At 39.7% G+C, this 115,343-nt stretch carries 91 protein-coding genes, 1 tRNA gene and 4 pseudogenes (1 of these 96 running past the window's edge); 32 read left to right on the top strand and 64 right to left on the bottom strand.

Annotation, left to right across the window (positions count from 1 at the left end; genetic code table 11):
• The 13 genes from ACSLUH_RS08720 to ACSLUH_RS08780 form a co-directional block, all read right to left on the bottom strand.
• A partial coding sequence (locus ACSLUH_RS08720; protein ID WP_281561731.1) for a GTP-binding protein occupies positions 1-128 on the bottom strand: 128 nt, incomplete at its 3' end.
• Positions 129-369: 241 nt separating this feature from the next.
• Positions 370-2,484, bottom strand: coding sequence for an elongation factor G (gene fusA / locus ACSLUH_RS08725; RefSeq protein ID WP_448566044.1), 2,115 nt, complete (start codon positions 2,482-2,484; stop codon positions 370-372).
• 158 nt (positions 2,485-2,642) lie between these two features.
• The gene (rpsG, locus tag ACSLUH_RS08730; protein ID WP_448566046.1) at positions 2,643-3,116 is read right to left on the bottom strand and encodes a 30S ribosomal protein S7; all 474 of its coding nucleotides are present in this window, start codon (positions 3,114-3,116) and stop codon (positions 2,643-2,645) included.
• 75 nt (positions 3,117-3,191) lie between these two features.
• Positions 3,192-3,566 (bottom strand): 30S ribosomal protein S12, encoded by a 375-nt coding sequence (gene rpsL / locus ACSLUH_RS08735; protein WP_074499547.1) that lies wholly within the window; start codon positions 3,564-3,566, stop codon positions 3,192-3,194.
• Between the two features lie 187 nt (positions 3,567-3,753).
• Positions 3,754-7,971 (bottom strand): DNA-directed RNA polymerase subunit beta', encoded by a 4,218-nt coding sequence (gene rpoC, locus ACSLUH_RS08740; protein WP_448566048.1) that lies wholly within the window; start codon positions 7,969-7,971, stop codon positions 3,754-3,756.
• Positions 7,972-8,064: 93 nt separating this feature from the next.
• Entirely contained in the window at positions 8,065-12,093 is a 4,029-nt protein-coding gene (gene rpoB / locus ACSLUH_RS08745) for a DNA-directed RNA polymerase subunit beta (RefSeq protein ID WP_448566050.1), read from the bottom strand.
• 276 nt (positions 12,094-12,369) lie between these two features.
• Positions 12,370-12,741, bottom strand: a complete 372-nt coding sequence (gene rplL, locus ACSLUH_RS08750; RefSeq protein ID WP_448566053.1) for a 50S ribosomal protein L7/L12 — start codon at positions 12,739-12,741, stop codon at positions 12,370-12,372.
• A 91-nt stretch (positions 12,742-12,832) separates the two neighbouring features.
• A complete protein-coding gene (rplJ, locus tag ACSLUH_RS08755; RefSeq protein ID WP_448566055.1) occupies positions 12,833-13,327 on the bottom strand; it encodes a 50S ribosomal protein L10 in 495 nt (164 codons plus the stop codon).
• Between the two features lie 287 nt (positions 13,328-13,614).
• The gene (gene rplA / locus ACSLUH_RS08760) at positions 13,615-14,310 is read right to left on the bottom strand and encodes a 50S ribosomal protein L1 (RefSeq protein WP_448566057.1); all 696 of its coding nucleotides are present in this window, start codon (positions 14,308-14,310) and stop codon (positions 13,615-13,617) included.
• Positions 14,311-14,313: 3 nt separating this feature from the next.
• A complete protein-coding gene (gene rplK, locus ACSLUH_RS08765; RefSeq protein ID WP_448566059.1) occupies positions 14,314-14,742 on the bottom strand; it encodes a 50S ribosomal protein L11 in 429 nt (142 codons plus the stop codon).
• 314 nt (positions 14,743-15,056) lie between these two features.
• A complete protein-coding gene (gene nusG / locus ACSLUH_RS08770; protein WP_448566061.1) occupies positions 15,057-15,644 on the bottom strand; it encodes a transcription termination/antitermination protein NusG in 588 nt (195 codons plus the stop codon).
• A 2-nt stretch (positions 15,645-15,646) separates the two neighbouring features.
• Positions 15,647-16,027 carry a preprotein translocase subunit SecE gene (gene secE, locus ACSLUH_RS08775; protein ID WP_448566063.1) on the bottom strand — a complete coding sequence of 127 codons (381 nt, stop codon included), beginning with the start codon at positions 16,025-16,027 and terminating at the stop codon, positions 15,647-15,649.
• Positions 16,028-16,118: 91 nt separating this feature from the next.
• A tRNA-Trp gene (locus ACSLUH_RS08780) sits at positions 16,119-16,195 on the bottom strand.
• A gap of 247 nt (positions 16,196-16,442) precedes the next feature.
• Between ACSLUH_RS08780 and ACSLUH_RS08785 the strand changes: the two genes are divergently transcribed.
• Positions 16,443-17,072, top strand: coding sequence for a YiaD family glycine zipper/OmpA-like lipoprotein (locus ACSLUH_RS08785; RefSeq protein ID WP_448566065.1), 630 nt, complete (start codon positions 16,443-16,445; stop codon positions 17,070-17,072).
• Between the two features lie 68 nt (positions 17,073-17,140).
• On the opposite strand, the gene ACSLUH_RS08790 is transcribed toward ACSLUH_RS08785, so the two are convergent.
• The 9 genes from ACSLUH_RS08790 to rimP all read right to left on the bottom strand — a co-directional run bounded on the left by ACSLUH_RS08790 (position 17,141) and on the right by rimP (position 26,082).
• On the bottom strand, positions 17,141-17,269 hold the full coding sequence (locus tag ACSLUH_RS08790) for a hypothetical protein (protein ID WP_448566067.1): 129 nt from the start codon (positions 17,267-17,269) through the stop codon (positions 17,141-17,143).
• A gap of 241 nt (positions 17,270-17,510) precedes the next feature.
• Positions 17,511-18,521: an alpha/beta hydrolase family protein gene (locus ACSLUH_RS08795; protein WP_448566069.1), complete on the bottom strand. Its 1,011-nt coding sequence runs from the start codon at positions 18,519-18,521 to the stop codon at positions 17,511-17,513.
• Positions 18,522-18,902: 381 nt separating this feature from the next.
• Positions 18,903-19,343, bottom strand: a complete 441-nt coding sequence (gene tnpA, locus ACSLUH_RS08800; protein ID WP_448566071.1) for an IS200/IS605 family transposase — start codon at positions 19,341-19,343, stop codon at positions 18,903-18,905.
• Between the two features lie 169 nt (positions 19,344-19,512).
• Positions 19,513-19,782 carry a 30S ribosomal protein S15 gene (gene rpsO / locus ACSLUH_RS08805; protein ID WP_448566073.1) on the bottom strand — a complete coding sequence of 90 codons (270 nt, stop codon included), beginning with the start codon at positions 19,780-19,782 and terminating at the stop codon, positions 19,513-19,515.
• Between the two features lie 142 nt (positions 19,783-19,924).
• Positions 19,925-20,872, bottom strand: a complete 948-nt coding sequence (truB, locus tag ACSLUH_RS08810; protein ID WP_448566075.1) for a tRNA pseudouridine(55) synthase TruB — start codon at positions 20,870-20,872, stop codon at positions 19,925-19,927.
• Positions 20,873-20,875: 3 nt separating this feature from the next.
• Positions 20,876-21,277, bottom strand: a complete 402-nt coding sequence (rbfA, locus tag ACSLUH_RS08815) for a 30S ribosome-binding factor RbfA (protein ID WP_448566077.1) — start codon at positions 21,275-21,277, stop codon at positions 20,876-20,878.
• 111 nt (positions 21,278-21,388) lie between these two features.
• Positions 21,389-24,058 (bottom strand): translation initiation factor IF-2, encoded by a 2,670-nt coding sequence (gene infB, locus ACSLUH_RS08820; RefSeq protein ID WP_448566079.1) that lies wholly within the window; start codon positions 24,056-24,058, stop codon positions 21,389-21,391.
• A 24-nt stretch (positions 24,059-24,082) separates the two neighbouring features.
• Entirely contained in the window at positions 24,083-25,579 is a 1,497-nt protein-coding gene (gene nusA, locus ACSLUH_RS08825) for a transcription termination factor NusA (protein ID WP_448566081.1), read from the bottom strand.
• A gap of 47 nt (positions 25,580-25,626) precedes the next feature.
• Positions 25,627-26,082, bottom strand: a complete 456-nt coding sequence (gene rimP / locus ACSLUH_RS08830; protein WP_448566083.1) for a ribosome maturation factor RimP — start codon at positions 26,080-26,082, stop codon at positions 25,627-25,629.
• A gap of 439 nt (positions 26,083-26,521) precedes the next feature.
• Between rimP and ACSLUH_RS08835 the strand changes: the two genes are divergently transcribed.
• From ACSLUH_RS08835 to nth, 8 genes are all read left to right on the top strand, one after another.
• Positions 26,522-28,393 (top strand): EAL domain-containing protein, encoded by a 1,872-nt coding sequence (locus ACSLUH_RS08835; RefSeq protein ID WP_448566085.1) that lies wholly within the window; start codon positions 26,522-26,524, stop codon positions 28,391-28,393.
• Positions 28,394-28,635: 242 nt separating this feature from the next.
• Positions 28,636-29,217, top strand: a complete 582-nt coding sequence (gene rsxA, locus ACSLUH_RS08840; protein WP_448566087.1) for an electron transport complex subunit RsxA — start codon at positions 28,636-28,638, stop codon at positions 29,215-29,217.
• Complete coding sequence (gene rsxB, locus ACSLUH_RS08845) at positions 29,217-29,771, top strand: electron transport complex subunit RsxB (RefSeq protein WP_448566089.1); 555 nt, start codon at positions 29,217-29,219, stop codon at positions 29,769-29,771. The genes rsxA and rsxB overlap by 1 nt, the downstream gene beginning before the upstream one ends.
• Before the next feature lie 23 nt (positions 29,772-29,794).
• Positions 29,795-31,987, top strand: coding sequence for an electron transport complex subunit RsxC (rsxC, locus tag ACSLUH_RS08850; protein ID WP_448566391.1), 2,193 nt, complete (start codon positions 29,795-29,797; stop codon positions 31,985-31,987).
• A 2-nt stretch (positions 31,988-31,989) separates the two neighbouring features.
• Positions 31,990-33,036 carry an electron transport complex subunit RsxD gene (gene rsxD / locus ACSLUH_RS08855; RefSeq protein ID WP_448566092.1) on the top strand — a complete coding sequence of 349 codons (1,047 nt, stop codon included), beginning with the start codon at positions 31,990-31,992 and terminating at the stop codon, positions 33,034-33,036.
• An 11-nt stretch (positions 33,037-33,047) separates the two neighbouring features.
• Complete coding sequence (gene rsxG / locus ACSLUH_RS08860) at positions 33,048-33,677, top strand: electron transport complex subunit RsxG (protein ID WP_448566094.1); 630 nt, start codon at positions 33,048-33,050, stop codon at positions 33,675-33,677.
• A complete protein-coding gene (gene rsxE, locus ACSLUH_RS08865; protein ID WP_448566096.1) occupies positions 33,677-34,378 on the top strand; it encodes an electron transport complex subunit E in 702 nt (233 codons plus the stop codon). Before rsxG ends, rsxE begins: the two co-directional genes overlap by 1 nt.
• 30 nt (positions 34,379-34,408) lie before the next feature.
• A complete protein-coding gene (gene nth, locus ACSLUH_RS08870; RefSeq protein ID WP_448566098.1) occupies positions 34,409-35,041 on the top strand; it encodes an endonuclease III in 633 nt (210 codons plus the stop codon).
• An 84-nt stretch (positions 35,042-35,125) separates the two neighbouring features.
• Here nth and ACSLUH_RS08875 read toward each other — a convergent pair whose 3' ends face one another.
• Positions 35,126-36,652 (bottom strand): M61 family metallopeptidase, encoded by a 1,527-nt coding sequence (locus tag ACSLUH_RS08875; protein WP_448566100.1) that lies wholly within the window; start codon positions 36,650-36,652, stop codon positions 35,126-35,128.
• A gap of 95 nt (positions 36,653-36,747) precedes the next feature.
• Between ACSLUH_RS08875 and ACSLUH_RS08880 the strand changes: the two are divergent.
• Positions 36,748-37,008 (top strand): annotated as a pseudogene (locus ACSLUH_RS08880) (endonuclease III domain-containing protein); the annotation flags it as partial.
• Positions 37,009-37,072: 64 nt separating this feature from the next.
• Here ACSLUH_RS08880 and ACSLUH_RS08885 read toward each other — a convergent pair.
• Positions 37,073-37,750, bottom strand: a complete 678-nt coding sequence (locus tag ACSLUH_RS08885; RefSeq protein WP_448566102.1) for a hypothetical protein — start codon at positions 37,748-37,750, stop codon at positions 37,073-37,075.
• Positions 37,751-37,955: 205 nt separating this feature from the next.
• Between ACSLUH_RS08885 and ACSLUH_RS08890 the strand changes: the two are divergent.
• A pseudogene (locus ACSLUH_RS08890) lies at positions 37,956-38,216 on the top strand (endonuclease III domain-containing protein); the annotation flags it as partial.
• A gap of 115 nt (positions 38,217-38,331) precedes the next feature.
• On the opposite strand, the gene ACSLUH_RS08895 reads toward ACSLUH_RS08890, so the two are convergent.
• Complete coding sequence (locus ACSLUH_RS08895; RefSeq protein ID WP_448566104.1) at positions 38,332-39,897, bottom strand: methyl-accepting chemotaxis protein; 1,566 nt, start codon at positions 39,895-39,897, stop codon at positions 38,332-38,334.
• Between the two features lie 320 nt (positions 39,898-40,217).
• On the opposite strand from ACSLUH_RS08895, the pseudogene ACSLUH_RS08900 reads away from it, so the two are divergent.
• The 4 genes and pseudogenes from ACSLUH_RS08900 to ACSLUH_RS08915 all read left to right on the top strand — a co-directional run.
• Positions 40,218-40,447: pseudogene (locus tag ACSLUH_RS08900) on the top strand (endonuclease III domain-containing protein); the annotation flags it as partial.
• A gap of 147 nt (positions 40,448-40,594) precedes the next feature.
• On the top strand, positions 40,595-41,578 hold the full coding sequence (locus ACSLUH_RS08905; RefSeq protein WP_448566106.1) for an alpha/beta hydrolase: 984 nt from the start codon (positions 40,595-40,597) through the stop codon (positions 41,576-41,578).
• Between the two features lie 114 nt (positions 41,579-41,692).
• A pseudogene (locus ACSLUH_RS08910) lies at positions 41,693-41,881 on the top strand (endonuclease III); the annotation flags it as partial.
• Between the two features lie 264 nt (positions 41,882-42,145).
• A complete protein-coding gene (locus ACSLUH_RS08915) occupies positions 42,146-43,825 on the top strand; it encodes a serine hydrolase domain-containing protein (RefSeq protein ID WP_448566108.1) in 1,680 nt (559 codons plus the stop codon).
• 456 nt (positions 43,826-44,281) lie between these two features.
• On the opposite strand, the gene ACSLUH_RS08920 is transcribed toward ACSLUH_RS08915, so the two are convergent.
• The 3 genes from ACSLUH_RS08920 to ACSLUH_RS08930 all read right to left on the bottom strand — a co-directional run bounded on the left by ACSLUH_RS08920 (position 44,282) and on the right by ACSLUH_RS08930 (position 46,837).
• On the bottom strand, positions 44,282-44,995 hold the full coding sequence (locus ACSLUH_RS08920; RefSeq protein WP_448566110.1) for a pirin family protein: 714 nt from the start codon (positions 44,993-44,995) through the stop codon (positions 44,282-44,284).
• A gap of 23 nt (positions 44,996-45,018) precedes the next feature.
• Positions 45,019-45,978: a glutathione S-transferase family protein gene (locus ACSLUH_RS08925; RefSeq protein ID WP_448566112.1), complete on the bottom strand. Its 960-nt coding sequence runs from the start codon at positions 45,976-45,978 to the stop codon at positions 45,019-45,021.
• A gap of 415 nt (positions 45,979-46,393) precedes the next feature.
• Positions 46,394-46,837, bottom strand: a complete 444-nt coding sequence (locus tag ACSLUH_RS08930) for a DoxX family protein (RefSeq protein ID WP_448566114.1) — start codon at positions 46,835-46,837, stop codon at positions 46,394-46,396.
• 131 nt (positions 46,838-46,968) lie between these two features.
• Here ACSLUH_RS08930 and ACSLUH_RS08935 point away from each other — a divergent pair, with 131 nt between their 5' ends.
• The gene (locus tag ACSLUH_RS08935; protein ID WP_448566116.1) at positions 46,969-47,853 is read left to right on the top strand and encodes a LysR substrate-binding domain-containing protein; all 885 of its coding nucleotides are present in this window, start codon (positions 46,969-46,971) and stop codon (positions 47,851-47,853) included.
• Between the two features lie 397 nt (positions 47,854-48,250).
• On the opposite strand, the gene ACSLUH_RS08940 is transcribed toward ACSLUH_RS08935, so the two are convergent.
• The gene (locus tag ACSLUH_RS08940; RefSeq protein ID WP_448566118.1) at positions 48,251-48,949 is read right to left on the bottom strand and encodes a winged helix-turn-helix domain-containing protein; all 699 of its coding nucleotides are present in this window, start codon (positions 48,947-48,949) and stop codon (positions 48,251-48,253) included.
• A gap of 145 nt (positions 48,950-49,094) precedes the next feature.
• Between ACSLUH_RS08940 and ACSLUH_RS08945 the strand changes: the two genes are divergently transcribed.
• On the top strand, positions 49,095-49,931 hold the full coding sequence (locus tag ACSLUH_RS08945; protein WP_448566120.1) for a trypsin-like serine protease: 837 nt from the start codon (positions 49,095-49,097) through the stop codon (positions 49,929-49,931).
• Between the two features lie 330 nt (positions 49,932-50,261).
• On the opposite strand, the gene ACSLUH_RS08950 is transcribed toward ACSLUH_RS08945, so the two are convergent.
• Entirely contained in the window at positions 50,262-51,149 is an 888-nt protein-coding gene (locus ACSLUH_RS08950; RefSeq protein WP_448566122.1) for a LysR family transcriptional regulator, read from the bottom strand.
• A 122-nt stretch (positions 51,150-51,271) separates the two neighbouring features.
• On the opposite strand from ACSLUH_RS08950, the gene ACSLUH_RS08955 reads away from it, so the two are divergent.
• Positions 51,272-51,757, top strand: coding sequence for a VOC family protein (locus ACSLUH_RS08955; RefSeq protein WP_448566124.1), 486 nt, complete (start codon positions 51,272-51,274; stop codon positions 51,755-51,757).
• A 113-nt stretch (positions 51,758-51,870) separates the two neighbouring features.
• On the opposite strand, the gene ACSLUH_RS08960 is transcribed toward ACSLUH_RS08955, so the two are convergent.
• The 3 genes from ACSLUH_RS08960 to ACSLUH_RS08970 all read right to left on the bottom strand — a co-directional run bounded on the left by ACSLUH_RS08960 (position 51,871) and on the right by ACSLUH_RS08970 (position 54,549).
• Complete coding sequence (locus ACSLUH_RS08960; RefSeq protein ID WP_448566126.1) at positions 51,871-52,044, bottom strand: hypothetical protein; 174 nt, start codon at positions 52,042-52,044, stop codon at positions 51,871-51,873.
• A 71-nt stretch (positions 52,045-52,115) separates the two neighbouring features.
• A complete protein-coding gene (locus tag ACSLUH_RS08965) occupies positions 52,116-52,931 on the bottom strand; it encodes an N-acyl homoserine lactonase family protein (protein ID WP_448566128.1) in 816 nt (271 codons plus the stop codon).
• 184 nt (positions 52,932-53,115) lie between these two features.
• Positions 53,116-54,549 carry a DUF1996 domain-containing protein gene (locus ACSLUH_RS08970; protein ID WP_448566130.1) on the bottom strand — a complete coding sequence of 478 codons (1,434 nt, stop codon included), beginning with the start codon at positions 54,547-54,549 and terminating at the stop codon, positions 53,116-53,118.
• A gap of 194 nt (positions 54,550-54,743) precedes the next feature.
• Between ACSLUH_RS08970 and ACSLUH_RS08975 the strand changes: the two genes are divergently transcribed.
• On the top strand, positions 54,744-55,163 hold the full coding sequence (locus ACSLUH_RS08975; RefSeq protein ID WP_448566132.1) for a VOC family protein: 420 nt from the start codon (positions 54,744-54,746) through the stop codon (positions 55,161-55,163).
• A gap of 23 nt (positions 55,164-55,186) precedes the next feature.
• On the top strand, positions 55,187-55,732 hold the full coding sequence (locus tag ACSLUH_RS08980; RefSeq protein WP_448566134.1) for a dienelactone hydrolase family protein: 546 nt from the start codon (positions 55,187-55,189) through the stop codon (positions 55,730-55,732).
• 36 nt (positions 55,733-55,768) lie between these two features.
• Here the strand turns inward: ACSLUH_RS08980 and ACSLUH_RS08985 are convergent, their stop codons facing one another.
• From ACSLUH_RS08985 to ACSLUH_RS09015, 7 genes are all read right to left on the bottom strand, one after another.
• Positions 55,769-57,865: a fused MFS/spermidine synthase gene (locus ACSLUH_RS08985; protein ID WP_448566136.1), complete on the bottom strand. Its 2,097-nt coding sequence runs from the start codon at positions 57,863-57,865 to the stop codon at positions 55,769-55,771.
• Positions 57,866-57,945: 80 nt separating this feature from the next.
• A complete protein-coding gene (locus ACSLUH_RS08990) occupies positions 57,946-58,518 on the bottom strand; it encodes a hypothetical protein (RefSeq protein WP_448566138.1) in 573 nt (190 codons plus the stop codon).
• Between the two features lie 394 nt (positions 58,519-58,912).
• On the bottom strand, positions 58,913-60,586 hold the full coding sequence (gene glnS / locus ACSLUH_RS08995) for a glutamine--tRNA ligase (RefSeq protein ID WP_448566140.1): 1,674 nt from the start codon (positions 60,584-60,586) through the stop codon (positions 58,913-58,915).
• A 156-nt stretch (positions 60,587-60,742) separates the two neighbouring features.
• Positions 60,743-61,984, bottom strand: coding sequence for a lytic murein transglycosylase (locus tag ACSLUH_RS09000; protein WP_448566142.1), 1,242 nt, complete (start codon positions 61,982-61,984; stop codon positions 60,743-60,745).
• 23 nt (positions 61,985-62,007) lie between these two features.
• On the bottom strand, positions 62,008-63,537 hold the full coding sequence (locus tag ACSLUH_RS09005; protein WP_448566144.1) for a transporter substrate-binding domain-containing protein: 1,530 nt from the start codon (positions 63,535-63,537) through the stop codon (positions 62,008-62,010).
• Positions 63,538-63,669: 132 nt separating this feature from the next.
• Entirely contained in the window at positions 63,670-65,880 is a 2,211-nt protein-coding gene (locus ACSLUH_RS09010) for a xanthine dehydrogenase family protein molybdopterin-binding subunit (RefSeq protein ID WP_448566146.1), read from the bottom strand.
• A gap of 1 nt (position 65,881) precedes the next feature.
• A complete protein-coding gene (locus tag ACSLUH_RS09015; RefSeq protein ID WP_448566393.1) occupies positions 65,882-66,340 on the bottom strand; it encodes a (2Fe-2S)-binding protein in 459 nt (152 codons plus the stop codon).
• A 441-nt stretch (positions 66,341-66,781) separates the two neighbouring features.
• On the opposite strand from ACSLUH_RS09015, the gene ACSLUH_RS09020 reads away from it, so the two are divergent.
• Positions 66,782-69,160, top strand: a complete 2,379-nt coding sequence (locus ACSLUH_RS09020) for a M4 family metallopeptidase (RefSeq protein WP_448566148.1) — start codon at positions 66,782-66,784, stop codon at positions 69,158-69,160.
• A 177-nt stretch (positions 69,161-69,337) separates the two neighbouring features.
• Entirely contained in the window at positions 69,338-69,784 is a 447-nt protein-coding gene (tnpA, locus tag ACSLUH_RS09025; RefSeq protein ID WP_448566150.1) for an IS200/IS605 family transposase, read from the top strand.
• Between the two features lie 719 nt (positions 69,785-70,503).
• On the opposite strand, the gene ACSLUH_RS09030 is transcribed toward tnpA (ACSLUH_RS09025), so the two are convergent.
• The 5 genes from ACSLUH_RS09030 to ACSLUH_RS09050 form a co-directional block, all read right to left on the bottom strand.
• Positions 70,504-71,244, bottom strand: a complete 741-nt coding sequence (locus tag ACSLUH_RS09030) for a substrate-binding periplasmic protein (protein WP_448566152.1) — start codon at positions 71,242-71,244, stop codon at positions 70,504-70,506.
• A gap of 451 nt (positions 71,245-71,695) precedes the next feature.
• Positions 71,696-72,409, bottom strand: a complete 714-nt coding sequence (locus ACSLUH_RS09035) for a hypothetical protein (protein ID WP_448566154.1) — start codon at positions 72,407-72,409, stop codon at positions 71,696-71,698.
• A gap of 8 nt (positions 72,410-72,417) precedes the next feature.
• Positions 72,418-73,194 carry a DUF1835 domain-containing protein gene (locus ACSLUH_RS09040; RefSeq protein ID WP_448566156.1) on the bottom strand — a complete coding sequence of 259 codons (777 nt, stop codon included), beginning with the start codon at positions 73,192-73,194 and terminating at the stop codon, positions 72,418-72,420.
• Positions 73,195-73,239: 45 nt separating this feature from the next.
• Entirely contained in the window at positions 73,240-74,427 is a 1,188-nt protein-coding gene (locus ACSLUH_RS09045) for a hypothetical protein (protein WP_448566158.1), read from the bottom strand.
• A 56-nt stretch (positions 74,428-74,483) separates the two neighbouring features.
• Positions 74,484-74,912 (bottom strand): GYF domain-containing protein, encoded by a 429-nt coding sequence (locus ACSLUH_RS09050; RefSeq protein ID WP_448566161.1) that lies wholly within the window; start codon positions 74,910-74,912, stop codon positions 74,484-74,486.
• Positions 74,913-75,487: 575 nt separating this feature from the next.
• Here ACSLUH_RS09050 and ACSLUH_RS09055 point away from each other — a divergent pair.
• Positions 75,488-77,014, top strand: a complete 1,527-nt coding sequence (locus ACSLUH_RS09055) for a M4 family metallopeptidase (RefSeq protein ID WP_448566163.1) — start codon at positions 75,488-75,490, stop codon at positions 77,012-77,014.
• Positions 77,015-77,200: 186 nt separating this feature from the next.
• The gene (locus ACSLUH_RS09060) at positions 77,201-77,431 is read left to right on the top strand and encodes a DUF2789 domain-containing protein (RefSeq protein ID WP_448566164.1); all 231 of its coding nucleotides are present in this window, start codon (positions 77,201-77,203) and stop codon (positions 77,429-77,431) included.
• 318 nt (positions 77,432-77,749) lie between these two features.
• Here the strand turns inward: ACSLUH_RS09060 and ACSLUH_RS09065 are convergent, their stop codons facing one another.
• From ACSLUH_RS09065 to ACSLUH_RS09075, 3 genes are all read right to left on the bottom strand, one after another.
• Positions 77,750-79,057: an inosine/guanosine kinase gene (locus tag ACSLUH_RS09065; protein WP_448566166.1), complete on the bottom strand. Its 1,308-nt coding sequence runs from the start codon at positions 79,055-79,057 to the stop codon at positions 77,750-77,752.
• Between the two features lie 135 nt (positions 79,058-79,192).
• The gene (trxC, locus tag ACSLUH_RS09070) at positions 79,193-79,624 is read right to left on the bottom strand and encodes a thioredoxin TrxC (protein WP_448566168.1); all 432 of its coding nucleotides are present in this window, start codon (positions 79,622-79,624) and stop codon (positions 79,193-79,195) included.
• A gap of 91 nt (positions 79,625-79,715) precedes the next feature.
• Positions 79,716-80,828, bottom strand: a complete 1,113-nt coding sequence (locus ACSLUH_RS09075; RefSeq protein WP_448566170.1) for a pyridoxal-phosphate-dependent aminotransferase family protein — start codon at positions 80,826-80,828, stop codon at positions 79,716-79,718.
• 310 nt (positions 80,829-81,138) lie between these two features.
• Here ACSLUH_RS09075 and ACSLUH_RS09080 point away from each other — a divergent pair, with 310 nt between their 5' ends.
• Positions 81,139-82,461 (top strand): M20/M25/M40 family metallo-hydrolase, encoded by a 1,323-nt coding sequence (locus ACSLUH_RS09080; protein ID WP_448566172.1) that lies wholly within the window; start codon positions 81,139-81,141, stop codon positions 82,459-82,461.
• A gap of 151 nt (positions 82,462-82,612) precedes the next feature.
• On the opposite strand, the gene ACSLUH_RS09085 is transcribed toward ACSLUH_RS09080, so the two are convergent.
• The 4 genes from ACSLUH_RS09085 to topA all read right to left on the bottom strand — a co-directional run bounded on the left by ACSLUH_RS09085 (position 82,613) and on the right by topA (position 89,273).
• Positions 82,613-82,981, bottom strand: a complete 369-nt coding sequence (locus ACSLUH_RS09085) for a GNAT family N-acetyltransferase (RefSeq protein WP_448566174.1) — start codon at positions 82,979-82,981, stop codon at positions 82,613-82,615.
• Between the two features lie 125 nt (positions 82,982-83,106).
• Positions 83,107-84,015, bottom strand: coding sequence for a DMT family transporter (locus ACSLUH_RS09090; protein ID WP_448566176.1), 909 nt, complete (start codon positions 84,013-84,015; stop codon positions 83,107-83,109).
• A 401-nt stretch (positions 84,016-84,416) separates the two neighbouring features.
• Positions 84,417-86,435, bottom strand: a complete 2,019-nt coding sequence (locus ACSLUH_RS09095) for a methyl-accepting chemotaxis protein (RefSeq protein ID WP_448566178.1) — start codon at positions 86,433-86,435, stop codon at positions 84,417-84,419.
• Positions 86,436-86,618: 183 nt separating this feature from the next.
• Positions 86,619-89,273 carry a type I DNA topoisomerase gene (gene topA, locus ACSLUH_RS09100; protein WP_448566180.1) on the bottom strand — a complete coding sequence of 885 codons (2,655 nt, stop codon included), beginning with the start codon at positions 89,271-89,273 and terminating at the stop codon, positions 86,619-86,621.
• A 450-nt stretch (positions 89,274-89,723) separates the two neighbouring features.
• Here topA and ACSLUH_RS09105 point away from each other — a divergent pair, with 450 nt between their 5' ends.
• Complete coding sequence (locus tag ACSLUH_RS09105) at positions 89,724-90,833, top strand: arginase family protein (protein WP_448566182.1); 1,110 nt, start codon at positions 89,724-89,726, stop codon at positions 90,831-90,833.
• Between the two features lie 535 nt (positions 90,834-91,368).
• Here the strand turns inward: ACSLUH_RS09105 and ACSLUH_RS09110 are convergent.
• Complete coding sequence (locus ACSLUH_RS09110; RefSeq protein WP_448566184.1) at positions 91,369-93,699, bottom strand: Ig-like domain-containing protein; 2,331 nt, start codon at positions 93,697-93,699, stop codon at positions 91,369-91,371.
• A 170-nt stretch (positions 93,700-93,869) separates the two neighbouring features.
• On the opposite strand from ACSLUH_RS09110, the gene ACSLUH_RS09115 reads away from it, so the two are divergent.
• Positions 93,870-95,216 (top strand): dicarboxylate/amino acid:cation symporter, encoded by a 1,347-nt coding sequence (locus ACSLUH_RS09115; RefSeq protein WP_448566186.1) that lies wholly within the window; start codon positions 93,870-93,872, stop codon positions 95,214-95,216.
• Between the two features lie 99 nt (positions 95,217-95,315).
• On the opposite strand, the gene sohB is transcribed toward ACSLUH_RS09115, so the two are convergent.
• Both sohB and ACSLUH_RS09125 read right to left on the bottom strand, forming a co-directional pair.
• Positions 95,316-96,359: a protease SohB gene (gene sohB / locus ACSLUH_RS09120; protein ID WP_448566188.1), complete on the bottom strand. Its 1,044-nt coding sequence runs from the start codon at positions 96,357-96,359 to the stop codon at positions 95,316-95,318.
• Between the two features lie 110 nt (positions 96,360-96,469).
• On the bottom strand, positions 96,470-98,881 hold the full coding sequence (locus ACSLUH_RS09125) for a VolA/Pla-1 family phospholipase (RefSeq protein WP_448566190.1): 2,412 nt from the start codon (positions 98,879-98,881) through the stop codon (positions 96,470-96,472).
• A gap of 247 nt (positions 98,882-99,128) precedes the next feature.
• Here ACSLUH_RS09125 and ACSLUH_RS09130 point away from each other — a divergent pair, with 247 nt between their 5' ends.
• Positions 99,129-99,866, top strand: a complete 738-nt coding sequence (locus ACSLUH_RS09130; protein WP_448566192.1) for a YciK family oxidoreductase — start codon at positions 99,129-99,131, stop codon at positions 99,864-99,866.
• Between the two features lie 71 nt (positions 99,867-99,937).
• Here ACSLUH_RS09130 and fadD read toward each other — a convergent pair whose 3' ends face one another.
• From fadD to ACSLUH_RS09175, 9 genes are all read right to left on the bottom strand, one after another.
• The gene (gene fadD, locus ACSLUH_RS09135) at positions 99,938-101,593 is read right to left on the bottom strand and encodes a long-chain-fatty-acid--CoA ligase FadD (protein ID WP_448566194.1); all 1,656 of its coding nucleotides are present in this window, start codon (positions 101,591-101,593) and stop codon (positions 99,938-99,940) included.
• A gap of 172 nt (positions 101,594-101,765) precedes the next feature.
• A complete protein-coding gene (locus ACSLUH_RS09140) occupies positions 101,766-102,629 on the bottom strand; it encodes an alpha/beta fold hydrolase (protein WP_448566196.1) in 864 nt (287 codons plus the stop codon).
• Entirely contained in the window at positions 102,630-103,241 is a 612-nt protein-coding gene (locus ACSLUH_RS09145; RefSeq protein ID WP_448566198.1) for a Slp family lipoprotein, read from the bottom strand. It lies immediately after the preceding gene.
• A 49-nt stretch (positions 103,242-103,290) separates the two neighbouring features.
• Positions 103,291-103,962: a M50 family metallopeptidase gene (locus tag ACSLUH_RS09150; protein ID WP_448566200.1), complete on the bottom strand. Its 672-nt coding sequence runs from the start codon at positions 103,960-103,962 to the stop codon at positions 103,291-103,293.
• Between the two features lie 6 nt (positions 103,963-103,968).
• Positions 103,969-104,310 carry a hypothetical protein gene (locus ACSLUH_RS09155; protein ID WP_448566202.1) on the bottom strand — a complete coding sequence of 114 codons (342 nt, stop codon included), beginning with the start codon at positions 104,308-104,310 and terminating at the stop codon, positions 103,969-103,971.
• Positions 104,311-104,379: 69 nt separating this feature from the next.
• Positions 104,380-105,075, bottom strand: a complete 696-nt coding sequence (gene tsaB / locus ACSLUH_RS09160; RefSeq protein ID WP_448566204.1) for a tRNA (adenosine(37)-N6)-threonylcarbamoyltransferase complex dimerization subunit type 1 TsaB — start codon at positions 105,073-105,075, stop codon at positions 104,380-104,382.
• A 38-nt stretch (positions 105,076-105,113) separates the two neighbouring features.
• The gene (yoaA, locus tag ACSLUH_RS09165; protein WP_448566206.1) at positions 105,114-107,033 is read right to left on the bottom strand and encodes a DNA repair helicase YoaA; all 1,920 of its coding nucleotides are present in this window, start codon (positions 107,031-107,033) and stop codon (positions 105,114-105,116) included.
• A gap of 403 nt (positions 107,034-107,436) precedes the next feature.
• Positions 107,437-110,634, bottom strand: coding sequence for a PKD domain-containing protein (locus ACSLUH_RS09170; protein WP_448566208.1), 3,198 nt, complete (start codon positions 110,632-110,634; stop codon positions 107,437-107,439).
• A 259-nt stretch (positions 110,635-110,893) separates the two neighbouring features.
• On the bottom strand, positions 110,894-111,253 hold the full coding sequence (locus tag ACSLUH_RS09175; protein ID WP_448566210.1) for a hypothetical protein: 360 nt from the start codon (positions 111,251-111,253) through the stop codon (positions 110,894-110,896).
• Between the two features lie 462 nt (positions 111,254-111,715).
• On the opposite strand from ACSLUH_RS09175, the gene hisG reads away from it, so the two are divergent.
• The 4 genes in view from hisG to hisB are tightly spaced (at most 14 nt apart) and all read left to right on the top strand, a layout consistent with a single transcriptional unit that may run on beyond the window.
• Positions 111,716-112,615, top strand: a complete 900-nt coding sequence (gene hisG / locus ACSLUH_RS09180) for an ATP phosphoribosyltransferase (RefSeq protein ID WP_448566212.1) — start codon at positions 111,716-111,718, stop codon at positions 112,613-112,615.
• Between the two features lie 14 nt (positions 112,616-112,629).
• Positions 112,630-113,949, top strand: coding sequence for a histidinol dehydrogenase (gene hisD / locus ACSLUH_RS09185; protein WP_448566214.1), 1,320 nt, complete (start codon positions 112,630-112,632; stop codon positions 113,947-113,949).
• Entirely contained in the window at positions 113,949-115,055 is a 1,107-nt protein-coding gene (hisC, locus tag ACSLUH_RS09190; RefSeq protein WP_448566216.1) for a histidinol-phosphate transaminase, read from the top strand. Before hisD ends, hisC begins: the two co-directional genes overlap by 1 nt.
• A gap of 1 nt (position 115,056) precedes the next feature.
• A protein-coding gene (gene hisB, locus ACSLUH_RS09195; protein ID WP_448566218.1) for a bifunctional histidinol-phosphatase/imidazoleglycerol-phosphate dehydratase HisB crosses the window boundary here: on the top strand, positions 115,057-115,343 show its 5' end (the start). It continues 796 nt past the right edge of the window; the window shows 287 of its 1,083 coding nt (coding positions 1-287); the start codon lies at positions 115,057-115,059; its stop codon lies off the right edge, out of view.

The following is a 115,343-nucleotide window of genomic DNA, read 5'->3' on the forward strand; positions in this document are numbered from 1 at the left end:
TCACCACCGTGAGTTTTTGTTAATACTGCTGAGATAGCAGCTGTTAACGTAGTTTTACCGTGGTCAACGTGTCCGATTGTACCAACGTTTACATGCGGTTTCGAACGTTCAAATTTTTCTTTAGCCATTTTTCATTTACCTTAAAAAGATATCATTTAAATTAAATTATTTATCCTCTCAGCGAGAGTTAAAAGATGTCGCGTTAAACCATCAATTTTAGATAAGGTATCTACCCATGTCAAAACCAAAATTTAACACTTCATCTTAGAACAAACTCACTGGGAGCTTGTTTTATATTGAAAACCTAATAACAACTTTGTATCAGGCTTTCAAAATCTTGCTATGTGGCGCTATTAAAGCACCAGACGGCTATTGAATGCTACCGCCACGTCCTTCAATCACAGAATCAGCAACCGCTTTTGGCGCTTCATTGTATTGTTTAAATTCCATTGCGTATGATGCACGGCCTTGAGTTGCACTACGCAGATCGGTTGCATAACCAAACATCTCCGCAAGTGGAACTAATGCATTAACAACTTTCAAGCCCGCAGGACCTTCATCCATACCTTCAATTAGGCCACGACGACGGTTTAAATCACCGACGACATCGCCCATATTTTCTTCAGGCGTTGTCACCTCTACTTGCATCATCGGCTCAAGTAATACCGGTTTTGCTTGCATTGCACCTTTTTTAAAGCCCATTGAAGCAGCAACTTTGAATGCCATTTCGTTTGAGTCAACATCATGGTATGAACCATCGTATAAGGTGACTTTAACGTCTAACATTGGGAATCCAGCTAATACACCAGAATCCATTTGTTCGCGACAACCTTTCTCTACAGCAGGGATATATTCTTTAGGTACCACACCACCAACGATTTCGTTGACAAATTCAAAACCTGAACCTTCTGGTAATGGTTCCATTTTCAGCCATACATGACCAAATTGACCGCGACCACCAGACTGACGAACAAACTTACCTTCAACTTCGACAGTAGAACGAATGGTTTCACGATACGATACTTGCGGATTACCGACATTACAATCAACAGAGAATTCACGCTTCATACGGTCGACGATAATGTCTAAGTGCAACTCACCCATACCCGAAATAATCGTTTGACCCGTTTCATCGTCAGTTTCGACTCTAAATGATGGATCTTCAGCAGCAAGTTTTGCCAAAGCAATACCCATTTTTTCTTGGTCAGCTTTAGTTTTTGGCTCAACCGCAACTGAAATAACCGGTTCAGGAAATTCCATACGCTCAAGTGTGATCACATGATTAGCATCACATAACGTGTCACCTGTGGTAACGTCTTTCAAACCAATAGCCGCTGCGATGTCGCCGGCTCGAACTTCTTTAATTTCTTGACGATCGTTCGAGTGCATCTGCACAATACGACCAAAACGTTCTTTCTTACCTTTAACAGGATTGAAAACACTATCACCTGTTTTTACTACACCAGAATACACACGGAAGAACGTTAATGTACCAACGAACGGGTCGGTCGCAATTTTAAACGCTAGCGCAGCAAACGGCGCATTGTCATCGGCTTCACGAACGCCTTCAGACTCTTCTTTGTCGTTATTGATACCTTTGATCGCTTCAACTTCAGTAGGCGACGGCATATATTCAACAACGCAATCTAGTACTGCTTGAACGCCTTTGTTCTTAAACGCTGAACCACAGGTACATAAAATAACTTCATTGCGTAGCGTGCGTTCGCGTAATGCGGTTTTAATTTCAACTTCAGACAAGTCACCTTCTTCAAGGTATTTTTCCATTAACTCGTCATTCGCTTCTGCTGCTTCAGAAACAAGATTTTCACGCCATTCTTCAGCTAACTCCTGCATATCCGCTGGGATAGGGTCGTAAGTAAAAGTCATCCCTTGATCTGCTTCATTCCAATTAATGGCTTTCATTTTGATCAGATCAACGACACCTTTAAAATTTTCTTCTGCGCCAATAGGTAACTGAATAGGCACCGCATTGGCACCTAAACGTTTTTTCATTTGTTCGATAACATTAAGGAAGCTTGCACCAGCGCGATCCATCTTATTGACGAATACCATGCGTGGAACAGAGTATTTTTCCATTTGACGCCAAACAGTTTCAGTTTGAGGCTGTACACCTGAAGATGCACAAAGCACCAATACTGCACCATCTAATACACGCAAAGAACGTTCTACTTCAATGGTGAAGTCAACGTGACCTGGTGTGTCGATGATATTAATACGGTGATCATCAAACTGGGCATCCATCCCCTTCCAGAAACATGTTGTTGCTGCAGAAGTAATGGTAATGCCACGCTCTTGTTCTTGTTCCATCCAGTCCATTGTCGCTGCACCATCGTGCACCTCACCAATTTTGTGAGACAAACCAGTATAGAACAAAACGCGCTCTGTTGTTGTCGTTTTGCCAGCATCTACGTGAGCACAAATACCAATATTTCGGTAACGCTCTATAGGGGTGATACGAGCCACTCTATTCTTCCTTTATTACTAAAGATATATTCAAATAACGTCAAAACTAACCTCATTTGACTATAACCTTGATTGATTCCAATTAAGCTATAGTAGAAAGGCGTAGTTGCAGATTTATGAAACCAACAACTACGCCATTCATTTTTTTACTATCGTGATTACCAGCGATAGTGAGCGAACGCTTTGTTCGCTTCGGCCATACGGTGAACGTCTTCACGTTTCTTAACCGCAGCACCTTTGCTATCTGATGCATCTAGCATTTCGTTAGCAAGGCGTTGAGCCATTGATTTTTCACCACGTTTACGAGCTGCTTCAACTAACCAACGCATGGCTAGCGCGTTACGACGCACAGGACGAACTTCAACTGGAACTTGGTAAGTAGAACCACCAACACGACGAGATTTAACCTCAACTTGTGGGCGAATGTTATCTAAAGCTTCTTCAAATAACTCTAAGTGCTCTTTACCGTCTGCTTTCTCAGCTAAGATGTCTAATGCACCATAAACGATTTTTTCTGCAGTAGATTTTTTACCATCAACCATAAGGATGTTGATGAATTTTGCTAAAAGTTCATTATGGAACTTAGGATCTGGCAATATTTTACGTTGCCCTACGACGCGTCTTCTTGGCATCTTAAATTCTCCGTTTAATTCAGGGGTTACCCAAAATTGTTAATTTGTTAATTTGGCCTTACTTCACGGAAACCGTTAAGATTTAGGGCGTTTTGCACCGTACTTAGAACGGCCTTGTCTACGATCGTTAACACCAGAACAGTCTAATGCGCCACGAACGGTATGATAACGTACACCAGGTAAGTCTTTAACACGACCACCACGGATTAAGATTACGCTATGCTCTTGTAAGTTATGACCTTCACCACCGATGTATGAAGTTACTTCGTAGCCGTTAGTTAAACGAACACGAGCAACTTTACGAAGTGCTGAGTTAGGTTTTTTAGGCGTAGTTGTATATACGCGAGTACATACGCCACGACGTTGTGGACAGGCTTGTAACGCAGGAACGTTACTTTTTTGTACCTGTCTGACACGTGGTTTACGTACCAATTGGTTAATAGTTGCCATTATAGCTCCTGATTAATTAAAACATGGGTAAACTTACCAAATTTACCCGCTTATAAACGTGAAAAACCGCGACCTTAAATTCAAAGTACATTATGTACAGAATATAGGGTCGCGGAATTCTATAGGTCAAGCTTTAACCTGTCAAGCCTTTCGGTTAAATTGACAGGTTATTTATTGCAATGATTACCTACTCATCTGCACCAGAAGTTAAATCAGCATTTAATGCATCAGTTAACGCTTGCGCAGCTTCATCAGCAGAAACTGTGATTTCTTCTTCTACATCAGCAGCGCGTGCTTTTGCTCGTTCTTGATGATAAGCATAACCTGTACCGGCTGGGATCAAACGACCAACAATGACGTTCTCTTTCAAACCGCGTAAGCTATCTTTCTTACCACCAACTGCCGCTTCAGTTAACACACGTGTAGTTTCCTGGAACGATGCTGCTGAGATGAATGATTCAGTTGCCAATGATGCTTTAGTAATACCCATCATTTGCATCTCGAATTCTGCTGGACGTTTGCCTGCTGCTTCAAGTTCACGGTTAGCAATTTTAACGCGTGCAACTTCAACCTGCTCACCTTTCAAGAATTCTGAATCACCGGCATCTAAGATCTCACACTTACGGATCATTTGACGAACGATAACTTCAATGTGCTTATCGTTAATCTTTACACCCTGTAAACGGTAAACTTCTTGAACTTCGTTAACGATGTAATTTGCAACATGTGCTACACCACGAAGTCTTAAGATGTCATGTGGAGACTCTGGACCATCAGCAATAACTTCACCTTTTTGTACTGACTCACCTTCGAACACGTTCAATTGACGAGTTTTAGGGATCATCTCTTCATAAACTTCACCACTTTGCTGAGTGATGAGTAAGCGAACTTTACCTTTGGTTTCTTTACCAAAGCTGATAATACCTGTCTTTTCAGCAAGGATAGCTGGAAGTTTAGGCTTACGCGCTTCGAACAAGTCAGCAACACGTGGAAGACCACCGGTAATATCACGAGTTTTTGAACTTTCTTGTGGTATACGAGCAAGCGCGTCACCGATGTTAACTTCAGCACCATCTTCTAGGTTAACAATCGCGTTACCTGGTAAGTAATACTGAGCTGGAATATCGGTACCAGCAATCATCACGTCTTTACCTTTTGCATCAACTAGTTTAACCATTGGGCGCATCTCTTTACCCGCGGCATTACGTTGACCCACATCGGTAACAACTAAGCTAGATAAACCAGTAAGTTCATCTGTCTGGCGAACCATAGTTACGCCATCGATAAGTTCAACAAACTGAACTTTACCCGCTACCTCAGTGATGATTGGGTGAGTATGTGGATCCCAGTTAGCAATCACATCGCCCGCTTCAATAGACTCACCGTCTTTCTTGGAAAGCACTGCACCGTAAGGAACTTTATAACGCTCTTTCTCACGTCCAAGCTCATCGATAACTGTCAATTCAGATGAACGTGAAACAATAACAAGGTTGCCATCACTGTTGGTAACAAACTTAGCGTTTTGAAGCTTCATCGTACCAGAGTTTTTAACCTGAACATTGTTTTCAGCTGACGCACGAGATGCCGCACCACCGATGTGGAACGTACGCATGGTTAACTGTGTACCTGGCTCACCGATTGACTGTGCTGCAACAACACCAATCGCTTCACCTTGGTTAATCATATGACCACGTGCTAAGTCACGACCATAACAATGCGCACAGATACCAAAGTCTGTTTCACAAGTAATGATAGAGCGTACTTTAACTTGGTCTACTGAGTGTTCTTCTAAAACATCACAAAGATTTTCATCAATTAAGGTGTTACGAGCTAATAATACGTCTTCAGTACCAGGTATTAAAACGTCTTCAGCAACAACACGACCAAGCACACGTTCACGTAACGGCTCTACTACATCACCACCTTCAATTAGTGGTGTCATTAATAGGCCATCATGAGTTTGACAATCATGCTCGGTAACCACTAAATCTTGCGCAACGTCAACTAGACGACGCGTTAAGTAACCAGAGTTAGCTGTTTTCAATGCCGTATCGGCCAAACCTTTACGAGCACCGTGAGTCGAAATAAAGTATTGTAATACGTTTAGACCTTCACGGAAGTTAGCTGTGATTGGTGTTTCGATGATTGAACCATCAGGTTTTGCCATCAAGCCACGCATACCCGCTAGCTGACGAATTTGTGCAGCACTACCACGAGCACCCGAGTCAGCCATCATAAAGATTGAGTTGAATGAGTCTTGCTCTTCAATCTCACCGTCACGGTTAACCACTTGATCTTTCGATAAGTTATCCATCATCGCTTTCGATACTTTTTCGTTAGCAGATGACCAAATATAGATAACTTTGTTGTACTTCTCACCAGCAGTTACAAGACCTTGTTCAAACTGAGTTTGGATCTCTGTAACTTCTTCTTCAGCAGCTTCGATGATGGTGTATTTCGCATCTGGAATTACCATATCGTCGATACCAACTGACGCACCAGCAACCATTGCGTAGTGGAAACCGGTATACATAATGTGGTCAGCAAAGATTACGGTATCTTTCAAACCTAAGTTACGGTACGCATGGTTAATCAATTTTGAAATTGGCTTTTTACCTAATGGTTGATCAATCAGCTCATAAGGTAAGCCTTTAGGACACACTTGCCATAAAATCGCACGACCAACTGTCGTGTTACGTAGACTCGTTGTTGTCACTAATTCACCTTCGCGATTGCGAACGTGTTCAGTAATACGAATTTTTACACGTGCATGTAATTCAGCAACGCCTGTACGGTAAGCTTTTTCCGCTTCTTTCGTATCAGCAAAGACCATGCCTTCACCTAAACCATTAACACGCTCACGCGTTAAGTAGTAAAGACCAAGTACAACGTCTTGTGATGGTACGATAATTGGATCACCGTTTGCAGGAGATAGCACGTTGTTGGTAGACATCATTAACGCACGCGCTTCTAACTGAGCTTCTAGTGTTAGTGGCACGTGAACGGCCATTTGGTCACCATCGAAGTCAGCGTTATACGCCGCACAAACTAATGGATGCAAATGGATTGCTTTACCTTCAATAAGTACAGGTTCAAACGCTTGGATACCAAGTCTGTGAAGGGTTGGTGCACGGTTAAGCATTACCGGATGTTCACGAATTACTTCGTCTAAAACATCCCATACTTCTGCGCCTTCACGCTCAACTAATTTCTTAGCCGCTTTAATTGTTGTCGCTAAACCACGTGCTTCTAATTTTCCATAGATAAATGGTTTGAATAACTCAAGCGCCATCTTCTTAGGAAGACCACACTGATGCAAACGTAACGTTGGACCAACGGTAATTACAGAACGGCCAGAATAGTCAACACGCTTACCGAGAAGGTTTTGACGGAAACGACCTTGCTTACCTTTGATCATATCAGCAAGAGATTTTAATGGACGCTTGTTAGAACCCGTAATCGCACGACCACGACGACCGTTATCTAATAAGGCATCAACTGACTCTTGTAACATACGTTTTTCGTTACGTACGATAATATCTGGAGCAACAAGGTCAAGAAGACGCTTCAAACGGTTATTACGGTTAATCACGCGACGATATAAATCGTTCAAATCAGATGTTGCGAAACGACCGCCATCGAGCGGTACTAATGGACGCAAATCTGGTGGAAGAATCGGTAATACCGACATAATCATCCACTCTGGCTTGTTACCAGATTGAGCGAAGGCTTCCATTAACTTCAAACGCTTAGTGATTTTCTTGCGCTTGGTTTCAGAACCGATCTCTGGCAACTCTTCACGCATTTGCGCTACTTCGCCTTCCAAATCGATTTGTTGAAGTAACGCTAATACCGCTTCAGCACCCATTTTAGCGTCGAACTCGTCACCGTGTTCTTCTAACGCATCTAGGTACTCTTCTTCGGTTAATATTTGGCTTTTCTCTAATGTTGTCATACCTGGTTCAGTAACAACATATGATTCAAAATAAAGCACACGCTCGATATCACGCAAGGTCATATCAAGTAATAAACCAATACGAGAAGGTAATGATTTTAGGAACCAAATATGGGCAACTGGGCTCGCCAATTCAATGTGCCCCATACGATCACGACGAACTTTAGTTAATGTAACTTCTACGCCACATTTTTCACAAATAACACCACGGTGCTTAAGACGCTTGTACTTACCACAAAGACATTCATAGTCTTTTACTGGACCAAAGATGCGCGCACAGAATAAACCATCACGCTCTGGCTTAAAGGTACGATAGTTAATCGTCTCAGGTTTCTTTACTTCACCGTATGACCATGAACGGATCATATCGGGTGATGCTAATCCGATGCGAATGCCATCGAATTCTTCAGTTTGATTTTGTTGCTTAAGAAACTTAAGTAAATCTTTCACACTCTGTCTCCTGTCGGAGTTAATCTTGAGAAGTAGGTAGGGATTAGCTACCTACTTCGCTTACTGATTAGGCTCAGTTATTTCCCGTTCCAATTACTCTTGGTCTAATTCAATGTTAATACCTAAAGAGCGGATCTCTTTAAGCAATACATTGAATGACTCAGGAATGCCTGGCTCCATACGGTGATCGCCGTCAACAAGGTTCTTGTACATTTTTGTACGACCGTTAACATCATCCGACTTAACCGTAAGCATTTCTTGAAGTGTATATGCAGCACCATATGCTTCAAGTGCCCACACCTCCATCTCACCGAAACGCTGACCACCGAACTGAGCTTTACCACCAAGTGGTTGCTGAGTAACAAGTGAGTATGAACCGGTAGAACGAGCATGCATCTTGTCATCCACTAAGTGGTTGAGTTTGAGCATGTACATGTAACCGACAGTTACTGGGCGCTCAAATGTGCGACCTGTACGACCATCTGTTAACGTGAACTGACCGCTTTCTGGCATATCAGCAAGCTTAAACAGTTCTTTAATTTCTTTTTCGCTAGCACCATCAAATACCGGTGTTGCAATTGGTAAACCTGCACGTAAGTTGTTCGCTAAACGCATGACTTCGTCATCAGAGAAGCTATCAATATCAACTTCTTGGCGAGATTCACCTAAGTTGTAAACTTCTTTCAAGAATTCACGTAATTTAGCAATTTCACGCTGCTCTTCTAGCATACGGTTAATCTTTTCACCGATACCACGAGCTGCCATACCTAAGTGCGTTTCTAGAATCTGACCAATGTTCATACGAGAAGGTACACCCAATGGGTTAAGTACGATATCGACTGGAACACCGTTTTCGTCATAAGGCATGTCTTCGACAGGAACAACGTTTGAAATTACACCTTTGTTACCGTGACGACCGGCCATTTTATCACCTGGCTGGATACGACGTTTAACCGCTAAGTAAACCTTAACAATTTTCAATACACCCGGTGCTAAGTCATCACCTTGAGTGATCTTACGACGCTTAACTTCATACTTCTTATCAAAGTCAGCTTTGATGTTGTCATATTGCTCAGCAATTTGCTCTAATTCAGCTTGATGCTCTTCGTTAGCTAGATTTTGCACTAACCACTTGTCACGAGACATGCTGTTTAAGTCTGAATCGTTTAAGCCAGCCGACAATAACAACTTCTTAGCACGTGCATAAATACCATCTTCTAATATGCTGAACTCATCACCTAAGTCTTTCTTGACTTGCTTGAGTTGCATCTCTTCGATTTCTAAAGCACGTTTATCTTTTTCAACACCGTCACGAGTAAAGATTTGAACATCAATAATCGTACCCGATACTGAATTTGGAACACGTAAAGAGCTATCTTTAACATCTGCAGCTTTCTCACCGAAAATTGCACGTAAAAGTTTTTCTTCTGGTGTTAATTGTGTTTCACCTTTAGGAGTAACTTTACCCACTAAGATGTCACCACCTTTAACCTCAGCACCGATGTAAACAACACCTGATTCATCAAGTTTAGAAAGCGCTGATTCACCAACGTTTGGAATATCGGCAGTGATCTCTTCAGCACCAAGCTTAGTATCACGAGCGATACAGCTTAATTCTTGAATATGAATCGTTGTGAAACGGTCTTCTTGAGCAACACGCTCAGAAAGCAACATCGAATCCTCGAAGTTATAACCATTCCAAGGCATGAATGCGATACGCATGTTTTGACCAAGTGCTAATTCACCTAAGTCAGTAGATGGACCATCAGCTAATACGTCACCACGAACAACAGGCTCACCAACACGACACGTAGGACGTTGGTTAATACAGGTATTTTGGTTAGAACGTGTGTACTTGGTTAAGTTATAAATATCGATACCTGCTTCACCAGGAACCATTTCATTTTCATTAACTTTTACAACGATACGAGAAGCATCAACGTAATCGACAACACCACCACGTTTTGCAACCGCTGTTACACCAGAGTCAACCGCAACGATCTTCTCCATACCAGTACCAACGAGTGGCTTGTCCACTTTCAATGTTGGAACCGCTTGACGTTGCATGTTTGATCCCATCAATGCACGGTTAGCATCGTCGTGCTCTAGGAACGGGATAAGTGATGCAGCAACAGAAACGATTTGCTGTGGTGAAACGTCCATATATTGAACTTGGTCTGCTGACATTAAGGTAAATTCGTTCTTATAACGACAGTTAACTAGACCATCAACTAACTTACCATTTTCATCAACTTCAGCACTTGTTTGTGCGATAACAAAGTTACCTTCTTCAATCGCTGACAAATAATCGACTTCATCAGTAACAACACCATCGACGATACGACGATAAGGGGTTTCCAAGAAACCGTAGTCGTTTGTACGCGCATAACACGATAACGAGTTAATCAAACCGATGTTTGGACCTTCAGGCGTTTCGATTGGACATACACGACCGTAGTGAGTTGGATGTACGTCACGAACTTCGAAGCCTGCACGTTCACGAGTTAAGCCACCTGGGCCTAACGCAGAAATACGACGCTTGTGGGTAACTTCTGATAATGGGTTGTTTTGGTCCATAAATTGTGACAATTGAGACGAACCAAAGAACTCTTTAACAGCAGCAGAAATCGGCTTAGCATTGATTAAATCTTGTGGCATTACCGCATCAAGATCACCTAATGATAAACGTTCACGCACGGCACGCTCAACACGTACTAAACCAACACGGAATTGGTTTTCAGCCATTTCACCTACGCTACGAATACGACGGTTACCTAAGTGATCAATATCATCAACTTCACCTTTACCATCACGAATATCAATTAACGTTTTCATTACCGCAATAATGTCATCGTTTGATAAAACGCCTTCGCCAGTTTCAACGTCACGGCCAACACGACGGTTGAACTTCATACGACCAACAGTAGAAAGGTCATAGCGCTCAAGTGAGAAGAATAAGTTTGCGAATAACGCTTCAGCTGCATCTTTTGTTGGTGGTTCACCAGGACGCATCATGCGATAAATTTCAACTAACGCTTCTAAACGATTCGTTGTAGAGTCGATACGTAATGTATCCGACATATATGAACCAACGTCAAATTCGTTCATATACAAAGTAGAAATTACTTTATGGCCAGCTTGACTTAGCGCAGCTAACAATTCTAATGTTAACTCGTCATTTGCTTCCGCGATAACTTCGCCAGTTGACTCGTCAACGTATGCTTTAGACAACACACGACCAACGATGTACTCTGCCGGTACTTCAAGCTCTGTCACTTTGCCTTTTGACAATTCACGGATATGACGAGCAGTAATACGACGACCTTGCTCAACTAAGATATCGCCATTTGGCATTTTGATATCAAAAGTTGCTGTTTCACCACGAAGACGCTCAGGCACGAGTTCCATGATCAACTTGTCGCCTTTAATTTCAAAGCCAGTCGTATCATAGAAGATATCTAAAATTTCTTCGGTAGAGTATTCTAAGGCGCGTAAGATAATCGATGCTGGTAACTTACGACGACGGTCGATACGTACGAACAAATTATCTTTCGGATCAAATTCGAAATCTAACCAAGAGCCACGGTAAGGAATAACGCGTGCATTATATAGCACCTTCCCTGATGAGTGTGTCTTACCTTTATCATGATCAAAGAACACACCCGGAGAACGGTGTAATTGCGAAACAATAACACGCTCTGTACCGTTAATAACAAACGTACCGTTGTCTGTCATTAATGGGATTTCACCCATGTATACTTCTTGTTCTTTAATGTCTTTGACTGTGCCCGCTGGCGCTTCTTTGTCATAAATGACTAAACGAAGTTTTACGCGAAGCGGTGCTGAATAGGTAACACCCCGTATTTGACATTCTTTAACATCAAATAATGGTTCACCTAAACGATAGCTTACATACTGTAATTCTGAGCTACCAGAATAGGCTTTAATTGGGAAAATAGAACGAAACGCTGCCTCTAGGCCCGCTTCACCAGTAGGATCAATATCTATAAACTTACGGAAAGATTCGAGTTGGATTGACAACAAGAATGGATAATCCATCACTTGTGCACTTTTACCAAAGTCCTTTCGAATACGTTTCTTTTCAGAGTAAGAGTAAACCATGGGGTTCCTCAGCTTGCTGGTTATGGCCGAATCTGCCTTAAAATACCAATTGGACTAAATAACGTTTAACAATCAATTTGTTTAGGTTATCTAATCCAATTGGTATCAGACAGGGTATTGCAGTGATGTAATCACACATCAAATAATGCACTGTTTTTGTTTAAAAAAAAACCTTATTTTCAGCTTTTAAAAAAACAACTTACTTTAGCGCAAAAAGGCCGGTGACGTTTAAATCACCAGCCGTTGCCTTTTCAGGCGTAATCTGTCAATAACAGATTACTTAAGTTCAATAGTAGCGCCTGCTTCTTCAAGAGCTTTCTTAAGCTCTTCAGCTTCAGCTTTGTCAACGCCTTCTTTGATTGCTTTAGGTGCACCTTCAACAAGCTCTTTAGCTTCTTTAAGGCCAAGACCAGTAGCACCACGAACTGCTTTGATAACGCCAACTTTCTTATCGCCGAAACCAGTTAAGATTACGTCGAATTCAGTTTGCTCAGCAGCAGCAGCACCAGCATCGCCAGCACCAGCAACAGCAACAGCAGCAGCAGCAGATACGCCGAACTTCTCTTCCATTGCTTCAATTAATTCTACTACGTCCATTACTGACATTTCAGCAATAGCATTTAGGATATCGTCTTTAGAAATAGACATTTTAAATTTCCTGTTTCAATAAACGGCCGCGTGGCCATTTTAATAACTATTAATACAAAAAGAATGCTTGGGGATTTTACTAATCCAACAATTAAGCAGCTTCTTGCTCTTTCTGATCGCGAATTGCAGCAATCGTACGGCAAAGCTTGCCAGCAGATGCTTCTTTCATAGCGCTCATTAAACGTGCAATCGCTTCGTCGTATGTAGGTAACTTAGCAAGTACCTGTACATCTACAACTTCACCTTCGTATGCTGCAGCTTTTAATTCAAAGGCTTCGTTAGTTTTAGCGAAGTCTGAGAATATACGCGCTGCTGCACCTGGATGCTCGTTTGAAAATGCAATTAAAGATGGACCAACAAATGTGTCTGAAAGACATGAAAAGTTAGTACCTTCTACTGCGCGACGTGCTAGGGTGTTACGAACAACTTTCATCCATACACCGTTTTCACGTGCTTGCTTACGCAATACAGTAATTGCTTCAACTGATACACCGCGAGAATCCGCGATTACAGCTGATTGAGCGCCTTTGGCAGCTTCTTGAACTTCAGCAACAATTGCTTTTTTGTCATCAAGATTGATAGCCATTGGCTTTAACTCCTGGTTCAACCGGATATTCCGGCATTTACAATCCCCATAACCAATCAGGTTATGGGCCGTTACGGCGAGGACCAGAATTTAAGGAAATACTGGGTAATCACCATCTACGTAGGATATTAAGTAGTCCAAACAACTACTCCTACGGTCTTTGACGGGGGTTGCACTTTTACGTTAACACGTTAACAAAAGGCAAACCCTACCAAAATTTAAGGGGCGAAATTATAGTCGACAATCTCGCCCATGTAAAGCTTCAAAAAATGAAGTTTTACGGAAAATTAAAGTACTAAGCTACTTTGGTCGATGCTAACACCAGCACCCATAGTAGTTGATACAGAAATTTTCTTAATATATTGACCTTTAGCATTAGCAGGTTTTGCTTTCTTAAGCGCTTCCAATAATGCTTCTAAGTTTTCTTTTAACTTAGCGTCATCGAAATCAACCTTACCGATAGTCGTATGGATGATACCGTTTTTGTCGTTACGGTAACGGATTTGACCAGCTTTAGCGTTATTTACCGCTGTTACTACGTCAGGAGTTACAGTACCAACTTTAGGGTTAGGCATTAAACCGCGAGGACCTAATACTTGACCTAATTGACCAACAACACGCATTGCATCAGGAGTAGCGATAACAACGTCAAAGTTCATTTCGCCTTTCTTAACTTGCTCAGCTAAGTCTTCCATACCTACAATGTCAGCACCGGCAGCTTTTGCTTTCTCAGCATTTTCACCTTGAGTGAAAACAGCTACACGAACATCACGACCTGTACCATTTGGTAATACAGTTGCGCCACGAACGTTTTGGTCTGATTTACGAGCATCGATGCCAAGGTTTACAGCAACGTCAACGCTTTCTTTGAATTTAGCCGTCGCTAATTCTTTTAAAAGTGTTAATGCTTCGTTGATTTCATAATCTTTTAATACGTCTACTTTTTCACGGATAAGACGAGCGCGTTTTGATAATTTAGCCATTGATTAGTCCTCTACCACTAAACCCATTGAACGAGCAGAGCCCGCTATAGTACGCACTGCGGCTTCCAATGAACCAGCAGTTAAGTCAGGTTCTTTTGTCTTAACGATTTCTTCAAGTTGAGCAGTTGTAACTTTACCCACTTTTTCAGTGTTAGGACGACCTGAACCACTCTTGATACCAGCCGCTTTTTTCAATAAGAAAGATGCAGGTGGCGTTTTAGTTTCAAAAGTGAAAGAACGATCGTTGTACACAGTAATAACGACTGGTACTGGAGCGCCTTTTTCTAAAGAATCTGTTTTTGCGTTGAACGCTTTACAGAATTCCATGATGTTAACACCGTGTTGACCTAATGCAGGACCAACTGGTGGTGACGGGTTAGCTGCACCAGCAGCTACTTGTAGCTTGATTAAAGCTTGGACTTTTTTAGCCATCTTTAAGATTCCTATGTTTGGGTACAAACGCCTGCTCTTCATATTTGGCGTCATAACTGCGTTATTTAAATTTCCAACAATAATCACTTATAAAAAATAAGCTCATAGTGCGCTAAATTTAAAAGCATTGTTATCACACCAACTATTTTGAGCACTCAACTATCGACTATTCGATAGAGAAAGCTCCCCGTAGAGTTAATAACTGCGATTTGATTTGATAGTTTTTCGACCATCAAAAAAAATCGGCAGCGGATTATATATTAATCAACGCTGCCGATTCAAGATCTAAGTGAATAAAATTTGGACTTTTTTAATTAGCCTTTCTCAACTTGAGAAAATTCTAAATCAACTGGTGTTGAACGACCAAAAATTAATACTGATACCTTAATACGGTTTTTCTCGTAATCAAGCTCTTCAACAACACCATTGAAGTCTGCAAATGGCCCATCAATAACACGAACCACCTCACCCACTTCAAACAAGGTTTTCGGCTTCGGCTTGTCAGTAGAGTCTTCAAGACGCTGTAAAATGCGCTCTGCTTCTTTTTGGGTAATTGGCGCTGGGCGATCACTCGTACCACCGATAAAGCCAAGGACACGCGGTACACTTTTCACTAAATGCCACGCTTCTTCATCCATCGCCATTTGAACAAGGACATAACCAGGGAAGAACTTACGTGCACTCTTACGCTTTTGACCGGCACGCATCTCAACAACTTCTTCTGTTGGTACTAATATTTGACCAAACTTGTCTTGTAGACCATGGATTTCAATATGTTCCATTAATGTTTTTTGAACACGGCCTTCATAGCCAGAAAAAGCTTGAACAACATACCAACGCAACTTTGGCTTGTTGCTATCAGTTTCTGTGACACTGTCTACATTCGTGTTTTCGTCAGTCATAATTACACCTTAAATCCGGTGACAAAACCCACCAGTTCAAACAAAATAGAATCCAAGCCCCATAAAATCAATGACATGATTAACGTAGCTAGCAATACAATACCTGTCGTTTGAATAGCTTCTTGGCGAGTCGGCCAAACTACTTTACGCACCTCAGTACGAGATTCTTTAGCAAAGCTTATTGCTTCTTTTCCTTTAGCAGTTTGCATGGCAATCAAACCAGCAATAATCACCGCGATAACAACTCCGGCTGCACGCAATAATACTGACATTTCACCGTAAATATAATTACCAGCAACCGCTGCGGCTAAAATTAGGATAGCAACACCCCATTTTAACGAATCTAGAGAACCACTTTCTTGGTTTTCTGTACTTGCATTCATAATACTGACCTATAAAACTCGTCTTGGTTAGACATCAATGCTCCCCGAGGGAAGCGTTTAATAACAAGCGTCACTGCAAGTTATTGAAATTTGGCAGGGGTAGAGAGATTCGAACTCCCAACCGTCGGTTTTGGAGACCGCTGTTCTACCAATTGGAACTATACCCCTAAATTTTACTTACACTTGTCGGGTGAATCTTAGTTTTTAAAGGGAATTAAGAGATACTCGAGAAGTGAAGCGCTATTATACTGTGTCAACTGCGTTACTCAAGTACTATTTTAGTAACAAGAGAAACTTTGTAAGATTATCGCACAAATATGTCACTAAAACTTACTTCACTTTACGTTATAATATTCACTAAACTTTTCTCAAAATTGATTTAGCTAAGTCTTCAATAAAAAATATAAGGATTCTCATGTTATCAAAAACGCTAACCATATCTTTACTCTCAACGAGTTTAATCATTAGCGGCTGCGCGTCGACTAATGCCGAAAAAGGCGCTGCAATTGGAGCGGTCGCTGGTGCTGTTCTTGGCAAAGCTACAGCTAATCACAAGGACAAACGCTTAGTTTGGGGCGCTGCCATTGGTGCAATTGCAGGTGCAGCAATTGGCGATTACATGGATAAACAAGAGCAAGAGTTTCGTAAAGAGTTATCAGGTTCAGGTATCGACGTTGTCCGTGAAGGAGACAACATCCGCTTAGTGATGCCATCAAATATCACCTTTGCAACTGATCAGTCGTATATCAGTACAGGTTTTCATGTAACGCTTAATGATATCGCAAAAGTTCTAGCAAAATATGAAAAAACCTTACTGAGCATTGAGGGACATACGGATAACACAGGTAGCGATCAATATAACCAAACATTGTCAATGAAACGTGCTCAAAGCGTTAAAGATTATTTGGTGAAGCAAAACATTATTGAGAATAGATTAAAAGTCACCGGTTTTGGCGAAAGTCAACCAATCGTCAGTAATGATACGCCGTCAAATCGTGCATTAAATCGCCGAGTAGAGATCCAGATCATTCCTAATAAAGCTTAATTTATCGTGCAAAAGATTAAGGTCGCAGCTGCGACCTTATTTTCTGTATGCCTTTGGTAAGACCTTGGCTAATCACCAGCTTTGGTTTCATTGTCCTCTCGACTTAAGAGCTGCTGAGCACGTTGTAACAATTTAACGTCGTCTTGTTCTCGTAACATATCAAGACCAAGCCCAAATACAAAGCCCGCAAAAATCATTAAATATGGTCTTAGTTCGCTGTTAGCTCCACTAAATAGCTCACTTCCATAACTTAACGAAAGAGCTATTGCGATTAACGAAGTGAAAAAATAATCTATTTAACAGCGCTTTTGTTCTCACAGTAATATAAAGTTCGATGTCGTTTTTAAGCACTTCTTCAACATTGTTCTTATTTTGCAAGTTATTGAGTTTTAGTCTTTTTTAAACCAATCTAAACCTATTTAACGTTGCCAAAAAAGCCTAGCGCAAATGCAACTTAAACCAATTTGTAACATCCTGCCTTGCTTCTTCTCTGTGACCTGATAACCAATGCCCACCATCTTCAAAGATTTTCAACTTAAATACTCGATTATTCAATGCTAGCTGCTCTGCTAACTTTATAGACTGCAGAGCACCAACCTTATCGTCATCTCTCGCATGTAGTACTAGCACGGGTACATCAGCTGTTTTGTCTATCCATCTTGTTGGGGACATCGCATTATGAATACTTTCAGGGCTTTGTTGGTATCCAGGTATTATTGAAATATTGTGTGCAATGCCTTCTCTTTCTTCAGCCCATATTCTACTATCTGTCACGCCATTTATGGTTGCTATAGCAGCAATTCTGCTCGGTATAGCTTTAGCCACTTGAAATGAGGTCATTCCACCGCGACTTATGCCATAGACGCCTATTTTTTCAGCGTTTAGCTCTGGCGTTTGTTGTGCGATATCAACTAAAGCGGTTACCTCATCAATATTGTCAGTGCCATAAACTTCATCATCTCTATAGTTGCTAGCAATGATCGCGAACCCTTGAAGCGCAATCGGGAAAAGTTCAAATGCTGCATGCCCGAAAACCAAACCACCATAAGTTCGAGTACCGCCTCGGTTATAAAGAATAACGGGAGGATTCTTAACTTCTTTTGGCTTAATGTTCATTGCACTAACTTTAGCGTTATTAACTGTGTATTCTATAAAACTACACGCTAATTCTTGTTTGGCTTGATTAAATCTATCCTTTGAAAATGTCGTAGTGAAAGACTTTTCCCATTGCTTTAGTTTTTGCTCCGCATTTTTTACGTTACGTTGAGCAAAAGACTTTTCTTTTTTTAAATATAGCCAGTTAAACCATGAATCATACGATTGGAATTCATTGCTAAAGCAATCCCTCTCACTTTCGACATTATTTAGTGCAATTAAATTAAAGTTCTTGGCTTGTACAGGAAAAGCCAAAAAAAGAGCAAAAACTAAAAAGCGATACTTAACGAACAAAACAAACTCCTTTTTAAATTATAACAATGAAACCATTATACAAACGTCGGTGATAATAAGACTTGTCTTATATAACACGATAGCCACGCAAAAAATATACAATATACATAAGATGATGATAATTGTGAAGTTATAACAAAAAGAGGTTAATTAGCAATTAATTAGAGAAAAACCCAGGTTCGCTTTATTAGCAGGACGACCCAAATAAATTAAATATAGCGCTCATGCTGTCACAGGTCTGCGGGAAATACTAAAAACTCTCCATTAGGACTATTTTATTAACGTGCTCGGTCTTCACGTCGTGAAGTTGGCCGTATAAGTAAATAATCCACCTTCTAAAGAAGGTGGCTTTGCATTAGCCCCCTAAACAAGGGGGCCATTTTACCCTAGCAGGTTCATCTGCCTTCGTTCTTCCAGCTTTTCTTGTTTATCTTGGTGTCGTACATATCGCCTTATTATTTCTTCGTTTACACCTACCGAATCAACAAAGTAACCTCTTTGCCAAAAGCGACCGCCCCAGGCTTTGTTTTTCCTTAGGTGAGGATATTTACTAAAACGCTTTAAAGCTACTCTACCTTTGAGACACCCCATTAACTTAGATATCGACAATTTGGGGGGTACTTTCACTACTAAATAAACATGGTCTATCTGTACATTCAGCTCCATTACAACTACACCTAGTTTTTCACAATAAATATGAATAAACCTATAAACATCTTTACCTATGTTATTTTTTAAGATTTTAAAACGATACTTAGGTGTCCAAACGATATGATATTGACAACGCCAAAATACATGCGATGCTTGCTCATATCTACTCATGTTTTTTCTCCTTCTGACTTCTGCTAAAAATCAAAAGCGATTAAACATGAGTAGATATTTCAGATATAGCCTTTTTAATAATAACCACCTACTAAAGTAGGTGGTTTAAGAATGAGCAACAAAAAAGGAGCCACTAGGCTCCTTTTCTTAATCATGCTTTAGTCAATTATTAACGACGTAAGCCTAATTTTTCGATCAATGAAGAGTAACGATCTAAGCTCTTACCTTTTAAGTAGTCAAGTAACTTACGACGTTGACTTACCATGCGCAATAAACCACGACGTGAGTGATGATCATGGATGTGCTCTTTAAAGTGACCTTGTAATTGGTTAATTTGTGTTGTTAATAATGCAACTTGAACTTCTGGTGAACCTGTGTCACCTTCTCCACGTGCATATTCTGCAACGATTGCAGCTTTTTCAGCAGCTGATAAAGACATAATAAATCCTTAGTGTTTAAATAATTACCCGAAGGTATATAACATCACCAAGCCAAACACTAATTCAGCAAGGTGATAAAAGAGCGCGTATTCTATCAACAAACCCTAACAATGCAAGCCCAATCTTAAACAATCGATAAAATTAATACTCATCGACAACGGTAATACGTTTGGGTGCCACTAAACCTTGATCATCGATAGCACCAACGCCGATAAACTCTTTAATATCGCCATCGTCAATATGCACTTGTACAAGGCCATTAGCTGGTGCTCCAGAAACTTGTACTGGGTTTCCATGGCGTAGATAGCTTGCAGACATCGCATCCACAAATACGCAAGGTAAACCATCGACTGCCGTTTCCATTGGGAGTAATAATGGATCAAGTAATGTAGATGGCGAGACTCCTTGCTCTTTTGCTTGTTCTAATAACGTTTCGAGTGTTTCCATGGTCACCATTTTATCAACGGGATAGTTTCCAACACTTAAACGTCTCAACATCGAAACATGAGCCCCACAGCCAAGCAACTCACCTAAATCATCAACAATAGTGCGAATATAAGTCCCTTTTGACACATGCAGTACTAACTCAACCTCATCATCTTCAAAACGAAGAAGCTCAAGGCGAAACACATTTATCTCTCGTGCTTCTCGCTCAACTTCAATACCTTCTCGCGCGTATTTATATAACGGTTGACCCTGATACTTTAGTGCCGAATACATCGATGGAACTTGCTGAGAAATGCCTCGAAATGAATCCAGAGCTTGATCCAACTGCGCTTGTGAAACGTTTACAGCTTTTTCACTAACCACCTCGCCATCGGCATCACTCGTTGTTGTCCGTATGCCTAACTTAGCAATTACTTGATACGTTTTATCGGTATCTAATAAAAATTGTGAAAATTTAGTCGCCTCACCGAAGCAGATCGGTAGCATCCCCGTGGCTAAAGGATCCAATGCCCCCGTATGCCCTGCTTTTTGGGCGAAGTAGATTCGTCTTGCCTGTTGAAGTGCATGGTTGGAAGATACTTCATATGGTTTATCGAGAAGTAAAACGCCATGAACTGGACGACCTTTTCTGCGTTTAGCCATCAGTTACACGTCCTCGATGTCTTCTGAGTCTGTGTGACCTGATTTTTTCTTATCCTCAGCAACGGCTTTATCAACCAAGGTAGACATTCTGACACCTTCTACCATCGATTTATCATAAATAAATCGTAATTGAGGCATAATGCGCGCTTTAATTCGTTTAGCTAATAATGTACGGATAAAGCCTGCAGCTTCGTTTAAAATATCAACCGATTGATCAACATTTTGCCCTTCTAACGTAAAAAAGGTGACATAAATCTTTGCATACGCTAAATCACGAGTCACCTCAACAGCTGAAACCGTAACCATGCCTAAGCGCGGATCTTTCACTTCGCGTTGAATAATCATCGCAACTTCTTTTTGGATTTCTTGACCGACTCTATCGGTGCGAGCAAACTCTCTTGCCATTGAAACTCCTATCAATCTTCATTCCCAGTTAATAACAACAAGTTAAATTGCTGGGATAAAAATGGGGGCTTAGCCCCCATTTATTTACTAACCGCTAAGTGGACTAATTACTTATAAAGTACGTTGAACTTCAACAGTTTCAAATACTTCGATTTGGTCACCCACTTTAACATCGTTGTAGTTCTTAACACCGATACCACATTCAGTCCCATTACGAACTTCCTGAACGTCGTCTTTAAAGCGTCTTAGTGACTCTAGTTCACCTTCATAGATAACCACGTTATCACGTAATACACGAATTGGCGCGCTACGTTTAATAATACCTTCTGTAACCATACAACCAGCAATAGCACCAATTTTAGGAGATTTGAAGACATCACGTACTTCAGCCAAACCAATGATTTCTTGTTTAAATTCAGGCGCAAGCATACCGCTCATCGCTTGTTTTACTTCATCAATCAATTGATAAATTACGCTGTAATAACGTAGATCTAAGTTTTCACTTTCAATCACTTTACGAGCCGAAGCATCAGCACGTACGTTAAAACCAACAACAATCGCGTTCGATGCAGCAGCTAACGTTGCATCCGTTTCAGTAATGCCACCAACACCAGAGCCAATAATTTTCACTTTAACTTCGTCAGTCGATAGCTTAACTAACGAGTCTGAAATCGCTTCTAAAGAACCTTGTACATCTGATTTGAGGACAACATTAACCTCTGACACATCGCCTTCAGCCATGTCTGAGAACATATTCTCAAGTTTCGCTTTTTGTTGACGTGCAAGTTTAACATCGCGGTATTTGCCTTGACGGTATAAGGCAACTTCACGTGCTTTTTTCTCGTCTCTAACAACTGTTGCTTCATCACCAGATTGTGGCACGCCGCTTAAACCTAAGATCTCTACAGGAATAGATGGACCGGCTGATGTAATGCTCTTACCAAGCTCATCGCGCATTGCACGAACACGACCGTATTCTAAACCACAAAGAACGATATCACCTTGATTTAATGTTCCTTCTTGAACAAGAATTGTGGCAACTGGCCCACGACCTTTATCAAGTTTAGATTCAACCACTACACCGCTTGCCATCTTGTCGACAACAGCACTTAGTTCAAGTACTTCCGCCTGTAACAAAATCGCATCGAGTAAATCATCAATACCTAAACCAGTTTTTGCTGAAACTTGAACAAACTGAACATCACCACCCCAATCTTCTGGGATAACATCGTGTTGTGATAATTCAGTTTTCACACGATCTGGGTCAGCTGTTTCTTTATCCATTTTGTTTACAGCAATAATAATCGGCGCTTCAGAGGCTTTTGCATGCTGAATTGCCTCAATAGTTTGCGGCATAACACCATCATCAGCTGCAACGACAATAACAACGATATCAGTCGCTTTAGCACCACGAGAACGCATTGCAGTAAACGCAGCATGACCTGGAGTATCTAAGAACGTGATCATACCGTGACCGGTTTCTACGTGATAAGCACCGATATGTTGAGTAATACCACCAGCTTCACCTGCCGCTACTTTTGCTTCACGAATATAGTCAAGTAATGATGTTTTACCATGGTCAACGTGCCCCATGATGGTTACCACAGGCGCACGCGTAATCGCTTCACCAGCTTCACCACGATCAGAAAGAACCGCTTCTTCTAGTGCGTTTTCTTTCACCAATACCACTTCACGGCCCATTTCTTCTGCAACAAGTGCGGCAGTTTCTTGGTCGATCACTTGGTTGATGGTTGCCATCGCCCCCATCTTGAACATTACCTTAACAACTTCAGCGCCTTTTACCGACATTTTGTTAGCAAGCTCAGCAACTGAAATCGTTTCACCAATGCGAACTTCTTGCAATTTAGTTTCAACTGGCTTTTTAAAACCATGCTGTAAACTTTGCGGTGCTGATAATGTTTTCTTACCTTTGCCTTTAGCTAACTTAGCATTTTTATCTTGTGCTGCTTTTTTCTTACGGCGGCGGCGGTTACCTTCACCTTCAGAGTCAACCGCATCTTCTGCTTCTTGTGCATATTTTGACGAAGTTAAATGAACAACATCATTTTCATGTGCTTTTCGCTCAGCTTCTTGTGCTTTCCAACGTGCTTCATTTTCTTCCGCTAGTTTTCGAGCAGCTTCAGCCGCTTTTTTAGCTTCTGCTTCAGCTTTTGCTTCCGCTTCTTTTTCAGCAATTAGTCGTAAACGTTTTGCTTCTTCACTTTCAGTTGAAGCAACTTTTTCGGTTTTTTCCGACTTATCTGCATTCTGGTTAGCTGATTCTTTTGCTTTTGCTTTCGCCTTCGCTTCGGCCTCAGCTTTTGCCTTCGCTTTCGCTTCTGCTTCCGCTTTGGCTTTCGCTTCTGCTTCGGCTTTCGCTTTTGCCTCTGCTTCCGCCTTTGCTTTAGCTTCCGCTTCAGCTTTCGCTTTTGCTTCTGCTTCCGCTTTTGCTTTTTCTTCAGCTAATTGCTGCTCTTCTAACTCACTACGTTTTACATAAGTACGCTTTTTGCGCACTTCAACTTGTACTGACTTAGCTTTACTACCGCTACCCAACACCAAGGTTGACTTTTTCTTACGGCTTAAGGTCATTTTGCTTGGTTGAGCGGATGTTTCGTCACCATGCTGCTTTTTTAAATGTTCAAGCAAAGCTTGCTGTTCTTGTTGAGTTACAGAATCATTTGGTGATTTTGTCATCCCAATCGTTGCCAATTGGCCCACTAATTTCTCAACCGGTGTACCAACTTGCTTGGCGAGTTCTTCTACAGTTACGTCTGCCATATTTACTTGTTCTCCCGGCGATAATTATTCTTCGTTAAACCAACAGATGTTACGTGCAGCCATGATTAACTCACCTGCTTTCGTTTCATCTAATTCCTCAATATCTGAAATCTCGTCGACACCTTGTTCAGCTAAATCTTCAAGTGTTATGACACCGCGACTTGCTAATACAAATGCTAAATGACGATCCATACCTTCTAGGTTTAACAGATCTTCGGCTGGTTCCGCATTTTCAAGTGATTCTTCACTTGCTAAAGCCTGAGTTGTTAAGGCTGATTTTGCACGATCTCTTAATTCTTCAACGATTTCTTCAGTTAAACCGTCAATTTCCAGCAACTCAGAAGCTGGAACATAAGCAATTTCTTCTAATGAGGTAAAACCTTCATCAGCAAGCAATGTGGCAAAATCTTCATCAATATCTAATTTTTCAGTAAATAAGGTTAACACCTTATCATTTTCTGCTTGGTGCTTTTCATTCATGTCAGCAACCGTCATGACATTTAACTCCCAACCGGTCAGTTGGCTCGCTAAACGTACATTTTGACCACTACGGCCAATGGCCATGGCTAAGTTGCCTTCTTCAACTGCAATATCCATCGTGCGGCTGTCTTCATCAACAATGATTGAAGCAACTTCAGCCGGCGCCATGGCGTTAATAACAAATTGTGCTGGATTATCATCATATAAGACGATATCAACACGCTCACCGCCTAATTCGCCAGAAACAGCTTGGACACGTGAACCACGCATACCAACACAAGCGCCAACAGGGTCTATACGCTTGTCATTACTCTTAACTGCAATTTTTGCACGAGAACCTGGATCACGAGCTGCACCTTTAATTTCCAACATTTCTTCACCAATTTCTGGTACTTCAACGCGGAATAGTTCAATTAACATTTCTGGTTTGGTGCGACTAACAAACAATTGTGCACCGCGTGCTTCAGGTTTTATCGCATAGAGTAAACCTCTAACGCGATCTCCTGGACGAAATACCTCACGTGGTAATAAATCATCGCGATAAATTATCGCTTCGGCATTATTACCTAAATCTAGAATGACACTATCACGGCTAGCTTTCTTTACTACACCCGTAATAAGCTCACCTAACTGCTCTTGATAAGCATCAACAATCAAAGCCCGCTCTGCTTCACGAACTTTCTGAACAATAACTTGTTTCGCCGTTTGAGTGGTAATGCGATCAAACTTTACTGACTCAATTTGTTCTTCAACATAATCACCAACTTGAACGTCAGCATTTTCATACTGCGCCGCTGCTAACCCGATCTCAGAATATGGGTTTTCAACCGGCTGGTCGTTATCTTCAACAACTAACCAACGTCTAAACGTATCAAAATCGCCAGTTTTACGATCAATACTTACTCTAACTGAAATGTCGCCTTCATATTTTTTCTTAGTGGCAGTTTCTAAAGCGGTTTCCATTGCCTCAAAAATACTCTCGCGAGGTAATGCTTTTTCATTAGATACGGCATCGACAACTAGTAATATTTCCTTACTCATGCTTTTTAGCCTTACGTTATTCGTTTTCTACAATAAAATATCTGTTATTAAAAAGTTGGCACTAGATTAGCCTTGTCAATATTGCTAAAGACAAGTTCATACTCTTCGCCATCAACATTTACAATTAAAGTATCGTTTTCAATACTGACCAATTTACCTTTAAACTTCCTGCGCCCATTTAATGGCATTGATGTTTTCACATTAATTGTTTCACCAATTACTGCTTCAAAATGAGGTAAATCAAACAAAGGACGATCTAATCCCGGTGAAGAAACTTCAAGGTTATATTCTGTGCTTATTGGATCTTCTACATCCAAAAGTGCACTCACTTGACGACTAACTTCCGCACAATCATCCACAGTAATGCCATTTTCATGATCAATGAACAACCTAAGAATTGAATGCTTGCCAGCACTGACAAACTCAACCCCTAATAATTCTTTGCCTACTTCTTCTACAGCAGGTCTCAACATTTGTGTTAATTTATGCTCAAACTTAGCCAAACAATTTCTCCACTCATATTCGTTTAAAAACAAAAAAAGGGCTTAAAGCCCACATGATTAGTACCTTTTTAAAGGTACAAAAAAACCCCAAAATTCGGGGCCTAATTCACTGAACCCACGACAACAAATCACTTAAATAAGTCATTTGCGATAGCAATACTAAAATAACTCAAGCTAACTAATTATTTTACAGTGACATATTGCTATATTTTGTTGGCCAGAATTATATAGCGATGAACATCATTACGCAAGTTCTAATGAGATTTTGTTAAGGTTCTCCAGCAATATTGGAAAGAGTTAAACCTCTTTGACAACAGAATGCCTGACCTCTACACAATATAATTTTCGATGTATAAGCTGTTAGTAAAACTAAATTTTTCATGATATAAAGGCGATTAACATAACATTTACGCCCAAATTCGAATATTTAAGGTTATCTATGTTCACATTTACGCAAGTGTTGATCCGAAATTTAATCACGGCTATAGCTTTTAGCGCGATTAGTATTGGTGTTGCGACGATTATCATAAAACCAATACTACGAGATAGCACCCAGCATCATGACGTTTTTTTTACTCAGATGTTAGATAGCGATTCGGAATTAACCGATTTATTGTTAAAGCAGCTTAATAAAAATAAAATATATCAAAAGCTTGAAGTAATTAATGCAGAGCAAGAAACGATTTTCAACCAAGTTCATGACGCTAACGTTTTACAAAGCTTCTTAGCGCCAAAAGAACGGATCATTCGTCAAAACAATATCACGATTAAGTATCAACTTAGTTATATTGAACAACTAAACCTACTGACCCAAATATTTCTCTTCGTTATAGTTTTATCGATTATTTTTGCGTTGGTATTAACGCCATTCAGTGTTAATAGAGCGAGTAAACTAATCAATCAAGTCGCCGATAAGATTTCACTGAAAATAAAACAAATATCAGGTGAAAACATCACTGATGCCGACTTAAACTCTTGCGGAGTGCTTTCTTTACCGCAAGTAAAATCTTCAGTTTCTCAGCTTGAAAAACTATTGAATCAACATGTCGAAGGCGCCAATGTCTTAGCTAAAGAAGCTTACATAGAACCATTAACGCAACTTGAAAACCGCAGCCGATTCGTGCAGTTTTTCGAAAATAGCAATGACGCCGTCGAATTTGGTGTTTTAACCATAACACGTTGCTCTGAATTGCAAACCATTAATCAGATACATGGTTATCATGAAGGTGATAATTATATTATTAAAGTTGCGGATATCATTAAAAGCACAGCGGCTAAATTTCAAGGTGCACAAATATTTAGACTTAACAGTTCAGATTTTGCCACCATTTTACCGAACATCACCTTTAAAGAAGCTGAAAATTACGCACAGCAGTTAACCGATCAGTTTAATCAATATCAACAAAATGCTGACTTAGACTCTGTTGGCTATACTGGCTTAGTCGCTTTTAACAAAGATAAACCACTTGGCGAGCTCTTGGCTTTGGTCGACACTGGAATCAGTATCGCACAGACTAAGAAGGTCAATTCTTGGTACGCCCAAAGAGACAGTGATATCCTTGAAAATAGCAGCTCTAGTTACGGTAATCAAAACTGGCGTCAAGAGATTGATAATGTATTGGAAAACCAACGCATTAAGATTTTGGTTCAACATATCAAACCAACTAGTCGAAATAATAAGGTCTACGGGGAAATATTAACGCGGTTTATCAACTCAAGTGACGAAATGTTGCCAACAGCCTCCTTTATCGCCATGGCTGAAAAGCTTGATAAAATCGTCGCTGTTGATCGTATGATTGTTGATAACACCATTGAACAAATCAAAAGTATGAACCTTACAACACAATCTTTCGGTCTTAATTTGAGTGCTCGCTCGATACATGATGAACATTTTTTAATTTGGCTAGAGCGCCGCTTGCTAAGAGATTCAAACGTAGCATCTAGTCTAGTTTTTGAAATTACCGAGTATGGATTACAACAAAACATCAAAACCAGTAAACGTTTTATCGACATGTTGCACCGCGTTGGCTCCCGTGTCACTGTGGAGCGTTTTGGTGTTGGTTTAACCTCATTTAAGTTTTTCCGAGATCTTAAACCTGACTTTATCAAAATGGACAGCACTTACACGCGAGACATTGATGAAGATAAAAACAATCAGTACTTCTTACGATTAATGATTGATTTGGCGCATAGATTGAGTATTACGGTACTCGCTGAAAGCGTTGAAACACAAGAAGAGAAATTCACGTTAGAAAAACTTTTCATTGATGGCTGTCAAGGCTATTACTTAGGTAAGCCAGAACCACTATAACGGCTAACTCACCGGGGTTGTATACGTTAAATTAACGACGACCCTGGTGTTCTTCCTGTTAGTTAAATAATATGTCACTACACAGCAATAAAATTACGCTGTAATCATTAGGCTAAGCTAAAAGCACGATCAATTTTTCAACCTTTAGGTCGATTATTGTAATAACCCTACTGCTGACCTGTTGTTTATTCGTCAATAAAATCGGATAATATGACGTATTGTCAAATAAATAGCCCTTTTTCATGACCGAATACTTGTTGTTATTAATCAGTACGGTGCTGGTAAACAATTTTGTTTTAGTGAAGTTTTTAGGCCTTTGCCCATTTATGGGGGTCTCTTCAAGAACAGAAACAGCCATAGGTATGTCATTTGCTACGACCTTTGTGATGACGGTTGCGTCATTACTCAGCTACATTGTTAATAGCTACGTCCTGCAACCGCTAGGTCTCGAATATTTAACAACAATGACATTTATTTTAGTTATTGCTGTTGTTGTACAATTCACCGAAATGGTAGTTCACAAAACCAGCGCTAACTTATATCGATTACTCGGCATATTCCTACCGTTAATTACGACCAATTGTGCTGTTTTAGGCGTTGCACTGTTAAACATTTACGAGCAACATAACTTTGTTGAATCTATCATCTACGGTTTTGGTGCTGCCGCAGGGTTTTCAATTGTCTTGATCATGTTCTCAGCAATGCGAGAAAAACTCGCGGTCGCAGATGTACCGACACCCTTTAAAGGAGCGGCAATCGCGATGATCACCGCTGGCCTTATGTCGCTAGCATTCATGGGGTTTACAGGCTTGGTGAAATTGTAATGGATGTAATTATTGCCATTATCATTATTGGCTTATTGGCAACAGCGTTTGGCGCATTGCTTGGCTTTGCATCGATAAAGTTTAAAGTGGAGGGAGATCCTCTCGCTGAACAAATTGATGCATTGCTCCCACAGACTCAATGTGGTCAATGCGGTTACCCGGGCTGTAAGCCATATGCGGATGCCGTAGCGAACGGTGAAGCGATAAATAAATGCGCACCTGGTGGTGAAGAAACGATTAAGAAAATCGCTGATTTAATGGGGGTTGAAGCACAGCCGCTTGATGAAAGCCATGAAGCAGATAATAGCCCTAAAGTAGCGTTTATTATTGAAGAAGACTGCATTGGCTGTACTAAGTGTATTCAAGCTTGTCCTGTTGATGCCATTATAGGTACCACCAAACAAATGCATACGGTTATTACTGATGAATGCACAGGTTGTGATTTATGTGTCGCTCCCTGCCCTACAGATTGCATAGTGATGAAACCCATTGCAGTAAGTCCACGTAATTGGCAATGGGACTTAAGCACCATTCCCGTTCAGCAAGTAGAGTAGAATAGGTAAAAACATTGGAATCAGTGATTACACGCATTGAGCAAAACAAATTTTGGAAGTTTCATGGTGGTATTCACCCGCCAGAGCAAAAATTTTTAACGAATAGTAAGCCTATTCGCCAATTGCCTTTGCCTAGTTTACTTAGAGTGCCAATCCAGCAGCATATTGGTGAGGCTGGAGATATTCTCGTTGCAGTTGGCGATTCAGTACTCAAAGGCCAACCATTAACGAAAGCGACAAACCCTATGGTTGTGCCAATACATGCACCAACCAGTGGTAAAGTAACTCAGATAACACCTTCAGTCATTGCGCACCCATCAGGACTTAGTGAACTCTGTGTCTTTATCGAGCCTGATGGCCTAGATAAATGGCGTGAACGAGTTATTTGTGAAGACTACCAATCGCTAACCAAAGCGTCGTTAATAGACAAAATTGCTCAAGCGGGTATTTCAGGCATGGGGGGAGCTGGCTTTCCAAGCCACATCAAACTTAATACGGCAGCACAAATAAATTACTTAATTATCAATGCTGCGGAATGTGAACCCTATATTACCGCCGATGACCTTTTGATCAGAGAGCAAAGTCCTGCAATTATCGACGGTATAAAAATTCTCGATCACCTATTAGATCCAGCCTTTATATTAATAGGAATAGAAGACAACAAACCTCAAGCGATAGAAGCATTAAGAAACGCTACCCGCGCTTACGATAAAGTTAAAGTTTGTGTGATTCCTACAATTTACCCTACCGGCGGTGAAAAACAGCTTATTCAAGTGCTAACGGGTATGGAAGTTCCAAGTGGAGCATTACCCTCTTCTGTGGGCGTGGTAATGCAGAATATTGCTACTTGTTATGCAATAGCCGATGCCATTATTCATGATAAGCCTCTGATACAGCGTGTCGTAACAGTAACTGGCCAAGCATTGGCTAAACCACAAAATGTCTGGGCATTAATAGGTACGCCAATCAAATACTTGCTCGAACATTGCGGTAAACAATTAGGTGACAAAAAGCACATCATTATGGGCGGTCCAATGATGGGCTTCAGCTTACCCTCATTTGACGTTCCTGTCGTAAAAACAACCAATTGTATATTAGCGCCAAGTGAAGTCGAAATCCCTAACGCAAATAAAGAAGTTGAATGTATTCGCTGTGGTCAATGTGAACAGGTCTGCCCCAGCCAATTGCTCCCGCAAGAGTTACAATGGAGCGCTAAAGCCAAAGATCATGATCAGTTAACCAAACTCAACCTTTTTGATTGCATCGAATGTGGCGCTTGTGCTTATGTGTGTCCAAGCCATATTCCATTAGTACACTACTATCGGGTTGCCAAAGCTGAAATACGCGAACAAAAGTTACTGGAAATCAAAGCCGAAAAAGCAAAACAACGTTTTGAAGCAAGGAAAGCGCGCCTAGAACGCGATAAAAAAGCCAGAGAAGAAAAACACCGACTCGCAGCAGAAGCAAGAAAAGCGAGAATGAATTCAGGTACGGCAGAGGCAAACAAAGAAAAATCAGCCGTAGCCGCTGCCCTAGCACGTGTTAAAGCGAAAAAAGCGCAAAGTGACTTAAGTGAAGTCGAGAGTGCAGCTCAAACTCCTGCCAGTAGCGCACAAAATGATAAAAAATCGCAAGTAGCCGCTGCCATCGCCAGAGCAAAAGCCAAGAAAGCAAAAAACACAAACTCAGATACTGACACAGCGCCATCTAATACTAGCGCCGCTACAGCAACTGAAACTATTGAAACCAAGGTCGATACACACGTTGACAGTACACTTGAAAAAGCTGAGCAAGCGCCTTTAGCTGAGGTTGCTCAGTCAGAACAAGCTCAAAGCAAAAAGGAAAAAATTGCCGCAGCTATCGCTAAAGCAAAAGCTAAAAAACAATTGACGCCAAAAGCAGTTATGCCAGACTCCGATGTCGAAATAACGACCTCGGACAATGTAAATAACATTGAAGAAAAAGCGCCTTCGACGCCAGAAGACGATAAAAAGGCAAAAATAGCAGCCGCCATTGCTAAAGCAAAGGCAAAGAAACAACAAAGCAAGCAAACAAGCACTGTGCTATCTGACGTTAGTGACAAAACAAAAGATAGTGACACAAATTCAACGAGTGATGTCAGTAAGTCAGAAAGTAATCATCTGGATAAAAAGGCACGAATAGCTGCAGCTGTAGCAAAAGCCAAAGCTAAGAAACTTCAAGGGTCAAATAACTAATTATGGCATTTTGGATTGCAAGTTCTCCCCACAATCATGCACAAAGTAAAACTTCTGCTTTGATGCGCTTGGTAATTTATGCATTGATACCAGGGATCATTACCCAGTGGTATTTTTTTGGTTGGGGAAACCTAATCCACATTATCTTAGCTATCGCCACCGCCTTAATTGCAGAGTTTACCGTTTTATCGTTACGCAACAAACCGGTAGCCGTGCAACTTTTTGATGGCAGCGGCATCCTTACGGCAATTTTACTTGGTATTAGCTTACCTGCATTAGCGCCTTGGTGGATAACCGTTATTGGTACTATCTTTGCGATTGTAATTGTCAAACAATTATATGGTGGCCTTGGCCATAATCCTTTCAATCCTGCCATGGCGGCCTACGTAATGCTATTAGTCTCATTCCCAATGCAAATGACATTATGGCAACCTCCACTAGAGCTAATGACGGTAAATCTAGATTTTATTAACACCTTGACTGTGATTTTAACTGAGTACAGTCAAGAAGGTTATTCAGTTTCACAATTACGTACGCATATTGATGGTTTTACCATGGCGACGCCACTTGATACCGTTAAAACCAGTTTAACTGTTGGAAAAACTATTGAAGAGAGTTTAAACAACATCGTCTTTATCGATGGACTTGGTATTGGTTGGTTTTGGCTGAATGTTGCCTTTTTAGCAGGTGGAATTGTTTTGCTGATCAAAAAAGCGATACCACTAGCATTACCTGTTAGCTTTTTAGCATCAATATTTGTCTTTACGTTAGTCGCGTTTTTAATCAGTCCAGACAGTAACGCCTCCACGCTCTTTCACTGGTTTAGTGGTGCAACCATGTTAGGTGCATTTTTTATTCTTACCGATCCAGTCACTTGTGCAACCAGTACCAAAGGACGCATCATTTATGGTGCTGTAGCAGGTCTTTTAGTTTGTTTGATCCGAAAGTTTGGCGGATACCCTGACGCGGTAGCCTTTGCGGTATTGCTGTGCAATATGGCGGCACCTCTGATTGACCAATACACGCGTCCAAGAACCTACGGTCATTAAAGGAAAGTAAAATGATCAAAGCTATCGAAAAAAATGCCAAATTACTTGCCATATTTGCTATTGCCTGTACCGCATTAGTCAGCTTGGTTCACCTATCAACAAAATCAGAAATAAAGCGCCAAGAGCAACAACAAATGATCAATTCATTGGTCAGTATCATTCCAGACAACAACCACAATAATGATATGTATCAAGATTGCATCATTATTGACGACCGCGCCTTGAGCCCAGAAATTGAAAAAGCTTATCTGGCCAAGTTTGATGACAAGCCAGTAGCAGCGGCACTTACCACGACGGCTCCAGATGGCTACAACGGCAAAATCCATTTGCTGGTTGCAATTAATACTGATGGCACCGTTAGTGGTGTTCGTACGATTAAACATCAAGAAACGCCGGGCTTAGGCGATAAAATTGAAAAACGCAAAAGTGATTGGATTGATAGTTTTAAAGGTAAACGAATTGCTAGTGACGTAGACAGTCGATGGGCGGTTCGAAAAGACGGTGGCATGTTTGACCAATTCACTGGCGCCACGATTACCCCAAGAGCTGTCGTCAAAGCAATTAAAAACAGTATTAACTACTTTAATCAGCATAAAACCACCTTATTTGCTCAGTCTGGTAATTGTCAGGAGAATTACTAATGTTTTCCCCAGAATATAAAGAGCTTGCTTGGCAAGGGCTTTGGAAAAACAATCCCGGGATCGTTCAACTATTAGGACTTTGCCCTTTACTAGCGGTAACCTCTACCGTGGTCAACGCATTAGGTTTAGGTTTAGCAACCTTATTTGTGCTAATTGGTTCAAACGTCACCGTTTCTGCAATAAGACAATGGGTACCTAAAGAAATTCGCATTCCTATCTTTGTGCTGATCATTGCCGCTTTTGTAACGTGTATTCAATTGCTGATGAATGCCTACACCTTTGGTTTATATGAATCTCTTGGTATCTTTTTACCCTTGATTGTAACTAACTGCGCGATTATCGGCCGTGCAGAGGCCTATGCTTCTAAAAACCCAATCAAACAAGCAAGTTTTGATGGGTTAATGATGGGCCTAGGATTTTTAATCGTCTTGGTATTGCTTGGAGCAATTAGAGAACTGTTAGGACAAGGGACATTGTTTGATGGCGCAGAGTTGTTACTGGGTGAATGGGCAAGCCAGTTAAGAATAGAAATTTGGCATCTTGATAGTCAGTTTTTATTGGCCATTTTACCTCCGGGTGCATTTATCGCGATGGGCTTCCTCATCGCCGCTAAAAACAAAATTGACCAGATGTTAGCTGAACATCAACCGCAAAAGAAAGAAGCACATATTGAACGTGTTCGCGTGAACTTCGACAGTTAATTCATCCAAAGAACAGCGAAAATAACAATAATGAATAAAGAAAAACGACTTGAAATACTTACTCGTTTAAGAGATGACAACCCACACCCAACAACAGAGTTAAACTTCAGCTCCCCTTTCGAGTTATTGATAGCCGTGCTGCTTTCTGCACAAGCGACCGATGTTGGCGTAAATAAAGCCACAGCGAAACTGTTCCCAGTCGCCAACACGCCACAAGCGATCTTAGACTTAGGGTTAGAAAAACTTAAAGACTACATTAAAACCATCGGCTTATTTAATACAAAAGCCATTAACACCATGAAAACCTGTCAAATGCTGGTCGACTTGCATGGTGGTGAAGTGCCTGAAGACAGGGCTGCCTTAGAAGCACTGCCGGGTGTCGGCAGAAAGACCGCAAATGTCGTGTTGAATACCGCTTTTGGCTGGCCGACTATTGCGGTAGATACGCATATATATCGCGTATCTAATCGCACCAAATTTGCTGTCGGTAAAAACGTCGATTTAGTTGAACAGAAACTGCTTAAAGTGGTACCAAAAGAATTTAAAGTTGATGTCCATCACTGGTTAATTCTGCACGGCCGCTACGTATGCACCGCTCGTAAGCCAAAATGTGGCGCTTGTATTATTGAAGACTTGTGTGAGTTTAAGGATAAAACGGAATAAGCCTTTGAGTCACTCATTACTCAAAACTAAAATGCCTTGAGTAATGAGTAAAATGTGAATCAATAAAGTAGGTTTGTAGCCATACTAATAAAACACCTTTCTCTCAACAAATTGTCTGAATTTCACATTGTCTTTGACAGATAAGTAAAATTCGTCAACTCGCTGCAATAGCTCTAAACCAACTTTATCCAAGTATGGTGTTATGTCTAAGTACCCTTTGTTAGACAGAATGTAATCATTAAAAAATGTATCGTATGAACGCCCCGTCATTATATTCAGTGTCTTTAAAATGGATTCATTTGAAATATATACGTTTGGTGCACCGTATGTATTATTCAGCTCTCGCATTAAAGAATTGAGGCTTTGCTGTCCATTAGAGTTTGTATAAATGTCTATATCAAGCGCTAAAGCTATGACAGCGCCGCCACCATAAAGCCGAAGCCAATTTTTATTCTTGTCTTTTCCTGCTTCTTTTAGGGTGATCCTCTGCTCAGGCCACATATGAGAGGTAATAAAGTAACGACCTAGGTATTTCTCTAATTTTTTAAGATAAATCTTCGTCGAAATCTCGCTCTGTTTGTGTAACGTAAAGCTAGCATAATACTCAGTAAAGCCCTCTACGAACCAATAAGTGTCCTCCTTCTTATCGCTTTTTAAAGCATGGCTACCGTTCCAAAAGTGAAACATTTCGTGAGCAAGTGTATTCGCCCAAATCACATTTGAATTCTTTTTAGACAATGTGCTTTCCTCTATCACTTGATTGAAGCTATTGACGTAAGCTTCACCATCATCTTCATCCGCTGCTCTTATACCAATAGCAAACTTAATATTGGGAGCCCCACCAAAGACATGACTATAATATTCAAGTTGCTTTTGTAACATTGCTTCTAGCTTGGAACTATATGGAGACAGGGTTTTATCTATAGCAAATTGGATTGTCATCCCTTCAAATTTTGCGACTCGCTTTTCAAATTCACCTAATACAAACAAATTTGAAACAAGGCTTTCCTTTGAAGGAATGTAGAAAGTGTTTGGCTTATTCACTACTTTTTCCCATGGAGTTATCAACTCCCAGTTTTTGGGATAGTTAACGGTCACTTCTGACTCTGCATCAACAAAAGAGTAAATGAAAAATGCTCTCGAAATGGCAAATAAGGCCCCGTTTTTCCATTCAGGTCTAGAGTCTTGCCCTCCAGCTTTGTCCCAGTCATAATTGATATGATCAAGATTGACTGTATAAGAAAGTGTAACTAGCGTCTCGTCAGGAACCCCAACATGCCATGCTCCCCAGCCATTTTCTTCAATAACGGACGGAGACAAACTCGAACCATTTTCATCTTTTACTTCTAAGTCTTGAACAAAGGTTGCCCAACCATTTTTTAACCAAGGGTGGCCATAGGAAAGCATTCTTATTTTTTCTCTGGAAACTCTAATTGAGGCAGTGACATTCACTTGTGAAGGGTTGTTCTCATTAAAAGTGAGTTCGTACTTAGATAAGTTCACAATTGGAGAGTCAGGCTCGCTTTGTGATTTTGCCCAAGCTTCAATAAACGGCACCGTAAGCATAATCAATGTTGTAATTTTTATGATATTTAAATTTATTGAATTCAATTCTATTTCACCTTTTCTATTTTTACCTCTTATATTAAGTTGCTAGGCATGAATCAAAGGTTTAAATTGTTTTCAAATATTTTAATTCGAGCCATCTACTTTTGTTATCTTTTGGCTGGCCGACTATTGCTGTAGATACTCATATTTATCGCGTATCTAATCTCACCAAATTTGCTGTCGGTAAAAACGTCGATTTAGTTGAACAAAAACTTTTAAAAGTGGTACCAAAAGAATTTAAAGTCGATGTCCATCACTGGCTGATACTGCACGGTCGCTACACCTGCGTAGCAAGAAAACCCAAATGCGGTGCCTGTATTATTGAAGATCTTTGTGAGTTTAAAGATAAAACTGAATAAATCAAATAGTTGTGGAAAACTAAACGCTACCTTTCTTCACAACTATTCATAGAGTTGTTAACAGTTACTCTTCATTTAAAGGCTGTCTAGCAACTAAAAACCTTTTCGCAAGTATGCTGCTCCCTACAGATTGACTTATTTTCATATACCAACGAGTAAATAGCACTCTAATTAACCAGTAAAATAGCACGCCAATCATTAAAAAGATAAGAGCATTGCTATCAATAAAATCAGGCCAACTGTCTGATGTATTTGCCGAAAAAGACATTACAGCTCCTAACAAGGCAAAACAGGTTCTCCATGCATGTCGAGCGATTCGATGCTTTCCTGAAAGTCCACCACGGATGATCATATTCAGATCTAAAAGAGCTGCCATTGCAGCTATTGACGCATGAAGAGTAAATATAACTTTAAAGGTAGGTGGAATATCCGCAGCGGTAAAAACGAAATAGAATAAATCTGCGCTTATATAGACGATCAGTAGCATGGCAAGTATTTCAAAAGTGCCTGTTGAATTCTCTTTTCTTAGTACAACGGCCCATGCAGTCACACCATAATAAAAGGTAAGCAATGCCATAGTAGCTCCATCTTTAAACAACGCTGCACTGCCAGTCATTAGTAACATAGATAAGAAAAACAGATTTCCAGACCATCTGTGCCTGACTGAGCCTTTGGTAAAAGTTAACGCCCCTATTCCAAAAAATAAAAAAAATGAACCAGCTACTATGTGAAATGTAAGCATTACTATTCCTTGTAAAATTTAAAAAATTGATCGTTTACGCAGCCAATCTAAGCAAATCAAATGACTAATAGTTTAAGGCAATGAATGCCAAAAAATTTTACTTAATAGCTGTAATACCATGATAAGTTGAAATATTTTCATATGCAACTCATACATGTAAATGCTAAAAAGTAGCATTATCACTAGTATAGAAGCCTAATTTTATCTACTTTCATTATGTTTTGGCTGGCCGACTATTCCGGTAGATACTCATATTTATCGCGTATCTAATCGCACCAAATTTGCTGTCGGTAAAAACGTCGACTTAGTTGAACAAAAACTGCTTAAAGTGGTACCAAAAGAGTTTAAAGTTAATGTTCATCATTGGCTCATTCTGCATGGCCGTTATGTCTGTACCGCTAGAAAGCCAAAATGTGGTGCCTGTATTATTGAAGATTTGTGCGAGTTTAAGGAGAAAATGGAATAGCTTTTATGTTTATCGAACAGCCTTGGAGGCAGGAGTAACCGATAAGTTAGTGTCGACCTATAGCAACACCTAACCACTAATGCTAACCCTACCTAAGTAATTTAGCCTGATAAAACTAAGAAGCGAGGAAGTTTGACAGGGCATTTACATGCTCTTGAGTTTCTTGTATTAACCCACCTATTTGACTAGCAGCATCTGTAGAGGTTGAAGCTAATGCTCTTACTTCATCAGCCACTACAGCGAAACCTCGCCCTGCATCACCAGCTCTAGCAGCCTCTATAGCCGCATTTAAGGCAAGTAAGTTTGTTTGTTCAGAAACGGAATTTATGGTTTTCACTATTCCTTGTATGCGATCTAAAACTTGACTCATCGCTATGTGGGTATTTTCAATGACTGAATTTCTCTCCGATATATTATCGCCAAATGCAATAAACTTGTGTACTTCGCCATTTAAATTAACGATTGGCGTAATAATACAGTCAAGTAGTACTGCTTTGCCGTCGTTGTTCAAGTTCATTGTCAGATTAATTGATTGACCATTTCTCAGCTTTTGTTTTTCTTCATCGGATGTATGACTAAACAAATTACCTATAATATTACTGACTGCAGAAGATGACTTTTGTTCTAACTGATTGAGGCAAAACTCATTAGCTTCTTTTAATTCGCCTTCGAATTTGAATTCCATCACAACCGAGTTCTTGTCAACCGCGTCTCTTTGCGTAAGTTGCTCAATGACTTGACGCTTAATATCACGAATGTCAGAACTTACACCGACAAAACCTGTATGTATACCATTCTCATCAAAGGTTGGATTTACTGACAGCACGATCCAATAGGGATGTCCTTCCTTATCAAAGTTTAGAATCTCCTCATAAAATGGCTGTTTGCTTTTTAGGTTTGCTGAAATACGTGCAATCGTAGCTTTATCTGTCTGTTCTCGTTGCAACATGCTACCGGGACGTTTTCCCATAACCTCAGAAGCGCTATAGCCAGTCAGTTTCTCAAAACCTTGATTAACATATAAAATTTCACCCTTAGTATTGGTGACAATAACAGAACAAGTGGTGTTTTCTACGACCCGCTTCATCAGAACAATGTTATCTGACTTCTCCTCTTTTTGCTCTAGTTCCTTAAACTTATATAATCGAGCGTTTTTAATATGGGGAAGCTGATAGCTATACACGTCAAACGTTTTGTCATTCAATATTACATTTTTTTTCTTGGAAAAATTAGATATCAACTCATTTACATCAAGCTGATTGATATACGGCTCTAACATCGAAGAGCACTTCAAAACGGTACCATTTTCACTTAGTAAACAATAGGCATCATTATCAGCAGCGAGGAATTCATCAAGAAACTCATCAACGCCCAAAAGCAAATTATCTAGTTCAAATAGCAAAAGCCACAATGTTTTATTACCGCTGTTAATTTTGGTGACAATTGTTTTGTATACGGTCTCATCAATCAGTGTTTCTTGATGCCCTTCAGTTAATACTATTGAGGGTAAAACACTACTTAAAGTCACTGTTTTTTGTTCTTGCGGTATGAGCTTAAGTTGCTTAGCCGACTTACTAGTAGCAAGAATGTTGGCATTTTGATCAACTAATAACGCTGGAACATTGAGACTGTTAACAAATTGAATGTTTGCTTCTCGGACGATATTGTTTTTGAAGAACATTAAAACACCATAAATAATAGAAATAATATGTATTAACTTAACAATAGCACGTTCCTTACTAATACGAATAAAATTCGGTTCAGAAATTGTTCAAATGTAATAAATTTTTAAATACTTGAACCTTACCAATCGTGGAAATACCATTGAGGTAGGCTTAGGTGAAGGAGCCAATTTTCAGAACCTAAGTAAACAAGTTCTCGTTATTTATAAAACAATTCAACTCAAAATTATCTTTAAGCTTCGACTTTTAATTTAAACAAAGAAAATACTTAACGAATAGTTCACCAATATCTGCTTCGTTATACATTAGCGGAAGTGCAATAGCAGTAGACACCCATATTTATCGCGTATCTAATCGCACCAAATTGCTGTCGGTAAAAACGTCGATTGAGTTGAACAAAAACTATTAAAAGTGGTGCCAGCTGAATTTAAAGCTGATGTCCATCACTGGCTGATACTGCATGGACGTTATGTTTGCACCGCTAGAAAACCTAAATGTGGGGCTTGTATTATTGAAGATCTTTGTGAGTTTAAAGATAAGACTGAGTAACTATTAATTCTTTTGAGCGATTTTCGAACTTCCTATTTCGTGCTTGCTACAGGTTTCGGTAGTATGAATCCATCTGCAAAAAAGTTAGTGTATAAGAACTTCTTTTAATATAGCCTACATTATCCAAATAACTATTTTCGATTGTTAATGAAATTTCCTCAAGTTTATAAGGCACTTATTTTCACTTCCAGTTTTACCTTGTCAGGCTGTTCTACTATAGTTTCTAGCTTTATCGAAGAATCTAATAGTTTTGATTATCTCAATGTAGCTTCTGATGAAGACATAGAACATTACGGTTTCGGTAATGGTTACTTTTGCTCTGATAGCCAAGGTGTATGCATTAGTTACCTTGAGGCTAAATCGTTAAATACAAGCAAGTTGAGATATACAACAGAGATTGATTCCAATGGTCAAGAAACCACGGTTTCTTTAGAAATTAGAAAAGCTTCTCTGACTCGTGACTTTAAGGGGACTGTTGTTCTTTTACACGGATTTAGAGCATCTAAAGAATTTATGATTAACTCTGCTCTTTTCTTCAGATTCTTAGGCTTTGACGTTTTAATTCCTGACCTTTTAGGGCATGGTAAATCCAGCGGAGAAAAGAGTTATGGAGTAGGAGACGCTCCAGTAATCAATGAACTTATCGATTATAGAATAGCCGCTGGTAAAAGACTTTTTATACTAGGTAACTCAATGGGATCTTTAACAGCAGCATACTTATCCGATATGAGGAACGACGTTAGTGGCGTTATTTTGCAGGCTCCAATGCTTGAATTTGATCAAGCTGTATCTAATTACATCAATGCAAACCTTCCTTTAGCCAGTTACCTTTTTTCGCAGCAGAATATTGAGCAGGGGGCTATTAGCTCTTTAAGAAAAGCTGATTTATCTCTTGGAAAAACGAATATCAAGCCTTTAATAATGACCTCAAATACGCCAATGATTATCATTGCATCGGAGTCTGATACTGTAGCTCCATACTCGTATTTTAAAGAGCTAGCATCAGATAAAGTAAAAACGGTTAAAGTGCAAGATAGAAATCATCCAAGTATGGCAGTCATTGGAAACTCAGAGAGTCATGAAGTAATAAAGTGGTTAAGTGAAACTGTAGAGATAAATAATACTAATTAGAACTTGTGAGAGTCTGCAAATAGCACAAAATGTAAATGAATTATGTTCACTTACATTATCTTTCAGCTAGCCGGCTATCACCGTATATACCTAAATTTATTAGGATTCCAATCCACTATATTTGCTCTTGGTAGAAACATAGATTTAGTTAAGCAAAAACTGCTTAACGTCGTACCTGAAGAATTTAAAGCGAGTGTTCAGCATTAGGCTATATTGCATGGCCGCGGCCTTTGCACCGCACGTAAATTAAAGTGTGGCGCTTGTATTGTTGAGGACTTCTGTGAGTTTAACGAAAATACTGAGTCATTATTTACACTATCTAGCTCCCAAATCAGCATATTCTTCGGCCACTCTCCTTTATCACAAGATAGCACCTCAATGACTTACCTTCAGGAAGTAAATAAACTAGGTTAGATCTATTCTAGAACTTATCGCCGAGTCCATATCCATTAACCGTACAAAAAAACAGCTTTACAATATCATCCTTTAGCTTTAACTTGATGTACGAACAATATCGTAATGCTAGTAGAAAAATTAGTAAAAACAAAAAGTAAAGGATTAACACCAATGAAAGTACTCTCTTTTTTCACCCTACTTCTATTTGCCAGTACAACTGTACAAGCAGAGTTAGCAGAACAAGCTGACATTGACAAAATGATTGCCCATTCAATCAATGCGCAATCACCAGGTGCCGCTATCGGGGTAATCAAAAATAACGAACTTATTTTTGCCAAAGGTTATGGATTAGCTAACTTGGAGTACAACATACCAATCAATTCGAAATCGATTTTTCGTATCGGCTCTACTTCCAAACAATTCACTGCCGCATGTATTATTTTATTGGTTCAACAAGGCAAATTAAGCCTGAATGACAAAATCACAAAATTCTTCCCTGATTTTCCCGAATATGGCGATGAAATCACAGTAAAACACTTACTCAATCACACAAGCGGTATTCGTGACTATTTAACCTTATCCTACATGTCAGGTTTAGGCGAAAGTGACGTATTTACCGACAATCAAGTCAAAGCGTGGTTAGTTGGTCAGAGCAATACAAATATAGTGGCAGGCAGCCAGTTTCAGTATACGAATTCTGGCTACTGGCTACTCGGGCAAATAGTTGAAATCGTTTCAGGTATGTCGCTAAGCGAATATGCACAAAAAGAGATATTTAGCCCGCTGGGAATGAACAATACGCACTTCCATGATAATCATAAGCAGGTTGTCAAGAACCGAGCTTCGGGCTACCGAGTAGTTGGCGAAAACCAATATGAAATTAGTATGACAAGACTAGATATGATTGGCGATGGTGGCGTATTTAGTAATATTGAAGACTTAAAAAAGTGGGACGACGCTTTTTATGATGATCAAGTATTTGGTGACTCGTTTTGGCAAATGATGAAAGAAAAAGGAACGTTCAACGACGGTAAACGTTCCAATTATGCATCTGGCCTATTACTAGGTGAGCATAGAGGGCTGCAAACGATTAGCCACGGAGGAGCATTTGTCGGTTATCGTGCAGAGCTGCTGCGTTACCCTGAAATGAAGTTTTCTGTCATTGTGTTAAGCAACCGAGCAGACACAAATGCGACAGGAATAGCATACGACATAGCTACCTTGTTTCTGAAAAATGAGTTAGATGACATCAAACCAATTGATACTCAAATAGCTCAAAATAATTCTGAAAGTAAAAATAACTCGGCGACAGACATTGAACAATTTGTTGGCAGTTACTGGGACGAAAGCTCTGCCGAAGTTTATACATTTTTTACCAAAGACGATACGCTTATGCTCAACGCATGGGGCGATGACTACCTGTTAAAGCCAATAAGTTCGACTGCATTTTACATTGCCAATATTCCCCCTAGAATTACTTTCACATTAGGTACAAATGATAAAGGAACAAAAACCAGTACAATGAGAGTAGAAAGTGAACCGCCCAGTACCGCTGTTGAATTCGAATGGGCTACCTATTCACAAGATAAACTGCGAGCGCGTTCAGGAAAATATTACAGCGAAGAATTAGATGTTTTTTACGACCTTGTTTTAAAAGATGATCAAATGCTAGTAAAAATTGGCAACAAAGTAACATCACCACTTAGCACTGTGCTGTCTAACGTGATGCGTTCAGAACGAAATGATGGGCTAACTTTCATTGAAAACCAAGCCAATGAAGTTTCAGGCTTTAACCTTACAGCAAGGGGCGTTAAAAATATTTGGTTTAAAAAACTCAATGCCGAGTTTTAATTAGCTATCACCTAGACCAATTGTTTTTTGACCGTTTTATTAATAATTAAACGTCGTTAAATTTTACGTTGAATTGGTAACGATAGCGTAGGCTAACTTAATGGGTTAGCCTACTCGAGTAATTATTAAAAAGTTAATTACATCAACCTTTCTGATAACTGGGTTAACCGAGAATAACTGTTCCCCCACACTCTCGTTTATCGCGTATCAAACAGCACCCTGTTGGCTGTTGGCTGTTGGCAACAGGTTGATTTAGTTGAACGAAAGCTACATAAAATCGTACCTAACGATTCTAAGATAAATGGACACTACTGATTAATTCTGCCCGAAAGCTACGTGATCTTGGCTAGAAAACCAAAAATGCGGTGCCTGTCTTATTAACGAGTTATGTGTATTAAAAAAAAGGACATTAATAAGGTGGAGATTGTAAAACAGCCTCCACCGTTTCTTTTTTGATTAATGCACTGGTGCATCAATGACAATCACTTCTGCTTCAGTGCTTGCTTTGATCACTAAATGCGCTTGCTTAGTGACTTCGGCGCCATCACCTTGAACCATGGTTACGGTTTTTGAACCATCGATAATTGAAAACTTACCGCTTGAACAGAGCACATAAGCTTGATGGGTAAGTGCCAGCGTAACTTCAGCGCCTGCAGCCAGCTTGCCTCCATAAATTCGTGCTTGCTGGTGGATATATAAGGCTTTGCCTTTATCAACTTCAAAACCAGATACCAACAGTGGCAACGAACTTTCATTTAACGTACTAGGAAATAACTTACTTTCCCAGCGAGGTTTTACGTTAAGCTTATTTGGCTCTATCCAAATTTGGTAAAAGATTAATGGCTCTTCGGTTCGGTTATATTCAGAATGAATAATGCCCGTACCTGCACTCATTACTTGTACTTCGCCCGACTCAGTCACGCCTTTATTACCGACACTGTCTTGGTGAGTTATAGCGCCGGAACGAATAAAACTAATAATTTCCATATTTTTGTGTGGATGCGGTGCAAAACCACTGTTTGGCTCAACCCAATCATCATTAACTACACGTAAGCTACCAAACCCCATACGCTGTGGATTGTAATAATTAGCAAAGCTAAAGTGATGCGACGATTTAAGCCAGCCATGGTTTGCTTTACCGAGTTGATGATATGGATAATGCTTTATCATTTTTTCACTCCACTTCAATTGATTTAAATACGTGCTCGATCGTGTGACTGTTCAAAGTTTAACTCTGGCCCCTTAGGTACAATTAACGTTGGGTTGATCGTGCTATGACTGCCGTAATAATGTAGCTTGGTATATGGAATATCGACCGTACTGGCAACACCTTCCACTTGATACAACTCTCTCACATAGTTACTAATGTGATGAAACTCACTTAACTTATTGCGATTACACTTAAAATGACCATGATAAACGGCATCAAATCTCAATAAGGTAGTAAACAAGCGCCAATCGGCTTCTGTTAATGTATCACCGACTAAATAACGGCTATCTGATAAATGTTGCTCTAACCAGTCTAAGCTCTCAAATAGCTCATCATAGGCTTGCTCATACGCTTCTTGCGTAGTCGCAAACCCAGCGCGATAGACGCCATTATTAATGGTGTGATAGATACGTTCGTTTATCTCGTCAATTTCACCATGAAGCTCCTTTGGATAAAAATCAAGTTCGTTACCAGTGAGTTCGTTAAACGCACAATTAAATATTCTGATGATGTCACTTGACTCATTATTAACAATGGTTTGTGTTTTCTTATCCCATAACACCGGTACCGTCACTCTGCCTTCGTAATCGCTCGCCGCTTTTAAATAAAGCTCATACAAGTAGTTATGCTGATAAAGCGTATCTTCGTATGGCGTTCCTTGTTCACCAAACTCCCATCCGTTTTGTAGCATCTCAGCTTTAACAACACTTACCGAAACAATGCTATCTATTTGCTTTAGCTTCCTGAAAATAAGGGTACGATGGGCCCACGGACAAGCCAGTGAAACATACAAGTGATAGCGACCTGCTTCCGCTGGATATTGACTATCAGGCTCGTTTGAAATTGTTGAGCGAAAACGGCTCTCTTGGCGTTCAAACTTACCTTTACTCGCTTTAGTGTCATACCAACTATCAACCCATTTTCCGTTAACAATTAATCCCATAATAGCTCTCCTACTACTTGTCCTTGGCGTTTAGGTTCATTAAACGCCTCGATGAATAATGAAGATCAAAGGTGATCTTTAAGAGGTTATACCAATTAGCATAAATATTTTGTCAGTTCAGAGCTATGCCAGGGAAGTTAGAACAAAGCAAATTGATGCGGGTGTAGTCATTCTCCATCAAAGCAATTTGTTAAGTTATCACTTTCCTGACAAGCTCCCAAGGGCGAGTTTAAAAGGCTTATATGCTTCGTTATTGATTTTGATAAGGGAATAACCATTACCTACAATCAATGCCTTGCCTCTAAGCCTTTCAACACTCGCTGAACGATCAAATATTTAAACTAATTGGTATCAACCTCGTGCTAACTAAGTATGCGCATTGGCCAACAATGTTAAATCGCCGTTTACCCCAACGTTAAAGTTTGCGCGCGATGACACTATCAAAAGAAAAGCGGCCACCGCCTTGGAATACGAGTGCAATACTCATCGCTAACAACGCTAACCCAAACTCATAACCATTATTTGACATAAATAGACCGTTTTGAATGTGGACACTTAAAATGGCAACTACCATAGTACCTGCAAGTACCAATGCTGCAGGTCTTGTAAGTAACCCAAGTAATAATAAAATGCCACCAAAAAACTCTGCGCTACCCGCTAATAAGGCCATCAAAAACCCTGGCGCTAAGCCAATGGACTCCATCCATTGGCCTGTCCCTTCTAGACCGTAACCACCAAACCACGCAAATAACTTTTGTGCACCATGAGCGGTAAAGATAACGCCAGCAACTAAACGTAATGACAACCCAGAAAAATTGTTATCTGTTTTTAATATGTTCTTAATCATTGAAGTGTTCATAATCTACTCTCTTAACATGCTGTTTAAATTTGTTTATCTATCGAAGATGTTGGTATAGTAAAGAACACTTGCAATTGGAATAACCCCAACTTTTCGTTTAATATATTCAAAATTTTTGAACATTAAATTTTATGCACAACTCACCTATTACTATTGAAGCTCTGCAAGTGCTAGACGCTATTGACCAGCGCGGCAGCTTTGCAGCTGCAGCAGAACAATTAAACAAAGTTCCCTCTGCGCTTTCTTATATTGTTCAAAAATTAGAAGAGCAATTATCAGTCACGTTATTTGTTCGCCAAGGACGCCGTTCAGTATTAACGCCGGCAGGAAAACACTTGCTTCTTGAGGGTAGAAAGTTACTGGGTGCTGTCAATAAACTTACCGAGGAAACCCAGACCATTTCCCATGGCTGGGAGCCCAAAATTCGCATCGCTTTCGATACCATTATTGAGTTAAATGAGTTACTCGCCAGCATAAAACAATTTTTAGATGCTCACCCTACTATCGAAATCGATTTAAGCGAGCAGGTAATGAATGGTAGCTGGGAAGCTTTAATAGAAGACAAGGTAGACTTATTGGTCGGCGCGCCTGCTCCTGTACCTAATCACAAAGGGATCAGGGCAATCAAAATGAATGATATTGAACAAGTACTATCCGTGCCAAGTCAACACCCACTAACGACATTAGACAGACCAATTACTGAGGCTGATATTCAGCATTATCGAACCGTCATAGTACACGATTCAGCGCAGCAAGCCGTGCCTTGGTCGAGTAATGTTATTGAACGCTCTCAACACTTTTTCGTTACCAGTATCGCCCAAAAAATTAAAGCCATTACCGCTGGCATTGGTGTTGGCTTTTTACCTGTAAACAGAATTAAGGCTGAACTGACCTCTGGCGCTATCAAAACATTGCCCTTTGCTGGAGAGAAAAAAACGACTGAGGTTTATTTGGCTTGGAAGATAACCAATAAGGGTAAAGGCTTAGCGACACTGCGAGAAATCATCGCTGGGTGATTGTATATAGAGTGAATTAAGGTCAGCACAAGTCTAATTAAGTTAACGTTATTCGTCAGCCTATTCTTTTATAAGAACAGGTTATTTACTAACTCTCATTTCATCACTGTTAACTGCTTTAACCATGGCGATCTACATGTATATATAGAGAGTTTCAAAACCCACTAGATTTGTTCCCGTTAAGAATATTTTTAAGACTAGAAAGCGCTAATTAAAATTGTTCTGCAAACATATAACGTAGATTTTCATCACTGCTTACTTCTGCACGATCGTTAGGGTTGTGCCGCCTGTAAATCAAGTTTTAGCGCTGTTCTTATCGAAAATCTGTGTAAGTTTTGAAGAAAAAACTGAGTAATCAATACAGTGTTGCCAATTGCAAAGACATTAGCACTGATGACTACTTATTTTTTTGTTCGCATTTTTTTATAGTACCATCTTTTGCAAGGCACGTTGGAGTATCAGTATCAAAAGTGAACTCCATATCTGAATGCTCTTCACCTGTGATGCGTTTGAGTTCTTTGAGCAAAGCAGCTTTTTTCTCTTCTGTTAATTTACCTTCAATTCCAGCTTGGATTTCATAACCGCCGTCAGGTAACTTTTTGATAGAGAGATCAGGGAATAGAAAATTATCTTCTTTTTTTTCTTGGTTAAACGCTATCGCTAAAACCATTAACAAAGCAAAAGTGATCAACGCTGCAACTACGGTTGATTTTTTTAATTCGGGAATGCCTTTATTCGGTATTAATCTGACAGGTTGTAACCATCGATACCCTTTTCTCTGCACGGTCTGGATGTATATGGGATTTTTTGCATCATCTCCTAGGGCTTTTCTTAATTTAGCCATAGTGTTTGCTAGTGAGTCTGGACCAACAACAGTATCTGGCCACAAAGAAGAAAAGAGCACTTCCTTACTTAGCGTTTCGCCATCTGCACTACAAAGCAAGATTAATAACTCTAAAACCTTGGGCTGTAGCGTATACGTAGTCCCCTCTCGAACGATATTATTTTTACTAAAGTTCACAATAATATCAGCAGAAGCAAATGATGATTCTGTCAAGTGCTGTATTGTTAGTTTGTTTCTCTCAACATTTTTCAAAATAAAGTCTTAATTATTAATAAATTACCAAAGGTAGATTTTAGATAGAATAAAAATACATATTTATTAGGGACAAAAACTGGCGCTAAAAAACTCTTTGTATGATAAAGGCTGCACAACATTAAATAAACAATTATGGTAGCCTATGAAATATTTATTATTACTATTTCTTTTTCAATTAGTATCTTTTTCAACTCAAGCAATTGTCATTAGACACGATGTTCAAGATTCAAAATATCGTGCAACAAAAAATGATTTTCCGGCACTTGCTACTTTTTATAACGATGGTGCTCATGGCACATTGATTCACCCTAAATGGGTAGTTACAGCTGCTCATGCAACCTTTTGCATTGAATCAGGTACATTTGTAGTTATCAATGACATGACAAGAAAAATCAAAAAGCTTCATGTTCACCCTGACTATCAACCCGGTAAGAGTCATGATATTGCGCTAGTTGAATTAGAACAGCCCGTTGAAGATGTGGAACCGGTAAAAATATATAACCAAGGTGACGAGTTACACAAACAAGTTTGGTTTATAGGTATTGGAGGAACGGGCACAGGTTTAACAGGTGAAACAATAGACAATGCCAAAAACAATGGCATCTTGAGAAAAGCGCAAAATACAATCATCGATGCAAACGGACCTTTAATTAAGTTTGTCTTCAACCGCAACAAGCAAGCGTTACCATTAGAGGGTGTATCTGGCGGAGGGGACAGTGGTGGTCCTGCATATATGATAGAAAACGGGCAGTTCCAATTATTAGGTATTAGTTCTCGGCCAGAGGGTCAATTTAACAATATTGGTGAATATGGTATTACCGAAGTGTATAGCAGAGTGTCATTTTTTAAAGGCTGGGTAGAAAGTATTATAACGGGTAAAAAAATGGGTCATTCCCGTTTAGGCAGTGATAAATTAGCAGCGGGACTAACACCAGAAATACTACCGATGGTTTGCGAAGATATAAGGATAAAAACCTAATCATTATTGAGTATTCAAATCGGTTGCTCTTTAGTTCAACTAATTAAAGAGTAACTGATATCCTATTGCTAAACACCATAACTCCTCTTGTAAGCCAAGCTCATCATTCCTCTTTTTCTCACACATAAGTCATTTTATTGATGATAAATAACTAAAAAAGATTGCCAATGCCAAGGTCTAAAGGTTTTAACACCTACATCATAGCGAGCTTTATCGTTATGTTTCGTACATAAAACAGCTTCATTTTAACTTTGGACGATAATATCTTTGAAATTAAAGGATTATATGAGTTTGAATGAAAAAATAGATTTAAGCCTTATTCAATGCAACCTACTGCCATGCTTGTTTTATAACCGAGTTAAATGTTTCAAATCGAGCAGGAAGAATACGATGTTTTTTTCTCACTAAGTATAACGTTTCTATTACAGGTTTTGAGGGCTTTATTATTTTCACACTGTTCCTTTTAGCAAAGCTGTCCACTGCGCTTTTCGGGATTATCGTAAAACCAATCCCTTTCGCTATCGGTTCTAAAATTTGGTTAATTTGATTAATAAAACCTACTTGCGGAATGTCAGTCATGTTTATCCGCGCTAAAAAGCTATCTTCACTTTGGGCAAAATAAAGCGATAAATAGTGCTCCGCATCAGGGTGGGAAACAAGCCCTAAGTTTACTAATACAGTTTTGTTAATACCTGAGACATCAGTATCACTAGGGACGACTAAACATAATTCTTCCTTACCAAGCTCTGTCACATCAAATAAGGTTTTATTTGCAACATCAGTAACAATTCCCTGATCAATCACCCCTTCTTTAACTTCAGTCAGTACTTGTTGATTTGGTGCAGCCTTGAGCTTGACGATTAGTTTAGGGTGTTGATGTTGAAGATCTAACAGTTTGGGATAAAGCAGTAAGGCAACTGAACCAGAGCAGGCAAGAGAGCAAGCACCGGAGCAAGGATCATCAAAAGATAAACTCTCTATTAGATAACGTTCATTTTCTACGAGTTTTTTTGCATAGTGGTAAACTAATCTCCCCTGCTCTGTTATGGCAAAAGACTTTTTGTCTCGCTTTATTAATATGTGGTTGCTCGCTTGTTCAAGTTTAGCGATATGTTGACTAACACCTGGCTGGGTCATAAATAACTTTTCAGCCGCTTTAGTAAAGTGCCCAGTGTCAACAAGGGTAACAAACGTTTTTAACCAAACAGGATTTAGCACAACCACCTCATAACAAAATATAATTAACATCATTATAAATGATAATTATATTTAATTAATCACCTTTTATAAACTTGCTTCATCAAATTCACACGCAGATTAACAACATTAGGAAGCAGAAAATGAAAATGAATCACATCGGGATTATGGTTGGTGATATGAACCAAGCGGTTGAGTTTTATACTAACGTCCTTGGACTTAGTATTGTGATGAACAATACCAAAGTTATTGAAGAACGTGAATCGGCAATTGGTAGGATGTGCATTGCGGTATTTGGCGAAGGTTTTAAAAGTTTTAACATTGCCCACTTAGTGACTACAGATGGTATCGGTGTTGAACTCTTTGAAATGAAAGATCGTGCAGCACATCATGACTTAGACTTTTCACGTTTAGGTATATTCCATTTTTGCTTACAAACTGATGACTTTGAAACCGTAATGCAAAAAACCGAACAGTACGGTGGTAAAGTACGAATGGATGTAATGCGTTATCATCCTGAAGACGATACTAAGCCGGCTAAAATGGTTTATCTTGAAGACCCATTCGGCAACTTGTTTGAATTATATTCTCATAGTTATCAAGAAACGTATGCCTCTGAGTATGAGTGATAACGAAAAATTCAGGGCGCTGTAAAAACCCGCCCTAATTAATGGCTATACATGTAATTTACCCACTTAATAATATCGGTTTACCCCTCCACACTAGATTAATTTGTTATCTATCACAAAAACTGCTGAGATTTTAGCTCGCCGTGAAAAGCATGAGCAATTAACATCATGGTTGGAGATGGCACTAAATTATTATCCCAACTCGGCGAAACTGAAAGAAATGCATGTTCAATTATCAATGAAGGAATAAGACTAAGTTGTGTCTTGGCTTTTATTTGTTTGCTCAAATATTCCCTGACAATCATCAGTTAAAATGGATAACTATCAATTCAAGGCAGCGCTATTAAGGCTTAAGGACTTAAAATTGATTGTACTGACTAACTAACCGTTCCAAATCTTTAGGCTCGTGTTGAATGATAATCTCTGCTTCTAATTCACCTGCAAGCTTATTAAAACGTATTCTAGAGGTTGTAAGCTGTTTGGGATCATGGGTGTATTTGTGCATAGTATTATTATTAAAACCCTTCTGATGTACATAAAGGTCTCCTGTAATTAATAACACCTTGTTGTTCGTTAAGTTTACCTCTAAAACCGAACTGCCAGGGGTATGTCCTGGAAACTCATGTATGATCACAGAGCCATCCTTGAACACATCAAACAGACCTTCAAAGGTGACAAAAGAACTTTTCTTTAGCTTGGAATAGCCGTCACCAAAAAGTGCTTTGACCGGCTGAGAATACATATATTCAAACTCTTTAGCACTCGTAATAAAAGTAGCGCTATCAAATAAATTTGCATTACCACTGTGATCAGGATGAACATGAGAAAGGGCAACAAAATCAATATCCTTAGGAGACAGTTCTTTATGCTTTAATTGTTCAGTAAGGGATTTAGCTAGCGAGTATTCCCACGCCCCTTCTTTTACACTTTCACTACCGTTAAACATTTGTTCGTTAAGACCGGTATCCCAAAGTAAGTATTTGTCATTGTGTTTAATTAATAGGCATGGGTTCACCAGCGTACCACTCACGTTTAAATACTCATTTCCTTGAGACAGGATACTCATGTCACTTACTTTCATTTCGCCACAATCTAAAATGGCTAACTCGACAGCTTCGCTCCTACTGGCAAGCAAAGATAGAGCCATAGCCGTGGTTATTAATAATTTATGCATAGATTTATATAAATATAATGTTAAGACTTCATATTATCCCACACAAAAACTATAGAGGTAATATCAAAGTAAAAATAACCGTTACAATTTACCTGACTAGCTATTTAAATTCATAAATTGCGAACCTTAATCTTCAACTTACGTTTAACGATAGCAAGCGTATTTTTAACATGCCTTTGTCACATTAGTTCCCCCCCATTCCACCGTTAATAATTAAGGGCTCTAGTTGACTTCCAGGCTGAGTACCAGATAGGCGATAACCATTAGCCAAGTTGCCATCATGACAATCAAGTTGGCCTTTAACACAATTATCTAATAGCGCTTGCATGGCCTCTGGGTGCCAACCATTAAACCAATCTCCATGTAATGACATCCCCCCTTGAAAACCAAATCCAACTTCATACCTATCTGATGCTAAACGCCAGCCTTTGCTTGCTTTTGTTGCTGGATCATAAACCTCAGGTTTGACACCAAAGGCATAATGATAACTTGGGCGAACAATCGCGACTGGATGAGAGCTTGGACATACGGTTCCGTTGGGCCCACCATTGTTTACCGGATATGCCATATGACTTTTATGATCGGAGCTATCTAAGTCGACACCATTCCAACAACTCGGAAAAAAGATATCCATTCTTACCCGATCTGGTGCAACACATTCTGGAATACTGGCACTAAACCGCGGGTTAGTTGCATCATTAGACTCCCACGATTGACAATGCCACCTTACCACTGACAAGTCCTGCTCTGCTCCAGGTTGCGCCATGTGATCACCGGCTATCATTCTAAGCCCCGCAGGAATAGGTTGAATAGCCTCAATATCGTCTATACCCGCTGAATAATAAAATATCTCATGGGCTTCATCATCATTTCCGACGACAGCAGGAACAACTTGCCAACGTTGTTGTCCGTCTTCATCATATATTTTTTCACCCGTGCTACTGTCAAACACAGGCGCAAGCAGTGCGGGCACCCAATAAGAAGAGCGATTTAATGCGCCGCCCTGACAACTAGACTCACCTGTTGAATATAAACTTTCCATGGTCGTGTCGTGATCCACCAAGGTATTCCCGTAAAAACGATGCAGGTGAGCGACATCTTCTTGACCTGGATAAACAATAGGATCATTGTAACTTAAGTGTGAAAAGTCACAATTTATCCGAAAAATACCACGCCAGCTATTGGCATCGGCTTGACTTGGCAACACTTGTGTTTCTATCAGGTCTTGATGCGGTTTATCACCATCAAAAATACTCTTAATGGTCCAAGTGAATGTCGATGCTTCACTTCGTTGCCCGTTTTCAGCGATCGCCCAAACGCTAAAGTTTTGCTCACCCAATTCATTAAAAATTACAGTTATACCCGAGGTACAATCAATAATAGCTTGCTGATTAGCTTGGCATTCAAAGTTATTGCTCGTTGTCGACTCAAACTCAAAATATGCGAACGTATCTTGCGTTGAATTGAGTGGGGTAATAATAAATTCGGGCTTTAATACCGTATTTTCATTCTGAAATTGCTCACTTTCGCTCAAGGCAGTAGCGTCGTTACCTCCACCACATCCACTGACGATAAGCAGTAACATGCTTGCTGGCAATGGCTTAATAATATTTAACATTACTTTTCTCCTAATCAGGCCAATGGCACATTGATTTATTGTTAGAAATAGTAACAATTGATATGTAAAGTTATGTCAGCAACATTAAAGTTTAGGTAAAAATTGAGCAGTGAATAACGCTAATTAGTCATTAATGTCTGTGGCTATTCAAGTTATAATAAGCGTTTCACAACAGTTAATTTAATAGGTTGAATATGAAGTTTCTGCATACTATGGTTCGTGTTACCGATCTTGAAGAGTCATTAGATTTTTACATTAATAAACTGGGGTTAGTCGAAACTAAACGTAAAGAAGTGCCAGCAGGTAAATTCACCTTAATTTTTTTAGCGACAGAGCTAGGTGCGCCAGAGATAGAACTAACTTACAACTGGGATAGTGACGAAGAATATCTTAGCGGTAGAAACTTTGGTCACTTGGCATTTGAAGTTGATGATATTTATCAACTCTGTCAATCGTTAATGGACAATGGCGTTACTATTAACCGCCCACCCCGTTGCGGTCATATGGCCTTTGTAAAATCACCAGACGGCATTTCAATAGAACTTTTACAAAAAGGAACTGCTCTGCCACCACAAGAGCCTTGGCTTAGCATGGAAAACCAAGGAAGTTGGTAGTTTAACAATAAGTTGGATATAACGTGAAACACTTAATTATCAGCGATATTTTCGGGTTAACAAAACCATTACTTAGTTTCGCTCAGCAACTTGATAACGCAGAAGTTATTGACCCGTACAATGGCCTAGCAACGGGTTTTAAAAGTGAATCAGAAGCATACCACTACTTTATCGAGCATTGTGGACATGACCAATATTTACATCGGGTCAATGAGTGCTTTAGAACTGCCAAGAAACCAGAAAGTGTTATAGGTTTCAGTGCTGGTGCAACCGCGTTATGGCGTTACATAGCGCAACCAGATGCCCCAACATTTAAACAAGTCACTGGCTTTTATAGTGGACAAATAAGGCATTATCTCTCACTTGCGCCACGTCAACCAATAAAGCTTATCTTTCCCGTTAAAGAACAACATTTTGATGTCAATGAAGTTATCACGCAATTGGCCAAAAATCGCCAGATAACGATTGAGCAATGTGATTTTCACCATGGTTTTATGAACCCATGCTCAGCTCACTTTAACCAACAGGGCTATGCACATTATTTGCAGCAGCTAAAACAATTAAATTAATTTTAACTAATTTTAATTAACGGATATTGAAGAGCGCTACTTTAATACCGAAAGTAAGCTACTAAAATTATCTGTCCAAATCACTGCAGGTTTGTTGGCGATGACATCATTGTTTTTATAAGCTTTAACAATACTTGAATCACTATAGGCTACTTGCTTGGTTAGCCAAAACCACTGGGTGTCATGCTGGTGACTACCTTGACCTTTGGTAAAAAAATAATGCCATTCACTGCCACTTTGCTCAGCGAGCCCTTTAAGTAAACCCGTAAGTTCAAGGTGACTATTAGAAATATGAACAGCAATAATGCCATTAGCATTTAAATGTTTATAGTACAGTGCTATCGCTTCTTGTGTTAATAAATGCTGAGGAATACTATCGCCTGAAAACGCATCAATCACTAACAAATCAAATGCTTGAGGCCTTCCTGCCAACAACTGATTATGCAAAGAAACTCGACCATCACCAGCAATAATTTCAATCGTGGCGAAACTGTTCGACAAATAGCTGAAGTAAGATTGAGCTGCACTAATGACTGCTGGGTTTAACTCATAAAAAGTAAATTTATCATTTTCTTGGCCATAGGCTGCCAGTGTCCCGGCGCCTAAGCCGATAAAACCGGCTTTGATTGCTTCTTTATTTCTTAACGCAGCAAACGCCAATGCTACACCGGTTTGCTCTCGATAATAACTAAGTGGCGTATTGTCCTGCGTTTTATCTAATGATTGCGTACCATGAGATGTCGTGCCATCAATTAAACGACGCTCATTAAACGGGTCATTGATCACATCTTTAACGCTAATGATGCCATAGAAGTTTCGCTCACTCATCACATTGGTTTTCACATACTGTTGATTGAGCATGACGAACAACCCTATCAGTACGACAGCATAACCAGCACTCGCATACGCTGGCATTTTAAATGCTTTACCGTACTGTTCTCGCGCTATTGACCATGAAAATAGCAATAGCACAGCGATAACTGACAACGGATATTCTGTATATTGCGTGAATAAATTCACCGCGATAAAAGCGACAAAAGCACTGCCAGCAAAACCACCAAAAGCCATAACCAAGTAAAACCAAGTCAAATGTTGGTGGTGCGGCTTGTGACGTAACAGCTCACCATGGCAAACCATACAACCAGAAAACAATATTAACGAGTACATGCTCACTTGCATGACAATATCAAACTGACTGCCAATAAAGTACATTAATAAGGCAACCAAGGCGCACAAACTAAATAATATGAACCAAAAGCTACGCACATACCAACGGTGATGATGGAAGCAAATAACAAAAGTGAGTAAATAAAGGGATAATGGTAATATCCATAAAAAAGGCACAGGTGGCACATTTTGTGTCATTGCATTGGTGGTTGCCACCAACAAAACAACCCCAACGGCAGAAAGCATCAACCATAAAAATGATATCGACCAGTCAGACTTTTCCAGCACAACAAAACGTGAATTATTTATTCCAGCCAACTTTCGTCGGTAGAGCCAAATAATCAATAATGTCATCGCAACAACATACGCTAAATATCCAATACTCCACGCAATGGTCTGTTGATGTTGCGTAAAGTATGCTTCGAATATAAACGGAAATGACAATAGTGCCACCATTGAAGCGACATTAGATAAAGCGTATAGCTTAAACGGTATCTTCTCCTCATCAATCACACTCAACCAACGTTGCAACAAAGGTCCTGTTGCTGAAAGCAGTAGATATGGTAAGCCAATGTGCAATGTTAATAATGATAAGATGCCAATTAATGGAGAGCTTTGGCTAACACTGGCTAAGTCTATACCAATCGGCAGTGCAAATAAGCTGATGACCACAAAACCAACATGAATTAATAGCTGTTTTTTGAAATCAAAATACCGAGCAAGCACATGAGCATACAAATAGCCTAGTAGTAAAAAAAACTGGAAAAAGAGTAAACACCCTGTCCAAACAGCTGCGCCGCCTCCGAACACGGGTAGTATAATTTTAGCGACCAATGGCTGTATTTGAAAAAGTAAGAATGCGCCTAAAAAAACAGAAAAGACAAATGGCATAAATAAATTATTTGCGATAACGATGGGCTGGCATTCTAACTGAGATAGTTTGCTAACGATAGTTAAAATAGACAAATAGCTTCTGGGGTTAGCTACCTTTTGCCGTAGTCTATCATTCAGTTGAGCGTTCAAAAATGAACGCTCTCGTGTATATGTTATCCTTGATCGGCTTGAGTTTGCATATTCTGCATAAGCCAAGAAATATTCTTTCTCACAAAATCAACATCTGTATCAGAAGCGCGTTTGGCGAGTTGTAACATTTGATCCATATTCGAACGTTGCTCTTGCAAAGACTTTGACATCTCATCTATTTGTTCTTGCGGAACATTAGCAGCTTTCATTTTTTCAATAGTTTGCTGCTGAGAGGAAAAAAGCTGTTCGATATCCATACCTTGTGGCATTTGTTCCATCTGCACCGCCATCATTCCCCCGGTGACTCGCATACCTAACTCATAAAAAGCGTCGAAGTTTGGCAAACCGGCTTGTTTTACCTGCTCTTCAATTTCACTAAACTGAGGATAGCTCTTGATCATTGACATGAACTTGTCTTTATTTAAAAAATCGCTGTTGTTCAATCGCTTAGCAAGCTCTGGGTTTTTCTGCTCGAATAGTTGTAATTTTTTAATCGCTTCAAAATATTGAGAAGCAGTTGTTTTATTTAGTGTAACTTCTGCAAGCGCTTGAAATGAAAGCACTACCGAGACGATTAAGACTAATAAGGGTTTCATATACTTATCCTTAAGTGATTTATATTAAGGTTCATTTTATCGAGCACGACAATAATTACAATCTCTGTTACCAATAATAAACCTCAGGTTTGTATAAGAAATACAACAAAAACAATAAAATCAGGAACTTAAATCTAATGTGACTTTCTAGCGAGCTATTTTTGACTTAATTCAAGGCGTATTGTTGTAGGAATAGCCAGCTATTTCACGACAATATAACGCAGAAGTGAGTAAAAATAGACGTTAGAAATGCATTTCTTATGCAGAGCTGAGGTTAATTAATACCAATTGAAATAAATAGTTAATTCAATGGCTATAACATGATGCTCTACCCCAAAAGAAAAAACGCGACAATTGCCACGCTTTTCATCAATTGTCGATTATCTTGTCGTGATTAGCTATTTGCTATTTTAGCCCACGTATCGCGAAGCCCTACCGTTCGATTAAAAACCAAGTTATCTTTACTTGCTTCTTTATTATCTAAACAAAAGTACCCTTGGCGCTCAAACTGAAACGCTTGCTCAGGTTTTGCGTCAACTAAAGAAGGTTCAACTTTTGCGTTTTCAATCACCACCAAAGAGTCAGGATTGATAACCGCGTGAAAGTCTTGCTCGGCTCCAGGATTAGGCACAGTAAATAATCGATCATATAACCTAACTGTGGCATCAACCGCATGTTGAGCACTCACCCAATGAATAACACCTTTAGGCTTAGTGCCATCTGCAGGATTCTTTCCTAGAGTCGCTTCATCGTAATCGCAATACACGGTGGTTATATTACCATGCTCGTCTTTATCACAACGCGTCGCAGTAACTACATATGCGCCTCTTAGACGCACAGCTTTCCCTAACACCAATCGTTTGTATTTTTTGTTCGCTTCTTCTTTGAAGTCTTCTGCCTCAATCAAAATTTCTTTAGCAAAAGGAACAATGCGACTTCCTTGCGAATCATCACTTGGATGGTTCTTAATGGTTAACTGTTCAACTTTATCCTCAGGGTAGTTTTCAATCACCATTTTTATTGGCTCTAAAACCGCCATAGCACGAGGAGCATTATCATTGAGATCTTCTCGAATACAAGCTTCAAGCACGCCCATTTCAACGGTATTGTCCATTTTAGTAACACCAATACGTTTGGTGAACTCTCGGATAGAAGCTGGAGTATAACCACGACGCCTGAATGCAGCGATCGTTGGCATACGTGGATCATCCCAGCCACTGACCAACTTCTCTTCCACCAAGGCATTGAGTTTACGTTTGCTCATAACCGTATACTCTAGGTTCAAACGCGAGAACTCATACTGACGAGGACGAGATTCAATAGAGATATTATCAATCACCCAGTCGTATAAACGTCGATTATCTTGAAACTCTAGCGTACATAAAGAATGCGTTATATTTTCAATCGCATCCGAAATACAGTGGGTGAAATCGTACATCGGATAAATGCACCATTTATCGCCTGTTTGGTGATGATGAGCAAATTTCACACGATAAAGTACAGGATCTCGCATACACATAAAGCTTGAGCTCATGTCTATTTTAGCTCTCAATGTACACTCACCTTCTTTAAACTCACCGTCACGCATTTTCTTAAACAAGGCGAGGTTTTCCTCTACTGGCGTATCACGGTATGGGCTATTTTTACCTGGCTCTTTTAACGAACCACGGTATTCCTTCGCTTGTTCGCCGGTTAGAAAACAAACATAAGCTAACCCTTTGTTAATTAATTCAACGGCGTAATCATGCAATTGGTCAAAGTATTCAGACGAGTAATGAATATCACCAGCCCACTCAAAACCTAACCATTTGACGTCTGCCTGAATAGAGTTAACGTAATCAATGTCTTCTTTTTCTGGGTTAGTATCGTCAAAACGTAGATTACATAACCCCTTATAATCTTGAGCGATACCAAAATTCAAACAAATAGACTTGGCATGGCCAATATGTAGATAACCGTTAGGCTCTGGTGGAAAACGCGTGTGTACAGAGCTATGTTTGCCGCTAGCAAGATCGGCATCGATAATTTGGCGAATAAAATTTGTAGGACGGTTTTCAGCTTCCGACATCTACGTAACCTCTAAAAAATAAAATTATTACGAATGAATTGTTCGGCATTATAACAACAGTTATCAATGCCGAATAGCTTGAATGATTAAGTAATTAAAATAAATAACCGGTGAATTAACTCACTAAAGCATCTGATTTAGGTAATTAAAACAGCGCTAGTTCATCAACTCGGCTTTATCCACATCAGCTTTTTCAAAAACTTCTGCGTAAGGATAGGCATCAGCAACCAAGTTATTGGCTAATTGAAATGCTCGAATCGCTTTACGACTATTGGGTCCCCAAATACCATCTGGCTTTCCTGTGTTATAGCCCATATCTTGTAAGCGCTGTTGCAATGCTTTTAACTGCTCTCGGGTATAACGGTGTTTATCATCTAATGCTTGATAATTACGTTTAGGAGCGCCAACCAGCCTATTCGCTAACAAGCCAACGGCTGCAGCGTAATTTTTTGACAAGTTCCATTTCATAATGACATCAAAATTTGGATAGGTTAAAAATGCTGGCCCGTGTTGTCCTGAAGGCAGAAATAACTCCGCATCAATGGGATAATCTGCCAATGCATGCCCATAAACGGTTTTAATACCTTTAGCTTTAAAAAAGCTCAGCGGGTAGGGTTTATCAATTTGTACTTGGCTAAAATCAAAATTGTCAGGTAATAGCACTTCCCTACCCCATCGCTCTTTAAACTGCCAACCGATCTGTTGTAAATAATTCGCGGCGGATGTCAACGCATCAACTTCACTATCCCAGACATCGAGCTTGCCATCATTATCACCGTCAATCCCATAAGTTTTTAACGCTGTTGGCATAAATTGCATATGCCCCATCGCCCCTGCCCAGGAACCTTGCAGCTGCTCAACGGTTACTTTGTTTGCTTCAATCAGGTCAAACAGTTGGAATAACTCTGCGGTAAAATAATCGCTGCGCCTAGGATCACAAGCCAAAGTCGCAATTGAGTTTAATACCGACATTTTACCTTTATGCCGGCCATAATTGGTTTCTAAGCCCCAAAATGCCACGATATATTGTTTGGGAACACCGTATCGCTTAGTCAATTTAGTTAACAACTCATCATATTGCTTTAACTTTTCTTGACCTTGCTTAACTCGGTAATCGCTAACCCGCTTGTTAATGTATTCATCAAATGACTCACTAAATTCTGGTTGGCGTTTATCAAGTACTTTGACACGTTCGATAGCCGTTAAATTTGCGATAACCTGTTCGCTAATATAGGACGAGTAACCCTCTGCAATAGCTTTATCAGTCAATTGTTGTTTGCACTGGTTAAAGTCGGTGCCGAGAGAGGCAAAAGATAACGTTGTACTGATTAGTAAAAAACATTTCGGAAAACGGTTTATTGAGGAGTTAAGCAATTTGGTAAAAACAGATAAGCGCATTAAAAAATGATTCCTATGTGATTCTAATGATTCGAGTGTAAAAATATACGATTAAAAAATGAGACAAACCCAGCATATTCTTTTTTATCTATTGTTGCAGCAAGAATATCGAAAAAAGCCTTATCGTGATAAATCTCCACTAATAATTCATTAAAGTTATTGATAAACAATCTATTAGCTTGAGTATCAGGACACATAAAATGCCCTAGTGCATAATAATCACTGTTGCTAACATGATAACTATAAACTTGTTTATTGGCTAACAAGGCTAGGTGATTAATCATTACCGAGGGGTATTCAAGCATCAAGTCATAGCGTTGCCCTGCAAACATCTCAATTGCCTTGTAGGTTTGTAACGGTAAATTAAGCTTCTGGGCACTTTTTATTTGCTGTAATTGCTGGTCAATAACCTTGGTATATTTCTTACTTGGTTGTATGCCTATTGTTTTATCTGGATTTGAAAGCAAATAAGTCAATAGGTCAACTGAGTTTTGCTCTGTTATTGGCGACAAACTGTAGAGTCTCAAACCTAAATAAAGTGTAAATGGTTCACTAAACAAAAACTGACTTTCTCTATCTGGCGACTTAATCATGTTGCTAAAACAAATAAAATCCTCTTGTTGATATTGTGCTAGCTGAGAATAACTCGGTAGCAATTGAAATTCTAAGTCATAATTAATCAGTCGATCACGGATCATTTGCAATAACTTACTTTCTGAAGAGTTATAAAGCTCCCCTTGATAATCGCGCAGTAAATTAACATCCGTAGTTTGCACGATGATTTTCTGTTTATTGTCATTAAACTCTGCAAATTTTGTATGTGGATACTCTTCACCAAATATTTCAGCTAAACGTTTTGTATCTCTTAACGTTTTCATTCCTTTATCATACACTTCACTTAACTGCTTGCCATAAAGCGTTTTAGTAAAAGCGAGGTAAATCTTACGCTCTGGCATAACTTGTATATAGCCCAGTTTGGATGAATCGGGAATGTTATAAACATAATCGACAAAAACATCGATGCGATTTTTGTCGAGCAACTCAAAGCCGGTAGCTAATGAGTTTGTTAAATAGGGGGCACTAACGTTTGGTAAGAATTTTTCAAATTGATAACCTCTAAGCCACCCAACGGTTAAATTAGTTAGTTGTGTGTGGTTGGTAATACGAAACCGATCTTTTTTATACATGGCGACAATGGGGTACTCAGTATCAAGGTGCCATTGAGGGTAAATCGCTCTGGGTAAATCTTCGCGAAATACGCCAACGACAATGTCTAATTCTCCTTGATTAAAGCGATGTTTTAATCGGTTATAACTGTCTATGGAAATGTCAATGTCATAGCCAGATAAAGCCTGACGAAGTATATCAAAATAAACGCCAGTGCCATCTTCGTTAGTATAGCCCTGCCAATAGTCAGCGCCGACCTTGATTGATTTAGCATAAGAAACTGAGCTATAAACTAAAAAAATGGCAACAAATACCAAATAACAAAGGTAATGTTTGTTTATTAACTCATTTCTGGGTGTGCGTACAAAGCGTTGTCGATACATCATCAGTCATATTTCCACCTATTACTTTGAACATAGCATAAATACGCATTATTGCAGGTTAACGTTTAGATTTATCAGCACTCAATATTGAAAAAGCCACGCTAGATAACGTGGCTCGAGCTAGAAATAATCAGACTAAGCTGAAATTGGTTTAATAGGTAGATCACGATAACGTTTGCCAGACGCAGCAAATATCGCATTACAAAGCGCAGGCGCAAAAGGTGAAACACCAGGTTCTCCAAGCCCTGTCGGACTTTCATCTGAGTCAACTATATGCACATTAACATTTGGCATATCCGATATCCTCATTACTGGATAATCATGAAAGTTACTATTAACAACAGCGCCATTCTCAAAACTAATTTCCGTATAAAGTGCCAGTGACATTCCCATGACAACGGCTCCTTCCATTTGCGCTGTTGCACCATCAACATTTAATACTTGCCCACAATCAATAGCACAATCAACATTTAATACCTTGATATTATCACCATCAACTTTGACATGAACCGCCATTGCAACATAACTTCTAAAACTATAATGAACGGCTATTCCAATACCTTCATTAGCGGGCAGCTTTTTACCAAAACCCGCTTTTTCTGCCGCTAATGCTAACACCCCTTTAGAACGGTTAATTTGTTCTGCATATTTAGGATCTGTATTAGCATCATACAGGTTGTTGAGCATAGTAACCGTATCAACTCCTACTTTATGTGCTAACTCATCGGCAAACGAGCAAAACGCAAAACCATAAAAAATTGCATATACTGCTCGATACCACCCAATCCTAGTATGAGCAGGCGCATAACCAGTTTCACACCTGAAATTTGCAATCGCAAATGGATGGTTTTCTATATCAGCCAAACTTTGTGCTGGAGCTCTATCTAAAGCGGGATTAAATAACGAAGATATTGATGGAAAAGCCGCCCGATGAAGCCAGCCAGTGACATTATTATTTTCATCTAATGATGCCTCGATATGCTGCGCACTGATAGAGTGATAATAACCGGTACGCATATCTTCTTCTCTTGACCAGATCAGTTGAACAGGAGCTTTTATTTGTTGTGAGATCGCCGCAGCTTCATGAACGTAATCACACTTAAATTTACGTCCAAAGGCCCCTCCTGCCATCATCACATTTACCTTGATATCTTTAGGCTCTCTTTTTAAAAAGCCGGCTAGCACCTTTTGGATATCGGCAGGACTTTGAGTTGAAGCCCACACTTCACATTTATCATCTTGTACCCACACGACGCTGGCATTGGGCTCCATTGGTGCATGGCATAAATGACCTCCGGTATAGGTTGCCTTAACCTTAACGCTTGCCTGACTAAACGCTTCATCCAAATTACCTCGCTCGGCGGCTAATTCAGCTGGCTTTTCAACATTTTTGACTAACTCAGCGCGATACGCTTTGGTGTTGTAGTTTTTGTTTACGCCTAAATCCCACTCTACTTTAAGCTTTTTAACCCCTTGTTGCGCTGTCCATGTATTATCGGCGACAACCGCAACGGCACCAACTGAACCAAATGGGGCTTTTAATCGATCGATGACGACGACATCGCTAACACCAGTAAGCTTCAATGCTTCACTTTTATCAAGAGATTTAAGCTGGCCACCTAACACTGGGCAATGAACGACTGCTGCGTACTTTAAGCCAGGTAATTTAGTATCAACACCATATTGGCGTTCTCCCACAACAACCATACGTTGATCATGTCGGTCAACTTTCTTACCAATATATCGATACTCATGTTTTTGCTTTAAGGTGACGTTTTTAGGCACCTCCATTTTCGCAGCTAATGTTGCCAATTCACCGTATGAGATTTTTTGCTGGTTTAAGGTATTAACAACATAATGATTCTGAGCGACGCATTGATTGACTTCTATTTGCCAAACCCTTGCTGCTGCAGCAATTAACATTGCTTTAGCCGCTGCCCCCGCTTCGCGCATCGGGTCAAACATGACACGAATGCTTTTTGAGCCGCCTGTATCCTGCGGCCCATACTTTTCTTCATTACCTTCGCCTTGTAAAACCTTAACGCGCTGCCAATCTGCCTCCATTTCATCGGCAACTGCCGCAGGTAGCGCCGTACTAATACCTTGCCCCATTTCACAGCGACCACAATAAATGGTAACGTCACCATTTTCATATAAATGAATAAAAGCATTAGGATTAAAGTCACCAGCGTTGAGATCAGCATTAGGTTTAGCATTAACACTAAAGTTAACGCCAATCATCAGCCCTCCACCAGCAACCGAGGCTACTTTCAAAAATTGACGACGACCGTGATTCTCGACCTCTTCATCGATCCCTTGTAGCTTATTTGTAAGGTATGAATTCATATTAAGCCTCCTTGGCAAGTTCATAAGCGGCCGATTTAATCGCCTTTTTAATCCGCTGATAGGTTCCGCAACGACATATATTACCTTGCATGGCAGAGTCAATATCTTCATCTGAAGGGTTCTTGTTTTGAGCCAATAAGCTGGCGGCATTCATAATCTGCCCCGCCTGACAATAACCACATTGAGGAACGTTATTCGCTAGCCATGCTTTTTGCAACGGATGCTCACCCGATTCGGAAAGCCCTTCTATTGTAGTAACCTTTTTACCCACTGCGGCACTTACGGGTAAAACACAAGAGCGTGTTGCCTGACCATCGACATGAACTGTACAGGCACCACATAAGCCGGCACCACAACCAAACTTCGTCCCGGTGTACTCAAGTCTATCTCTTAGAAACCACAATAAAGGCATATCTTCAGGAACATCGATTGTAAACTCTTTATTATTTATCGTTATCATTTTCTTCATGACGTATTCCAATTTTACAATGTGGGTAAATATTCAACTTAACGTGAATAGCTTGATAGTGCAAAAGTATAAATGTAATTAAATATATTGCTTAAAAAAGCGTCTTTTTATATAGTTTTAACGCATTCAACCTCTTCGATAACTTTAATTTATCAATAGATAAAGTTTTAGTTATCTAATGTTCACTGAGATAAATTCTGAGAATCATCGCTTACTACAAATATCATTCGGTTCGTTACCAAATATTAACACTTCATGCCATTACCACTTTCCACAACAGCAGATATCGGCTTACTTTTAGGTTAACTGTTAAATAATTATTACAAAATCTTTAATAATTCATTAACAATTGATAACTAAAGACGCAGTAAGAGTTTTAAAACAGTACTCATAATAAAAAAATATCGACTAGAAGAACGACAGGAAGAGAAAATGAAACTACAACCCAATAAAATCGCTATGTTAGTAGGCGCTGTTTTAGCAGCAACCTCAGCAACCGCTATCGCAGCAAACCAAGACTATAATTATGCCATTCAAGCTACTACATCAGTAGGTGCCCCTTCTTACTTAAGTGGCGACTTTGGCTCTATGAAAGCAGATCAAGCAATTTCCACCTTAAAAAATATACTTTCAGCAGAACCATCATATAAAGCAACTGGAAGAGAAGAATTTAAAGTTAGATCACAGTATGTAGACAACAACGGCATCAGAACGTCTCGTCTGACTCAAACCATTGATGGGTTGCCTGTATATGGCACAGAAATGGTTATTCGCGAGAAATTAGACGTTCAAAACCCTCAACTACAGCTTGGAAATTCTTTCACCAACAATGTTGAAGGAAAAATATTCTCTGTTACAGGTCACGTAGCAAAGGTAAGCACAAATTCAGCTAAACTAGGAGTTATGACTAGTGCTAGAGCTAAAAACAACGTGCTTCGCGCTGCCCAAAATTTAGGCTCTGTTGTGGGCGAGCCAGAGCTAGCTTACTACTACTCTTCAGAAACTGGTCAAGCTGTTCAAGCCTGGAAAATTGAAGTGTCTTATTCCAACGAGACAATGGCTTGGGGACGCGACATTATTTTCTTTGATGCTGGCTCTGCCGATGTGTTAAGTCGCTGGCCACAAGTTCATTCTGCGAAATCTCGTTCGACACACTCTCTTGATAACCAAACGGTTGAAAGTCAAGCTGACGAACACAAATTGCCAGGCAGACTTTTATGTACTGACAATCAAGCATGTAATGATGCTCAAGGCCAGCAAGCTCATGACGGTGCGTCAGATGTTTACGACTACCTTAAAAACCAATTTGGTATGGACAGCTTTGATAACCGAGGTTCAAAAATTATTTCAAGTGTTCACTTAGGTAATGGTGTGAACAACGCTTTTTGGACTGGTAAGCAAATGATATATGGTGATGGTGATGGTACACGCTTTAATGCTTTCACAAATGATTATGATGTAATTGCACATGAATTAGGCCATGGCGTTACAACATCGTTCTCTAACTTAACATATCGTAATGGTTCAGGTGCCTTAAATGAGTCGTTCTCTGACATCATGGGAATGAACGCCGATGCACGTAAACGTGGCTTGTCCGTACCGAATTGGAAACTAGGTGAAGAAATCCGTAAAGACGGTCAACCATTTAGACATATGGATAACCCGACCGCTGATGGTGTATCTAAAGATTACTTCCCAGAAAAATTTGCCTACATTCAATCATGGGAACAGTGTAATCAACAAAATGACTGTGGCGGTGTACACTTAAACTCTGGTATTTCTAACCTTGCTTATGTATTAACCGTACAAGGTGGCTCTCACCCGCGTGGTAAAACATCTCAACAAGTTGAAGGTATTGGCTTGGATAAAGCAGAACAGATTTTCTTCTACTCTTACAAAGATGGTTTACAAGCTAATGCAACATTTGCAGACGCTCGTCAAGCTACCATTGACTACGCTCAGCAAACGTACGGTGATGCAGAAGCAAACACATTGAAAAATGCTTGGTGTGCTGTTGGTGTTGGCGAATGTGGTGACGATGGCACTGGACCAGTTGAGCCAGGAGACGGATTAGAGAACGGCAAGGGTGTAAGCGTTTCAGGTAGTCAAGGTGAAAGCCAATACTTCACAATGGATGTACCAGCAAATGCGACGAACTTGAGCTTTTCTATCACAGGAGGTTCGGGTGATGCAGATTTATATGTAAAAGCTGGCAGCAAACCAACTACTTCAAGCTACGATTGTCGCCCATATAAAGATGGCAACGAAGAAGTTTGTAATATTACCAATGCGCAAGCTGGTACTTATCACGTAATGTTGAACGGTTATAGCAACTATGCAAACGTAACACTAACGGGTCGTTATGACGGAGACTCTACAACTCCTGGTGAAAACGAAGCGCCAGTTGCAAGATTTAACGTAGACTGTGATGGTTTAAGTTGTACATTCGATGCATCGGGTAGCACAGACTCAGATGGTAGCATTACATCTTATGAGTGGAGTATCGGTGGTATGCCAGCTACAGGCGTTAACTATCAATATACCTTCGCTGAAGGCGGTGATTACGAAGTTAAGTTAACCGTAACAGATAATGACGATGCTGAAGCTAGTACTACTCAAACCGTTTCTGTATCGTCAGGAACTACGAACCCTGGTAATTGTCAAGGTGTTAGTCAGTGGGAATTATGGACAACATACTACCCAGGTCAACAGGTTCAATACCAAGGTAAACTATATCAAGCTAACTACACGGTTTATTACTGGGCTCCTGATAGCGGCTATGGCTACTGGACACTTGTAGGTAATTGCTAAACTGAGCATTTACTAGAGCCACTTTTAAAGCCTCACTTTTTGAAGTGAGGCTTTTTTATTGTTAACTCAAAACCACCTCCTATGGAGGTGGTGATCGTTCAGTCGGGGCTTTGCCCGTAAAGAGCTCATGTTAAATACTGACTTCGTTTGTAACCAGCAAATAAAGGAGTAAATAACATGAGCCGATATGAACAGGCTTCACACGTGTTCTATCGATACCAGTATCACATCGTTTGGACACCGAAGTACAGATATAAGATATTAACGGGTAAAGTAGGTAAGGAGGTATATCGTAGCATTTATGTCTACTGCAATATGAAGAAATGTCATGTGGTAGAGCTAAATGTTCAGATAGGTCACGTTCACTTACTTGTAAGAACACCACCAAGTTTAAGTGTGTCAGAATTAGTAGGTTTTATTAGAGGTCGAATAGCCATAAGGCTTTTTAATAAATTTCCTTATTTGAGAAAGAAGAAGCTTTGGGGTAACCATTTTTGGCAGCGAGGATACTTTGTTGATTCGGTAGGAGCAAACGAAGCGATAATAAAAAGGTATGTTCGATATCAAGATAAGGTTGCTAAAGAAGAGGAAGAGCGACAGTTACAGCTAGACGTCGATAAATAAAAAGCTCCCTTCTAGGGAGCCGTGTCAAAGCCACCTGCTATGCAGGTGGATTTTTACTTTCAGCCCTTTAGATAATAATCAGTTACTTCAGTAGGTGGTTGTCATCTAAAGGGCTTTGCCCGAATAATCAGTCCATGTTAAATCCCTCCCTGGTTTTTAACGAAGTCATTGTATTGGTATAACGATAACTTCAAAACATAGCGATAATAGAGAATACATTTATGCTGTCTTTCGATGAATAAATAAAAACTAGATCTTGTTTTACTTATACATAAGTTTCAAATTGAGCATATCCACCGAGCAATGAAAGCATACCTTAGATTTAGGCATCAATATTAGTGAATGTCTAAGTAGCGGATAAGATAGTTAAAGGTTTTTAGTAAATATCCGTATAAGGGAAAAAATAAAGCTTAGATGATTGTTATAGTTAGAGTTTTTACGATTAGAACGAATAGAATTCGAAGAGAAAAAGCCGTTAAAACAGTTCGCGATAGCTAATTCCTTTACGGTAAGGGCCAACGTAAAACCTCTTTTTTAAAACAGTGCTATTTATTAATACAAACACCAATAAAAAATGTTTACTAAAGAAGGACTTAAAATTAAGTCTTTGACTAATAACAGAGTTAAGTATTAACCACGTTTTATTTAGGAAGGCTAAGTAATCAAAAGTGGAGGTAATATTGGTTCATAATACACCATTTGAACAATTAAACGCTCAACTAGGTCGCTTCTTGAAAACAAGAAAAAAGCTCGCTCAATTCACGAGCCCATACTTCATTGCTCTTTTTGCTGGCAGCCAAATAAAGATCAACCGACAAGTCCTCTAATTCATAAACAAATTTAAATAAATCTCGATCTAATCCAGCATTAATGACGGCTCGATCTAGTGCAATGTCAACGGCAGGATAAAAATCTACGCGACCAGACTTAATTAATAGTAACGCTTGTTCAACTGAATTAACAAAAACGATATTAGTTTGAGGTGTAAAACCTAACTCTAAGAATAAAGTTGTTGCGGCATCTTCACGCTTTAACGCTATAGTATAGCCATTAATATCTGATAGTTGTTCAATGTGAATATCTTGACGTGATGCGAGCGACACGAGTTTGGTTTTTACACTCGCTAATAAATGGATCCAATAATAGCTGAGTTCACGCTGCTTGGTTCTTGAAATAGAATAAATCAAAGAGCCTGGCTTTTGATTTACGCTATGTAGTGCTCTTGCCCAAGGCAAAGCCTGAATACGATACGGCCAATTCGCCTGGTTTAATACGCGCTTAACCTGCTCTGATGAAACGCCTTCAATAACCCCAGTTTGCGATAATGTTTGAAATGGCGGCCAAATTTCCGTGTATATATCGATTGGTTTATCTAATAGATTAGGTTCGACTTGGCACTTCACATTGGCAGCTAAACCAAAAGAAACCAATAATAACGTACAACAAAACCGTGCAAGCATATATAACCCAGAAGAAATAACGACGCCGTTTAAAAGCGTAACAAAAAAGGCATTATTCTACAAAAAATAATTTACCTAATCGTTAAAACCGATAATCTAAAAAATTAATTAAATACACGAAACTTCTGACAATACCAACAACAACCGCAACAACTGTACATTGAATAAATTTTGTCTAATTGTACAAATTAACCCGAAGCACTTTGATCTTTTTACCGTTAAACTTGCGTCGAATCAACCGCACTTTAATCGCCCTTGTGATACGCATAGCTATTCCACGCTCAGGGCAAGTAATAAAGTGTAAAGCGCAGTTAAAAGAATACATTGGACAGCATTTCTATTGCTACTCAGCTGCGTTATCGTTAAATCTTTTGGGATAACCATATTAGTCCAACCCTATCCGTAAAAACAATCAATCGCTACAGAAATAACTTCTAAAGCTCTAAACGCCCTAATCGTACATGTAGATTATTAACATTTCACAACGTGCTAAAGGCCATGCGGCGAGGTCTCCCTTAGGGTAAAAGACGTCAGCTGGCTTTTTACCATCGTACGTTTCTCTTTGTTCTTTTTCTAACCGATAATATATTTTTGGAAAATTCTTACTAAAAAGCGTGAGCGTTGCGCCGTCAAATAGGTAATGACCTTTTTGGTAAAGTAAATCAGCCAAATTATCACCTTTATCGCTACCTTTGATTTCATACTCTAAAACAAATTCACCATTTGGTTGAAATGCCACAGTCGCATCTATTGTTTGGCAATATTGAGTGCGTAAAAATGGAGGCATCGGGTAAGCCTTTACATCAGGATTTCTTATATACAGACCGAGATTATGCTTACTATAAAAGTGTTGGCCTTGCGCAAAACGATATTCTTGCTCCCTAGACATATTTAATGACTCGAGAACCTTATCAATTTCTGCGATTATCGAATAGTCATAAAAACTCGGGTTCATCGCTAACGATACTAAAGGAAACTCTTGAGGTACTCGAGCATCAGAAAGCACAATATCCAACTCTTGCAGCTCAAACTGCTTAACAATTCGTTGACGCTCCTGCTCACTGTAGCCGTAAGTAACCAAATGAATTTTGGTTTGGCTACATGCGGATAAGAGCATTAAAAAAACAATATATAATCTGCTAGCAACTCGCATTGAAATTTCCATTCATCCTACTAACCTTTACTGTCGATATGACTCGCAAGCAGCCTATCAAACATGGCTTTGACTTGTAGATCACCAAAGCTATAGATTGCCGTTCGACGAGTAAACTCTTTAAAAACTTCTGGGAAGTAAACACTATTAAGCTCTTTCATAATATTAAGTAATTGCCTTTCTGGATAGCCAAGTCCGGTTTCATCTGGCTGTCTGGCTAGGTGAGCATTTACAGCAGCAAGGATAAACGAAAACTTTTGAGTTAATCGATTAGCGCATAACAACATGTTTTTTAATTGTTTATTTTGATATGCATCCCAAAGTTTGCCGATATCAGCACGTTCTTGGGCCGTAATAAATTGCTTGCTTTGATAACGCTCAACAAGCTCGATATTGCTCATATGGGCGAAGCTATATTCATTCCCAAGGCTAGGCCCAATAAAGTAAACGTTGGATAAATGGTGGTACTTAGCAAGTAATCTAACGACAAACCAAAAGTTAGTTTGACAAAAAAGGTCATGTTCAAACCAGCAACAAATATTGGCATCAACAGGAATGGCTCTTATTCGGTTAATTTGTTCGACACTTCGCTCTAGATATTCTTGTTCGGTTACTTGCGGGTATCTGCTCAAAAAATTGGCTCGAGTTTTATAAAACTCGACTAAATGGTCATCGTTTATGTCACCACTTAGATCACCATCGATTAAGCATTCACGCATGATGATAGTGTTTTTCCCTAGAGAAGACGGCCAACGGTGATAAAGACTATCACCATTTAAAATGTGAAAAGTTGTCATAGTTGCCTACAACAACTTTTTTAAAGGAGAGTTAACACAAACATGTTATCTGCGTCTTCTGCGTCTTCTCAAACGCCTATTTTTCTCTGCTTCATCTTCATCAATGAAATCATCGACGACTTCTTTCTCTTCCTCAGCCTGTGCTGATTTAAGCTCGACAACATTTCCATCATCATTACTGTTCTGAGAAACAACCTCTGGTTGAACATCTTTCATCACCGACTGTTTCAATTGCGTTGAAAACTTGGGTGCAGGTGAAGAGGTTTTAAAAACCGATTTAAATAATCCTTTGACACCAGTAAAACTGTCTTTTTGCTCAGGTTCCTCTTCCGATAATGAAGTTATTTTAGCTACACTAACCGGAGGCGGCGTTTGTAATAAACCTTTATTATCCTCATTTATTTTTGGTTTATCTTTAGATAGCGGGGCATCATCTGCCGAAGTCGATATTTTAGTGACCCGAGGTGTCGGCTTACTCTCTTTTGTTTTCGGTGATTGCTCTGTCGAAGTATCCGCTTTAATGATCTGAGGCGCTTTAGTATCTACGACAATACGTCTGGGAGATTTTACGCCATCAGATTTTTCAGTCTTTGTACTAGAGACCTCTTCTTGCGCTTTATCGTTAGCCACCGCGTTATCGCTTTCAGTACTTGTTGAATACTTTCTTACCTTAACATTTGGAGCATCTTGGTCTTCATGTAGTTGCTCATTTTGATTAAAGCTTGCTTGAGGCGAGTTTGCCTCTTTATTTGCGACCCTTTCTTCAAAAGCTTTCACAACTTCTGTAATTTCACCTCGAGCTATCTCAGCGGCTTCTTCCAATTTGGCAATTCGCTTCGTAAAGCTAATATATTGGTTTTCTACACTTTCTATTGCTGATTTGAAATCATCACTTAAATTTTCAGTAAGTTCTTTATAAATATTAATTTTTTTCTTGAGCTTCGTTTTAATGGTGTGAGTTTCTTTTAAGCCTTCCAAAATCTGGCTCAACTTTTCATTCAATCCACGCTTCTTCTGATTAAATTCATTAATCAGCTCTTTGGGTACCTGACTTGGTAAAGGAGCTGCTTTCACAACTTCAGAAAACTCTCCGATCATTGTTACAGGTTTCCAAGTTCTAAAAGATGGGTGCCAGCCATAATAATCGCTTTTATTTTCAATGAATTTTTTAGCGCTTAGCAGATCCAACGGACCGCTTACTTCACCACCTTTAGAAAAATACCATTTTTTCATGTAGGTAATCCTTATTATCGTTAATACGCATACTTACTGTTGGGTAAGCATCAACGTTAGGAAGTTTTAGTTACACCAGCTAAATTTTTCTTAAGAGCTGCATATTGTTGTTCAATTTGTTCAATTGTATTTTTAACTTGAACATTTAAGTTGTGAGCAACATCAGTGCACGTATCGATATCATGGTCTAAATCTGATAATGAGTCACTTGTCGACTTTAACGTTTTACTAATGCGATCAAGTGTCGATATCATGTCACGTTCTTTTTCGACATAGTCTTCGTAAAGCTCTTTCGGTACGTCACTTGGGGGCTTAGGCACAGAGACAAAAATATCAAACTCATCAATGCAACTTACGGGTGTCCATTGTGCATACGTAGGATGCCAAGCAAACGCATTGGGATGCTTAGCAACCATTTCATTAGCCGCTTTAATACCGTATGGTCCTGATATTTCGCCATCGTGAGAAAAAAACCATTTCTTCATAGTAATTCATCTTCAATTTTAGTGTGAATGACCTAATGCCTATATCTAATAATTGCCTCGCGAGTTGATGTAATTACTTACCGTTTATCTGCAAGGGGCATTTTCCTTAAGTAGAAATCTAACAATAATTTTACAAAGAATCACCTGTTTTTTGAAGAAATCCAAACAGAATAAGTTAATTTTTTGTAATTAATGCGTAACAAGAGAGGTATAATCAAAACTAACTCTATATTTATTAATGAATTAAAAGAGTATTCCACTCAAACCAAACAGTAAACATAATTATACAAATCGCTTAGCGAGAAATAAAACTTGGAGCTATACGATTCTTTCCTTTTATTGGACAAAACTAATAACCAACGCGTTTTTTAAAATCATAATCCTTTGAATATTAAAAGAATAATCCCTTACCAAAAATATTCTTTTAACTATTTATGTAATTTTTGTAAAAAAAACTTGCTCAAACACTAAATATTGACGTAGTTTAAACATGTATCTAAACATTTAGTTACAAAAAATTAAAATTATAATAAATATATCAATATTAAAAATATTTCATTTGTTGGGAGACGTAAATGAAAGTATCAAAAAATAAGCTTGCAGTTAGTGCTGCAATCTCTTTAGCCATCGCTTCTTCTGCCGCCTCAGCTGGAGAAAAACAACACCTCAAAGATCACACTATCAAGGGTAAAGCATTAGGACATGCGTTAAAAATGTCCGATAAAGATACCTTTAAATCAGGAAAAAGTTTTGCGACTAAAAACGGTCAAATAAAAAAACGCTTTAAGCAAGAATTTGATGGTGTTCCTGTTTATGGACATAGCGTCGTTGTCACTGAAAATGGTAGCGGCGAATTGCAAGCGGTTGACGGTATAATTATCCGCAATATTGGACAAGATATTCAGTCGACTAAAGCATCTATTAATGCAAACAAAGCGATCAATGCACTAACGCGCCTAAATGGGCACAGTAAGAATGATATTGAAGATGAATCAGCAACGTTAATGATTTTAGCGGATGAAGAAGTCGCTCGTTTAGTATACCAAGTGACTTATTTCGCTCCGAGTGAAGATTCACCTTCACGCCCTATGGCGTTTATCGACGCCCACACTGGTGATGTTGTATCTGCATGGGAAGGTTTGATGCATGCTAAAGGTGGTAAAGGCAAGCCTGGCGGCGGTGGCGGCTCAATGACAGCATTTGATGCTACCGGCCCTGGCGGAAACGGTAAAACAGGCCAATATTACTATGGTGCAGATTTCGGCTTTTTAACGGTTGGAGAGTCATCTGGTACATGTTATATGGAAAACGATAATGTAAAAACCATTGATATGAACAACCGCACTCGTGGTGGCAGCACAGTTAGCTTTACTTGCCCAGAGAACACCTATAAATCAATTAATGGTGCTTATTCACCAGCAAATGATGCCCATTACTTCGGAAATGTCATCTTTAACATGTTCCAAGATTGGTATAATACAGCACCGCTTTCATTTCAATTACAAATGCGTGTTCACTACGGCAGAAACTATGAGAATGCATTCTGGAACGGTACTGCAATGACGTTTGGTGATGGCGGCTCAACGTTTTACCCATTAGTAAGTCTTGATGTTTCTGCTCACGAAGTAAGTCATGGTGTTACAGAGCAAAATTCAGGTTTACAGTATTCAGGTCAATCAGGTGGTATCAACGAAGCGTTCTCTGATATGGCAGGTGAAGCGGCAGAAAGCTACATGCATGGTGCTAATGACTGGATGGTTGGTGAGCAAATCTTTAAAGGGAATGGTGCATTACGTTACATGGATGACCCAACAAAAGATGGACGCTCAATTGGTCATGCGAGTGACTTTACCAGTAGCATGGACGTTCATTATAGCTCAGGTGTTTATAACAAAGCATTTTACTTGTTAGCAAGCACACAAGGTTGGGACACGCGTCAAGCATTTGAAATATTCTTGAGAGCTAACCAACTCTACTGGAATGCATCAACTAACTTTAATCAAGGTGCTTGTGGTGTTGAGTCAGCAGCTAGCGATTTAGGATATTCAGTTAACGATGTGACTAGCGCTTTTGCTTCTGTTGGCGTAGCTTGCGGTAACTAGCCACATAAATTAACGATGATAAAAGCTCTGCTCGATACAAGCAGAGCTTTTTCTATTGAAAGATTTCTTCAAACAACCATTCATTTAATCTAATTTCATACTACAGGTAAAATCGCTAGCCTTTAAAAAGCGATAATCTTCGGCTAACATTAACAACATTCGTAGCAACTTATTTAGGAAAAGATAATGGACTGTTCTTCTCATAATATGTCAGGCCTTTTTGCTCAACTGGGCTTAGAAGATTCTCAAAAGAGCATCGAAAGCTTTATCAGTAAGCATCGAGGAATTCCCCAAGAGACAGCCCTACATCAAGCATCGTTTTGGAGCGATACCCAAGCACAATTTTTAAAAGATGCAATCTCTGAAGATTCTGATTGGGCAGAAATTGTTGACAGCTTAGATGCTCAACTTCGCTAATCAAACGTTTTCAAATCGTCAATCACAATTTAAAAACGTGCATCACGAATAGTTATACCAATTGAATTAAATATTTAATCACTCAGCGAGAATTAAAAGGCTTAGAGGCAAGGCATTGATAGCAGATAATGGTTATTCCATTGTCAAAATCAATAACGCTGCTTCTAAGCCTTTAAAACTCGCCCTTTGGGATCTTGTCAGGAAAGTGAGAGCTTCACAAATTTCTTTGTTGTAGAATGACTACAACGGCATCAATTTGCCTTGTTATAACTTCCCTGACATAGCTCTGAATTGGTTGAATATTTATTTCGATTGGTATTACTGACCATCCCAGTGCGCATGATCCAAGCTCTCCTCTCTTTCAGGTAAGCCTTTAGACATCCTTGGGGCATGTTGCACTAGCATTTCATAGCAAACTCGGTTGGCATATTTACTGATTTGAGAAAGTGAAGAGTATGTTAACGCCGGCTGTATATGTTTGCTTGAATGCTTAACATTCATTTTATGATAAACATTGGCGCTCATATCATGCAATAAAGCCGCTAAAGCACCATCTCCAGCACCATTAGTATTCTTAATGTGATCAGGGCCGCCCTGATAAGGCGCTATATGGGTATATATTTTTAGCGGTTTGTTGCAATCTTTTTTAAGCATTGGTCGAGAGTACTCAAACTGATTAAAGGAGTTAATACAACCGTGCTTTAATTCGTACTGAGTTTCTCTTTTAAAATCAATATCAACAAAGCCAGCCATATAAAGGCCTTCAGCACCTGCCGTACAAATTACCAAATCAGTCCAATCCAATGCAATATTTGCTGCGCCTAACGGGTCACTACTGCCGGTTAACGCTTGCGCCTCTTCTTCATTCATCGCGAGAACATTAACATGTTGTGCTATAAATTTTTGCCAAAACTCAGGCTCTTTTTCAATCAGATGCTTAGTACCCAAAGTCAACACAACGGGCACCCCTGCACTATTCGCTATTTCTACTGCTCGAATCGTCGCCTGCGTCATGGTATCTCCAGGCTTTGTCCTCATTAAATATGCGCTAATCACTAACGCTGAGGCCTGGGTAATGAGTTCCTCGTCGATGGATTCCGGTTTGAGCTGGTTAATTAAACCAGCACTAATCGCAAAGGTTCTCTCGCCGCTATCATCAATCAAGGTAAAACAGCGCCCTATTGGCCCATCAACCGCTTGTAAATGATTTAAATCAACTCTTGAAGATGTGTTACTGATATAACGATAGGCATAATCGCCGATTTTTATATTTTCAGACATTACGCCAAGTAAAACCGATCTATCATCAGCCAGAACCGAGTAATTATGTAATGTATTACCTATAGTACCGCCAGCAAATTCATAACTGACGAGATTTTCTGATTTGAGACGGCTATACAATGCTTCTGTCACTTGATCATCGATAACCTGTGACATCGCTCGCTCTAAGCCAAATTCATTTAAAAAGGAGCGTCCTACTCTAGCTTCAATATCGACTAAAACCTGATCAATACCGACGATATAATTATGTTTCAAAGGAGGTGGGGTTACGGAATGCCCTTCTAAGCGAACCTTGTTTGTAACCGGGAAATAATGTTTGTGCTGACGACGACCAGGAAACTTCATGTTAGGAGATTAAAAAATTATAAACAGCGGAGAATTATACCCTATAGCGATCATTATTGCCTAGGGTCTGTTGACCTTAGTTTAAACTTTATGCTGAGTGATAAAGTGACGTTAGTCAAAAAAATCACCTACGAATTAAGATAACTGACCGATCGCTTGCATTATCCATTGCTTTAGTTGTGGAGCATTAAGCGCGCCTGATACTCGAGCGACTTCCTTTCCTTGATGGAAAAAAACTAACGTTGGTAGACTGCGAATATTGGCTTGTTGAGCAATATCTTGAACTTGCTCGGTATCAACCTTCGCAAAAAGTATCGACGGGCTGCTAAGGGCTACCTCAGCAAACGTTGGTGCCATTGTGCGGCAAGGACCACACCAACTAGCCCAAAAATCGACGATTATAGGTAAATCATTCTTTTCAATGTACGAATAGAACGTTTGACTGGTTAAAGCCACTGCCGTTAACTGATAAACAGGTTGTTTGCAATGACCACAATTTGCTTTTAGGTGATCACGCTCGTTAGGTATTCTATTAGTTGCAAAGCAATGCTGACAAACAATATGCATAGTAATTGTTAATTCCAGTTAAACACTCATATCGATTATTTTAACGCGCAAATTATAAAGACAGCAACCGACCTTAAGGTTAATTTAGCTCCTAAGAGAGTGCATCAGCTAATGCGGTTAAGCATAATGCAACATTTTCATTCTTTGCACTATATCCCATTAATCCTATGCGCCATGCCTTACCAGCAAACTGCCCTAGTCCAGCGCCAATTTCAAGATTGTAATGCTCAAGCAAATACTGCCTGACCTTTACATCATCGATCCCTGTGGGAATTTTAACGGTGTTCAATTGCGGTAGTCTTTCTTGCTCAGGAACAATAAACTCGAGCCCTAAAGCTTTAATACCATTGGCGAGCTTGTGATGCATATTGATATGACGCTGCCAGCTATTCTCTAGGCCTTCAGCCTTTAACATCATTAAAGCTTCATGCAGTGCATAGAGCGAGTTTACCGGTGCAGTATGATGATAGGCTCGCTTACCATTACCCGACCAATAGTTCATAACCAATGACTGATCTAAAAACCAACTAGTAACAGGGGTTTGTCTTTTCTTGATGATTGAAATGGCTTCATCACTAAAGCTCAAAGGTGACAGACCTGGTACACATGATAAGCATTTTTGGCTACCCGAATAAATCGCATCAATCTGCCACTTATCTACTGCCAACTCAACACCGGCAAGAGAGGTTACCGCATCGACTATCGTTAAGCATCCAAACCTTTTAGCTATTTCACATAGTAGTTTTGCATCAGATAATGCACCTGTAGATGTTTCAGCATGAACAAATGCTACCGCTTTGGCGTCTTGATGTTGCTTTAACGTATCTTCAAGTTGCTGAAGATCAACCGCTCTGCCCCACTCGCCATCAACAACAATAACCTCCGCCCCTATACGACTGGCATTTTCTATCATCCGCTGACCAAAAACGCCATTACGACAAATAATAACTTTGTCATCTGGTTCAATTAAATTAACAAAGCAAGCTTCCATACCAGCACTTCCTGGAGCAGAAAGCGCAATGGTAAACTCATTTGTTGTTTGAAATGCGTATTGCAGTAGTGCTTTAACTTCATCCATCATGTCAATAAAATATGGATCAAGATGACCAACTGTAGGCCGTGCAAGTGAAGAAAGTACTTGTGCACTGACATCGGATGGGCCAGGTCCCATTAAAATTCTTTGAGGTGGAAAGCGAGAAAGCATAGTGTTACCAACGATTAAAGTTAAATTCTACTGAAAGCTATAGTACGCGCCATATAACCTTATGGGTTAACGGCCAACGACAGTAAACGCATGAATCAGATTAAACTAAACAGCTTATCACCGATATACATGGTTACTGGCTTGCAACATATCACCGACGTTTCAATAAATAAAATTAATCATTCTTATCTTAACTATTCAGCGAGTTTATTTTAAAAGGCAGTTATTTACGTTTTATCACATTTAAGCCCTTGCCAAACGCTTAAATATTTTCAATAGTAGGTATACCTTAACTAACCGTGAATACTTTATGATATTACGTCGTCTTTCAGCTGCCATCACATTTGCAGTAACCATTCCTTTCTCTCAATATGCATTGGGTAATAATATTTCTTTTGACCAGATGTCTAATGATATTAGTTATTTAGCAAGTGATGAACTCAATGGCAGAGGAAATTTCACTAAAGATATTGATAAAGCAGCGCAGTATATTAGCAGTCGCTTTGATGACATTGGCTTAAAGCCGCTTAACGGCCAAGAGAGTTTTCTGCAAAGTTTTACCATAACGTCAATAGTGCCTGAAACGATAACCGTAACTATCAACGGCGCGTCCTACGGTGAAGATCAACTTACCTTTGCTAGTACTGATACTAATGTTTCATGGCAAAGTATTGAGAATATAAGTACCCACTTTGTTAGTGAAGATGGAGACCTTAGAGCAACATTATCTAAGATAAATCAATTAGGGGGGCAACACTTAGTCATCGTCAACCCTGCTCATCAGCAATGGTTTAATCGCTATAAAGCCTATTTTTCCCGAGGTTTAAATAAACTAAATGAAAAAGAGCAAGGCAGTATCGTTGTCGTGTTAAGTAACGAAACCAAAATCGACAACCTTAATATTCAAGCCACTAACAGCATTACCAAACAAACACTAACCAATGTAGTCGGTGTACTTCCAGGTAAGAAGGCTTCGCAAGAAAACGTGTTATTCTCCTCACATTACGACCATTTAGGGCGCAAGCCTGATCAAGAAGGTGATGCGATCTATAACGGCGCTGATGATAATGCTTCTGGTACAACTGCTGTTATCAATCTAGCACAATATTATGCCAAGCGAGCGGACAATCAACGAAACTTGATTTTTGCCGCCTTTACCGCTGAAGAAATAGGTGGATTCGGCTCTCGATATTTTTCAGAGCAGCTTAACCCGGATGATATTGTTGCGATGATTAATATTGAAATGATCGGCAAACCATCGAAGTTTGGCCCAGGGCAAGTGTGGATGACAGGTATGGAACGCTCAAATTTAGGTGAAATCCTAAACCAATACCTAAAAGATAGCTCTGCCAAAATATATCAGGACCCATACCCAGAGCAGAATTTATTTTATCGTTCAGATAATGCAACACTTGCTCGTTTAGGTGTGCCGGCACATAGCTTTAGCAGCACTCAACTTGATAAAGATGAGCATTATCATCAAAGTAGTGATGACCTAGCCAGTTTAGACTTAAATTCAATGCATCAAGTTATTGAAAATTTAGCCATAGCTACTCAAGGCATCGTTGATGGTTCAATAACTCCAACACGTGTAGATAAGTCTGCTGTGACGGGCCATGGGAAAATTTATTAATTATATGCTTGTTAGTTATTAAAAATAGCGGCTATAACCGCTATTTTTTTGTTTATGGGTGTGTAAAAAGCAATGCGATGGTCAACACAGGTACTGGATAACAAGAAGGCTTGCTCAAAAAAAAAATTTAACCACCAAAGCTCAATAAGTCTTAACCACCTTCATCCCAACGCATTTGGTATTCAATGTCATTTTGCCCTTCGATAACAAATCCTTCTCGTTCATACAGCCTTTTGGCTGGATTTTCCAACAAAACATTTAGCGTAATAGGCAATGAACGTTGCTTCGCCTTTTCCTTTATCAAACTTAACACCTTCGAACCAATGCCGATGTTACAAAATTCATTTAAAATCTGTAACTGTCTTATATGAAATCTATCCGTCAATAGACCTAGTTTAACTAAACCTATCGGTTCTCCATTAAATAAGATAAGAAACGAGTCTTCAAAATGCTCATCTATACGCATCATGTGTTGTTCATCGGTTAAGTTAATATTGGCGCGTAGTAAGTGTTCATTCATAGTTGACTTCCTCAATGCCAACAAAAACTCTCGATCACTTGCTAGAGCCTTTTTAAATCCGATTTCCGCTTTCACTACTATCCTCTTTCGCTAATATGATTCCTGTTCGACATACTCTTATTACATCATAACGGTTCTATAGAGTTTTTATTGGCAACAAATCGGAGTTTTAGCTTTTCACCCCACTGATAAATTCCCAAACCACTGACGATAAATATTGCTCCAATGAAAATATTAGTACTAATCGTTTCATTATTTAACACGGCTCCCAGCGTCATAGCAAGTACGGGTGTCATCATGGTAATTAGCGCAACAGTGCTTGCTGTCAATCGCTGTAAAACATAAAAATACGCGATAAAACCAATCAATGAACCGATAACACCTAAATACAAAATACTCCATAAGGATTTTGCCTGCCATTGCTGATAAGGGAGAGTGCCATCTACAGTTAACCAAGTGATAAAAAACAATGGGATTGTGATACATAACGCCCCTACAGTCGTTGCCATCGGGTTGACTTTAATCGTCACGCTCTTGACCAGCACACCACTTAAACTAAAGAAAACCACTGCCAACAGTACTAAAACAAGACCTATATAGGCATCACTAGACAATGATATCTTATCGTAGCAAACACATGCTAATCCAGATAGCGCAACCACCAAAGACAGCTTTCTAGCGCCAGATAAAGCAGGTTCTTTAAGAATGTACTTAGAGAGTATTCCTGATAATAATGGCGATATGCCAAAAATAAGCGACATTAATCCGGAAGATATATAGCGAGCCGCAAAATAAGAAAGCAGCATTCCACCAAAAATACCGAGGCCTGAAAAGCAATAAAGCTTCATCGCTTCTCTATGCCAAGGAAACTCGATTCGATAACTTTTTAAAATTAACCAGCCGGGTATTAACGCAATGACCATGCGAGCAAGTACCGCCAATGTCGGGCTTACGGTTTCACTACTCCAAACAATACCTAAGGGGGTTGTTGACCAAATAAGTACAACAGCTAAGTAGGCGATTGGCACCGACATAATAGTTCTCCTTTACATGCCATAAATGACCCAAGCTTAAAGTTAAACTTCACCCTGAAACACTAATAAATGAAGTGGCACTTACGAACAGTAAATGACGGCGTTAAAAACGAAAAAACCGCAGTCATCACTGCGGTTTATAAGCCTGAAAACTTGACGTTTAACTTTTCCGCAGCAACATATCCCCTAACCAGGTAACCATTTTAAGGGTCACTTGGTGCATGGTAGATTGTTGATAAAAAGTATTAAACATCATTTTTTTTCAATTATTCTATTGTAAAATTCTTAGTTTCAGTTTCTAACAGACTAAAACATTAGTCAACTAGTAAGTTGCCTTAAAACCACTTATTTAAGACATTTATACAAAAACTTTTGATTCCTGCTATGTTAGGAAGATAGCCTTAATTTGTTTTAAAGTGCTGCAAACTTGCAAGCAAGGTATCACTTTCATTTTTTAACTCACCTCCGGCGGTATTAGCTTCATTCATGAGTTCAGAAGTGTTATATGACAAGTCTCTTGTTGTAACGATATTTCTCGACACATCTTCTAACACAGTTGATTGTTGCAAAGTAGCTGTCGCTATTTCTTCTGACTGCAACTGAATATGCTCTACTTGTGCTGTAAGCTCTGATAGTTTTTGCTGAATAGTTTGGGCATGCTGAACACTTTCTTCGGCATGACTTCGATTGTCAACCATCACCTCTAATACCTTCTTGGTATTGCTTCTTAACGCTTCAATAATCGTTTGGATATTGTGGGTCGAATCTTGTGTTTGACTGGCCAGTGTTCTTACTTCATCAGCAACAACCGCAAAACCACGACCATGCTCACCAGCTCTGGCAGCTTCGATTGCAGCATTTAAGGCAAGCAAGTTTGTTTGATCTGCTATTTTGCCGATAACATCCAAAACTTCACCAATACGGTCACTACTAATATTCAATTCATTAACCAAGTCTTCCGTTTGTTTGAAGCTTGTTGCCAACTCATTGATTTGCTTATCCGCTTGAGTCGCAAGCGACATGCCATGTTCAGCTTGTTGCTTAACTTCTATGGTGGCATCACTCGAGTTTTGAGCGCTTCGACTAATTTCACTCACCGCTTGGGTTAACTCTGTTGTTGCTGTGGCAATCATATCTAGTTGAGAATCTTGATTTCGAACCGCTTCATCTGCATGCACCATCATTTGCTGCATGTTCGCACTTGCCTCTGAAACAGAAACAGACACTTGCAAACTGTTTTTAACGATTGAATTAATATTGTCAACAAAGCCGTTAAATAAATCTGATAATCGACCGATTTCATCATTATTTTTAACCTCTAAACGTTGAGTTAAATCACCGTCACCATTAACGATTCGCGCCATTGCATCCCCAACTTCATTCAAAGGGCGAAGGCCGCGCTTAATCAACGTACTTAAAATAAAGCCTATAACCAGAATTAAACCAATAGTCATAAAGACTAGTTGCCAAATGGCTTTTGCTATAGGCGCATCAATTTCAGATTGTGGGTACAACAATACTAATCGCCAATTCATTAATGGCTCTTGCATATCAACCTTAACGACCGCAGCAAGGAATTCTTGCTCTTGCCAGGTGACCGGATAAAAAGCTAAAGAATCACTCAATTGACTTAATTGAACAAAGCCTTCATTGCCAGGTAAGGTATCGAGTGTATCTAAAGTACGATCAACGGGTGCAATCTCAGTGTTAGGTAGCATGGTAATTAGCCGTTTATCATCTTGAAATAAAAACGCGTTGCCTTTACCTAAATATTGCGTATTGTTGGCAATTTGATCTTGAATAGCTTCAAGTTTTAGATCAATACCAACAATAGCAATCTGTTGACCTGCTTCATCATAGACAGGTTTGGTTATTGCCGCTGAAACGATCTTAGTGCGAGTATCTTCAAAGGGTTCGTTTACTACCGCTTTACCGACTCTCGAAGTGAGTTTCCACCAAGGTATATCCGTGATTGGACGTGTCATTACTTCTTGAGGAATTCTTCCGCTTTCATCCCAATATTCACGACTACCTTCAGGGCTATAAAATAAACTGGTAATTTCTGGCTCAGAAGCAACCATTCTTTTTAAAAATTGGTTAACAATCGGGTAAAGAGGTTCGTCATCCAACGGGCTCCACATTTCAGTTCGGCTTTTTAGCCATTGCTGCATCGTTATCGAATCAAACGCTGTTTGCAATACTTTTTGACGACTAGCAAAAAGCTCTTTAACATTACTCGCTTCTGTTTCGATTGTACGAGCTAACCCTGATTTTATTCGCTCTGTACTCTCTGACGTGATCCGATCAATGGCAATTATCGATAAGCCGATAAAAATCAATGAAACGATTGAACAAACACTTACGACTAGCCGCCATTTTAATGAGCGATTCTTCAATTGATTTAACTGAAACATTTTCATTAATACTACCTAAGTTGGAATACTTTATTAAGTGATGACATTGTAATTTATTCCACAGTTAATGTATCAACAAGAAACAAAGTTGAAACAAATACTTTAAAGATAATACGTACTTTGCCGTTAAATTGTAAACAAAAAAAATGCCACTAATTAGTGGCATTTCATATAGTTAGAACAAATGTCTTATTTCTTCTTTACGGTTTTTTTCTTAGCTGGCTTCTTAGCAGGTAATTGCTCAACCCAACGACCATCTTGATATAATGCTGTCCAGCCCGTCGCTTTTCCATCAACTTCAGTCATCACATATTGTTCTTTATTTTTACGACTGTAACGAACAATCGACAAATTGCCATCAGGATCTTTTTCTGGCGCATCCGCTAAATAATAGAACTTAGGTGATATACGATCTCTAAATTGTTTTAACTCTGCAACTTTAGGTGCTCTGGTTTCACGTGAGCGTGGAAAGGTACTAGCTGCTAGGAATATACCCGAAGCACCATCCCTTAAAACAAAATAAGCATCTGATTTTTCGCAAGTTAGTTCAGGTAAATGAACCGGATCTTCTTTCGGTGGCGCAGGCTCACCATTGGCCAACAGTTTACGAGTATTCTTACATTCACTATTGGTACAATCAAAGTACTTACCAAAGCGTCCATTTTTTAATTCCATATCTGCATGACAACGATCACACTCGAGCACAGGGCCATCATAGCCTTTAATTTTAAAGGTACCTGTTTCAAGCTCTACGCCATCACACACAGGATTATTACCACAAACATGGAGTTTACGCGTTTCATCTATCAGGTAGCTGTCCATGGCAGTACCGCACTTCTGACAACGGTGCATCGCTCTTAATGCTTCGGTTTCTTGATCTTCAGACAGGACACTTACGGCTTCTTCACCTGGAGTAAGGTTCATCGTTGTTGTACAACGCTCTTTAGGTGGCAATGCGTAACCCGAACAGCCTAAAAACACCCCCGTCGATGCTGTTCTAATACCCATTTTACGACCACATGTCGGACAATCGATATCCGTCAACACTGGAGAGTTTGCCGGCATTCCACCTTCTTCAGTCGGTTTGTCTGCTTGTTCAAGTTGTGAAATAAAGCTTTTATAAAACTGGTTTAGAACATCTTTCCAGTTAATCTTACCTTCGGCAATTTCATCCAACTCTTGCTCCATTTCAGCTGTAAAATTGTAACTCATCAATTTAACGAAGCTAGCAGACAGGCTGTCTGTTACAATTTCACCCATTTTTTCGGCATAAAAGCGTTTCTTCTCAAGTCTTACATAGCCGCGCTCTTGAATGGTAGAAATAATTGAAGCATATGTTGACGGACGACCTATCATACGCTTTTCGAGTTCTTTAACTAAAGACGCTTCACCAAAACGAGCGGGAGGCTTAGTAAAATGTTGTGATGGATTGAGTTTTTCTAACGTTAACACTTCGCCTAACGCTAAATCAGGTAAGTGTTTATCGTTTTCATTTTTAGACAACTGAGGATGAACTTTTGTCCAACCGTCAAACTGCATTACGCGCCCTTTTGCTTTTAAATCAAAGCCATTTGCTTGAACGGTAATCGTCGAAACGGTATAGCGCGCCGCGGTCATTTGACAAGCGACAAACTGGCGCCAGATAAGCTCGTAAAGCTTTTTACAATCGGCGTCCATATCAGTCAGCAGCGCAGCTTCGAGTTTGACATTAGATGGTCTTATCGCTTCATGAGCCTCTTGTGCATTGGCTTTACTACCATAAACTTTGGCATTTTCTGGTAAGTAGTTATCACCGTAATTGGTTTTAATAAACTCTCGACAGCTCTCAACAGCATCTTTACTTAGATTGGTCGAATCCGTACGCATGTAGGTAATATGACCAGCTTCGTAAAGGCGTTGAGCTAAGCTCATGGTACGCTTTACACCAAAGCCTAATCGAGTACTCGCTGCTTGCTGTAAAGTGGAAGTTATAAAAGGAGCAGATGGCGAGCTTTTTGACGGCTTATCTTCTCGATTACTAACCGTATACTGCGCACCATTTAACTTTTCAAGCGCTAGATTTGTCTCTTGTTCGTTTCGAGGTTTAAATGCCTTACCGTCTTGATGAGTAACATCTAAACTAAACGCTTGTTGATCTTGAGTTAAGGTATCAGCGCTGATCTCCCAGAATTCTTGGGGATCAAAAGCTTTTATTTCGCGCTCACGCTCAACAACCAGTTTTACCGCAACGGATTGAACACGGCCAGCTGACAATCCTCTGGCCACTTTTTTCCAAAGCAGAGGACTGACCATAAAGCCAACAATACGGTCTAAAAAGCGTCTTGCTTGTTGAGCGTTGACGCCAGGCATACTAAGTTGTCCAGGCGTAGAAAACGCTTGTTGTATGGCGTTTTTAGTGATTTCATTAAAGACCACACGCTTAAATTTGCTGTCATCACCACCAATGATTTCTTTCAAATGCCAAGCTATCGCCTCTCCTTCGCGATCCAAATCGGTTGCGAGATAGACAGTTTCAGCATTTTCCGCTAATTTTTTAAGTTCGGTGACAACTTTTTCTTTACCTGGTAATACTTGATAGTTTGCTTGCCAATCTTTATCTGGATTAATTCCCATTCGGTTGATAAGTGCTTCTTTATCACGCTTAGCTTTATATTTCGCTTTAGCTTCAGGAGACATTTTACGCACTTCTGCAGGTGATTTTGCCGCTACTTTCTTGCCAGTACTGGCGGTGGGAAGATCGCGAATATGTCCGACACTTGATTTTACAATAAAATCTTTACCCAGATATTTGTTGATTGTCTTTGCTTTCGCTGGTGATTCGACTATAACCAGTGATTTTGCCATAAACTATTTAAATTCCTATTTCCTGATTCTGCGGATCAGTATTCATATTGTTTAAAGTCACCCTCTGTTTACATGCGAGCATTTAGTAACCAGTCCGGCTAAAACTTATTCGATTAAACACGAAAATCTTAATTACTATTAGATATATCTGTAATTATGCAAGCTTACAAGAAAATAATTCTTTATATCCTAGCCTATTTATACACAAATGTTCTGATTTCGTTATAATGATGCCGTTTTCGGCGCCATGATAATAAAGTTTTACCATAAACTTAAGGGGCTATACGTAAAAAAATAATACAAAGCCTAATAATCGAGATTAATTCAGTGACGTTTGGGCATGCGAAAACCAATATTCAATAAATAACACATACGATAAAACATTGACTAAATTAACAATGTTGACTTTTACTTACCTCATTAGCAGTTAATAAACAAAGAGACAATATTATGACAAGCTCAACAGTAGACTTTTTGCAAAAGGCAAGCCAATGCTTATGTCCTCCTGGAAACGGTGTCTTTACCGTAAACACCGCGAAAGAACGCAAGGAGGCTCTCCATCAAGCGCTCTACGGGCAAACAGATAATATCGAAAGACTTTGGCTTGACTCGCTAAAGGAACTGCCACAATCAAGTTTTGGGGTAGTATTAGGCATTGCTTCTGACTGCGGTGGCGGTATCTTACGTGGAGCTAACTGGGGACCGTTATTCGTTCGCTCTGCACTAAAAGAATATTACCCTCAGCTTAATGTATTTGACCTTGGTGATGTTAGAGTTATTCCTCACCTGTTAGCCGATAAGTATCTTAATGAACCGACCATTAGCAATTGTCGAAAAGCGCTTTATCAGGATGAAAACAGTGAACTTGCTGTTAGCCCATTAACGATCACCGAAAATATCTTGCATGATTTCTACGCGACATTTCCAAGTAAGGGAATTTTTGGCATTGGTGGCGATCACTCGATTAGTTACCCATTAACCAAGGCTTACCTGCAAGCAAAGAAAAAACAAGGTAAACGCGCCGCTATCATACATTTTGACGCACATACCGATTTATTAGTTGAGCGCTTAGGCATCGATTTATGCTTTGGCTCTTGGTGCACCCATATTCTTGATGACTTACATGAACATCACCATTTAATACAGATCGGTATTCGTTCCAGTGGCAAACCAAAAGAACATTGGGAATCAACTTTTGGTGTTAAACAACATTGGGCGCACGAAGTTAAAGAACAAGGTGTCGATGCCATCATTAGCCGTATCCATGAGCAGCTTGCTGATGAAAATATTGATGAACTGTATGTTAGTTTTGATATTGACGCCATTGATGATAGTTTTGCCGCTGCAACAGGCACACCAGAGCCTGATGGTCTTATGCCAGAAGAGGCGATGAAGATACTCACTTCTCTGGCGGCGAAATACCCAATTACTGGCGCTGATATGATGGAAATAGCCCCTTTTACCGACAGTACTGGCCAAGGCGCTGCAGCATCACAAAAAACCTTGAAAGTAGGCGCGGAAATCTCAGCATTTTTAATTGAGCAAATGAACTTTAATTAAAACCAATGCGTAATAGTCAAGCATACAAAAGCTGATGCGGAAGTTTTGACAACAGCTAATATCAGGGCTTTTTCGTTGAAATATTACATAACTTATACCAATTGAATTAAAGATTTGATCATTCAGCGAGAATTACAAGGCTTAGAGGCAAGGCATTTATTGCAGATAATGGTTATACCCTTGTCAAAATCAATAACGATGCATATAAGCCTTTTAAACTCGCCCTTTGGGAGCTTGTCAAGAAAGTGATAACTTCACAAATTTCTTTGATGGAAGACTGCAAGGACGCACGAGTTAGAGCGACTCCGGAGACAAAGCCGAGAATGACTACAACGGTATCAATTTACTTTATTCTAACTTCCCTGACATTGATCTGAACTGGTTAACTATTTATTTCAATTGGTATTACTTAGAACTAACTTAGTTTTGTTTTAATAGCTTTTATTATCAGTTTCAACGTTAACCTAGCTTACAAACAGGCAAATAATAAAGGCTCCTTTCGGAGCCTTTATTATTTATGCCTTTATTCAAAGAGTTAATCAATATTTGTACAATCAGCGATTAACCCCCAAGGTGCAATGTTCCCAACATTCTGTAACGGTGGAGTAATGTCTTCATCTAATACATCCTCAGCGGCCACAGGTAGCGTGAAAACAGTTTGTGTAAAACTTTCTGTGCCACTAACTTTTCCTGAAACAATTAGTCTTATATCAACCCATTCAGCCATACTTTGTGGATAAATCATATCAATAATGATTTTGCCTTCTTGATCAGTTACCGCCTCAACTAAGGCTTGATCACCATCTTCAACACTGACAGTAGCGAGAGAAGATAAAACGTTACCCGGTGTAAGTTGGCCATCCCCATTGGTATCCTCATTTGGGTCCATAATACCGTCAATATTACTATCTTCATTTGGGCATGCATGCTTTGAAAAATAATCACTATACAAAAAGCCACTGGTATTAACGGGGTCTCTTCGCTCACCCACCGCTGCCCATTGCAAAAAAGCACCGCCTGCTTCATCTCTATAGATTGGTACCCATTGCCCTTTATAAAAGCGCTCAGGTACTGCAGAGATAGTTAACTCTTGGTCTGCAACTGGGTTAGAATCAATATCAGTAACAAAAGCAACAAATCGTTTAGTGTAAGTTGTTTCATGGCTTTCTTCGATGGTATTTCCGGTTCCAATAGCAATGAATAATTCTCGTTCGGCAACCGTTAATTCGACAACATCATTAACGCTTGGCGTTTCTCGCACGGTAGCGGTAATTTTTACCCCATTTTGCGCGGATACCGTCTTAGAGGTATAAACTGTAGAGGCACTACCATTACTATCTGTTACAGCGCTCGCTGGAAAAATTGAACCACCACTGGTATCTTCCAAGGAAAAATCAATCGCTTTATTTTTAACTAAATTACCATTAACATCTTTAACAACCACTGAAATCGTTGATGTTTGTTCACTAGGCCCTATCGACTTGGGTGAAGCTTGAGCAACGAGTCGGTGAGCAGTTTCAGCAACAAATTCAAATTCTAATTGATTACTTAACTCAATATTTCCATCTACCCCCGTAAAAGTCAAAATTGCCCTACCTGCATTAGCTGAGGTAATATGAGCCGTAACCTTTCCATCAACTGTCGTCGCATTATTTGCAACTAAGCTACCACGGGTCGTGGTAAAACTTACCGGTGTTCCATCAGCGACTGGCACACCAGAACGAAGCCACGTCAAAGTAACTTGTGCTGATTTAGATAAAAACACATCAGGAACCGCTGTTGACGTAGGGTTCACTATGTCACCACTATTGTTATTGAACTCGGTATACAAAAAAGAATCTGCTTGCACAGAAACTGCCTTGTTAAATTCTGCTCCTAAAGCACTAGCGATTATAGCATTGCTGCCCCCTGTATTCCCCGTAACCTGAAATCTAGCTTGGCCAGTAAAATCAGTCGTAACAGAAGCAGGAATTGTCACGTCAGCTACACCATTTGAATTGGGTTCACTTTGTAATGCCAAGGCAACAGTTTGTTCTGCAATACCATTACCGTCTGAATCAAGCACTTTGACAACAAAGTTATTTTCATCACCGATTGCAAGTGCAGATGAGCCATTAATCGTAATCGTTGTGCCGATCACCGCAATGTTTATTGAATCTTGTTGATTATCACTTTGAACAGTAACATTGACCACACGGTTTTCAGAGTTACCTTCCGTTTTCAATAAAGCGGTCGCTTTACCATCGGCTTCAGTAATCGTTTTAATCGTTTGAATGCTGCCTGAATTGGCTGAAAAAACAACTTCTGCTCCCTCTAATAAATTATTATTATTATCTTTAACAATTGCCGTTAAGTTAATTTCATCGGCACCACTTGAGGCAAGTTGCTGACTGTCAGCGAATAAGTCTATGGTCGCGACTTGTCGCACGCCACCTGTATTACCGTCTCCTGCACTATCAAAAGCTACTTCAAATGATAAAGTCTCGCCATCCACTGTTGTTGAAACAAAAATATTACCACCACCCGCTTTACTACCAGCGTGCAAGGTTACAGCCGCAATACCATCAGAGCCTGTGCTTTTAGCACCATTGGTTGGTTCAAAAAAAGCGAGCTCATCATCACTCAAGGTAAAGGTTACTAATTTTCCAACTACAGGAGCGTCTCCCCTCATCACTTTTGCAGTAATGCTTAATGGCTCAGCTTCTGATACAGCTTCGCCAGATAAGGTGACCTCTAGATACGGCACATCTGTCGAGCCATCATCGCCGTTACCATCGCCCCCCGTATTAAAACCACCATCTCCGCCACCACAACCAATAAAGGTTAGTAGTACCATGATAAAACTTAAGCGTCGAAGTAGCGCCATAAAAGCATCTCCCTGAATAAAATTTTTTATGCTGATTACCATCTTAACCGAAAAAAAACAAAAAGGTCACTATCAAATAAAAAAAAGCGTTACTCATTAGGTTTTTAATCAACAAAATAGCTGTTAATCTAACTATAGTTACACTCAATTATATTCATTAAAAAAACAATATGACAAATAAAAAACATGCAAGTCTTACCAAACGCATCGTCATTGGCATGATTGCTGGTATCCTCGTTGGTACATTATTACAGCAATTAATGCCTGAAGGTGGAGATTTTATCATTCCTCTAGGGCTATTCGACTTTTCTACTCGTGCATTTGTTGTTGATGGCGTCTTTGAAGTTATTGGCAAAATATTTGTTTCAAGTTTAAAAATGCTGGTAGTGCCTTTGGTGTTTGTATCGCTAATCTGCGGCACAACTTCGTTAAAAGACACCTCTAAACTTGGTCGAATTGGTGGCAAAGCTATTGGTCTTTATCTCGTCACCACAGCCATTGCAATAAGCTTTGCCATGGCGCTAGCCTACATTGTTAGCCCTGGTGAAGGGGTAAATATGGTAACAAGCACAAGTTTTACTGGCCGTGAGGCTCCGTCATTAGCAGAAGTGTTTATTCAAATGTTTCCAAGTAACCCCTTTGCTGCCTTTGCACAAGGCAATATGCTTCAGGTGATCGTTTTTGCACTGCTTTTTGGTATTGCTATAGCGCTTGCAGGTAAAGCCGGAGAGAGAATTGCTAGCGTTTTTGAAGATTTAAACACGGTGATTATGCGCCTAGTCACCATTTTAATGAATTTAGCGCCTTATGGAGTCTTTTGCTTATTAGCGAAATTATTTACTGACTTATCACTGAGTACCTTTGGTAACTTAATTAGTTACTTTTTAGTGGTTTTATTTGCGTTAATTTTACACGGCACGGTGACCTACTCAATATTACTTAAGGTCTTTACTCGCTTAAACCCTATCGTGTTTATGAAAAAAATGCGCGATGCAGTGTTATTTGCTTTTTCGACGGCAAGTAGCAACGCCACCATTCCAGTGACAATGGAAACGGTAACAAAGAAAATGGGCGCGAAAAACTCAATTGCTTCGTTTACGGTACCTTTAGGCGCAACAATTAATATGGATGGCACAGCTATCATGCAGGGTGTTGCGACAGTTTTTATCGCGCAAGTATTTAATGTTGATTTAACCATGACAGATTTACTGATGGTTGTACTTACGGCGACACTAGCCTCAATAGGCACGGCAGGAGTTCCTGGTGTTGGCTTGATAATGCTCGCCATGGTACTTGATCAAGTCGGGTTGCCAGTTGAAGGTATTGGCCTGATTATTGGTGTTGATAGGTTACTCGATATGACAAGAACCGCTGTCAATGTTACCGGCGATAGTATGGTAAGTATTATTGTTAGCAAATCAGAGCAACAATTCGATGAAAAAACTTTTTATGATGAGAACGCCGGACAAGCTATCGAAGAAATTGACTTTCATCATCTAGACAGCAAACAACCGTAGTTGATTAAAAGAGAATAAAAAGGGCTTAACGCAATGTTAAGCCCTTTTTATCATGCATTAGTTACTTCAAAACGATAATTCATCGACATTAATTTTTAATCAGCTAGGAAAAATACGATTATTTTGCCAAACTTTGCCGACAACTTTTTCAACCGTTAACGCTGCAGCTTTTGATAATTTTTCCGCTAACCCTTTTTTGATTTCATATTTAACTTCAACAACCTTTCTATCTTTACTGGCCCTATATAAATAATCATCACTTGTGGTGATCTCATCGACTAACCCCATTTCTTTTGCTTTAGTGCCAAACCAAGTTTCTCCAGTGGCCACTTTCGCAATATCTAACTCAGGGCGATGCTGTGCAACAAAGTCTTTGAACAACTGATGGGTATCTTCGATTTCTTGGGTAAACTTTTCTCGGCCTTTATCAGTATTTTCGCCAAACATTGTTAGAGTACGTTTAAACTCCCCTGCGGTTATCTGTTCAAACTCAATATCATTTTTCTTTAAAATTTTATTAAAGTTCGGAATTTGAGCAATAACACCAATCGAACCTAAAATGGCAAAAGGCGCTGCAATAATTTTATTAGCAACACATGCCATCATATAACCGCCACTAGCCGCTACTTTATCAACCGATACCGTTAAGGGAATATTCGCTTGACGAATACGATCAAGCTGCGACGATGCTAAGCCATAACCATGCACCATCCCTCCGCCGGTTTCTAAACGAACAACCACCTCGTCAGTCGCTTTAGCGACACTCAATATCGCACTTATTTCCTCTCGTAACGACGTAACTTCTTTAGCATCAATACTGCCTTTAAAGTTAACCACGAATACTCGATTTTCATCGCTTTCAACATTATCTTTAGCGTTCTTTTTATTAGCCTTTGCTTGCTCTTTCGCTTTTTGTTTGTCTTTTTTCTCTTTTTCTTTAAGCTGCTCTTTGGTTAACAAATGCTGAACGAGTTCTTCTTCTACCTCTTTAAACTGTTCTGATAAGTCATTAATTTCCAAATGCCCTTTTTGGCCTCCCTGCTTTACCGCAGCTGATGCCAAAATTGCAACAATTGCAGCAATTGCAACCACGAATGTGATCGCTTTAGCCAAAAATAGTCCGTATTCGTATAAAAATTCCAAAACATTGCTCCTAATTAGAAGGATTAAACTGCATTCAAGATGGGGGCATACTTGCATAAAAAAAGCCCTCGATAAAGAGGGCTTTAATATTTTATACAATATTTACAACATTATTGCTTTACTACGGCAGTATCATTCACTTGAATAACTTGTCCCATTGACGCCAAGAAACTGACAATCTGACTCTGCATTTCCTGCCATGTTCTAAAACTTAACTCTTGATCTGGAGAGCCCGTATCAGGTGCTGGACTTAATACAGAACCATGATGGCCGTAGATAAACCTTACGGCACCAGAACCTTGACTGGTTTCACTAACACTAGGTAAGTCAAGTAAGCTAATAATAGGCTCAGTGCCACCTAACGGTGTAAATGGCGCAGTATTAGTCACCACTTGATCGGGTAAATTATCCATACCGTTGCCCACGACTTCAGCCAAATACGTTGGTGTATTCGTTGCCGCTAGCATGTCAATATAACCAATCGGGTCACCCGAATCAGTCAAGGTTTGCGCAACAAAAGTAAACTGAGCAAATACGCCATCTAATTGCCCTTGTTGCTCAGGCGTTAAGCTTGCGTAAAAGCCTGTATACGCTTCATTAAGCTGCTCCTGAGTGTAACCATTCGGGTAAATAGTATCGATATATGCTTTGAAATCAGGTGAGCCACCGTAAGCTAAGTTAGACTTAGCTAGCAGTTCGAAAGCTGGCGACTCCATGGCAAAATTTGCAAACATCAAACCAGGAGCGGAATACGCTGCTGTTTTCACTTCAAACATTGGATCTATGGCTGGGTTTAACTCACTGTTCGCAAGACTTACCATATTCATGCCAAGGATTGACCCCCAAGAAATCCCCATAAAGTGAACTTCACCCGAGTTAACACCTAAATCCATTGGCTGACCACTGGTATCGGCAGCAGCCATGAAGTTTAAGCCAAGACGCAAACCTAACATATCAGCAGCACTTTGTTTTAGGTTATCTCTCACAGTTAATAAGCTTGCTAAGTTTATATAGTGTAGTGGTGTAATACCTGCATTTAAGTCATCGTTTCCATCACCATCATGGTCAAAACCTCTACTACCATGCATTGGAAAGTCTATCGCAGCGGTTGCAAAACCATTAAGTGAAAGCATACCCGTGATCATCAACATCGCCTCTTTATTAGAAGTAATACCGTGTTGTAAAATAACCAAAGGCCAACCGTTTTCTGGCATCGCTAACTCAGGCAAGCCAAGCGCTGCTCTGACAGCAGTTACCATTTGATAATCTGGCGTCGTCATTTGAACTTCAATTGGCATCATCGCAGTTTGCGCTGGGATAGGGTTAAACTTAGTTAAGTTTCTTTCGCTATCAATACCTAGGTCTCGTAAACCAGGTGCAGGCAATCCACTCGCCTGAGAAATCGCCATACAAGTAGCATCTGTTTCACTAATCGGCTCTGCTGGTATAGCACTCGGGTTGGTTGCCGCTAAACCTGCTAGCATGGCACCAGAATCACATAGTGCCTTCATCCAGCCAGATGTTGGTGCTGTAGGGTTTTCAGCCGAAGGCAATGGCATATAGTAAGGCAATGTAATTGAACCTTTTAAATAATTTGCCGTGCTATACATCGGAAGTAACTCTGCAGGTAATCTGGAGGCCAAAACATCTGCAACGGATAAACCAGTATCTTGTACTTGAACCACAGGAAATTGACCATTTTGCAGGTTGTTTGCCATTAATCCTTTTAAGCTAGTTAGCACATCGGTAGTCGACTGAGTCGTCATCGCAAATGAATAAATAATGCTTTCTTTTTCAACGCCAGCATCCTCTACAGCATTTTCGAAACTATTGATTAGAGCTTGCAGACCTTTTTGTGAGTCAGTTGCTAGCGGATTCGTAGTGATGTCTTGCTTAACCAATTCATAAGTTGAAGAACCAGCAATGGCTTTACCACTGCTGTCTTGCAACGTATCGGTTAACACCACAAGATAGGTAGTTTTGGGTTTTAAAGGCTTTAATGGAACGACAGCAATACTGTTACCCGACTTTTGCGTAACGAAGTCTTCAGTATACGTGAGTTCACCAACAACTTTACAAGCAAAACCACGGGTTACGCTGGCACAATTAGCATCTGAACTATCCCCGCCCATAATAGCTTCAAATACTCGCACTGAATTGGGGTTGAAAACGGAGTTGCCATCCAACTCACGGCCTTCAGGGAAGTCGATATCGAGGACAAATGGTTGAGCGATTGACCAGCCATCTAACGTACTTAAGGCAAAATAAGGGTCACTGCCATCAGCACCTTCAGCCACAGGCATGCTTAAGGTACCATCTTGTGTCCCTTGAAATAATAAATCGTTCGGTACAGACAATCTCGGCTCATCTGCAGCCGGATCAAATACCACTCTAGCAATTGGCGTTACCGTTGGCTCTGCCGTTGCTGCTTGCTCTTTTACATCACTGACAGTCTCGCTATCACAAGCAGTTAGCCCTAAACTACTCGCAATTACCAGACTAAGCACTAGCTTTTTCATCATATCTCCCCATTGATGTGACATTTCATCTTTATATTCTTCACTTTTTCGGCCTGATTAATTCTTTTTGACGTTATTTGTACTGTTTAATCAAACTTGTTAGACCAGTTAAACTTACCCCAAGAAAAGTGATTTCGCCACCTATTTTTTAAAGAAATTAATTTTTTGGCCACTTTAAAGAATTTGTACTCGTTTATCTGCGCTATGCAGAGTAAAATTAGCCATCTTTAAAAAACTTATTTAATAAAATATGTACGACTATTCAATTATAGACAACTGCCTAGACAACAAAGTAATCCTCGTAACTGGTGCTGGTGATGGTATTGGTAAAGCCGCTGCGTTAACTTACGCTAAACTAGGAGCTAGCGTAATTTTATTGGGTAAGACCGTCGCTAAACTTGAAGCGGTATACGATGAAATAGTCGCACAAGGCTCGCCAGAACCAGCGATTGTGCCATTAGATTTGAAAGGTGCAACTAAACAAAATTACCTAGATATGGTGTCGACGATTGTTGAACAATTTGGTCAATTAGATGGTGCTTTACTCAACGCATCAATGCTAGGTGAGCTTACTCCTTTTACACAAATTCATGAGCAAATTTGGCAAGATGTTTTACAAGTAAATACCACGTCGCAATTTTTACTCGCACAAGCTTTGATACCGGCTTTGAAAAAGGCGCCTCATGGCTCTTTGGTATTTACCTCTTCTGGCGTTGGTAATAAAGGAAGAGCATTTTGGGGTCCTTACAGTGTGTCCAAATTCGCTGTAGAAGGGATGATGCAAGTAATCGCTGATGAGTATGACAACACAACACTGAGAACCAATGCGATCAATCCTGGAGCGACAGCAACCAAAATGCGTGCAACCGCCTACCCTGGTGAGAATCAAGTGACACTGCCAACGCCAGAGCAAATTATGCCACTGTATGTTTACTTGATGAGTGATGATAGTATCGCTACTAACGGGCAAGTGATTAACGCACAGTAGTTTACTTCTCTTAAAACTAAAAAGCCGACGTAACGTCGGCTTTTTGCTTTATGAACATCAGTAAATTTCAGTTACCTTAATTCTCTACGTAATATTTTACCTACATTGGTCTTAGGTAACTCGTCTCTAAACTCTATATCCTTGGGTACTTTATAGTTAGTAAGCCCCTGACGACAGTGCGCGATAATTTCTTCTTTGCTTGGCTTAGGCTCTTTCGCAACAACAAACAACTTTACTACTTCGCCAGTTGCATCACTTGGTACGCCTATCGCTGCGGCCTCAATAATACTTGGATGACTGACCGCTACTTCTTCAATTTCATTTGGGAAAACGTTAAATCCAGAAACAATGATCATATCTTTTTTACGATCAACTATCTTAAAAAAGCCATTCTCATCCATCGTCGCGATATCCCCTGTCGCTAACCAACCGTCCTTTAAAATCTCATTGGTTGCTTCTTCACGGTTATAATAACCTGCCATAACTTGAGGACCTTTTACCCACATTTCACCTGCCTCTCCTTGAGCCACGTCTTGGCCATTTTCATCAACAATACGAATATCAGTTGATGACGCAGGTAAGCCGATACTGCCACTGTAATGCTGCTGATTGTAAGGGCAAAGTGTTACTAATGGAGCACACTCAGTTAAACCGTAGCCCTCAAGTAAACGAGTTTTAGTCACTTGCTCCCATCGCTCTGCAACAGGGCGTTGAACCGCCATTCCACCACCAAGAGACACTTTTAATGATGAAAAATCGAGTTCCGAAAAGCCTGGAGTATTAAGCAAGCCGTTAAATAACGTGTTAACGCCAGTAATTGCGGTAAATTTATATTTTGATAGCTCTTTTACAAAACCCGGCATATCTCTTGGATTGGTTATTAAAAGATTAGAACCACCTAAGGTAATAAAGGTCAAGCAGTTGGCCGTTAGCGCGAAGATATGATAGAGCGGTAACGCGGTTACAACAAGCTCCTTACCTTCCTCTAATTGGGGTTTAATTGCAGCTTTTGCTTGCTGTAAATTAGCCACCATATTGCGGTGAGTGAGCATTGCCCCTTTTGAAACCCCAGTCGTACCACCGGTATACTGCAAAAATGCTAAATCATCACCTTTTAGTAACACTGGCGTATAAGGTAAGGTTTTGCCTTTGGATAAAACATCGTTAAAGCGCGTGGTAGTTTTTAACGAAAACTTTGGCACCATTTTTTTAATATGCTTAACGACAAAGTTAACAAGTTGTGCTTTAGGGAAGCCTAATCTATCACCTAGAGAGGTTAAAACAACATGCTCAACTGGCGTTTTGTCGATAACTTCTTGTAAGGTATGCGCGAAGTTTTCAATGATCAACATCGCTTTCGCACCTGAGTCTTTTAACTGATGCTCTAATTCTCGTGCAGTATAGAGAGGGTTGACATTTACTACGGTTAAACCTGCTAGCAAAGCCCCAAATAACGCGATAGGGTATTGCAAGCAATTCGGTACCATTATGGCAAATTTGTCGCCTTTAACTAAACCAAATTCTTGCTGTAAATAAGCCGCAAACGCTTTAGCTTGTTGTTCTAGTTCTGAATACGTTATTTCAGCACCCATGTTAATAAAGGCTGGACGATCAGCATAAATCCCAACGTACTTATTAAACATTTCCACGATAGAGGAATACTTATCAGGATCAATTTCAAACGGGACCCCTGGTGGATAACTTTTTTCCAGCCAAATTTTTTGCACTTTATTATTCTCCTCTAGACTCAACTGTTATCGCGCTCTTTTTTGTTTTCATTCTTCAATTACATCGACAGCGATGCATTAACGCGACAATTAAAACAGACGTTTGAATTGGGATTTTTACTTTAATACTGGTCTAATGTCTATTACTTTTCAGATAATTTTAACATCCTGTTTAATTATTACACGGATTTGTACGAATGAAAGTCGAAATTTCTGTCGCTGTTTGTTCAGGTTGTTCCATATGAATATGATGGCCACCTGATAGTTTTTTTAAAACGATATTTTTAAATAACGGGCCAAATTCATTGATACCTGTGGTCACCATTTCTAATCCCTTATCACCATAAATTAACTGAACTGGCATTTTTAGATCAGCAATAAACTGCTTGGCTTGTGCTAAGGTTAATCGATATGGCGATGTCATTCTCAAGCGCGGATCAGCGCTCCACGTAAAACCATCATCTGTTTTAATAACACCTCGCTTAACAATAAGCGCTGCATTTTCTTTTGTTAAATCAGAAACCGCCATTCGAGCTTCTACAGCTGAAGCAATAGAGGGGTGTAATCGCTTTCTTTTCGACGCACTTGATAAACGGCTGAGCATCCCCTCTCTTAATTGCCTTGTGGTTTGCTCTTCTTTTCCACTAATAAAGCCTATCGAGTCAAGTAATGTGAGTGAGCGTATGTTTTCTGGAAAGGCGGCAGCAAATGCCGTTGCGATCATTCCCCCCATTGAGTGACCAACAATATCGATATTTCGCCAGCCATTTAATTCAAAGAGCTTAACCAAATCATAGACATAATCGATAAAGTGATAATGGGCATCAATACTGCGATGTGAAGAAAAGCCATGGCCTGGCCAATCAATGGCAATCACTCGATAATCGGTGAGATAGTCGGCTAAAGGCACAAAGCTCGCTGCGTTGTCTAGCCACCCATGTAAGCATAACAAAAGGGGGGCTTGCTCGTCGCCCCATGCAATACCGCGTAATGTTTGATCTCCAAGCTGGTAGCTCACCTCTTCAGTTAAATTCACCTAGCGGACTGCCTTACTTTTGCTGTTATTGACTTTCTGACCTGACGAGCTTGCCCCTCTTGGTTTTGCTTTTTTATGAATGATGACAGGTCGATGATAGTATGGACGATAAGGATCCCAATATCTATTTGGATGCCAAAATCCCGAGTGCCAAATGTTGACATCCACTTGCTTAACGTCTTTCCACAAGTGCACGTAATCAGCTTTCAGCACGGGGTATTGATATTCATGTTCGCCAATCTTCCCCATTTCTAAGGGTGATAGTGTGCCAACAGCAGTGATCGAGCGACCTTTTTGATAGATCATCGGATCAAGCAACCCTTGATAGTACACCTTAAACCGACCCAAGGTTTGATCTTGTTGTTTGGGCTTTGCCGATCGTGTTAGTGGAAAATGAACCACTTCTAAAATCGTACTTTTTGCCTGATTAGAAACATTAGCTATGACACCGCCCCAACGAGCAGCTTGGCCATTTACTTGCTCAGGCGCTTGCCTAACATTTTCATAAGTAGTGAGCGGCGTTGACTTACTCATTTTTAACGGCTCAGGTATGCTAGTACAGGCACTTGTCAGCATGAATAGTGCTGAACAAATCGAAATTTTTTTAATCATGTAAATTAACCTTTAAAAAGACATATGAATGAAATAAACAGGTGAAAATCTAATTTTGCGCTTTATGATTTAACTTACTCAAGCCTACTATGCCAAAAAACGCTAACAGACACCAAATACAAACCCATATTATTTCAGGTATAAAGGTTAACTCTGCTAACGCACTGCCATCGCCAATATGTCGACCGTCGATTAAATACCACGGACTTTTCAAGCTATTGAGCACCACAGTTAGTGCGGTCAGCTGCAATAACATAGTGAGATAGGTGGCATGGACAAATCGAAATTTAAGCACAACCAGTGCTATTAAGCTGCTGATAATCAATGCCGTTAGCAGATCTCTTACCCAAAAAATTATCGAGCTAAGCAAAAGCAAAATCAATAAAACGAGAAAAGCTTTTGCTAACTGTTGATGACGCGATACCACAAAGTAAAACATACATCCCCACAATGTTGCGCCAGCATAACCGGAAAAGCTTATCAAAAATCGACTACCACCACGCGTTGTGCATAAACCAGCGCCATTGGTAAATAATTCAATTTTTATAATTTGACCGCCAGTGGCTATCGCAGCCAAGCCATGGCTTATTTCATGAAAATAGCTTTCCAACCATTTAAACGGAATGGATATAATCGGTATCTGCAAAATTGCGATGGCTGCAATAACCAGGAGGAAAAAACGAGCGTAGTGCTTAAAAAAGGAAGTTTGTTGGCTATTCAAAATAAACTACGCGTATAGATCGACACCGAACGTCTGAGTAATGGCTTCTCGCTGAGCTAAATTATCAACCGATTGATAACGAGCAACCGCTGAGAGGTTCTGTTGGTTTGGTTGATCATACTCACGATAAATGTTGCCTTCAGACGCTCGATTAGCATTTTGTTGCTGGTATTGTGCAACTTGTTGTAACGACTGTTGATCAGCGTCAAAGCGTTGTTTGTTTACCGAGTTTTGTTCTTGTTGCTGCGCTTGTGTTTGAGCACGCTGACGCCCAGCATCGGTTTGATTATTAACCTGCTGTAAACTCGTACTGAGTGGCGTAAATGATGAAGAACGATTTATTTCCATAACGTAAACTTATCAAAAAATCACTAAACTACAAAGTTTTTACCAAAAGTTTTATTGGTTAGTACTGTTTTACTCTCGCCCAGGGAGTTTTTTCCAGGATACCGTATCACGCACATAAACTGGCTGCGCCTGCTCTGCACTCAACGCTTTGCCTTCTTTAAAGCCAACGATACCAATATCGAGCATCGTTTGTGCATCTGGGTATAAGATCTCTACCTCTTGCTGATTGGCTCTCAAGGCGTTAAGTTCATTTGGGTACGCATCCCAGCCTGTGCCAACACCATAGCTAGGTAAATTTTGTGATTGAAAATATTGAGCCAATTCTTTAGGTGGTAAAACGGCTTCAGGTTGCTGAGCTTGCATTATCCCCTGCTCGTTTAGACGGTAAAAACCGGTATAAACTTCAGACATTCTCGCATCAATCGCTGCAATCACTTCATCTACCCCATATTGCTGGTAAGCTTGTTGCGCCATTGCTTGCATTGTTGATACCCCTACAACAGGTAAATTGCCTGCAAATGCCAACCCTTGCACAACACCTATGCCGATTCGAACACCAGTAAAACTTCCTGGACCTTGGCCATAAATGATACCATCGAGATCAGTTAATTTAATACCGGCTTGATTGAGTACCTCATCAACCATAGGCAAAATGCGAGTTGAGTGAGATTGTGGGCATAATTCAAATTGATTGAATAATTTTTCTTGAAAACTAAGCGCTACAGAACAAGCTTCAGTTGACGCATCAATTGCTAAATAATTCAATTTCTTCTCTCTAATAGGGTTATACAACCATTGCTGGACTAATCTTGATGCAACGAACGCAAGAACTCACTGGCTTTTGCGATATCTCGACTTCGTCGCATATCAGGTAAACTCTTTAAAAATACTTCGCCGTAGGGTTTATTTACCAAACGATCATCGCATATTACCAAAATTCCTTGATCTGAGGTATCACGAATTAAACGTCCTACGCCTTGCTTTAATGCAATAACAGCCTTAGGGAGTTGAATTTCCGCGAAAGGATCACCGCCTTGGCGTCTAACATCCTCACTTCTCGCTTGCAGCATCGGATCGTCTGGTGAAGCAAAAGGCAACTTATCAATAATAACACAAGTCAGTTTGTCGCCTCGAACGTCGACTCCTTCCCAAAAGCTGGCGGTAGCCATGAGTACAGCAGCTTCATTACTGATAAACTCATCAAGAATTAACCTTTTGCTCATTTGCCCTTGAACAAGCAAAGGGTTTTCAATTTCAGCTTCAAGGTACTCTGCGACTTGGTTCAACATGCGATAACTCGTAAATAGTAAAAAACAGTTACCATGCGAGGCGTTGATTAAAGGAACGGCAAGTTCTGCCAATGCCTTCGCTCTATTCTTGTCATTGGCATCGGGTAAATAGCGTGGTACCACAAGTTGCGATTGTGATAAATAATCAAAAGGACTTTCCACTAACAATGTCGTCGCGTTACTTAACCCTAACTGCTGAGAAAAATGTTGAAAGCCCTCATTCACAGCTAATGTTGCCGAAGTAAACACCCAGCCAGCATTAGAATCATTGATATAACGGCTAAACTTTTCAGCAATGGTTAACGGTGTTATGTGCAAAACCACGTGCCGGCGGGTTGTTTCATACCAAAAACTAATCCCATTAACATCGACGTTAGCCATAACATCGTATTGTGAGAGCAGAGACACCGCTCGTTCAAAACAATTATCAATGGCTTCATTGCGTGAAACGCATAGTTTTAGTACCTGATAGAGAAAATCGATATCGACTTTCAACGATGAGAAAGCTTGTGAAAAACGTCGATTCTCCATTTTCGTACGCCAGTTACCGCGTTCGGGCTCATGAGCAAACAATAATCTAAATTCCATCGCTGCCTTACGCAATTTCTCTGCAGCTTTTTCAAGCTGTTTCACATCAGTTAATTCCGTATGATATTGCTGGAGTACATCAGCGCATAAATCAAGAATTTGACGAGTAGAAAATGCTTCACCAAAGTACTCACTCGCAATATCTGGAATTTGATGCGCTTCATCAAAAATCACCACGTCAGCTTGAGGGATTAATTCACCAAACCCAGTATCTTTTAACGCCATATCGGCAAAAAACAAATGATGATTAACAACAACAATGTCAGCATCTATCGCCTTTTTTCGCGCTTTAATAAGAAAACAGTCTTCGATATTCGGACAATCCTTGGCAAGACAATTATCGACAGTACTGGTGACAAAAGGGAAAATAGGCGAGTCTTCAGCCACTTTATCAAGCTCTCCGATATCTCCACTGACCGTATGGCTCGCCCATGAGCGAATATTGACAAAATCTGCTAACATTCCAGCATCTAGCTGTCCTCTTTCCCTTGCATATAGATCAAGTCGGTATAAACACAAGTAATTAGCCCGACCTTTAAGCAAAGCCACCTGCAAATTAGATGCTAGTGCTTTGCGTATCAAGGGGATATCTTTATGGAAAAGTTGCTCTTGAAGATTTTTCGTTCCTGTAGAGACAATCACTTTTTTTTCTGACAGCAAAGACGGGATCAAATAAGCGAAGGTTTTGCCCGTTCCCGTTCCGGCTTCAACAATCAAGCTCGATTGACGTTCAATCGCTAATTCAACTTCCACCGCCATATCTATTTGCGCCTGTCTAGGCGCATAGCCATCGAGCACTTGGGCGAGAATACCTTGATGAGAAAATGCGAGTTCGGTTGGTGTCATTAAAGAATAGAGTTAAATATTAAGGGCACCATTATAAGGACTGCGCCAGAAAAGAAAACTCATCAATACGATAAAACCGTTGTTGAATACGATGATGATGGGGAAAGTTATGCATCACTAACCGGTGCTTTAAGTTGAATTACTTTTATATGAATAAGCCTTAACTTGAGCTGTCAGATGCGATGATTAGAACTAGATAAAACCTGACCGTCGCATAAGTGCCAATAGCGGACGGTTATTAAGCGCAATGCCCTTGAGTCGTTGAAAACCCTTTCAACGACTTTTTTAAATATATTTATCAATTAAAACCTTTTGTTCAAAACTAAAGTTGAGGGTTCATTTTCAATATTAAAACGAACCATCTATGTTTATAGCTCACAAGACGCAATAATTTATATTAGAACTAATTTTCAGGTTCCGCGTAAACTTGAGCGTGGCAAGCTAGGTTTGTACCGTCAGATTGAGGAAATACATCAGTCGATGAACCATTCACTATACCAGTATTTATATCTATTATTACTTCCATCGACCATTCATTGCCTGATACAACTATAGCCCCCGTATTAGGCGTATAATTATAGCCACTATAACTTCCGTCGATACCAATTATCTCAAAAAAGCATAAATCATTTATGCACATATTCGGATACAAATTCCATACTTCAGTATATGTTTCAGCTTCATCATCACATCTATCGTCATTACCTGAACTCGGAGTTTCAGTGACAATTAAATTAAAACTAATTTCGTCGGCAAGCTGTTCCTCAATGACAGTTTCAAAACTTAGTTCCTTACTGCTACCGTCATAGGTAAGGGTTACAGTAATACTATGAATTCCTAGACTTAAATTATCGATAGCCAATAAGCTACCTTGGCCTATGTCGCCATCTAAGCTTGAGTGCCAGCTAATATAGCTATCATCAGCAGTAGCGCCATCTATTAAAGCGGTAACGGCAAATTCCACTGTGTTACCTTGGACATAAGTACCAGCACCTGATTTTAATTCGAGATCGAGTTCATGTACTAACTGAGTTATCGTAATTGTCACTGATTTTTCTGTAACAACATCTCCAATAGTTAGTGCTACTGTTATAATATGCTCTCCTTCGCTAAGCCAATCTACAACAAGCAAACTCCCTGTACCAATCTGACCATCAATGCTAGAACGCCAGCTAATAAGCTGTTCATCAGCCAGTTCACCATTGACTTCAGCTAATGCTACTAAATTAACGTTTTCACCCTTTTGATAAGAACCAGTTTCTACCCCCAATTGTAACGATAATTCTATATCACTATTTGAAATAATAATGTTTTTAAAATCATCGCCTTCTTGACCAATGGAGTCTTTTGCCTTCAAGGTTAAATAGTGAGTTTGTCTGCCCATGTACACATCATTACCAGGACAAGGGAAATTAATTTGAATGTACTCATCAATAGCAATATCCATAACTGCACCAGTATTACTAACTGACCAATCGAAAATACTGCTATCTAAGACTCCATCTTCGGCATCTATTGCAGAGCCTCTAAAGGTTAATGGAAGCTCACTGCATAAAAATAATGTTTTTGTAGGTTCATCTATGGTTACTTCAGGTATTAAATTACCAACTTCAATCAACATTGAATCACTGTTGCTTTTACCTGTTGAATCTGTCACTACAACTTCTATCGTATATTTACCGTCATACTCATGTTGATAACTAATTCGTTCCCCTCGTCCAATTTCTTCACCATCCCAATACCACACTATTTGCTCTGTAGTAATATCTTCATCAGCATCTTTTACCCAAGCAATAAAATTAATATCAACTTTTCTGGGATATTTATTTTCAATCTTCTCTTTCTGAATATTTACTACAGGGGGGTATCCTTGAAAGTTCGCTCTTTGTTCTTCTAATACACGTTTTAGTTCAGCTATGCGGTCTTTATCGTCTTGTATTTCATCATAAATATTCTTGAGAGTAGCCAAGTTTTTGGCTGTACCAACCATAACGTCGAGACAATCATTTAGTTTATCCCAGACATAAACGTCAGTAGCGCATTTTGAAGCGCTTAAGGCTAGCAAAATTGCTTGCTGATGATCTTCACTAAGGCCGGATGCTTTAAGAGACATCTTGTACGCAGTATCTATAAAGCTAGTTTTTAGATCGTTTTGCGTATAGGACAATATTCCACCAGTCTTACCTAAAATATGCGATTGGGCCACTAAGTCGATGTCAATCGCAGATTTCACCAGTTTTATGCTTGTAACTGCTTGCTCCAATTTCTTTACTACTTCATCATTTGAATTGTTATTTCTAGAGCTAAGTTGCTTATTTTTAGATAAATGGGTTTCTTTATATCTAATATCATTTGCCCTACTGTCGCTTATAACGCTACTATCAGGAGCTATAGACAATAACAACTGCTGAGCTGCAGTTGGCAATTCAATACGTTTTACTTGCTCAGCTTCACCTTCACTATAAATCACCATGTCTACAGTAGTAGTTGTAAAATTATCAAAAACAACCCGCGTACCATCATCTGTATATAGCCCTTGAGGTAAACCGTCTAATCCAATAGAAACGGCTAAAATTTCATCATCTTCTTTATCATCAAAGTTAACAGAATATAGAATACGGTACTTCTCTTGTTGGCTAGGATCTCCGTCAAGCACTGTTAATAAAGAGCCTGAGCCATCATATAAAATGGATGGTTCAGGCTCACCTATCGGAGTAAAAGCAACCAATGACGAAAACTCAGCTTCAAGAGTGGTTGTTAAAAGTTGGTCAAACTTTATTTGAGCCTCAGATGAAGATAACCAACTGTCGGCACATTCGTTAAGGTTTAACAAATCATTTAGTTCAGTTTCGTTAATCAAATTACTTTCATTAGTACGAAAGTTAAAACTGATCTCTTCTGCTATAGAAATTATTGATTCGTTAAGTTGAATACCATTACTAATTTGACAGTCGTTATCTAATGAGAATAAGAACGTATTTAAGTTTATTACGCTAAAATTGTCTGCTGAGGTAACATGTGGCATTAATTCCAAAGCGGTAATTAATGTATTTGGAGTCGCTAGCCCTAATTCAATCCCGCCTAATGTAAAATGTATTGACCCAATCAGATCTAACTCTGTGTAAATAAAGTTCCCTGTAGAATCTATTTCGCCAGCAGTTAAAGCTCCCTGATACTTGATACCACTTTCGGGCATGCCAATAATTTTTCCGATTGATGTTGGGTAAACCACTATACTCACCTCTGAACTGGCAGTGGCTCCGTCATTGTCTGTAACTGTTAAACTAAAAACTAATTCTGATTTAACAGATACATCTGGCGTGTTGAAGGTTAATTCACTTTGGGAACTATCAAAACTAACCCCTTGGCCACTTGTCTGCTGCCACTCAAAATTATCAATAGTCCCGTCGCTATCATCAACTTGAGGTACGATGGTTACACTTTGCTCTGACGCGACTTCAACACTACTTATTGAAGCGATATTTGGCGGGATATTTACAGGGGTGATTGGTCCATTATCGTCACTTTCATCTCCACCACCGCATGCAGATATATTCAGAACGAAACACACGGTTAGTATTGTGCGAACTAATTTGTCCATAGTGGGCATCCATTTTGTATTATTTATATTAAATAATAAAAGTAGTAAAGGTTAAAAAAAAATCAAATTTCCAATGATTTAGGTAGCTTATAACTACTCAGTTTGATAGTAATGCCCTGTAACGATTTAATATGGCCTTGTATGTTTTCACCAGTTAACACTGAAAAGAGCGACCGTCCGTTATTCGCTCATATCTACCTGTCAAAAGGAGTTCCACCTATTTAGCAAAAGTCTATGATCAAATGTGAGTTACTACATTTTATACAAATATGTCGAAATGCTTTATGTCATCATCGTCATTTTCTTCAGATTTATCTTTTGGATGAAGTATTTCATCTTTATGAATGATCACATCTTCAGACGGTTCAATAACATTTTCTGAAGAAGTTATATCTTTGTCACCTTCTTGGTGTTGCTTTTGTTTTTGCTGTTGCTGCTTAGTGTGTTGATCGGTGTTATCTTTCAGAAAATAATAGCGATCATGTTCTTCTAAATGATTAACATCTTCCGACAATGGCTTTATTCTTGGCTCTTTTGCCAACGCCTTAACCCTTAAACCTTTCGGTTCAAGCTTCGCAGTCACGACTTTAGTTAACGCTGTTGTGAATATATCCACCATTACTCCCTATTTAAGCAACACAGTTAAAAGATAGCTTACGCTTTTACGTTCTCTAATGAATGTATCGGCACAGATATAATATTTATTATAGTGTTAGATGATTTATTCATAAAATGTTCACATTTTGGGGTTGCTTACGATAAAAATAATCAGTATTGTATACAAAGATTAAAAATCAATCACAACGTCGTGATTAGATAGTTTATTTATTTTAGTAACGTTACATACATTTAAGAGAAACTTATGACATTTAACCTCAGCACTATCCATCATCATCACCATCATACGGATTAGCCGCTCAGGTTTGTTCGCTGAGGGGCTATGGACCTTTCAGCGGTAAGTAGAGTTAAACAATTTTCTAAAACCCCGAAAGAGTCCAACTTTTTCGGGGTTTTTTCGTTTTGATACGTGACCGATGTGATAGAAAAATACGATAGAATTAAAAAAATAGGAACTTGTAATATGACTACAGAAACACGCCTTCGCATAGCGATGCAAAAGTCAGGAAGATTAAGTGATGATACCCAAGCGCTTTTAAAGCGCTGTGGACTAAAACTCAACGTCAGCGACCGTCGGTTACTCGCCCACGTTACTAATATGCCAATCGATATCATGCGTGTTCGCAGTTCTGATATCCCTGGTCTTGTCATGGATGGGGTCTGTGATTTAGGGATCGTAGGTGATAATACCCTTGAAGAAACGGCTCTTGAACGCGAAATTATGGGGGCAAAATCAGGTTACATTCGCACCACAGGTCTAAACTTTGGTGGTTGTCGATTATCAATTGCCATGCCTGAAGGGTTTAATTACCAAGGTATTAAAAGCTTAAACGGTCTAAGAATAGCAACAACTTATCCGCAGCTACTCAATCGTTTTGCTAGAGAAAACGGTATTAATGTCGACTTTTGTTTATTAAAAGGGTCAGTAGAGGTCGCACCAAGAGTTGGCCTAGCCGATGGAATTTGTGATTTGGTGTCTACCGGTGCCACTCTTGAAGCTAATGGGTTAGTTGAAGTTGAAGAAATCTTTCGCTCAAAAGCGTCTCTCATTCAAACGGCAACACCGCTATCGCCAGCAAAACAAACCATCCTAGATACATTGCTTCCGCGCATTCAAGGTGTGATGAAAGCAAAAGAAAGTAAGTACATCATGTTGCACGCTCCTAAAGATAAAATTGACCAAGTCAGCGCATTAATGCCAGGTAAAGAAACACCGACAATATTGCCCCTTGCAGGTCGAGATGACTTAGTTGCTGTGCACGTTGTCGCCACAGAAACCTTTTTCTGGGAAACCATGGAACAACTGAATGCGCTTGGCTGTAACTCGATATTAGTTATGCCAATTGAAAAAATGATGGGTTAATACGGTAACAAACAATGATTCAAGAGATTATTAACTGGCAGTCGCTCGATAACCAAGCACAACGACGCGTTTTAGCGCGCCCAGCCATCGCTGAAAGTGCCTTATTGTCACAACAAGTCACGAATATTATTAGCACCGTACGAAAGCAAGGTGATCAAGGCTTGCTCGAGTTAACAGAGAAATTTGATGGTGTTTCCTTAAACTCGTTAGCATTAGCTGAAGACAAAGTAGCAAAAGCTAAACAATCGTTAAGTCAAACAAGACTCGATGCGATTGAAACCGCCTATGGCCAAATTAAACGCTTTCACCAAGCGCAAGTAGCACAAGATATTACCGTAGAAACATCTCCCGGTGTTACCTGTACATTAAAAACTGAAGCGATTGAAAGTGTAGGTCTTTATATTCCGGCCGGCAGTGCTCCTCTACCCTCTACCGTTTTAATGTTAGGGGTTCCTGCACAGCTAGCGGGTTGTCAACGAACCGTATTAGTTTGTCCTCCGGATAAAAACGGCAATATTGCCAATGAGATCATCGTTGCCGCAACACTGTGTGGCATTGATGAAATCTATACGGTTGGCGGCGCGCAAGCCTGCGCAGCGTTGGCATTTGGTACCGAAACCATCAAACCAGTCAACAAAATCTTTGGGCCAGGCAATAAATACGTTACTGAGGCAAAAAAGCAATTGGCTCAACAAGTTGCCGGCTTTGCCATTGATATGCCTGCAGGACCTTCTGAAGTGTTGATCATTGGTGATCAACAAGCAAATCCGGCCTTTATTGCTGCAGATTTGCTCTCACAAGCAGAGCACGGCCCAGACAGTCAAGTGATCTTACTCTCTGATAGTCAGTCACTTCTAGAGCAAGTAAACAAAGCTTTGGCAGAACAAGTACAGCAGTTATCGAGAAAAGATATTGCCCTTACTGCGCTGAAACAAAGCCGGTTAATTTTATGCCAAGATTTACAACAAGCTGCACAGGTATCTAATAGTTATGGCCCTGAGCACTTAATTATCCAAACGGAAAACCCTCAGCAACTGTTAAGCTTATTACGCAATGCAGGTTCAATTTTCGTTGGTGCTTATACCCCTGAGTCTGCAGGAGATTACGCCAGTGGTACTAACCACGTTTTGCCAACTTATGGATACTCCAAAGTAATCAGCAGTCTATCGTTAGCAGATTTTTCAAGACGTTATACGGTGCAAGAAATCACCAAACAAGGGCTGGCGAACATCGCCCCTTGTATCACCGAATTAACCGATGCAGAAGGATTAGACGGTCATAAACGCGCAGTGACCATACGACTTGAAGACATGAATTCACAGGAGACATACTAATGACAGTTGCAAACAAACTCGCTCGACCCGAGTTAATCGATATGGTGCCGTATCAATCTGCACGTCGTTTGTATGCGGGTGGCGAAGACTTTAACAATAAGGTCTGGCTAAATGCCAATGAAGCACCAGGTACGGGAGCTTATCAAGTTAACGGAGAGCGTATAAACCGTTATCCTGATTTTCAACCGGAGAACTTGATCAATGCCTATTGCCGATACAGTGGTGTACAAAAAAATCAACTTTTGGCCACACGTGGTGCGGATGAGGGGATAGAGCTTGTCATAAGAACGTTTTGTCAATCGTATCAAGATAGTATTTTGATTTGCCCTCCTACCTATGGCATGTATGCCATCAGTGCTGAAAATCAAGGTGCGAGTGTCGTTAAAGTTCCTTTAATTAATCAACAATTGGATTTAACCGGATTAGAAGCACAAGTGGGTAAGGTCAAGGTGGTCTTTCTATGTTCACCTGGCAATCCGACAGGTAACTTACTACCTAAAGAGCAAATAGAAGCTGCACTTAATTTGTTTGCCAATAGCGCTATTGTGGTCGTTGACGAAGCTTACATTGAGTTTGCACCTGAAAACTCAGCAGTTAGTTGGTTATCTCGATATCCAAACTTAGTTGTGCTTAGAACCTTATCAAAAGCATTTGCACTCGCGGGTCTTCGCTGTGGCTTTACCATAGCAAACGAAGATATTATCGAAATGATCAGTAAAGTGATTGCACCTTACCCTATTTCTGCGCCCGTAGCTGATATCGCTAGTGACGCGCTATCAATTGCAGAAATAGAACAGATGAGAGCACGTGTTAGAGAAACTTCAAGGTTGCGTACTTGCCTGTCAAACTGGTTAGCTGAACAATCTTGGTGCCAAAAAGTGTATCCAAGTGATGCCAACTTTATTTTGTTTGCATGCAGCGATAAAGACAGAATCTTTAATTTACTTAAAGACCAAGGCATTTTAATTCGTGACCAGTCCAAACAATTGCAACTCGATAACTGTCTTCGCGTCAGCATAGGCAGTGAAAGCGAGCTTGAGTTATTCAAACAAACCATAGCTAAAGACTGTGGTAGTCAATCAGAATTATCAATAAAAGAGAATTAGTATGGCAATCCAATCGAACTCACAAAATATTCTGTTCATCGACCGCGATGGCACATTGATCGAAGAGCCTATTTCTGACAAGCAAGTCGATAGTTTAGAAAAATTAGTTTTTGAACCGCTAGTGATCCCAAATTTACTGGCGCTTCAAAGTAAAGGTTATCGACTGGTCATGGTATCCAACCAAGATGGATTAGGTACTGATAGCTACCCACAAGAAGACTTTGACTTACCGCATAATAAAATGATGGCGTTGTTTAGCTCTCAAGGCGTTGTATTTGATGAGGTCTT

This window comes from Thalassotalea ganghwensis, from assembly GCF_053485795.1.

Excerpts from the sequence above, each read along its gene's own strand:
- hisG (WP_448566212.1), top strand. The coding sequence starts at position 111,716 with ATGACTACAGAAACACGCCTTCGCATAGCGATGCAAAAGTCAGGAAGA.
- ACSLUH_RS09030 (WP_448566152.1), bottom strand. The coding sequence starts at position 71,244 with ATGCTTGCACGGTTTTGTTGTACGTTATTATTGGTTTCTTTTGGTTTA.
- yoaA (WP_448566206.1), bottom strand. The coding sequence starts at position 107,033 with ATGACACCAACCGAACTCGCATTTTCTCATCAAGGTATTCTCGCCCAA.
- ACSLUH_RS09060 (WP_448566164.1), top strand. The coding sequence starts at position 77,201 with ATGGACTGTTCTTCTCATAATATGTCAGGCCTTTTTGCTCAACTGGGC.
- ACSLUH_RS08925 (WP_448566112.1), bottom strand. The coding sequence starts at position 45,978 with ATGGGATTAATTGTTAACGGAAAATGGGTTGATAGTTGGTATGACACT.
- rsxB (WP_448566089.1), top strand. The coding sequence starts at position 29,217 with ATGGATGTAATTATTGCCATTATCATTATTGGCTTATTGGCAACAGCG.
- ACSLUH_RS09105 (WP_448566182.1), top strand. The coding sequence starts at position 89,724 with ATGACAAGCTCAACAGTAGACTTTTTGCAAAAGGCAAGCCAATGCTTA.
- infB (WP_448566079.1), bottom strand. The coding sequence starts at position 24,058 with ATGGCAGACGTAACTGTAGAAGAACTCGCCAAGCAAGTTGGTACACCG.
- ACSLUH_RS08990 (WP_448566138.1), bottom strand. The coding sequence starts at position 58,518 with ATGAAACCCTTATTAGTCTTAATCGTCTCGGTAGTGCTTTCATTTCAA.
- ACSLUH_RS09015 (WP_448566393.1), bottom strand. The coding sequence starts at position 66,340 with ATGATAACGATAAATAATAAAGAGTTTACAATCGATGTTCCTGAAGAT.
- ACSLUH_RS08945 (WP_448566120.1), top strand. The coding sequence starts at position 49,095 with ATGAAATATTTATTATTACTATTTCTTTTTCAATTAGTATCTTTTTCA.
- hisC (WP_448566216.1), top strand. The coding sequence starts at position 113,949 with ATGACAGTTGCAAACAAACTCGCTCGACCCGAGTTAATCGATATGGTG.
- rsxG (WP_448566094.1), top strand. The coding sequence starts at position 33,048 with ATGATCAAAGCTATCGAAAAAAATGCCAAATTACTTGCCATATTTGCT.
- secE (WP_448566063.1), bottom strand. The coding sequence starts at position 16,027 with ATGAATGCAAGTACAGAAAACCAAGAAAGTGGTTCTCTAGATTCGTTA.
- ACSLUH_RS08970 (WP_448566130.1), bottom strand. The coding sequence starts at position 54,549 with ATGTTAAATATTATTAAGCCATTGCCAGCAAGCATGTTACTGCTTATC.
- rbfA (WP_448566077.1), bottom strand. The coding sequence starts at position 21,277 with ATGGCAAGAGAGTTTGCTCGCACCGATAGAGTCGGTCAAGAAATCCAA.
- hisD (WP_448566214.1), top strand. The coding sequence starts at position 112,630 with ATGATTCAAGAGATTATTAACTGGCAGTCGCTCGATAACCAAGCACAA.
- ACSLUH_RS09080 (WP_448566172.1), top strand. The coding sequence starts at position 81,139 with ATGATATTACGTCGTCTTTCAGCTGCCATCACATTTGCAGTAACCATT.
- ACSLUH_RS08930 (WP_448566114.1), bottom strand. The coding sequence starts at position 46,837 with ATGAACACTTCAATGATTAAGAACATATTAAAAACAGATAACAATTTT.
- ACSLUH_RS08785 (WP_448566065.1), top strand. The coding sequence starts at position 16,443 with ATGTTATCAAAAACGCTAACCATATCTTTACTCTCAACGAGTTTAATC.
- ACSLUH_RS08905 (WP_448566106.1), top strand. The coding sequence starts at position 40,595 with ATGAAATTTCCTCAAGTTTATAAGGCACTTATTTTCACTTCCAGTTTT.
- rpsO (WP_448566073.1), bottom strand. The coding sequence starts at position 19,782 with ATGTCTTTATCAGCTGCTGAAAAAGCTGCAATCGTTGCAGAATATGCA.
- ACSLUH_RS08895 (WP_448566104.1), bottom strand. The coding sequence starts at position 39,897 with ATGTTCTTCAAAAACAATATCGTCCGAGAAGCAAACATTCAATTTGTT.
- ACSLUH_RS09020 (WP_448566148.1), top strand. The coding sequence starts at position 66,782 with ATGAAACTACAACCCAATAAAATCGCTATGTTAGTAGGCGCTGTTTTA.
- ACSLUH_RS09055 (WP_448566163.1), top strand. The coding sequence starts at position 75,488 with ATGAAAGTATCAAAAAATAAGCTTGCAGTTAGTGCTGCAATCTCTTTA.
- ACSLUH_RS09125 (WP_448566190.1), bottom strand. The coding sequence starts at position 98,881 with ATGATGAAAAAGCTAGTGCTTAGTCTGGTAATTGCGAGTAGTTTAGGG.
- ACSLUH_RS09110 (WP_448566184.1), bottom strand. The coding sequence starts at position 93,699 with ATGGCGCTACTTCGACGCTTAAGTTTTATCATGGTACTACTAACCTTT.
- rsxD (WP_448566092.1), top strand. The coding sequence starts at position 31,990 with ATGGCATTTTGGATTGCAAGTTCTCCCCACAATCATGCACAAAGTAAA.
- ACSLUH_RS08790 (WP_448566067.1), bottom strand. The coding sequence starts at position 17,269 with ATGATTTTTGCGGGCTTTGTATTTGGGCTTGGTCTTGATATGTTACGA.
- ACSLUH_RS08920 (WP_448566110.1), bottom strand. The coding sequence starts at position 44,995 with ATGATAAAGCATTATCCATATCATCAACTCGGTAAAGCAAACCATGGC.
- ACSLUH_RS09115 (WP_448566186.1), top strand. The coding sequence starts at position 93,870 with ATGACAAATAAAAAACATGCAAGTCTTACCAAACGCATCGTCATTGGC.
- rplL (WP_448566053.1), bottom strand. The coding sequence starts at position 12,741 with ATGTCTATTTCTAAAGACGATATCCTAAATGCTATTGCTGAAATGTCA.
- truB (WP_448566075.1), bottom strand. The coding sequence starts at position 20,872 with ATGGCTAAACGCAGAAAAGGTCGTCCAGTTCATGGCGTTTTACTTCTC.
- ACSLUH_RS09085 (WP_448566174.1), bottom strand. The coding sequence starts at position 82,981 with ATGAATGAACACTTACTACGCGCCAATATTAACTTAACCGATGAACAA.
- ACSLUH_RS08955 (WP_448566124.1), top strand. The coding sequence starts at position 51,272 with ATGAAAATGAATCACATCGGGATTATGGTTGGTGATATGAACCAAGCG.
- glnS (WP_448566140.1), bottom strand. The coding sequence starts at position 60,586 with ATGTCGGAAGCTGAAAACCGTCCTACAAATTTTATTCGCCAAATTATC.
- ACSLUH_RS09175 (WP_448566210.1), bottom strand. The coding sequence starts at position 111,253 with ATGGTGGATATATTCACAACAGCGTTAACTAAAGTCGTGACTGCGAAG.
- ACSLUH_RS09035 (WP_448566154.1), bottom strand. The coding sequence starts at position 72,409 with ATGGAAATTTCAATGCGAGTTGCTAGCAGATTATATATTGTTTTTTTA.
- ACSLUH_RS08915 (WP_448566108.1), top strand. The coding sequence starts at position 42,146 with ATGAAAGTACTCTCTTTTTTCACCCTACTTCTATTTGCCAGTACAACT.
- rplJ (WP_448566055.1), bottom strand. The coding sequence starts at position 13,327 with ATGGCTATCAATCTTGATGACAAAAAAGCAATTGTTGCTGAAGTTCAA.
- ACSLUH_RS09045 (WP_448566158.1), bottom strand. The coding sequence starts at position 74,427 with ATGAAAAAATGGTATTTTTCTAAAGGTGGTGAAGTAAGCGGTCCGTTG.
- rpsL (WP_074499547.1), bottom strand. The coding sequence starts at position 3,566 with ATGGCAACTATTAACCAATTGGTACGTAAACCACGTGTCAGACAGGTA.
- trxC (WP_448566168.1), bottom strand. The coding sequence starts at position 79,624 with ATGCATATTGTTTGTCAGCATTGCTTTGCAACTAATAGAATACCTAAC.
- rplK (WP_448566059.1), bottom strand. The coding sequence starts at position 14,742 with ATGGCTAAAAAAGTCCAAGCTTTAATCAAGCTACAAGTAGCTGCTGGT.
- ACSLUH_RS09090 (WP_448566176.1), bottom strand. The coding sequence starts at position 84,015 with ATGTCGGTGCCAATCGCCTACTTAGCTGTTGTACTTATTTGGTCAACA.
- rsxE (WP_448566096.1), top strand. The coding sequence starts at position 33,677 with ATGTTTTCCCCAGAATATAAAGAGCTTGCTTGGCAAGGGCTTTGGAAA.
- rpsG (WP_448566046.1), bottom strand. The coding sequence starts at position 3,116 with ATGCCAAGAAGACGCGTCGTAGGGCAACGTAAAATATTGCCAGATCCT.
- nusA (WP_448566081.1), bottom strand. The coding sequence starts at position 25,579 with ATGAGTAAGGAAATATTACTAGTTGTCGATGCCGTATCTAATGAAAAA.
- ACSLUH_RS09000 (WP_448566142.1), bottom strand. The coding sequence starts at position 61,984 with ATGCGCTTATCTGTTTTTACCAAATTGCTTAACTCCTCAATAAACCGT.
- ACSLUH_RS08935 (WP_448566116.1), top strand. The coding sequence starts at position 46,969 with ATGCACAACTCACCTATTACTATTGAAGCTCTGCAAGTGCTAGACGCT.
- ACSLUH_RS08885 (WP_448566102.1), bottom strand. The coding sequence starts at position 37,750 with ATGCTTACATTTCACATAGTAGCTGGTTCATTTTTTTTATTTTTTGGA.
- ACSLUH_RS09005 (WP_448566144.1), bottom strand. The coding sequence starts at position 63,537 with ATGATGTATCGACAACGCTTTGTACGCACACCCAGAAATGAGTTAATA.
- ACSLUH_RS08965 (WP_448566128.1), bottom strand. The coding sequence starts at position 52,931 with ATGCATAAATTATTAATAACCACGGCTATGGCTCTATCTTTGCTTGCC.
- ACSLUH_RS09040 (WP_448566156.1), bottom strand. The coding sequence starts at position 73,194 with ATGACAACTTTTCACATTTTAAATGGTGATAGTCTTTATCACCGTTGG.
- ACSLUH_RS08975 (WP_448566132.1), top strand. The coding sequence starts at position 54,744 with ATGAAGTTTCTGCATACTATGGTTCGTGTTACCGATCTTGAAGAGTCA.
- tnpA (WP_448566071.1), bottom strand. The coding sequence starts at position 19,343 with ATGAGTAGATATGAGCAAGCATCGCATGTATTTTGGCGTTGTCAATAT.
- ACSLUH_RS09010 (WP_448566146.1), bottom strand. The coding sequence starts at position 65,880 with ATGAATTCATACCTTACAAATAAGCTACAAGGGATCGATGAAGAGGTC.
- tnpA (WP_448566150.1), top strand. The coding sequence starts at position 69,338 with ATGAGCCGATATGAACAGGCTTCACACGTGTTCTATCGATACCAGTAT.
- ACSLUH_RS09075 (WP_448566170.1), bottom strand. The coding sequence starts at position 80,828 with ATGCTTTCTCGCTTTCCACCTCAAAGAATTTTAATGGGACCTGGCCCA.
- rpoB (WP_448566050.1), bottom strand. The coding sequence starts at position 12,093 with ATGGTTTACTCTTACTCTGAAAAGAAACGTATTCGAAAGGACTTTGGT.
- ACSLUH_RS09130 (WP_448566192.1), top strand. The coding sequence starts at position 99,129 with ATGTACGACTATTCAATTATAGACAACTGCCTAGACAACAAAGTAATC.
- ACSLUH_RS09145 (WP_448566198.1), bottom strand. The coding sequence starts at position 103,241 with ATGATTAAAAAAATTTCGATTTGTTCAGCACTATTCATGCTGACAAGT.
- ACSLUH_RS08835 (WP_448566085.1), top strand. The coding sequence starts at position 26,522 with ATGTTCACATTTACGCAAGTGTTGATCCGAAATTTAATCACGGCTATA.
- nusG (WP_448566061.1), bottom strand. The coding sequence starts at position 15,644 with ATGACTGACGAAAACACGAATGTAGACAGTGTCACAGAAACTGATAGC.
- ACSLUH_RS09065 (WP_448566166.1), bottom strand. The coding sequence starts at position 79,057 with ATGAAGTTTCCTGGTCGTCGTCAGCACAAACATTATTTCCCGGTTACA.
- ACSLUH_RS09095 (WP_448566178.1), bottom strand. The coding sequence starts at position 86,435 with ATGAAAATGTTTCAGTTAAATCAATTGAAGAATCGCTCATTAAAATGG.
- ACSLUH_RS09155 (WP_448566202.1), bottom strand. The coding sequence starts at position 104,310 with ATGGAAATAAATCGTTCTTCATCATTTACGCCACTCAGTACGAGTTTA.
- ACSLUH_RS09170 (WP_448566208.1), bottom strand. The coding sequence starts at position 110,634 with ATGGACAAATTAGTTCGCACAATACTAACCGTGTGTTTCGTTCTGAAT.
- rplA (WP_448566057.1), bottom strand. The coding sequence starts at position 14,310 with ATGGCTAAATTATCAAAACGCGCTCGTCTTATCCGTGAAAAAGTAGAC.
- nth (WP_448566098.1), top strand. The coding sequence starts at position 34,409 with ATGAATAAAGAAAAACGACTTGAAATACTTACTCGTTTAAGAGATGAC.
- ACSLUH_RS09050 (WP_448566161.1), bottom strand. The coding sequence starts at position 74,912 with ATGAAGAAATGGTTTTTTTCTCACGATGGCGAAATATCAGGACCATAC.
- topA (WP_448566180.1), bottom strand. The coding sequence starts at position 89,273 with ATGGCAAAATCACTGGTTATAGTCGAATCACCAGCGAAAGCAAAGACA.
- rsxA (WP_448566087.1), top strand. The coding sequence starts at position 28,636 with ATGACCGAATACTTGTTGTTATTAATCAGTACGGTGCTGGTAAACAAT.